Source organism: Allorhizobium paknamense, from assembly GCF_030815125.1.
GTDB classification, from domain to species: Bacteria; Pseudomonadota; Alphaproteobacteria; order Rhizobiales; family Rhizobiaceae; genus Allorhizobium; species Allorhizobium paknamense.
In genome coordinates, this window is the sequence record NZ_JAUSWH010000016.1 from 1 (window position 1) to 115,343 (window position 115,343).

The following is a 115,343-nucleotide window of genomic DNA, read 5'->3' on the forward strand; positions in this document are numbered from 1 at the left end:
AAAATGATCGGCATTTCCTGCACCTTTCCTCCTACTCAGACACAAAATACGCCTTGCAGAACACCCATCCTGATTGAGTTTTGACCCTAGAGCATTGTCCCGAGAAAAGTGGAAGCCTGTTTCTGCCCGGAAATGCGTGAAAACAAGGATTTAGAGCGTTTCAATGTTTCCGTGAAACAATGAAGCGCTCTAGGGTCAAGGCTTGATCAGGACGGGTGTTTCTCAGCTTCCAAACAGGCGGGTGGTTTCGGCTTTCAAGTCCAGCAGGGATTGAATGACGGTGCGTTTCTGATCTTCAAAACGCGAGGTCGGCAGGGGCACGGATATCGCATAAAGCGTCCCTTTCCAGTCACAGAAGGCAATGCCCGCTGCGGATATTCCATCCGTGTGTTCATCGAGATCATAGGCAATTCCCTGATCTCGAATGTGTTCGAGAACGGGCAAAAAGCCGGACCACGTCCGCTTGATGCCCCTCTGGCGGAATTCTTCGAGAACAAGCCGTTCCGCTGTCTCGGCGGGCATTGCCGCCAACACCGCACGGCCATTGGCGGTGTCCGTCAGCGGAAAGATATCGCCAACGGCAGAGACGGCGCGCAGTCTGTGGCTGCCCGGCACCTGATCGAGAAAGATCATCTGATGACCGCGCAGCACCGAAAGATCTGCGGTTTCGCCCGTCTTTTGCGACAACTCGATCAGGAGCGGGCGACACAGGTCCACAATATTGAACTTTGCAGCTTGCGCTAAGGCAGTGATTTCCGGGCCAAGGCGGATGTCGCCGCTGCCGGCGCTGAACACCAGACGCTCCTCCTGCAAGGCGGCAACGATCCTTTGCACCGTCGAGCGCGCAAGCCCTACCCGTTCGGAAATCTGCCCCAAGGAAAGCCCGTTCGGGTCTTCGCGAAGCGCGCGCAACACTGCCGCTGCGCGCGAAATAACCTGGATGCCGTTGCGTGCGAGCGCCGCATCCTCCGCTACAACTTCCGTCATATGAAAATCACCTCTCACCACACCCCTATGTCGCACAAGCTTTCCCGGATTGCCAGAGTAAAGTGTATCATGATGCGGTTATGTTGTCTCATTATGCAGTTTTCTGATTGACCGCAATACGGTTCATGTGCATCATCATGCGGTATGGATGGGAGGAAGCATCCGGAAAACTTGAAAGTATTCCATCGCGGATCGGGTTGCCGTCCGCGCGCAGAGGAGGATTGCGTGATGGTGAAGATCCGCGGGATCGAATTTGAAGCGAATACCGACAACTCCATGGGTCTGGAGTTTTACAATCTCAGTCATCGTTTCGGTTATCAGTCGCCGAACTGGCCTTATTTCGAAGACGTCAAGATTGAGCGCATCCATTACATGGCGAAATCCGGCGTGCTGTCGCAGCGCATCACCACATCCATGCACAACACCACCCATATCGATGCGCCCGCGCATGTGGTGCAGGGAACGCCCTTCATCGACGAGGTGCCGCTGCCGCATTTCTTTGGATCGGGCATCGTTGTGTCCATTCCCAAGAAGCAATGGGAACAGATCACCTATGACGATCTGGAAAAGGCAGCAGGCAAGGCGGTTCGTCCGGGCGATGTCGTGATCGTCAACACCGGCTATCACCACATCTATGACGACAGCGAGGATTACTTCCTGCGTGCGCCGGGCTTCGTGCCGTCGGCCGCGGACTGGTTTATCGAGAAGAAGGTCAAGGTCGTCGGTCACGATACCCAGGCCAACGACCACCCGCTGGCCACCGCAATCGGTCCGCACGGGATTGGTCCGATTATCAAGCACGCCGATCTCCAGAAGGAATATTTCGAGTGGTCCGGCGGGCGTGACTGGAAGGACGACTTCCCGGAATGGGAGCCGGTTCACCGCAAGCTCTTCAAGGCGGGTATTCTTGGTATCGAAAATGTCGGTGGTGATCTCGACGCCGTCACCGGCAAACGCGTCACTTTCGCTTTCTTCCCCTGGAACTGGGATCGCGGCGATGGCTGCATCATCCGTCTCGTGGCCATGATCGACAAAGGCCAGACCTATCGCATCGAGAAGGGCGAGGCATTCTGACGCTAAGCTTTTGTTTGTGCGAATTTTCAGGTTGCGTCTGGCGATCCGCATCTGACCGGACGCACGGCATGTCGGGAAGAGGAGTTCCCGCCATGCCGCCCTGAAAAGGCCTGCAATACCAAGGCTCGAAGATGCTAACGCATCCTCGCCTTGAAAGAATCTCGAATATCTCAAATGCATCAAGGGCTTGAGATATTCGAAAGGGGAATACGAACTGCCATTTTCAATGGCTCTTCGTATAAGGAGGAGACAGCATGCACATCAAGCGTTTCAGCGATGCCAAGCCCTATGAGGCCGCCAATCATCGCGGCGTTGTTGGTCTTCGTCTGCAAGGTTTTGAGGACGGCGGCCCGACGAACCAATGGGTCGGCTTGTCGCAATTTTTGCCCGGCGGTGGAGCGGGGGCGGATTCCACTCCTTTCGAGAAGGTCTATGTGGTGCTCGAAGGTGAAATGACCGTGATTGTCGATGGCCACGAAAGCGTGCTGCGAGCGCTTGACAGCTGCACCATTCCGCCCGGCGAGGTTCGAGAGATCGAAAACCGCAGCAATCATGTCTGCAAGATGCTGGTCGTCATTCCCTATCCGCCGGGAGCAAAGCCATGAGCGAGGACGCTGTTCTCAAAAATCCTGCCCTGCTGTTCGACATTCGCGGCAAGGTCGCCATCGTCACCGGTGCATCCGGCGCTTTCGGAGCGCTTGCAGCGCGCATCCTCGCCGGCGCCGGGGCGAAACTCGCGCTCGTTGCCGGCAATGCCGCAGCCCTTGCAGAGACGGCGCAGGCCTGCAAGGCGCTGGGCGGCGAGACCCATTGCATCAACGCGCGCCCATCTGACGAGGCCGCCTGCGAGGCCATTGTTGAAGAGACGGTCAGGCGCTTCGGGCGCGTCGATATTCTCGTCGTCGCTTCCGGCAAGAACGAGGTCGCCAAGATCGTTGACATGGAGCCTGCGCGATTTCTCGATGTCATGGACGCCAATGTTACCCAGTCCTGGCTGATGGCGCGGGCTGCGGGCAAGCGGATGCTGGAACAGGGGGAGGGCGGCAAGATCGTGCTGATGTCTTCAGCACGCGGCCTGCTCGGTCATCCGGCGGGTTACACCGCCTATTGCGCCTCCAAGGCCGCGGTCGACGGCATCACCAAGGCGCTGGGCTGCGAGTGGGGCCCAACGGGTATTACCGTCAATGCCATAGCGCCCACCGTTTTCCGCTCACCGCTGACCGCCTGGATGTTCGAGGATACCGATCGCGCCAAAGAGGTCCGCACCGGCTTTCTTGCGCGTGTTCCCAAAGGCCGCCTGGGTGAGCCGGAAGATCTGGCCGGACCCTTGCTGTTTCTGGCTTCGAAAGCCTCCGATTTCTACACCGGCCATATTCTCTATGCCGATGGCGGCTATACGGCGGGATGACGATGGACACGCGCAAGCACCATATCGCGGTCATCGGAGCGGGTCTCATGGGCCACGGCATTGCGCTGACCATGGCACGGGCCGGACATTCGGTGTCCATCCATGATCCGGTCGAGGCGGCCCGGGACGCCGTCAAAGGGCGGATCGCCGAGAGCCTGAGCCTTCTTGGCGAACACGAGACGGCGATCGAAACGATCCTCAAAGGAATCGGGGTCAGTGAAACGCTCTCCGATTGTGTGGCGGTGGCCACTGTCGTCTTCGAGGCGGCACCAGAGAAAATGGCGCTGAAGCAGGCGATTTTTGCCGAGATCGAAGCGCATGCGCCTGCCGATGCCATTCTGGCATCCAACACCTCCGTGATGCCGATAACCGAGATCATGTCGAAGCTCACCCGCAGAGGGCGGGCTCTCGGCACCCATTGGTGGAACCCGCCGCATCTCATTCCGCTGGTGGAGGTGATCCGGACCGAATGGACAGACGAGCCGGTCGTGAATGCCATGATGGTCTTGCTCGACCAAGCGGGTAAGACGCCTGTCCGGGTGGCCAAGGACGTGCCGGGCTTTATCGGCAACAGACTACAGCATGCGCTGTGGCGGGAGGCGATCAGTCTGGTGGAACGCGGCATCTGCGATGCGGCATCCGTCGATACGGTTGTCAAATCCTGCTTCGGGCGGCGTCTTGCGGTGCTGGGGCCGCTGGAAAATGCCGATCTCGTCGGTCTCGACCTGACGCTTGATATCCATTCCCAGGTGCTGGCCGATCTCGAAAGCCGCCCCGGTCCCTCGCCCCTTCTGGAGGAGATGGTGGCAAGCGGCAGGCTGGGCATGAAATCGGGAGAGGGCTTTTACGACTGGACGCCGGAGGAGGCTTCCATCGTCAAGGCCCGTGTGTCCTCGCACCTGCAAAGACTGGAGAGGATCCTGCCCCGAAAGGACTGAATATCAAAGCCCATGTGAACTCGCTCGGAGGAGGAGACGAGATGCGTTATGAAGACAGAAACGACCTGCTGAAGCCCGGCTATCTGGACTTCGAAAGTGGCATCAAGCGCTATGACGATGGCTCTGTAACGATTGCAGCGCTCACCCGCATGCCGCGCTGCCGGGCCAAGATGGTGCATTGGTGGTTTGGCTGGGTGGGCGGAACCGATCAGTACAAGCTCTGGCATCCCGTCGATCATCTCTTCTCCGATTGGGCGGATCGCGGCAATGGCGGCAATTATTACGGCGCCAAGCATCTGGTGCATGAAACGCTGGGTGGGTCCGGCCCGGTGCACAAGCTGCGCATCCACTTCCGCGACCCTTTGGAAGTGTTCGATGTCGCCGGTTATCGCGCCGTCGATGGGATTGGCGTCTGCGCCCGCCCGGGTTCGCTCGAGCGGCCGGTCAATCTCGGCCATATGTGCCATTTCGTGCGCAACACCGATTATGGCTGCGAAATGCGCTCGCGCTTCTGGTTCGGCGACGTGCATAGCCAGAACGACGGCGAGACCTTGCCTGAACCGATGCGTGCGGCCATTCGGGAAGAGGCGCTGAACGACGAATTCTGCCGCGGGCTTCACAAACACAATATCGAGGAAATGGGCTATCTCGCCGATCTTCTGCCGGTGCTGTACCGGCAGGTGACGGGTGATGCGACCTTTTGATTGTCTCTCTGGGAGGAAGACGGCATGACAAGGATAAAAACCAGCCGCCGCCTGTTTTTGACAGGGGCAGCAACCCTACTGGCAGCACCAGCCATTCTCACCCGGACCCGCGCCTATGCGGCAGTGCCGAAACTGAAGATTGGCCTCGTCAGCCCGCGTACCGGGCTGCTTGCGGGCTTTGCGGAAGCGGACGATTACATTTTATCCGCCGTCACCGCGCGGTTCAGCGAGGGAATTGAAAACAACGGCAAGCGCTGGCAGATCGAGATCGTCGCAAAAGACAGCCAGTCAAATCCGAACCGGGCGGCGGAAGTCGCCTCCGAACTGATCCTGAAGGACAAGGTGGACATCATCGTCGCCGCCTCGACACCGGATACGGTCAATCCCGTTTCCGATCAGGCGGAAGTCAACCAGGTTCCTTGCGTCACCACCGATTGCCCATGGCAGCCCTATTTCTTCGGCCGGGGCGGCAAGCCGGGTCAGGGCTTTGAAAACACCTATCACTTTTTCTGGGGGCTGGAAGACGTTATTGCCGTCTTTCTCGCCATGTGGAAGGACGCTGGCGTTGGCAAGTCCGTAGCGGGGCTGTTTCCCAACGATGCCGATGGCAATGCCTGGGGCGATCCGGAACGGGGCCTGCCGAAGCCCTTTGCCGCAGCCGGTTATACGCTCACCGATCCGGGCCGCTATCAGCCCCTGTCGGACGATTTTACCAACCAGATCAACGCCTTTAAAAGGGCAGGCTGCGAGATTGTCACGGGCAATATGATTCCGCCCGACTTCGCCACCTTCTGGTCGCAAGCCGCACAGCAGGGTTTCAAGCCGAAAATCGTCAGCATCGGCAAGGCTCTTCTCTTTCCAAGCGCCATTGCCGGGCTGGGTGCGCGCGGCGTGGGGCTGAGCTGCGAAGTCTGGTGGTCACCCTCGCATCCGTTCACATCCTCGCTGACGGGCATCAGTGCCGCCGATCTCGCCAATGGCTACACGAAGGCATCGGGCCGCCCATGGACGCAACCCATCGGCTTCAAGCACGCGCTGTTCGAAGTGGTCGCCAATGCCGTTTCCCGCGCTGCGGATCTGGAAGATCCGGCAGCCATCGTTGAGGCGATTGCCGCAACCGACATGAACACCATTGTCGGGCCGGTCAACTGGTCGAAAGGCCCGGTCAAGAATGTCAGCAAGACGCCGCTGGTTGGCGGTCAATGGCAGAAGGATGGCGAGGGCGTCGCGCTGAAGATCGTCACCAATGCGCCGTCTCCTGCCATTCCCGTGACCGGAAAACTCCAGCTTCTCGCCTGACCACATTCTGCACCCTCAAAGGAGGCCAGATGACACCCATTCTCGAACTTGATGGCGTTCAAAAGGCCTATGGGGCCATTACCGTCGCTGACCGGCAGAGCTGGTCGCTGGCGGATGGGGAGGCGCTGGGCGTGCTGGGTCCAAACGGGGCGGGCAAGACCTCAATGTTCAACCTCGTCACCGGAACGATCAAGGTGGATGGCGGCACCATTCGTTTCGATGGGCAGACGATTACGGATTGGCCGGCGGCCAGACGCTGCCGTGCGGGCATCGCCCGCAGCTTCCAGGTGCCGCAGCCTTTTTCTGGCATGACCTTGTTCGAAAACGCCTATGTGGCGGCAACGCAGGGCGCGGGTCTTTCCGGTCAGGAGGCGAATTCTGTCTGCCTCGATGTCCTGACCCGGACGGGCCTGATCAGAAAAGCCAACCATCTGGCGGGCAGCCTGACACTCCTGGAGCGCAAACGGCTCGAACTGGCGCGGGCGCTCTGCGCGAAGCCGAAAGTGCTGCTGCTCGATGAAATCGCCGGAGGGCTGACCGAAAAGGAATGCCATGCGCTGATCGATACGATCCGCGAAGTGCGAGCCACCGGCGTTTCCATCGTCTGGATCGAGCATGTCGTGCACGCACTCCTCGCAGTCATCGACCGGCTGATCGTCATCGATTTCGGCCGGAAAATTGCCGAAGGCGATCCGCGCACGGTGATGGAAAGCCGCGAGGTTCGGGAAATCTATCTGGGGATTGCCGCCCATGGCTGACGCATTGCTCGAGGTTGAAGGCCTTGATGCCTTCTACAAGGATTTTCAGGCGCTCTACGGCGTTAATATGCGCATCGGTCAGGGGGATGTGATCGCGGTGATCGGCGCAAACGGCGCAGGCAAGACCACCCTGATGCGCACTGTGACCGGCTTCTTGAAGGCGAAGCCGGATGCCATTCGCTGGAAGGGTAGGGGCATCGGCGGCTTGCGGGTTGATCAGATTGCCGCCCTCGGCATTGCGCTTGTTCCGGAAGGCCGGCTTCTCTTTCCCTCCCTCAGCGTCGAGGAAAACCTGCTGATCGGCGGCCAGATGAAGCGCAAGGGGCCGTGGAGTCTCAGCCGCATCTACAAGCTGTTTCCGGTCTTGCAGGAGCGGCGGAATGTACCGGCAACGGCGCTTTCCGGTGGGCAACAGCAGATGGTCGCCATTGGTCGGGCGCTGATGGCCAATCCGGAACTGATCATGATGGACGAGATCAGTCTGGGATTGGCCCCGGTCATCATCAAGTCGATCTACGACGCCTTGCCAGGCATTGTCGGCGAAGGCCTGACGGCGATCGTGGTCGAGCAGGATATCGCCAAAGCGCTTTCCGTCTCCTCAAGGCTCTATTGCCTTCAGGAAGGCCGCGTGTCGTTGACGGGTCTTTCCGGTGAGGTCTCGCATGACGAGATCAGCCGCGCTTATTTCGGAGTATGACCCATGGTTTCCTGGTTGGACCCGATCATACAGGGCATTCTTCTCGGCGGGCTCTATGCGCTGTTTGCCGCCGGCCTCAGCCTGATTTTCGGAGTGATGCGGCTCGTCAATATCGCCCATGGCGATCTTATCGTTCTGTCCAGCTATGTGGCGCTCACGACCTGCGTCATGCTGGGCCTGCCGCCGCTGGCGGCAGCGCTGCTGGTGGTTCCCGTCATGGCCGTTGCCGGTTACGGCCTGCAAAGGCTGCTGCTGAACCGCACCATGGGAGGCGAGATTCTGCCGCCGCTGCTCGTCACTTTCGGGCTTTCGGTCATTATCCAGAACACGCTCCTGACGCTTTACAGCGCCGATCCGCAGAAATTGCGGGCCCGTGCCATCGAGACGGCGAGCGTCAATGCCGGACCAGTTTCGGTGGGCGTTCTTCCGCTCATCGTCTTCATAACGGCTGTGGCGGTCATCGGGGCTCTTCAGTGGATGTTCTACCACACGGCGCTGGGGCGTGCCTTCCGGGCCACCTCCGACCGTCAGGACATTGTGCAGTTGATGGGCCTCAACCGTGCTCATATTTTCGGGCTTGCCATGGCGGTTGCGCTGGCGGTCACGGCGCTGGCGGGTGTCTTTCTCGGCATCCGGACATCCTTCGATCCCGCAGCCGGTGGGACACGGCTGATCTTCGGCTTTGAGGCGGTGATCATCGGCGGGCTCGGCAATATCTGGGGTACGCTGGCCGGAGGCGTCATTCTGGGGCTTGCCCAGACGCTTGGGGCCAGGGTCGATCCCGGTTTCCAGATCCTCACCGGTCACCTTGCCTTTCTCATCATCCTTGCCATCCGCCCGCGCGGCCTGTTTCCGAGGATCGACTGATGCTGGAAAGGCTTTCCATTTCCCGCTCCACCCGGCTTTCAAGCATTTCCATGGCGATTGCCGTTCTTCTGGTTGCAGCCATGGCGCTGGCCCCCTGGTGGGCGGGCCGGGCCGATCTGCGGCTGTTCGGCGAAATCTTTCTCTATCTGGCTCTGGCGTCGCTGTGGAACCTGCTGGCGGGCTATGCGGGCCTCGTCTCCGTCGGTCAACAGGCCTTTGTCGGACTGGGCGGCTATACTTTCTTCGCACTCACCCTGCTTATGGGTCTGCATCCGCTTGCAGCGCTTGTGCTGGCTCCCATCGCAGGCGCCATCGTGGCAGCACCGGTCGCCACGCTGATCTTCCGGCTGCGCGGTGCCTATTTCGCTATCGGCACCTGGGTTGTCTCTGAAGTCTTCCGGCTGACGGCGGCGCAGGTTTCAAGCCTCGGCGGAGGTTCGGGCATCTCTCTGCCGGTCTCTGTCGTCAATGCGCTGGCAAGTGGCCGTTTTCTCAGGGAAGCCATGGCTTACTGGCTGGCGCTGGCTGTCGCGGTGCTGGTCATTGGCACCGTGTTTCTCTTCCTGCGCTCAAGGCGCGGCGTTGCGCTGATGGCGATCCGCGACAATGAACTCGCAGCCCGGTCGCTCGGCATCGACATATGGAGAACCAAGTTCATCGTCTATCTGGTGACGGCGGGGCTGACGACGCTGCTGGGCGCGCTGATCTTTCTGCAAAAACTTCGGATCTCGCCGGATGCCGCCTTCTCGGCCAATGACTGGACGGCCTTCGTGATCTTCATCGTCGTCATTGGCGGGATCGGCACGATCGAAGGCCCGATCCTCGGCACGCTGGTGTTTTTTGCCCTGCGCGAGACGCTGGCCGATCTTGGCACAATCTACCTGATCGCGCTCGGCCTCGTCGCCATCCTGATCATGCTGAAGGCGCCTTCCGGCCTCTGGGGCCTGATCCGTGGGCGTCGCGGTCTTGAGCTTTTTCCCATCAGCCGCCGGGTGCGCGGCCTTGATCCCAAAGGAGCCTGACATGGCCAAGCAAAAAACCATCATCACCTGCGCAATCACCGGGGCAATCCACACGCCCACCATGTCCGATGCGCTGCCCTATACGCCGGATGATATCGCAAGGCAGGCCATCGAAGCGGCGGAGGCAGGTGCTTCCATTCTCCATCTTCATGCAAGGCGCCCGCATGACGGAGGCGTCTCCATCGAGCCTGCGGATTTTGCTGCCTTCCTGCCGCGTATTAAGCAATCGACGGATGCGGTCATTAATATCTCGACGGGCGGCAGCCTGAAAAACACGATTGAGGAGCGCATTGCACCGGCGCTGACCTTCTCGCCGGAAATGTGCTCGATGAACATGGGATCGATGAACTTCTCCTTCCATCCGCTGGCGGATCGCTATGAGACCTTCAAGTTCGATTGGGAAAAGGAGTACATCGCCAATTCCGACACCTATATCTTCCGGAACACCTTTGCGGATATCCGTCATGCCGCCAGCCAGCTTGGCCCCCATGACATCAAGTTCGAGCATGAATGCTACGATGTCGGTCATCTCTATAATTTGAAATTCTGCATGGATATCGGCTTGTTCAAGGCACCGATCTTCATCCAGTTCATCTTCGGCATTCTCGGCGGAATCGGACCGGAGATCGACAACCTGATCTTCATGAAGCGGACTGCAGACAGATTGTTCGGCAAGGATTACCGCTGGTCGGTGCTGGGCGCGGGCGGCGCGCAGATGTCATTCGCCGCCACTGCAAGCCAGATGGGTGGAAATGTTCGCGTCGGTCTTGAAGACAGCCTTTTCATCCGCCGTGGCCAGCTGGCAGTGAGCAATGCGGAACAGGTCGTCAAGATCAGGCGGATTGTCGAGGATCTGGGTTGCGAGATCGCGACACCGGCGGAAGCCCGGGAAATTCTGGCCTTGAAGGGAGCGGCGAAGGTGAATTTCTAAAGCATGTCGCGGAAAAACGCGATTACACTTTTTCCTGACGCGCTTCGGACATCTGTTCCGCAGGAATATCGGCGACGGAGGCGCGTTCGACAAGTTCAGTCTTTAGCACGACGCGGCTTGCCGGGCCGCCATTTCCGTTCAGCCGCTCGACCAGCAGCTTGGCTGCCTTTTCGCCGAGTTGATAGACCGGTTGGCGCACGACGGTGACGGGCGGGGTGGTGACCGATGTCCAGTCCGCATCGTGAAACGAGACCAGCGACAGATCCCGCGGGATATCGATGCCACGGTCTCGGCAGATCTTGAAGACATCAAGGCCGATCACGCTGTCGGAGGCGATGATGGCCGTCGGCGCATGCTTGTCAGTCAGCATGGCGGTGACGATCCGCTGCGTCTCGGCGGGTGTCAGGGCGCCGAGCCGCACCCAATCTTCCATTCCCGAGAGGCCAGCCTCGTGACAGGCGCGTAAAAAGCCCTCTATGCGTCGGCGCACCGAGCCGGTGCTGATGTCTGAGGGGAGGCGGAAGCGGTGGTCGGGCGTATCGCAGGCGGTGAGGTAGGCAATGCGCCGATGGCCGCCGGCAATCAGCCGGCGGGTGATGTCTTCGGCCGCGTGGCCGTCATCGGCCACAACCGTATCGACACCAAGCGTCCTGCTGCCGCGATCGAGCAACACCATCGGGCAACCGGAACGGATGGCCTCCTCAAGGTGATCAACATCGCTTTCCATTGCCGGAGAGACGATCAGCCCGTCCACGCGCTTGGCAAGGAGCGCACGGATCGCAGCTTTCTCGGTCTCGGTGTTCTCACCGGAATTGGTGAGGATCACGGTGAAGCCAGCCTGCCGCGCAATATCGGTAATGCCTCTGACCGCAAGGCTGAAGAACGGGTTTTCAATGTCGCCGACCACCACGCCGATCGTGCCGGAGCGGCCGGTCGTCATCGAGCGCGCCAGTTCGTTTGGCCGGTAGTTCAGGTTGCGTGCGGCAAGCGTCACGGCTTCGCGCACCCGGTCGCTGACGGTTCCATATCCGCCCAGGACACGCGCAGCCGTGGCTTTCGAGACGCCCGCCATGCGTGCGACATCGGCCACTGTAACGGCATTGTTCCGGGGCGGGGTCGGGTCCATGGGCTGTAGCCTTACAAGAGAAGCAAATGATTGGCAAATGCCAAATTAGCACTTGACAAACATCAAAGAGACCGGTCTCAATAGACTAAGAGACCGGTCTCATAACAAAAAGTCGATTTTTTGACACGCTCTCTGCATTGGCCGGATCTCTGCTCCTGTTGCTGGTCCGGCCCGTGCTGGCATGCCCTGAATGCAGCTCAAAAAAACCACCAGAGGAGACGACAGCAATGCGCATGAAAAAAGCCTTCACCACACCCTTCGGACGTTTGCGGGCCGCAGCCCTCATGCTGGCGCTCGGCGTGCTGGCGGGAACTTCCCCGGCGACCCATGCTGCAGACAACCCGCTTGACCTCATCGACCCTGCCGTCATCAGTGTCGGCACGATGGGGGATGCCAAGCCCTATGCCTTCACCACGGCGGACGGCACCTTCACCGGTTTCGATATCGAGCTTTTTCTGAATGTCGCCGAGCGCCTCGGCTTCAAGAAGGATCAGGTGGTCTTTACCGGCCAGGAATTTTCCGCGCTCATGCCGTCGGTCGCCAATGGCCGGTTTGATGTGGCCGCCGCCGCCATCGGCACGACGGACAAGCGCAAGCAGACTGTCGATTTTTCCGACGGCTATCTGGCGGGTTTCCTCACGGTTCTGACCGCGGAGGCCGGCATCGGTGACGTCGCCGCCCTCAAGGGCAAGCGTCTCGGGGTCGTGCAAGGGACGCTGCAGGAAATCTATGCGGAGAAAAACTTCACCGGCGCTGATCTGGTCAAGTTTCCCGACAACAATTCCGCCATTTCCGCTCTCAACAACGGTACAGTGGATGCGCACTTCCTCGATTATGAAGCGGCCAAGGACTATTCCACCCGTTATCCCGCTCTGAAGGTGGCGATCAACATCCCAAGCTTTGACGCTCCGGCTGGCTTCGTGGTGCGCAAAGGCAATAATGCGCTGCGCGAGGCGCTGAACAAGGGCCTGCATGAGGCCATGCAGGATGGCACCTGGAAAAAGCTGCACGAAAAGTGGTTTCCCGATACGCCGATGCCGGCGGCCTATCTTCCCAAGCCGTGATGCCACCTTGTCGGTCCGGCAGCTGATGCCGGACCGGTTCTTCTCTCAAGGGATCTTCTGATGAACTGGCTTGAAAATCTGCATCGCAGCTTCCTCGACTGGAATGCGATGGCCGAAGTGCTGCCGACCATGATCACTGTCGGCCTGAAAAATACGCTGATCCTCGCATCGGCCTCCACGGTGCTGGGTGTCGTGATCGGCATGGTGCTGGCCATCATGGGCATTTCGCGCTCGCCATGGCTGCGCATTCCGGCGCGTCTCTATACCGATATCTTTCGCGGCCTTCCGGCCATCGTCACCATCCTGCTGATCGGGCAGGGGTTTGCCCGTATCGGGCGCGAACTCTTCGGTGCATCGCCCTATCCGCTCGGCATCCTGGCGCTCAGCCTGATTGCCGGCGCCTATATCGGCGAAATCTTTCGGTCCGGCATTCAGAGTGTCGACCGCGGCCAGATGGAGGCCTGCCGGGCGCTCTCGATGAGCTACGGGCAGGGCATGCGGCTGATCGTGGTGCCGCAGGGCGTGCGCCGGGTGCTGCCCGCCCTCGTCAACCAGTTTATCGGCAATGTTAAGGATTCGAGCCTCGTCTACTTTCTCGGCCTGCTGGCTTCCGAGCGCGAGATCTTTCGTGTCGGACAGGATCAGGCCGTGGTGACGGGCAATCTGTCGCCGCTGCTTCTCGCCGGTATTTTCTATCTGATTGTCACTGTGCCGCTCACCCATGTGGTCAACGCCATCGACACCCGTCTGCGGTTGGGCAAGCAGCGTCCGGCGGTGGTCACAAGCGGACTGGAAGAGGTCGGAGAACTGGAGGGAGCCGCCAACGCCTCCGGCATGCACTTCAAGGGCGGCAGCCTGGAAGTGTCCAATCTCGGCATGGCCTATGGCGATCTTGACGTGCTGAAAGGTGTCGATCTTTCCGTCAAACCTGGCAGCGTGACCTGTATCATCGGTCCCTCCGGCTCCGGCAAATCGACGCTGCTGCGCGGGCTTAACCGTCTTGTGGAGCCGAAGAGCGGCGAGATTCTCATCGACGGCGAGAGCATTCTGGCCATGAAGCCCGAAACCTTGCGCCGACGGGTCGGCATGGTGTTCCAACACTTCAATCTCTTCCCGGATCATACGGCGCTTGAAAACGTCATGTTGTCGCTAACGAAGATCAAGGGGCTGCCGAAGGCGGAAGCTGAACGCATCGCCAAGGCCAGGCTTGCCGATGTCGGCCTCTCCAGCCGCCAGCATCATCGTCCGGGCGGGCTCTCGGGCGGCCAACAGCAGCGTGTTGCCATAGCCCGGGCGCTGGCGATGGAGCCGGAGGTCATTCTGTTCGACGAGGTGACCAGCGCGCTCGATCCCGAACTGGTCAAGGGTGTGCTGAACCTGATGGCCGATCTCGGCCGGCGCGGCATGACCATGGTCGTCGTCACGCATGAAATGGGCTTCGCCCGCCGCGTCGCCGATCAGGTGGTGTTCATGGATGAGGGGCGCGTGGTGGAAACCGGTTCGCCCGAAGCAATTTTCGATAACCCGCAGAGCCCAAGGCTTCAACGCTTCCTCGCCGAAGTTCTGTGATCGTGGGCAGGGAGAGACCAATGACGGAAACGACTAGAAAAATACGCTGGGGTGTTCTGGGGTGCGCCGGCATCGCCGCCAAGGCGGTTATTCCTGCCATCGAGTCCAGCCGTCTGGGCCGGGTTGCGGCGATCGCCTCGCGCGATCCGCAGAAGGCAAACGACATGGCACAACGCTTCGGTATCGCAAAGGCCTATGGCTCCTATGAGGCGCTGCTGGCCGATCCCGAGATCGACGCGATTTACAACCCCCTGCCCAACCATCTGCATGTGCCCCTGACGATCAAGGCGCTGCAACAGGGAAAGCCGGTGCTCTGCGAAAAACCGATCGCCCTTGATGCGCAAGAAGCGATGGAGCTTCTGGACGCCCAGAAGGCTGCCGGCCTACCGGTCGCGGAAGCCTTCATGGTCCGCCACCATCCGCAGTGGAAGCGAGCCAGATCACTGATTGCCGAAGGGCGGCTCGGCGAGGTGAGCGCCATCCAGACGATCTTCTCCTACTATCTCGATGATCCCCGGAACGTTCGCAATCAGGCGGATATCGGCGGAGGCGGCCTGTTCGATGTCGGCTGCTATGCCATCAACACGGCCCGGTTTCTTTTCGACGCCGAACCGCTGCGGGCGATTGCGCTGATCGAACGGGACCAGGTCTTCGGCACCGACCGGCTGGCCAGCGGCCTGCTGGCCTTTCCGCAGGGCCGCCAGCTTGCTTTTACCTGTTCAACCCAACTGGCGCTGACGCAGAAGATCACTGTGCTCGGCACCTGCGGGCGCCTGGAGATACCTGTTCCGTTCAATGCGCCTGCCGATTTGCCGACCCGGCTCATCCTCGATGATGGCCGCGATCTCGAGGGTGGCGGACGCACTGAAATCGCGATCGAGCCGGTCGACCAGTACCGTGAACAGGCTGATGCCTTCTGCGAGGCCGTGCTTTTCGGCACGCCACTCGCAACGGGGCTGGAAGACTCGGTCGCCAATATGAGGGTGATCGATGCGCTCTTCCGTTCCGCCGAAAGTGGCCGTTGGGAAGAACCCTGACCGGCTGAGCCGCTGCCACTTCTGATGACATGACAAACCGACTGAAAGACAGATCATGAAAGACCAGACCATCTCCTCCACCGTCATCATCGGCGCCGGCATTTTCGGCGTTTCGACCGGTGTCCAGCTTGCCAGGCGCGGCATCCGCGTGACCATTCTCAACGATGGCCCGGCGGCCAACGGCGCGTCAGGCCGTTCGCTCTCCTGGCTGAACTCCTCGCGCATGCGCTCCGAGCCCTACCACCGCCTGCGCATGGCCGGCATCGACCGCTATCGCACGCTGTTTGCGCAGCACCCCGATACGGATTGGCTGCGCTTCGACGGCGGTCTGACCTGGGATGCCGATGATGCCGGCAACGAGATTGCGGACGCCTATCGCCACGAGGTTTCGCTGGCCTATGATGCGCAGCATCTGGTCGCTGGCGATGTGGAAGGCATCACGCCGGGCGTTGATCCGCGCGGGATACCCTCGCAGGGTGCCATTTTCAATCCCGGCGAGGGCTGGGTGGACCTGCCGAGGCTGATCGAGGTGCTTTTGCAGGAATTTTCCGCTCTCGGAGGCGTGCTGGTGACAGATCAGGGTTCTGCGCGGGTCATCGTCGAAAACGGCAGAGCCATCGGCGCGCAAACCGCAAGCGGCGCACGTTTCGAAGCCGACGCCGTGGTGGTTGCCACCGGGCCGGCGGTGCCAAAGATGGTGGAAGAGAGTGGCGTGACCATTGGCGATGGGACGCCGATCGCCCTCCTGGTGCAAACGAAGCCGCTCGATCATCCGCTCCGCGCCGTGCTTAACACGCCGCGCGTCGCGGTTCGCCCGGCGCCGGGTGGGACCTTTTCGCTGGACGCGGATTGGGCCGCTGACGAGGGGGTGACGCTGCGCCCCGACGGCAGCTATGCAATCGACAACGCCGTCGTGGAGGCGCTGCTGGCCGAGACCAGCCGGATCATGGAGGGCAACCCGAAGCTCGAGATCGCCTCCATCGGTGTCGGCGGCAAGCCGATTCCCGGGGATGGCGAGCCGGTGATCGGTGCATTGAAGGCAATTCCGGGCTACTACATCGCCTTCAGCCACAGCGGTGCGACCCTTGGCCTGATTGTCGGTGAGTTGCTATCTTACGAAATCGTGACAGGCGAGGAGCATCCCATGCTGACTACCTTCCGTCCTGAACGCTTCGCCAGTCTTTAGAGTTCGTCAGGGAAAAGTGGCCCCCAGTTTTCCCGGGAAGACAAACGAAAACAAGAGAAGAGAGGGTCAGTCGGGTTTAATATGAACCCGACTGACTCTAAAGCCTGTCGCGCAACAGTATGCGCGGTTTTGCAATAACGACATGCGTTAAAACAAGAAATTCAAGCACGTTGCATGAGGCTGATAAGCCTCAACGTGCTTTAGATCTTGAAAACCAGATATACATTTCCAAAAAGTGCTAAAGGGATCATGGATAAAGGCAAGGCGTCTTTTGTTGGTTCCGGCGAGCGATGTCACTGTAACGCCTTGTGAGAAGCGGTTGCGATGGACATACGTGCATGACCCCCGCCACAGGCGACCGCAGAGTGGAAAGCTGCGGCCGGAGCCATGTCTCAATCCTCAAGGCCGAAGTCTCCCATGTAACCGAATTCAGGTTAAGGTGATATCGTCGGTCTGGTTGTATTTCCAATTTCGGTTGAGCTGACGTTGGCGTGAACCTCTCGGGCTGGACCAGCGGAGGCTTCAAACTACAGCGCCGTGCGCCATATATGGCGCACAAAGGTTTGCTGTATCGCTTTCCATCTAATGCATAATTCCTTAAATCGATTCCGATTTAAGGAATTATGCAGTAAGCCGCCTGACGGTCGAGTGGTGCTTAAAATTCGACTTGTGACTGATGGCGAAGGGCGCCACGGCTGGATAAGCCTATCATATCTCGCCGAGGAGCGGCAGAAGCGTCTTCCCCTGACGTTCGATTTCCTGAAGATAGGGCGTATCGGAGAGAATGAACTGGGTGATGCCAAGGTCGCGATATTTGTTGAGTGAGCGGGCGACATCCTCTGCCGAACCCACAAGCCATGTCGTGCCCGCACCACCGCCGCCAAATTTTCCTGGGGCGGTATATAGATTGTCATCCAGAACATCCCCCTTCGCGTAAAGATCGAGAAGCCGCTTTTGGCCGACAGCCACTTCGCGCTTGTGATCATGCCAGCCTGCGCCGCCGTTATTCGCCATCTCCGCCACTTTTGCCTCGGCATCACGCCAGGCTTCTTCTGTGGTGTCACGCACCAGCGTGGTGATGCGAAGGCCGAATTGCAGTGGTGGAAGATCGCGGTCGAGGGCCTTGCTGAGTGCCTTCAGTCGCTCAATGCGTTCCTTCACGCCCTCCAGCGGTTCGCCCCAGAACAGCTGTACATCCGCTTCCGTCGCCGAGACCCGTTCTGCCGCTTCCGACGCGCCACCAAAATAGAGCTTCGGATGAAGCCGCTCTGGTGTCGCCTTGATCCGTGGCTGGACGGTTGCGTTCTTTACCTTGAAATGCTCGCCCTCGAAGGTCACGGCCTCTTGCGTCCACAGCCTGCGGACAAGGCGCATGAATTCCTTCGTGCGGGCATAGCGATGGGTGCTGTCGCCTTCGCTGTCACCATAGGCTGCAAGATCGTCCTTGCCTGAGACAATGTTGACGCGGATGCGCTGGCCGCTCAAATGGTCGAGCGTGGCTGCTGCAGAGGCGAAATTGGCAGGCTTCCAGTAGCCGGGACGGATGGCGATCAGCGGCTGGAATGTTTTCGTTCGAGCGGCAAGAGACGTTGCGACGGTGAATGTGTCCGGCCGGCCCCAGCCCGTGCCGATCAGCGCGCCTGTCCAGCCATGCTCTTCCAACGCGGTCGCATGAGCGGTCAAGGCATCAAGGCTGTTGTGGTTTTGCGCGACCGTATCGCCCCGATGGCCTGCCTTCACGTCGTTCGGAATATACCAGAGAAACTCGGTTTTGCTGCTCATGCTGATGCCCGTATAGAAAGGAGGGAAGGATGTATGGGGTTACGCCGCGCGGGTTGGACGCCAGCGAAGAAGATCTTTGGTGATGCACCCAGACTAACAATTGAAACTATATTCTATAGAAATTATATTCTATTTTGACGAGAGAGGATGAACTATGTCACCGGGATGCAGCCATGCGACAGCAAAGAGCCATCAATCTGCCCCTGATCGCCCCTCTGAGCTTGAGGTCTAGGCGACGCGCTGCTTAGAGCGCTTTTCGATCTGATTGAATCAGATCGGCGCTCTAACTCTTTGTTTTTACGCATTTCCAGACGGAAAACCGGATTCCACTTTTCTCGGGACAATGCTCTAACGGAAGAACCGATTGGCAGGACGGGGCAGGCCAAGATGCTCGCGCAGGGTCGAACCTTCATAGTCCAAACGGAACAGACCGCGTCGCTGCAATTCTGGCACAAGCTTTTCCGTTACGTCATGGAGCCCCTGGGGCAGGAAGGGGAAGACGCAGGTGAAGCCGTCCGCAGCCTGTTCCTGCAACCAGCGTTCCATCTCATCCGCGATGGTCCTTGGCGTGCCGACGAAAGCGAGACCGGCATAACCGCCATAGCGCTGTGCCAGTTGCCGCACAGTCAGTTTTTCCTGCTCCGCCAGCCGCAGCACCTGCGCGCGTCCGCTTTTGCTGGCATTGGTTTCCGGGATTTCGGGCAAGAGCCCATCGGGATCGAAGCCGGAAGCATCATGTCCCAAAGCGATGGAAAGCGACGCGATTGCACTGTCGTAATGCACGAGACTGTCGAGCTTCGCACGCTTTGCCCTGGCATCCTCGACACTGTCGCCAATAACGATCATCGCCGCAGGCAGGATCTTCAGATGCGCCGGGTCACGATCCACGGCTGGCATCCGCCCCTTGATGTCGGCATAAAGCGCTTTTGCCGTTGTCAGATCGCGTGGGGCAGCAAACACGACTTCCGCCGTTTCGGCGGCCAATTGCTTGCCTGGTTCCGACTGACCGGCCTGCACGATGACCGGCCAACCCTGCACTGGGCGGGCGATGTTCAGCGGCCCGCGCACGGTGAACTCTTCGCCCTTATGATCCAGCACATGCAGCTTGTCCGGATCGAAAAAGATACCGCTTTGCTGATCGCGTATCATTGCGTCGTCGGCAAAACTGTCCCAAAGCCCGGTTACGACGTCAAAGAACTCGCGGGCGCGCTTGTAGCGCTCGCCATGCTCCACATGGTCTGACAGGCCGAAATTGCGGGCGGCATCCGGGTTGGACGTGGTGACGATGTTCCAGGCGGCACGACCGCCGCTGATATGATCCAGCGAGGCAAAGCGGCGGGCCACATGATAGGGTTCATCGAATGTGGTCGAGGCGGTTGCGGCAAGGCCGATCTTGTCCGTTACCGCCGCCAATGCCGACAGAAGCGTGAAAGGTTCGAAGGAGGTCACCGTATGGCTGCGCTTCAGGGCTTCCACCGGCATGTTGAGAACAGCCAGATGATCGGCCATGAAGAAGGCATCGAACTTCGCCCGCTCCAGGCTCTGGATAAAGGATTTCAGGTGGCCGAAGTTGAAGTTGGCATCCGCATAGGCACCCGGGTAGCGCCAGGCGCCCGTATGAAGGCTGACGGGGCGCATGAAGGCGGTGAGGTGAAGCGACTTGCTCATGGGACTGTCTCGCAGGAAGAAGAATGGGCCGCCGGCAAAATGCGACGAGGGCAGGATTGTCATATCGAAATGGACAGGCAGCGTTGCAAGGGGCTGCTTGTCTCTATCATGGCTTGCCTGCCCGGTTTTGGCCTTCAGTCTGGATAGGGCAGGCGGTAGCGGTCGCGGATGGTGCGGCCTTCGTATTCGCGCGGATAGACCCCGCGATCCTGCAGGATCGGCACGGCTTTTTCGACGAACTCTTCGATATCATCGGGCGCACGTGGCGGCTGCAGCGTATAGCCGTCCACGGTCCCGTCCTCCAGAAAGGTCTTGTTCCTTTTTGGAATGTTTTTTCGCGTTGGCCTAACAGACAGGCAGAGATTACCTCTTCATAATCGATATTTTCTACTAGATTTGTCGATATTATTTTGATGAGGCTCCCATGAAACTGACTGCCCTTCTGTCTGCCCTGTTTCTTGCCATTGCAGGGACGGCTATGGCTGAAACTGTGAAGATTGGTGTCGTGCCGGGTGTGTACGCCGATTCCGTTACAGCGCTGGTGCCCGAGGCAAAGGCTGCCGGCATTGATCTTCAGGTCATCGAGTTCAGCGACTGGACGACGCCCAACGAAGCGCTGAATGCCGGTGATCTCGATCTCAACTATTTCCAGCACGTGCCTTTCCTCACCAATGCCGTCAAACAGAAGGGCTATGACATCACGCCTATCGGTGTCGGTACGCTGGCCAATATCGGCATCTATTCCCTTAAGTATAAGGATTTTGCCAGCGTTCCGCAGGGGGCGACGGTTGCCATCGCCAATGACCCGGTCAATCAGGGGCGGGGCCTGCTGCTGCTGGCCAAAGGCGGATTGATCAAGCTCAAGGACGGCGTCGGCTTTCTCGGCACGCTGGATGACATCGTCGACAATCCGAAGAAGGTGACGTTCAAGGAAGTAGAAGGCCCGCAGTTGGCGCGCGTGACTGGCGATGTGGATCTGGCGCTCGGCTATCCGCATTTCATTATTGCGGCCAAGACCTTCGATCCCGGCTCGGCCCTGATTTTCTCCGGAATTGATGACAAGCAGTTCGCAATTGTCTTTGCAGCCAACAAGGCCAAGGCAGGCAATCCTGCCCTGAAGAAAGTAGTCGAGCTTTATCAGACGTCCAAGCCGGTACGCGAAGCAATTGACAAGGGCTTTGCCCACAATCCCAAGCTCTACACGATTGCGTGGGAAAAATGAGCGCCGTTCTTTTTGACGCAGCAACGGATGTTCTGACCGTAGCAGGGGTCGCTTCGCACAGCGCTGGGACTTTGGAAGCGTCATTCACGGGGAAGCCGGCGGCGGTTGCTGCTGGCTCCATCCGCTTTGAGGCGGTTGAAAAGACCTATGTTTCGTCGGCTGGCCCCGTAAAGGCTCTGACGGATATCACCATCGAAGTGCCCGGTGGGTCTATCTTCGGCATCATCGGACGCTCGGGTGCGGGCAAGTCGAGTTTGCTTCGCACGATCAATCGGCTGGAGCTACCAACCGGTGGTCACGTCCTGGTCGATGGCGAGGATATTTCCACGTTCCACGAGGATCAGCTTGTGGCACTGCGCCGCCGCGTCGGCATGATCTTCCAGCACTTCAACCTGCTGTCCGCCAAGACGGTGTTCGCCAATGTGGCGCTGCCGCTGGTGGTGGCTGGTGTGAAAAAGCAGGAGGTCAAGGAAAGGGTCGCGGCGGTTCTCAAGCTTGTGGGGCTGGAAGGCAAGGAAAACACCTATCCGTCTCGGCTCTCCGGCGGGCAGAAGCAGCGTGTCGGTATTGCCCGCGCACTCGTCAGTCGCCCGGAAATCCTGCTTTGCGATGAGGCCACCTCGGCGCTCGATCCTGAAACGACCCTTTCCATCCTATCCCTGCTGAAGGATATCAATCGACGCCTCGGTCTCACGATTGTTCTCATCACCCATGAGATGAGCGTTATCCGCGAGATCTGCGACCATGTTCTGGTGCTGGAAGCGGGGCGGATCGCCGAGACCGGGCGTGTGTGGGAAGTGTTCGGCAATCCCCGTCATGAGGCAACGCGGGCTCTGTTGAAGCCGCTTGATCGCGGTCTGCCGGAAGATCTGGCGGGACGCCTGAACTCTCGATGGAGCGGCAAGCCTGCGACAGCGCTGATCGAATTCACCTACACGGGTGTTGGCGGTTTACAGCCGGACCTCGGACGCATTCTGGCTGTCCTGGGCGAGGACACGCAGATCATTCAAAGCAATCTGGACCGAATACAGGGTCATGTCAGCGGACGGCTGATTGTAGCATCTGCCGCACGCGCCGACCTTCACCATCTCATCGCCAATCCTGACCTGGCGCATGCAGCAAGGATCATTGGTTATGACACCCCAAATGTATGACCGTCTCTGGCATGCCTTCCTCGATACACTGACCATGGTGGGCGTGTCTGCCATTGTCGCGCTTTTTGCGGGCGTTCCGCTTGCCCTGTTTCTGGTGCTTTCATCGCCTGGGGGACTTATTGACGCTCCACGGTCCAATCGGGTGCTGGGCGCGATGATCAACGGTTTTCGCGCTACGCCCTTTATCGTGCTTTTGGTCGCGCTTTTGCCGTTCACGCGACTGGTGACGGGAACCACCATCGGTGTTTGGGCCGCAATCGTGCCACTGTCGATCAGTGCGACACCGTTCTTTGCCCGCATTGCCGAGGTCAGCCTTCGCGAGGTGGAGTATGGTTTGATCGAGGCTGCTCAGGCCATTGGTTGCCGACGCCGGCATATTATCCGGCATGTGCTGCTTCCGGAAGCGCTACCGGGTTTGATTGGCGGCTTCACCATCACGATTGTATCGATGATCGGCGCCTCGGCCATGGCCGGAGCCGTGGGGGCCGGAGGGCTTGGCGATATGGCGATCCGTTACGGCTATCAGCGCTTCGATACCACGGTGATGCTGGCGGTGATCGTTGTGCTGATCGCCACCGTCTGTCTTGTCCAGTTTATTGGCGATACGGCAGTGCGCCGCTTGCGCGCACGATAATCCGGTTGATTCAACGGAAGCGGAAGCGATGATTTTACCCTGGACGCATCTTGCCATGGTCAGCAATTCTGAGACGGCGCAACGGCGCCGCGTCATGGCGCGATGTGACCACAGCCTTCCGATGTCTTCAAAATTCTGGAAAAAAGCATGTCCCTGCGCAAACAGATCCTGCTCAATGCCTTCAGCATGAATTGCGTCGGCCATATCAATCATGGCCTTTGGACGCATCCACGTGATCGTTCGCACGAATACAAGCAGCTATCCTACTGGACGGATCTGGCAAAAACGCTGGAGCGCGGCCTGTTCGACGGCATCTTCCTGGCCGATATCGTCGGCGTCTATGATATCTACCAGTCCTCAGTGGATCTGACGTTAAGAGAATCGATCCAGCTCCCCGTCAACGATCCGATCCTGCTGGTTTCGGCCATGGCGGCGGCCACGCAGCATCTGGGCTTCGGCATCACCGTCAACACGAGTGTCGAGGCGCCGTATACGTTTGCGCGGCGGATGTCGACGCTCGATCATCTGACCGAAGGCCGCATCGGCTGGAACATCGTCACTGGCTATCTCGACAGCGCAGTCCGGGCGCTTGGGCAGACAGGCATGAACGAGCACGACACCCGCTACGACCGCGCCGATGACTATCTCGATGTGCTCTACAAGCTCTGGGAAGGAAGCTGGGCGGACGACGCGGTTGTTCTGGACAAGACGCGTCGCGTCTTTGCGGAACCGGATCGCGTGCGGAAAATCCATCATAAAGGCCCCTACTATCAAAGCGAGGGCTATCATCTGGCCGAACCTTCGGCACAACGGACACCGGTGCTCTATCAGGCCGGCACATCGGGTCGTGGTCGGCGGTTTGCGGGTCGCCATGCCGAATGCATCTTCATCAACGCCATCGACAAGGCGGCTGCGGCAAAAACCGCACGCGCCTTGCGGGAAGAGGCCGTGGCTGCCGGACGCCGCCCGGAAGACATCAAGATCTTCGTCGGCATGACCGTCGTGCCGGGACGCACTGCCTCGGAGGCGGAAGCAAAGCTCGCGGATTATCTGGACCATGCCAATCCGGAGGCGGGACTTGCACACTTCGCCGCGGGCAGCGGAATCGATTTCTCGCGCTTTGAGCCGGATGAAGCGATTGAATATGCAACGGGCAATGCCATCCAGTCCGTTACGCAGCTGGCGCGGCAGAAGGGCTGGACGAAACGGCAGTTGCTGAAGGAACTGGCGATGGGTGGACGCTATCCGGTTGTCGTCGGGGACGGTGCCAAGGTGGCCGAGGAACTGATGTCCTGGGTGGACGAGGGCGGAATTGATGGCTTCAATCTGGCGCGAACGGTGGTGCCTGAAAGTTATGTCGATTTCGTCGATATCGTTGTACCGGAACTACAGTCGCGCTCTGCCTATAAGACGGCCTATGATGACGGCACGCTGCGCCGCCGCTTGTTCGGTGCAGGCGACAGGCTGCCGGATAACCACTATGGCAGCCAGTTTCGTCGTCTAGAGCACGTCCGGTGAACACGGGTTCACCGGACGTGCTCTAAGTTTTTGTTTTTACGCATTTCCGGACGAAAAACCGTGACTACACTTTTCCTGGAAATGCTCTAATCATGGAACGAAGGCGGCCCGCTTCATTGTGGCCCGTTTCAGACTTTGTGCGATTGCCTCACGAAATCGATAAATGCGCGCAAAGGCGCAGGTACAAGGCGCCGCCCTGGATAATAGAGGAACGGACCGGAAAACTGCAGCCACCATTCTTCCATCACCGGTATCAAATCGCCTCTATCGAAGTATGGCCTTAGCCAATCCTCAAAAATATAGAGCATGCCAGAGCCCGCAATAGCTGCGTCGATGCCAAGATCGGTGCCGCCGCCGAATTGGACAACGAGGTTGCCTTTAGGATTGATGACGACTTCCTCCCCGTCGCGTTCGAATTCCCAGGAGGGAATGGCGCGTCCCGGAAACCGCCCGAGAATGCAATCATGCGCGAGCAGCTCTCGTGGATGTTGGGGTCTGCCTCTCGTCGCCAGGTAATCCGGCGACGCTGCAAGGGCGTAGCGCTGCTGGCGCGGGCCGATCGGTAAAGCCACCATATCCTGTTCGAGGCGTTCGTCATAACGGATGCCGGCATCGCAGCCGCTTTCTATGATGTTGACGAAATTCTCGTCGGTCACGATTTCCAGTCTTATGTCGGGATAGGCCTTCAGGAATGGCGGTACGATCGGAGGCAGGACCAGCCTTGCCGCGCTCATCGGAACATTAAGTCTGAGCTGTCCCGCAGTGCGGCCGCGGCTGCTTCTTACTTCGTTGAGCGCCGATGCCACTTCAGCAAATGCGGGTTCAAGGCGCTCCAGCAAAAGACGTCCAGCCTCCGTCGGGACCACGCTCCGGGTCGTGCGATTGAGTAGTCTTATCCCAAGGTTTTCTTCCAGGCGTTTCACCGCATCGCTCAACGCCGAGGAACTGACGCCACTTTCGCGCGCGGCATGCCGAAAACCTCCGGATCGAGCCACCAGCAAAAACGCATTGACATCCGTAATGTCCGACACCGCGCGCTCCGATCGCTGATACCGATTGTCCGCTCTCACGGACAGCCTGTCCGGATTATATCTTCTTGTGGCACATATGCCACCGCTATATTTGTAAGGAACACAAGGAGATAAACTATGGGTATTGTGGATACTTCAGGAACCTTCATGCTTGGCGATCATGCGGTGCGCCGGCTGGGCTATGGCGCGATGCAGCTTGCGGGAAAGGGCGTGTTCGGGCCTCCGCGCGATCGTCCGGAGGCCATAGCCGTTCTGCGCGAGGCGGTGGACAGCGGTGTCAATCACATCGACACCAGCGATTTCTACGGCCCGCATGTCACAAACGAGATTATCCGTGAAGCCTTGCATCCCTATGACAGCGGCCTTGTGATCGTCACCAAGGTCGGCGCGGTCAGGGGAGCCGACGCGTCATGGAATCCAGCATTTTCGCGCGCGGAGCTCACACAGGCTGTTCATGACAACCTCCGCAATTTCGGCCTCGATGTGCTCGATGTGGTCAACCTGCGCGCCATGTTCGACGTGCATGGTCCCGCGGAAGGCTCGCTCCATGAGCCGCTTGAGGTTCTGGCGGAATTGAAGCAGAAGGGCCTGATCAGGCATATCGGGCTCTCCAATGTCACGGCCAAACAGATCGAGGACGCCGGAACGATCACCGACATTGTCTGCGTGCAGAACCAGTATAATCTTGCGCATCGCCAGGATGATGCCTTGATCGGTATGCTTGCGTCTCGCGGCGTCGCCTATGTGCCGTTCTTTCCTCTTGGCGGCTTCTCCCCACTGCAATCCTCGACCCTGTCGAACGTGGCCAGCCGCCTCAATGCCACTGCGATGCAGGTGGCGCTTGCCTGGCTTCTCCAGCGATCACCAAACATTCTTTTGATACCCGGAACCTCTTCACGGGCTCACCTTCGGGAAAACCTGGCATCGGCGCAGATCGAGCTTTCGCCGGAAGCCCTGTCGGAGCTGGAAAAGGTTGCGGCCTGACGCTGTTTGAGCCGGCTGCCGCGACAACACAGGCAATGCCCGAGCCAAACGGACTGGCAATCCCTTCGGCTTTTCCGGCCATAAAGCGGCGGCAAGGCTCGGGATCGCCGTTTCAACGGCGCAGGTGCGCTCCAACGGCGTGCAACTGGTAGAAGCCGGGCGCCTGCTCGCCGACGGGACGATCCGGGGCAAGACCGTTCTCCTCAACGAATGAAGCTGTGTGCCCTGACTGAAAAGAGGAAAAGGCCTTTGTCCCTGCTTATGGTACCGGGATGTGATCGCGGGGACATAAATTTGCAGTTTTGTTCGAACGGAGCGCTGTCCCCGAGCAGAGAGGCGAAATGGCGGCGAATGGTTCAGGAGACTTTGAGGGCTCTTACATAGCCGGCAGTTTCATGGGCATGAACGCGGGTGAACCTGATCAACTGATCAAAATGACGCTGCATTTTCCGAATGGAATCGGTGTTATTGAGGACAAGATACATTCCACCCACGAAAATCGCCGCCCGCTGAGAGCCGAAGATCGTATAGGGAACCGAAAACCGCTCCTTTTCAGCAAACAGAAATAGACGAAATGAAGGATAGAGTTCGGTGATCAGGTCTGCCATGTGTTGCAACTGCTCGGCGCGAACCTCCCGTTTCAAGCCACTCCACATGCCGCTTCCATGGGCAAACGCTTCCAGCGTCTCCTGCGGCATGCAGACTTCCATGTCAGTGCCAGGTTGACGGTTGTAGTCGAGACGGAAGGCGGTTTCGCTTGCTTGCGCCCTTACGCTTTGATGAGCGCTTTCGGCCTCAAATGCAATGATTTGCGGAGTGCGAAGCAGATCCGGAATGCGGGCCGGAACATAGCGTATCTTGGAGCCCGTCGCCTCCGCATGCCATTTCATCAGCAGCGTGTCGGTATAATCTTCCCCACCTTCCTCTATCTCGAAGCTCGGGCGCAACTCCCCTGTCAGCCCCGGATCGTGCGAGATGCCGAGAAGCCAGTCCAGTGAGACTGAATGACGTTCTGCGATATTGAGCAGTGTTTCCACCCGCGGGAGGCGTGCCGAATCGCCCGACAGAAGCTGTGAGAGAGCGGAACGGTCGATGCCAATTCCCGTTGCAAAGGCGGAGTGAGACGAGCCGGAGCGCGTAACGAGTTCCATCAGCCTGACACGGAACAGATCAGCAAGAGTCCGCTTGTCCATAAAACACCCCATTGTTTATAATTATTAACATCTTCTATTTTCTATTATCATAATCAACAGTCTGTCACCATACTCTCATTGTGCGCTGCACCCGTTGATGGAACTCTGATTTCCACAATGATCCGGGGGCCGCATGAGCAACTTTTCTATCGACAGATCAGGCCAGCTTTTCAGACGAAGACGAAGGCGTTCGCTTAAGGTCGAGTGGCCAACGCTTTCGCTGCTGATTGCGTGCTACAGCCTCTGGGCGGCTGCCGGATACCTGCTTTATCCGGCCTATCCAATCTTTGCGCTGGTTGTGATGGGGGTAGCCGTCGCACTGCATTCGTCGCTACAGCACGAGGTTCTGCATGGGCATCCCACCCGCAATGCCAGGCTGAATGAAGCGCTCGTCTTCGCGCCGCTCGGTATTTTCTATCCCTATCGCAGCTATAAGCGAACCCATCTTCAGCATCATGCGGATGAACGCCTGACGGACCCCTTCGACGATCCTGAAAGCTACTACCGCGCCTTGAAAGACTGGGAAACCATGCACGGCCTTTTGAAGCTCCTCCTGACCTGGAACAATACGATGATTGGCCGGCTGCTGATCGGTCCGCCGTTGATGGTCGTGGGGTTCACGGTGTCCGAATGGCAGAAGATCCTGAAGGGCGATCGAAAGGTTATCCTCGCCTGGGCGCTGCATCTTGCTGGGCTGCTTCCGACGTTGATGGTCGTATCCTTGCTGTTCGGCATTCCTGTCTGGATCTATCTCGGCATCCCCGCCTATCTCGGCATTTCCATCATCGGCATTCGCTCCTACTGCGAGCATCAATGGTCTGAGCAGCCGGACGGACGGACGATTATCGTTGAAAAGTCAGTTCTTGCCCCGCTCTTTCTCTACAACAACCTGCATTTCGTGCATCATAAGCTTCCGAGCGCGGCCTGGTACAAGCTGCCAGCGCTCTATCGCGCCAGACGCGCCGAGTGGCAAAGGATGAATGAGGGCTATGTCTTCGCGAACTATTTCGACGTGTTTCGCGCCTTTGCATTCAGGGCGAAAGAGCCTGTCGCACACCCCGTATTGAGGCGGAATGACGCCGTTCCCATGGCAGATGTTGCGCCCCAGAAACAGATCGATCTCGCCGATTATGGTCTGTCCGGCATTGCCGTCCCAACGGATGTGACAGCGTGAGATGGATCGCCGCCCTTCCGATGTATGACTGGCCGGAATTGCGTGCCGAAACCGATGCGGCATGGGCGAGCATGCGTGCTCGCTTCATCGCGCATGGCATTGATGCGCCTGAGCATCTCGTTCGGCGCAACGGCGATATGCCGCCCGTTCCTGGTGGCATTTGCAGCGATGACGGGGCGATCATCGCGCCCGATCCGGCAGTGCTTGCTCCGGACGAGCTCGATCTGGACGTCCTGTGGCGCCATCCCGCGCTCCTGATCTCCAGCACCTGCTGGGGGCCGATGGAGCTTGGACTGAAAAAGCATGTCCAGGTCATCGGTCAGAGCGACTATGATGGCATCGAAGGCGGAGCCGGTACCTTCTATTCCAGCGCCATCATTAGCAGGCGAGGGCAGGGGTGGACCACCGCCGCCGCGCCGGAGACCGGAGAGGCGATCCTGCGGCTTAATGTCTTTCGGCGACGAAAACTGGCCTTCAATGAGTATCGGTCTATGTCCGGTTATCTGGCCTTGAAGCGCGATCTGGAAGCGATTGGCGAAAGTCTCAACATATTTGCCGAACTGATCGAAACCGGTGCACATCGCAGTTCTGTGGTCGCCGTTGCCCGAGGTGACGCGGACTTCGCCGCCATCGACTGCAGATCCTGGATGCTGGCTGAACGATATGAGCCTGCCGCGAAGGATCTACATATCGTCGGATGGACGGCACGACGCAAAGGCCTGCCTTTTATTCGTGCCAAGGGCATCGATCTTGAATTTCCGATGTAGCAGAGCTGGCCCCGGTTACTGCGTGGGCGCTTGTCGAGACAAGAGCGACCGGGTCTTTTCCATGTCGGATGCGATCGGCCGGTCATCCGAGTAATGGCCGATATGCGAGCGAAGCAGGCTGTAAACTGCGTCCGTGCCGGATGCGCGCTGGTCTTCCTTGTTGAGGAAATCATGCGCCTGAGTGGCTGCCATCCATTCGATCGCGAGAATATATTCGGCGTTATCCAAAACAGCGAGAAGCTTGTTGGCTGCGGCAGTCGGGTGCGCGAGAAAATCTTCCTGCAGGGCTGACGTCAGGCCGCCATCCGTGGAGGCCGGTGCCGCAAGCCGACGGTTCTCATTGGCCAGAGCGGCAGCGGTATATTGTGCAATCATGAACCCGGAATGGCTTCCGGGATCGGAGGCAAGGAAGGGCGGCAGCCCGCTCACCAGCGGGTTGACGAGTCGGTCGATCCGTCGCTCGCTCATTGCTGCAATCTGCGTGATCGCGATGGCAAGAGCATCGGTGGCCTGACCAAGGGCGGGAGCCACCGCATGCGCTTGCGACCAGACATGCGGTTCTGCGGGTGTCCCGGACACCGCTGGATTGTCGGTGACGGAGGCCAGTTCGCGATCCACAACGGCGGCGCAATTGGCAAAAACGTCGCGGGCCGCGCCATGCACATGGGGAATGGAGCGCAGGCTGAGAGCATCCTGGGTGCGCTTGCCTTGCGCGGCTGCGATCAGGCCGCTGCCATCCAGGCGAGCCCGAAGGGCAGCGCCGACAGCGGCAATACCCTCCGAGGCCCGGAGCGACAGAACGGCATCGCTGAAGGCAGGCATCTGGCAACCGATCGCCTCGAGAGTGAGCGCGGCAATGGCGTCCGCCCATTCCAGCAGATGAGCGGCGCGGTCGAGAGCGACACTGGAAAGGCCTGTGGCGCAAGCCGTGCCGTTGACCAGGCTGAGGCCTTCTTTTGCCTCTAGAACGAGCGGCTCAAGGCCGATTGCAGCCAGAGCCTCCCTTCCATGAAATGCCTTGTCGCCTATACGGGCCGAGCCCTCACCGATCAAGACCAGCGCGGTATGAGCATTGTGCGTGAGATATCCGGCGGACCCGCGTGAGGGCATGTCGGGAATGCAGTCCCGTTCGAGAAAGGCCGTGAGATGATGGATAATCTCTTTGCGCACCCCGGAATAGCCATGGGCGAAATTGGCGATTTGAGCCGCGATGATGGCGCGCACGTGACTGCGGGGAAGAAGCGGGCCGATGCCGCAGGCATGGCTGAGAATGATACTGCGTGAGAGCTTGCCCTGCGCAGCGCGATCGACCACCGTATCCGACAAGGCGCCGACGCCGGTGGTGATGCCATAGGCGCGGATGCCGTGTTCGACGATGCTTTCCACGATCCGGCGGGCGTTTTCGATGCGGGCGAGAGCGTTTTCAGAAAGGGTAAGGCCAGCATTTTTGCTGACCTTGGCCACGTCCTGCCAAGTCAGCCTGTCATCCAGCAACACGGTCATCAGGGCTTCCTGCTCTTCAAAAAAGGTGGGCGATATCACCGGACTCGGGAGCGAACACGGCCCTGGCGATCAGGTGCTGTAAAGGCGATAGCGGCTTCCAGGGTAGAGCAGACGAACCGAGGAAATCACGCCGGCTTCGGACCAGGTTCGGCGCCGAACGAGAAGGCAGGGCTCGGTCTTGGCAATTGCCAGCAGCTTGTACTCCCATGGCTGTGCTGTCACCGCCTCGATATGCTGCTCGGCCCGGACAATCGGCGCGACGGCCGTGAGATAACCGTTCGGCGTCGTCTTGACGAAGTCCTGATCGATATAGTCTGGGACGATCGCGTGATTGACGAAACGATCCTCGATCTGCATCGGAATGGAATCTTCGGCGTGTACGATCACCGAATGCGAAACCGGGCTGCCGATCTCGATGGCAAGCGCCTCTGCGAGATCCGCGTCGCAGGTCTCCATCCGCAGCATGATCACGCTTGCCGTGTGGACGCCGCCATTGCGGGTGATCTCGTCGGCAATATTCGGAACGCTTTGAAACTGGGAGGTGCGCTTCTTGCTGGCAACAAAGGAGCCCTTGCCTTGCACGCGGACCACGAAACCTTCATCCGCCAATTCGCGTAACGCCCGGTTGGCGGTCATGCGGCTCACGCCCAGGAGTTCAACCAGTTCGTTTTCGGACGGGACTCTATGGCCGACCGCCCACTCGCCGGTTTCGACACGGCTTCGAACATAATCCTTGAGCGTGACGTAAAGCGGCTTTTCGGATGCCTGCCCGTCCGGACCCTTTTCGACCTGTTTCTCTACCGTTTGCATGGGGCTCCCAAAAGCGAACGACCGCAATTCGTCATCCGACGCAGACCGAATGCGTGTGCGGGTATGGTTAGTGCCATACCCGCACACTGCAATCAGTTCAATTTATGTTGCGTCAGCCATTCTTCGGCAACCACATCGAAGCTGTCGTGATTGGCCAGGCGGCCGTTCATGACAACAAGATCCTTGGTGGTCAATGCTGCCGACACGGCGTCCAGCGTTTTCGTCACCATGTCGTTCACTTTCGCCTTGGCCATCACCGGGACGATGTTCTGGGCCGGGAAGAGGTTCTTGATGTCCTCGAGAATGATGAGATCGTTGGCGGCGATGGCAGGGTCCGTCGAGAACAGGTTTGCGGCCTGAACCTGATCGTTCATCAGTGCCGACAGCGTCAACGGGCCGCCGACATCAAGCGACTTGAACGACTTGAACTCAAGTCCGTAGAGAGTCTTCAAGCCGATGATGCCTTCCTTGCGGGTCTTCCACTCGGGTGGGCCGCCGAGCACCAGCTTGGAAGCGACCGGCGCGAGGTCCGCGATGGTCTTCAGCTTGTATTTCTCTGCCGTGGCGCGGGTAACCGCAACGCCATCGGAATCCTGAGCCGCGGAAGGTGTCAGCATCACGACACCCTGGGGCAGCGCCTTTTTCAGGGCCGCAGCCACGTCTTCCGGCGAGTGCGCCGTTGCACTCTTGTCGAGATAGCTGAGCGTCGCTCCGGTATATTCGGGCAGGAGGTCGATGGATCCGTCGAGAAGTGCCGGCATGTAAACCTCGCGGCTGCCGATATTCAGCTTGGTTTCCGTCTTGATGCCCTTCGCGGCAAGCGCCTTGGCATAAATGGTTGCCAGAAGCTGGCTTTCGGGGAAGTCGGCTGAGCCGACGATGACGGTGGTCGTGTCCGTCCGCGCGGCCGGAGCAGCGCCGAGCGGATCGGTCTGGGCAAGCGTTGTGGTGGCAGAAAGCACCGTCAGCGCCAACGCGCCAGCCGCTCTCAATATCTTGAAGGCCATGCAAGCTACTCCTTTGGGTTTGGAATGAAATGCGGTTTTGGGTGATGCGTGGTTCGTTCAGACGCGTCGCGTCAGTCCCGGTGAGACGGTCAGCCTTGAAATGATCCCGATGATGAGGTCAACGATCAGTGCCAGCGCGCCGACCAGAACGGCGCCTGCCGCCATCTGATAATAGTCATTCTGTGCGCGCCCATCGATGATGAGACGCCCGAGCCCGCCAAGCGAGACATAAGCGGCAATGGTAGCCGTTGAGATGATCTGCAGCGTCGCGCTGCGCAGCCCTGAGAAAATCAGCGGCAGGGCGCATGGCAGTTCCACATCGAAAAGGATATCGAGAGGCCGTTTTCCCATGCCACGCGCCGCATCCACCGCCGCTGGATCAACGGCGGCGACACCCGCATAGGCCCCGCTCATGATCGGCGGCACGGCAAGAAGCACCAGAACGATGATGCTCGGCACGATGAATGCCATGTCCGACGCAAAGACAGGCCCGAACAGGATGACCAGGAGCACGATCAGTCCAAGGCTCGGAAGAGCACGGAGCGCATTGGCAAGCCCTGCGATAAGAACCACGCCACGGCCTGTGTGTCCGACATAAAGGCCGATCGGCAGGCCGATCATGCATGAGAAGAAAAGCGCAAGCCCGCTATAGATCAGATGCTGGACGACAAGGGCGAAGACGCCATCTGTTCCGGTCCAATGGGTCGGGTCTGAAAACCATGCAATCATCGCTCAGCACCTCTCGGCTGCCATGGTGTGATGCGCCGCGTGACAAACAGCACGATCCCGTCCAGCAGTGCCGCGAGCAGCACGCACAGAAAGATCCCGGCGAGAATCGGCGTCAGGAACCGCAGTTGAAGTCCTTGTGTAAACAGCAGGCCGAGCTGCGGTGTTCCGACAAGGGCTGCGACTGAGACGATGCTGACATTGGACACCACGGCGACACGCAAGCCCGCCGCAATCACGGGAACGGCAAGGGGAAGCTCGACGAGAAGCAGCCTTGGGAGTGTGCGGTAGCCCATGGCATTGGCTGCCTGAATCACATCGGATGGCACGGACTGAAGACCGTCATGAACAGTGCGTACCAGAAGCGCAAGGGCGTAAATCGTGAGTGCCACGACGACATTCAGCGGATCGAGAATGCGTGTGCCGAGAACAAGCGGCAAGAGGACGAAGAGCGCGAGTGATGGAATGGTGTAGAAGAGCCCGGTTGCGCCAAGCATGGCGGAGCGGAAAAATCCGGCGCGTTGTGCCATCCAACCGAGGGGCAAGGCCAGTACCAGACCGATAAAGACTGGAATGACGGAAAGTCCGAGGTGCCAGAAGAACAGTTCGGCAATCCGGCCCGATTCACGATAGAGCCAGTCGAACCTCATGGGCGCGCTCCAAGCCGTCCGGTACGAGCAGCCTCGATTGCTGCTGCTACGTGGGACAGTGTCACCGTGCCGATCAATTCGCCAGCCGGCCCGACGATCACACCGCGACCGGATGGGGAGCTGAGTGCTGCATCGAGGACATGGCGCAGGCTGCTGCCTTCGACCGCAAGCGTCCCGCTGAGATTGAGGTCGCCGTTCCGCAACGGGTTTTTTACACCCTCGACATCCGCCCATCCAAGGGGACGGTTCTGCTCGTCGGCGACAAGGACCCATCGGTCAGTCGCAATCTGACGAAGGGTTTCGGGAGTGGCGCCGAGAGCCACTGTCGGCTCCTTGCCCAAACGCACACCCTCATGGTTGAATTCGGCAAAGCCCAGGATGCGATAACCGCGATCACGGCCTATGAAATCTGCGACAAAATCGTCGGCGGGCCTTGCCAGCAGTTCCTGGGGAGAAGCCATCTGGGCCAGTGTGCCTCCGGTGCGCAGAACGGCCACCTGATCGCCGAGCTTCAAAGCCTCGTCGATATCATGCGTGACCATGATGATCGTCTTGCCGATCTCTCGCTGCAGCCTCAGAAATTCGTCCTGCAACTGGCCACGCACCACCGGGTCTACAGCGCTGAAAGGCTCATCCATCAGCATGAACTTGGGATCGGACGCCAAGGCGCGGGCGACGCCAACGCGCTGCTGCTGACCGCCGGAAAGCTGCCATGGGTACCGATCGGCAAATGCTGAGGAAAGTCCGACGCGCTCCAGGAGATCATGCGCGATGCGAAGCGCGGTTTGCTTGGGCATGCCGTTCAGCCGCGCAGTCGTCGCAATATTATGGACAACTGTCCGATGCGGGAAGAGACCGGCGTTTTGAATAACATAGCCGATCTTGCGGCGAAGCAACGCAACATCCATCACGTCCGTCGGTTCACCATCCAGAAGAATTCTACCCGAAGAGGGGGTGATCAGCCGGTTGATCATCCGCAGTGATGTCGTCTTGCCGCAGCCGGATGGGCCAACGAAAATGGTCAGCTTGCCGCTCGGTGCCGTCAGCGACAGGTCATCGACAGCCGTCGTCGGCCCGGAATAGTGCTTGCTGACGTGATCGAATGTTATCATAGGCACAGTCCCCTTATTGTCCGGCAGCGGTATCGGCCTCAAATCCGGTGCCGTAGTTGTCTATACAAGCACGAAGGAGAAGGGAGTGCAAGCCGGGTTGCTTAAGGAATCTCCAAAACTCGCTGGTGATTAAAACTTATGCGATTGTTGGCGTGTCGGAGTGCGCAATCAGACGAGCGGCAAGTCACCGACTTGCTAAAGGATAAATGCTCTAGGAACTGGCGACTAAGATGCGAAATCCGTTGCCTAGGCCAAGCGCCCTTATCGACGTTGTGGCACTCCTCGCCCAGAATCTCGATACCACACCCGCGTGACTGAGGTGCAGGAAAGGCCTCTTCGCTGCTAAGCGAAATGGTTGCAACAGAGCCCGCGTTCAAAACTCACAAAATGCATTTGAGGGTTGCATCCTTGGTCTAATAATGCAAGAATTGGTACTGTATTTCCTAATTTACACTCACCCTAATAAAAATAATTTCTAATTTACAGAACAATATCGATAGTTTGTAATTATAATTATAATACACATTTATTTTGCATAGGTCTAGAATGTTTGATGTGCCCACGGATAGGCCAAGAACGTCTGCCACTGGACTCATAAAGTATTTAGAAATTGGGCTTTCATCTCGAGTGTCCGACGAGATTAAGAAATTCACCCACACTCATGATGTCTCGCACAATTCATTCTTTTTGGCTGTGCTCAGGATTTATTTCCATCGCTACGGAGCCGGAAACTGTATTTGTATAGATGACTGGGCCGAAGATGGGCTTCTAAAGCCCGCTATTTCATCGCTCCATTTGAATAACTCCACTGATATTTTTGAAAAAAGCGGTCTGCAAGTCATCCAGGACATGGCAAAATGGACCGCGGAAAATGTTGAACAGCGATCGTTTACAGGTCAACTGGCCGGTTCCACTCAGCAAGATAGTGCCTGTCAGGTGATCTTTTGTTGCTCTAGGGTTGGCAAAGCTCCTATGCCGGCCGAGATACGCAGATGTTTGCCCGGCCACGAGCTTTTCATTGAAATTTGCGTGCATGAGGACAAGTTTGTCCTCCATCTGGGATACGATGCTGGCCTCTTCGATCCCGTATCGGTCGAGCGGATGGGTGGGCACTACATTCATCTCGCCAGCCGCATGCTTGCCATGCCTGAGGCCGTTTCGCGCGATTATGACATCGTTCCCGAAAACGAACTCAACACGCTCTTTCAATGGACAAACACGGACGCACCTTATCCGCAGGATTGCTGCTTTTACGACCTCTTCGTCTTGCAAGCGAAGAGGGAGCCTGACAAGGCGGCCATTTTTCTAGGCGACGAAATGTTGACCTATGGCGCGCTGGAACAGAAGAGCGCGCGTCTTGCCGCGTGGTTACAAAAGCAGGGCGTCGGCCCGGGCGTGGTGATCGGGCTGACTGCACAGCGATCGCTCAACATGGTGATCGGCTTGCTGGGAATAACACGAGCAGGCGGTGCCTATGTGCCTTTGGGGCCGGATTATCCTGTCGAGCGCCTTCGATATATGGCCGAGGACAGCGGTGTCCGCCTCATCCTGACAGAGGCGCATCTGGTCGGTGCCGTCGAAGGCTGGGCAGGGGAGGGTGCTCGCATCGTCGCGCTGGACGGAGACTGGGACCGGATCGAAGAAGAGGCCTCGAATGAGCCCTTAAAGCTCGCCGGCCCAGACGATCTGGCCTATGTCATGTATACCTCCGGCAGCACGGGCAAGCCGAAAGGCGTGATGATCCCCCATCGGGCGCTCACCAATTTTCTCGTGTCCATGGGAAAAGAGCCGGGTCTTGGTGCTGATGACAGGCTTTTTGCGGTTACCACCTATTGTTTCGACATATCCGGGCTGGAACTTTATCTGCCGCTGATCAACGGCGCACAATGCCATATCTGCCCGGAAAGCGCTTTGCGTGACGGAGTGCAGCTTCTGGCCGAAATCCGCCGGGTCAAGCCCAGTTTCATGCAGGCGACACCCGCCACCTGGACCATGCTGTTTCACGCCGGATGGGGCAATGAAGAAAGGATGAAGATCCTCTGCGGGGGAGAAGCACTCCCCGACAGCCTCAGGCGCCGCTTTATCGAGGTCGGTGCAGATGTGTGGAACATGTATGGGCCGACGGAAACGACGATCTGGTCCACATTGCATCACCTGCATCAGGACGAGCCCGTCAATATCGGCAGACCCATTGCCAATACCCAGGTCTACATCGTTGACGACCGGCTTCGTCCCGTTCCGATCGGTGCGCCAGGCGAATTGTGCATCGCAGGCGACGGACTGGCCAAAGGCTATTGGAACCGGCCTGACATCACCGCCGAGAAATTTGTCGATAACCCCTTTTCTGGTTCGGCAAAGCTTTATCGCACCGGCGATCTCGCCTGCTGGCGGGCGAATGGCACGATCGACTATCTCGGGCGGATCGATCATCAGGTGAAAATCCGTGGCTTCCGCATCGAGCTTGGCGAAATCGAAACACGGTTGAACAGCCACCCCGAAATCCGCGAAGCCGTGGTGGTCGTGAAGACGCATAACGAGACGCAGAACCTCGTCTGCTATTATCTGTCGAAGACAGGACAGCCCTTGCCGTCTGCGCGCCTGCGCGAGCACATCAAGACGGAGCTGCCGGACTACATGGTTCCCGGTCTCTTCGTGCATCTTGAAAGCCTTCCCCTGACCCCGAACGGCAAGACCGACCGTAAGACGCTGATGGAGCGGGAGATAGCCAGCACTCATCATGATGCCGGTCCGCCGCCGGAATGGGACAGGGAGCGGCAGATCTGGGCGATCTGGAAAGATATCCTGCCGCTCGGCGAGATCGGCGTGCATGACAGCTTTTTCGAGGCAGGCGGCACATCGGTTTCGGCGGCCGCGCTGGTGCAGCGGCTGAACGAGACCTTTGGCTGCGAGATCAGCCTTGCCACCCTTTTCTCCCACCCAACCATCCGTCAACTGGCCGATCATATCGCGGCAAAACCTCCGGCCATGGTGGAGCGGCAAAAGCAGACCATGGCCCGGAAGGACGATGATGGAGCGATTGCCATTATCGGCATGGCCGGGAAGTTTCCCGGGGCAGCCGATCTTAATGCCTTCTGGGACCAGATCGTGACGGGGCGCAGTTCCATCACCGAGGTGCCCGCCGACCGCTGGGACTGGAAGGCCTGTTATGGCGATCCCTTGGAGGACATGGGCAAGACCCGGATCACGCGGGGTGGCTTTATCGATGGTGTCGGTGAGTTCGATCCGCTGTTCTTCGGCATCGCGCCGCGGGAAGCGGAGTTGATGGACCCGCAGCAGCGCCTGCTGATGACCTATACCTGGCTGGCGTTGGAAAATGCGGCGATCACACCGTCCAGCCTTTCCCGGCAGAAGACAGGCGTTTTCATCGCTGCCGCGCAAGGGGATTATGGCGCCTCAATCGCCATGGAAGCCGAAGACAGTGTCTATGGCATAACCTCGGACCTGACGGCGATGATCCCCAGCCGTATTTCCTATGCGCTCAACCTGCGGGGGCCGAGTGAGCTTTGTGAAACCACCTGCTCTTCGTCACTGGTCGCCGTGCATCGCGCCATCCAGTCCATGCGGCTCGGCGAATGCGGGCAAGCCATCGTCGGCGGTATCAATCTGCTGCTGACGCCGAAAGGTTTCAGCCGCTACGAGGCGATGGGACTGCTGACCACCGGAGAAAACGTTCAGTCCTTCCAGGCGGGAGCCAGCGGCTATCTAAGGGCTGAAGGGGTTGGTGTCGTCGTGCTGAAACCGCTTGCCCGGGCGATTGCTGATGGGGATATCATCCATGCGGTGCTGCGAGGATCGGGTGTCGCACATGGCGGCAAAGGCATGTCACTGACTGCGCCGAATGGCGAGGGCATGACAGCGGCGATGCTGAGCGCCTATGAGAGCGCCGGGGTCGATCCCGCCAGCATTGCGTATATCGAAACCCATGGTATTGCCTCGCCCGTGGGCGACAGCATCGAAATCGAAGCGCTAAAGGCAGGCACTCGCGGTGCTGCCGAGCGCAGCGGCCACCCACAGCCTTCGGATGCCCCCTGCTTCCTGAGCTGCTTGAAGCCCACCATGGGGCATGGCGAGGTCGTGTCCGGTCTGGCCGCCTTGATCAAGGTGACCATGGCGCTCCGCAACCGCACCATTCCCGGGCTCGCGCGCTTTACCAGACTGCATGACGGAATTTCGCTGGCCGGTTCGCCCTTCCGGATCAGCCGTGAAAGTCAGTTCTGGCCTGCGCGGCATGATGCGGCAGGGGAGGTTCTGCCGCGCCGCGCCTCCATCAACAGCTATGGCTTCGGGGCGAGCGCCCATGTGATCCTCGAGGAATATGTGCCGTCTGGTGTGGAAGAGACGCCCGCCTCTGCCGTCGCGGGGCCACAGCTGATTATTTTATCGGCCCGTAGCCGCAATCGTCTGACGGTCATGGCGGAAAACCTGCTGACCTTTGTCGAAAATCATCCTGACCTCGCCTTGGCTGATCTTGCCTATACGCTTCAGGTCGGGCGCGAGACCATGCGGGAACGGCTGGCGCTGGTGGCGACCGATCTCAACGATGTGAAAGCTGGTCTTTCCCGTTTCCTTGGCAAGGCGGAAGGGCAGGGCGTGTCGCCGCTTACCGGTTCGAGTGCGCAAACCGGCACGGCCAATACCACCGACCTCGTGGAGGTCTGGCGGCGGGGTGATCTGGAAACACTCGCCCAAGCCTGGGTCAGCGGCGCGGAGGTGGACTGGGCGCGTTTCGAGTGGAGCGAAGCCGTCCGCAGGCTTGTTTTACCCGCCTATCCCTTTGAGCAAAAAACCTATTGGGCCGTAAAGCCGGAGCAGGATGCCATGAATGTCATGAAGTCGATCAAGACGACGGGCGGCAAAAAGCGTATCTGCGTGGTGGGGGCAGGGCCTGCCGGGCTCGTCATGGCCAAGTCGCTTCTGGAAGAGGGCATGGAGCCGGTGGTGTACGAAGCCGCCAACACGCTCGGCGGTGTCTGGAACCTCGCTCAACAAAAAAGCTCCGGCGTTTATAAAAATACACGCTTCCAGAACTCGGCGGATACGAGCTTCTTTTCCGACTTTCCGCCGCGTCCCGGTCATGCGCTGTTTCCGGGTGTCGGCGAGGTGCGGACCTATCTTCAGGATTATGCCGAGGCCTTCGGCCTCACCCGCCTTATCCATTGCCGCAGCAAGGTGATCTCTGTCACCGAAGAGGGCGGCCAATGGCGGGTAGAGGTCGATCGCGACGGTATGCGGGAGGTCGGCACCTTCGATGGCGTCGCACTCTGCCATGGCCGCTACCACCATCCCGTCATCCCGAAGCTTGCCGGGCTGGATGGCTTTCAGGGCGAGGTGCTCCATTCCGGGCACTATTACGATAACCGGATTTTCGAGGGCAAGCGCGTTCTCGTGGTCGGCAATGGCGTCAGCGGCATGGATATTGCCGAGGAGGCAAGCCATGTCGCCCGCTCGGTCCACTGGACCATGCGGTCGCTGAAATTCGTGCTGCCGCGTATGGTCGGCTATCTGCCGAACGATTTCATTTCCCCGGCCAACCTGCTGATGTCGCCCGACAATCGCGCGGTGATGGAGCGGCTGAAAAGCTCCATGCCGGACTATGAGGAGGCCTATCGCAAAAGCGGCCTGTTTCCGACGCTGGAGGATTTCCGCGCCAATCCCTTCATTCACATCAATGACAATGTGATCTTCCGCGTCGCCGAGGGTGCGATCGAAACCTTCGTGGAGGATATCGACCACTTCACGCCGCGCGGCTGCATTTTCAAGACCTCTGGCCGTGAACTGCGGGACCTCGACATGGTGGTGTTCTGCACCGGCTATGACAATTCCAAAGCCTTCGATTATGTCCGGCAGTTTTCCATGCAGGACGATTTCGCGATGGGCCTGTTCTATCGCCGCAATCCAAGCCTGGTGAATACCTATGGCGTGCAGAATGTCGGTACCACCGGCACGCTGCCCTATCTGGAAATGGTCGCCCGCTGGTATGCGCGAATCATGGCCGGTCAATATCGCCTCAGCGCCGAGGAGCTGGATTGCCGCATCGACCGGCGGGACATTGTGGTCGCGCCGCTGTCCAACGTCATCATTGGTCTGAAGCTTGGCTTGCTGCCAAGGCCGGAACAGGAGTTCTCTGCTTTCTGGCGGCTCATCAACATGCCGTCTTTCCCGGCAATCTACCGTATGCGTGGCCCTCATGCCGATAAACAGGCGGAAGCCACGGTGGAAAAATCGCTGGCCCGCTCGTTCATTCAGCAGGGGGAGCAGGATGAGGGTCTGCAAAAGGTCAAGTACCGCCTGCTCGCGGGCCTTGGCGAGGCGGCCTTGGATAGCTTGCTCAGCCGTGGCGAAATCACCGAGGAGGATTATCGGCAGGCCGGTGCCCACCAGGCCGATCCGCTGGTTCTGACCTGGGAAAGCCAGTTCGTCAGGCCGGTTCGCAAACAGGACGTGATCCCTGAAAAAAGGGAGGCGGTTGCGCAAACTGCTGACGCAAGCCTGTCTGAAACAGGTTTTGTCGAGGCCATCCGGACGCTTGTCGCGCGCACCCTGAAACTGGACGTCAGCGAAATCGCGCTGGACCAGAATCTCAGCAATTACGGCTTCAGCTCCGTCACGCTCACGGCCTTTTCCCGGACCGTGATGGAGGAATATGGCCTGCGGCTTGCCCCCACCGCCTTCATGGAACATCCGACGCTGAAAGCGCTGGGCGCTTTCCTCCACCGGCAATTGTCGAAAACGGAGACTGCGGCAAAGCCCGCACAGGTGGCGGAACAAACCGTCTCCGCTTCCTTGCGGCAGGTCGATCCCGCCGCTACGAGGCCGCAAGATCACGATGACATTGCCATCATCGGCATGGGTGCCAGGGTGCCGGGTGCGTCGAGCCTTGCCGAGTTCTGGCAGAACCTCGTCGAGGGCAAGTCCCTCGTGACGCGCATCCCCGAGGATCGCTGGTCCTGGCGCGACCATGACGGCGATCCGGCGGAGCCGGGCAGAACCGATTGCCATTACGGCGCCTTCATCGAGGATGTCGCCTGGTTCGATCCGCAGCATTTCAACATTGCGCCGCGCGAAGCAGCCTTGATCGATCCGCAGCACCGCCTGCTCATGGAAACGGCCTGGGAAACGCTGGAGACTGCGGGCTATGCCAGAACGGCGCTGTTTGGCAGGGCCATCGGGTGCTTTATCGGTGTCGAGCGGCAGGATTATGCCAACCGGCTGCGGCAGATGGGTATCCCGGCGGATAGCCATCTCAATACCGGCAACAGCCACGCCATGCTGGTCAACCGGCTGGCCCATGTTTTCGGCTGGAAGGGACCGGTGCTGGCGCTGGATACGGCCTGCTCCAGTTCTTTTTCCGCCCTGCATGCGGCCATCGCCAGCCTGCGATCCGGCGAGGCGGAAATGGCCTTGGCGGGCGGCGTCAATCTGGTGCTCGATCCTGACGTGGTCGTCTGCAACCGCAAGCTTGGTCTCTTCACCGGCGAGAACCGTGTCAGGCCCTTCGACCGGGATGCCTCCGGCCATTTCTTCAGCGACGGTCTTGGGCTGTTGCTGCTGAAGCCACTGTCGGCGGCCAAACGGGACGGCGATCCGATCCATGGCGTCATCAAGGGCATGGCCGTGCGCCATGGCGGGCAGGGGGTGATGCTGACCTTCCCCAACCCCGCCGCCCATGGCGAGGTCATAGGCGAGGCGCTCACCAAGGCAGGCTTGCAGCCTGAAGATATCGATTACATCGAGGCGCAGGGCACCGCCAATCCGGTGGCGGACGCGGTGGAACTCAAGGCCTATCATCAGGTCTTTGCCGGGCGGCGGGTGCCGATCGGCACGATCAAGGGCCATATGGGGCATTTCGCCGGCGCTTCAGGCGTTCTTGCGGTTATCAAAGCACTTCTATTGCTGAAAAATGACCGTCTGATCCGGGTTGAGCATTTCAACACATTGAACTGGGAGGAAGAGGAAGCCTTCTCCTGCGATATTCTCGACCGTGACCGGACCTGGCCTGCGAAAATGCGGGCGGGCCAGCCGGTGCCCCGGCGGATCGGCATCCATAATTTCGGCTTCGGCGGTGTTACCGGCCATCTGGTGCTGGAGGAATATCCTGTTGGTTCGCGGCGTGAAGGCGGGGATGCCGTCTCGCGGCCTGAACTTATTGTGCTGTCGGCGAAAAAGCCGGAGCAATTGGTTGCCCAGGCCGAGCGTCTGTTGCGCTATATCGATCACGCCGAATATCGGATTTACGGCTCCAACCAACCCAGCCTTGCCGAGATTGCCTACACGTTGCAGGTGGGGCGTGAAGCCTTTGCTCACCGTCTGGCCTTCATTGCGAGAGACTTGCAGGAGCTGTTGGCGATCTTGCGGCAGGTGGCGGAAGGCCACGGCATGATCGGCCAGTGCTGGCGCGGGATCAACAAGGCTGAGGCCGGTGCACTGGACCGACGCGCCGTTGAAAAGGCACGTCTTGCGGAATTGGCCGAGGCCTGGGTGGCTGGCGCGAGCATCGAATGGTCTCATCTGCCCCGGGATCAGAAACCGGTACGCACCGTTTTGCCTGCGCTGGTCTTCAACAGGCAGCGTTACTGGATCGATGCGTCACCCGTCTCCACGCCATCGCGTCAGAATGCCGCCGCCATGCCGGAGGAAGTGCGCGGCATGATCCCGACATTGAATGGCACCGGCACCATGACCAAGCAGTTGCTGGCCTGTTCCGAAGCCTTCGTGGATTATGCGGGACAATGCGATGGCGAGGTTCTGGACCTCGGCTGCGCCTATGGTGCGGCATCGCTTGCGGCGCTTCAGCGCGGTGCACGGGTGGTTGCGGTGGATATGGACCCACGGCATTTGGAGATTGTCGAACAGCAGGTGACGGGTGAGGCGCGGCAGAGGCTCGTGACGCAGACCGGCATGCTGCCGGGTCTCGATTACGCCGATCGGCGCTTTGCCGCCATTCATGCCGGGCGCGTGCTGCATTTCCTGTCGCCGGAGGATCTTCGGGAAACCTTTGCCCGGATGTATCGCTGGCTGAAGCCCGGCGGCAAGCTGTTCGTCACCTGCGATACCCCCTATTTCCCGCATTGGGCCGCCAAGCTCGAGGAATACGAAGCAGCCAAGGCCGATGGGCACCTCTGGCCCGGCTATATTCCCGATCTGGAGGGTTTTCTCGCCTGCCATGCGGGCGGCGAAGGCCATGCCCGCGAGGCAGCGCTCAGAGCCCGGGAGGGGTTGAAGGGTGTGCCGCGCATCAATCTGACGGACCCGGATATCCTGCGCCGCGAGGCCGCAGCCGCAGGCTTTGCCGTGGAGAAGGCGGATTTCGAAGGACTGGCCGTCGAGATCAAGGGCCGCAAAATCAGCGATGGTTTCGAACATGTGGCGCTGATTGCCGCACGGCCCGTGACGGCAGGGGAAAAGCGTCCGGTTCCAGCCGCTTTGAATATACAGACCGCGTCCGGCAAAACAGAGCCCCTGGCCGCCCGCCCCAGGGCAGAGACGGTCATGAACACCATCCGCCCCCTGCTGGCGGAGGAGCTGGGCATGGCGGCGGAGGAGATTGACGCGGAGACCAAGTTCTTCGATCTCGGCCTGACCTCGGCCATGGCGGTGAGCTGGATGAGCGCGGTCAACGCCGCCTATGGCCTGGCCATTCCGGCAGCGCGGCTGTTTTCCTTTCCAAGCCTGAAGGCGTTGACCGCCTACCTTGTGGATCGGATTGCGGAAAACGCCGTTTCTGCTCCGGCTCTGGAAGACCAGCCGCCTGCGGCTGCACGTCCTGTGTCCGCATCCGTTGCGACCCTGCACGCCAAGCCCGCGCCGCGATCTTCCGAGCCTGTGCAGATTGCGGTGATCGGTCTTTCCTGCCGCTTCCCCAAGGCGAAAAACAAGGAAGAATTTTGGGAGGCGATCCGCTCCGGGCGTGATTGCATCAGCGAGGTGCCGGATCATCGCTGGTCCATGGAAGCCTATTATGACGCGGACCCGCAGGCGCCGGGCAAGACGGATTGCCGCTATATGGGGCTGCTGGACGATGCCGAATGCTTCGATCCGATGTTCTTCCGCATCTCGCCGCTCGAAGCGCGGCACATGGACCCGCAGCAAAGGCTGTTTCTGGAAGAGGCCTGGAGCTGCCTTGAAGATGCCGGCTATGCCACGGAAGCGCTCTCCGGCACACGCTGCGGCGTCTTCGCAGGCTATGGCAATTACGGTCAGGACCAGATGGCCTCGGCCAACAATGCCCAGCGCTTCATCGGCGCCAGCCCTTCCATTCTTGCGGCGCGCATTGCCTATCTCCTGAACCTGCAAGGCCCCTGCCTGACCATCGATACCGCCTGTTCGGCCTCGCTGGTGGCGGTGGCGCAGGCCTGCAACAGCCTTGTGCTGGGCGATTGTGACATGGCGCTGGCGGGTGGCGTTTCGGTGCTGACCGGTCCTGCCATTCACATCATGGCCAGCAAGGCGGGCATGCTGTCCAGAGATGGCCGCTGCTTTTCGCTCGATCAGCGTGCCAATGGCTTTGTGCCGTCGGAAGGTGTCGGCATGGTCGCGCTGAAGCGGCTGGCCGATGCGGAGCGCGATGGCGACCATATATATGGCGTCCTCAAAGGCTGGGGCGTTAATCAGGATGGCAGCACCAACGGCATCACCGCGCCGAACCAGCAGGCGCAGACGCGTCTGGAGCGCGAGGTATATGAGCGTTTCGGCATCGATCCTGCCTCGCTGGATTATGTGGAACTGCATGGCACCGGCACCAAGCTGGGCGACCCCATCGAGGTCGAGGCACTGATCGAAGCCTTCCGGCCATCGACCGAGGAGCATGGCTTCTGCGCGCTCGGCTCCGTCAAGAGCAATATCGGTCACAGCCTCGCAGCGGCGGGCATTGCCGGGCTTGCCAAAATGCTGCTGGCGCTGAAAGCGCGGCAATTGCCGCCCACCCTGCATGTGCAGCAGCTCAACGACCATATCCGGCTGGAGCAGACGCCATTTTATGTCAACAGTACCGTCAAGCCGTGGCTGGATAAACCCGGCAGGCCGCGTCGCGCCGCCGTCAGCTCCTTCGGCTATAGCGGCACCAATGCCCATGTCGTGGTGGAGGCCTATGAGCCACCGCCCATTGAAACCGTCAATACATCCGGCCCCCACGCCATCGTGCTGTCCGCCCGCAACCGAGCGCAATTGACGGCCATGGCCGAGCGGTTGAAGGCGCATGTGGAAACCCATCCCGATCTCGACCTTGCCGATCTGGCCTACACCCTCCAGACGGGCCGGATGGCTATGGAGGACCGGTTGGGCTTCGTGGCGATCTCCCGGGCCGATCTTCTGGAAAAGATCGCGGCCTTTCTTTCGGCCAAGCCATTATCCGGCCTGCATCTCGGGACGGCCGGGCAGAAACAAGACCTTCTGTCGCTCTTTTCCGATGACGATGATCTGGGGGCCACGGTCGAAACCTGGATGCGCAAGCACAAGCATGACAAGCTGCTGGCGCTCTGGGTGCGCGGACTGTCCATCGACTGGCAACGCTTCTATCAGGGCGGGCCAGCGCCCCGGCGGATCAGCCTGCCGACCTATCCGTTCGCGCGCGAACGCTATTGGGATCATATGCCGCTTCCCGAAGTCTCTGTGGCAGCAAGGGATACGGAACAGGGCCTTTCCAGCCTGAACGGGAGCCAACGCTTTCTCAGCAAGCAGTGGCAGCCCGCCCGGATCGAGCCTTCGCAGCCATTGGCAGGGCATGCACTGATCCTGGCCAGCCGGGAAACGCAAACCCTGGCGGAGGCGGTGAAGGCGCTTCTGCCCGAGGGTGAGATTGTTCTGATCGAGACGGCCAGAGCCGATACCCTGCCGACCGATGTGGATGGTGTGATCGATCTGATCGGCTGCGGGCGTGAGCGGCATGACGGTTTGGAATGGCTCACTCTCCTTCAGCGTCTGCTGGCTGACCGTTCGCGTCCCGAGCGCCTGCTGCTCGGGGTGTCGCAGGGGCTCGAAGCCTTCGGGCAGGCCGTGGTCAACCTGGCCGGTGCGACACGGGCGGTGCTCTATCGGCTTCTGCAAAGCGAATATCCGGCCCTTCAAAGCCGCCATATGGACGCCGATCCCGCCCTGTCCGGCGTTGAACTGGCACGGCAGATTGTCGCGGACTATGCGCTGCGTGATGGGAATGCTGAGGTCTGCTATCGCCAGGGCAACCGTTACAGGGCCGTGCTCACGCAGACGCCGCCGCCTTCCCTGCGGAATGAACCGGTTTTTTCCGGAGAGGGGCCTGTCTGGATCACGGGCGGCACACGCGGCCTTGGTCTCTTGACCGCAACCCATCTGGTGCGGCGGCATGGCGTGCGCCGCCTCATACTCTCCGGCCAGAATGCCCTGCCGCCCCGCGGCGAATGGCAGAGTGCGATGGCCGCCCGGCATCCCCGCGCCAGCGATATGGCCGCGATTGCGGCGCTGGAGGCAGAAGGCGCCGAGGTGATGGTTCTGAACGTGCCATTGAGCGACGAAGCCGCGATCCGCACGGCCCTTGCCGCGGTACACCGGGAGATGGGGCCAGTCTCAGGGCTTGTTCACTGCGCGGGCCGCATGGATTTCGACACACCCGCTTTTCTGCGGAAAACTGTCGACGGTATCGAACAGGTGCTTCAGCCGAAAACAAGCGGTCTCGACCGGCTGCTGGCGGCGCTTGCCGATGAGCCGCTCCGTCTCGTTCTGCTGTTTTCCTCGGTGGCAGGGATTATCCCGGGCTTTGGGGCAGGGCAGAGCGATTATGCCATGGCCAATGCCTATCTCGATTATGTCGCGGCAAGCCGGACCGATCTTCCAATCCTGTCCTTGCAATGGCCGCTTTGGGGCCAGTCGGACAAGGGGGATTTCAAGAGTGCCGCCTATGAGCGCAGCGGCTTTCTGAGGCACAGCCATGACGAAGGGCTGGCACTGCTCGATCTCGCTCTTGCGCACCAATGGGGTCCCGTTGTCCTGCCTGCGATGGTCGATCCCGCCCGGTTCCAGCCGGAACGTCTGCTGATGCGAAGCAGTCCTCCTGTGGAGCCTCGCGCAGTGGAAAATACGTCAGCTCCGCTTCCCGCGCGTCAAACGCCCTCTCCTGCTGCCGTTCGGGACTGGCTTGCCGCACTTGTGGCCGCAGAGCTGGAAATACCGCGCGAAAAGATCAGTACCGAGGCCGAATTTCACGATTATGGTGTGGATTCCATTCTTCTGGCTCAGATCACCCGTGTCATCGGCAAGGCGCTTTCCGTCTCCATCGATCCTTCCGCACCCTTTGACCATTCCTCCATCGACGCGCTTTCCGCCTGGCTTCTTGCCCGGCATGGCGAGGCCCTGGTTTTGGCGCTGGCCGGAACGGGCGAGCCGGAGGCTGTGGTGATGCCCTCTCCGGCAGATCGGAAACCTCCCGCAAATCTCTCCACACAGCCGCAGCCTGTCCCGGTGCGGGCCGATGCTGGCTCAACGGATATTGCCGTCATCGGCATGGCCTGCCGGTTCCCCGGTGCGCCCGATCTTGAGGCTTACTGGAACCTGCTGGCCAGTGGCCGCAGTGCGATTTCCCCGGTGCCGCCAGAGCGCTTTGGTTATGCCAGCGCATTTTCCGCCGGACTTCTGGAAAGCATCAACCGGTTCGATCCCGATTTCTTCCGGATTTCCGAGAACGACGCCCGCCTGATGGACCCGCAGGCTCTGGTCGTTCTGGAAGAGACGCTGATGCTGTTCAGCCATGCCGGCTATTCGCTCGAAGAGATGCGCGGCAGCGCCACGGGTGTCTATCTCGGCGCCCGCAGCCGCATTCAGGATGCCGACCGCATCGTGCAACTGGCCCATAGCCCCGTTGCTGTCTGGGGACAGAATTACCTTGCGGCGAATATCTCGCATTTCTTCGATCTGAAAGGCCCGAGCCTGGTGATCGATACCGCCTGTTCCTCGGCGCTGGTCGCCATGCAGGCGGCCATTGATGGCCTGAACCGTGGTGAGACCCGTTTTGCTGTCGTCGGCGGCGTCAACCTGCTGACGGATGATCTTCCCCATCGCCTTTTCAAGCAGCGGCAGTTGCTGAGCCCCGGCCAGAGTTTCCATATCTTCGACCGGCGCGCCTCGGGCGTGGTGCTCGGCGAAGGCGCGGGCCTCGTGCTTCTCAAGACACGCGCCGATGCAGAGCGCGATGGCGACCGTATCCTCGCCGTCATCAAGGGGATCGCGGTCAACAATGACGGTCGCACCGCAGGACCTACGACACCCAGCGTTCAGGCCCAGAAAGCCGTCATGCAGATGGCCTTGCAGAAAAGCGGCCTGGGAGCCGAAGACATCGGCTTTATCGAGGTCAATGGATCGGGCTCGGAGGTGACCGATCTCCTGGAACTGAAAGCCATGGAGGCTATTTACCGCGCCTCCAGCCGCACGCCCTGTGCGCTCGGATCGGTCAAGCCGAATATCGGGCATCCGCTGTGTGCCGAAGGCATTGCCGGTTTCATCAAGCTGGCGCTGATGCTGAGCCGTGGGGCCTATGTGCCCTTCCTCTCCGGCCAGCAGGCGATGAGCCATTACGCCATGGAAAGCTCGCCCTTCTTCTTCCCCCGCGAGCATGCGGCCTGGAACAGCTCCCGCCGGGCTGCAGCCCTTAGCAGCTTTGCCGATGGCGGCACCAATGCGCACCTCATTCTGGAAGAGGGCGTGCACGCACAGGAGGCGCGCCGCCAGCCGGTTGCGCCGCCCAGCCTCAACCGCCGCGATCTTCACAAGGATGGTCTGGACCTCCCGCCGCCTTCATCCGCGATGAATTGGTGGGAAAGCGTATCGCAGGGCCAGACTGCGAGTGGGGCATCCGCACGGATACTTGAAACGACACTTTCTTAGAGCGCTTTTCGATCTGATTGAATCAGATCGGCGCTCTACAATTTTGTTTTTGCATCGGATTTTTCCGAAAACCGGTTCCCACTTTTCGGTCCGATGCTCTAAGCCCTGATGACGGAATGAGAGCATGAAAAAGCAAATCACCATCGGGTCCGACAATCCCTTCCTGCGGGATCACCATGTGCACGGCCATGCCATTCTGCCGGGTTTGGCCTATATCGATATTGCCTATCAGTTTTTCCGCGATCATGGACGGCCCCTTGAGACGATCCAGCTTGAAAAGCTGTTGATCTTCAAACCGCTTGTGGCAGAGGAGGGGCGCCCCGTGCGGCTCGAAATCGCGGCCATGACAAAAGCGGCGGGGCACTGGTCCTTGCGGTTCGAAGGGGTCACGGGCCAGGGCGAGGCCGTCACCTATGCCAGCGCCGAAGTCCGGGAGCGTGCATCCCTTCGTCTCGATGCGCGTCTTGATCGTGACACCGCAACGGCGCAGAAAGACCTGACGCTCGATGCCATCTACCGGAGTTTGGGCGCACGGGGCCTTGTGCATTCCGGCGTCATGAAGGTGGAAGGTTCTGTCCAAGCGGCAGCCGGTGCCGGGATCATCCAGCTTGCGCTGCCGTCTGCTCTGCCTGTGCCGCCAGATGCCTTTCTGTTTCATCCGGCGCTGATCGATGGCGCGGCCATTGCGGCCTTGGCCTTTCTGGAAAAGACAGGCGTGGCGGAGCAGGGCCGTGGCGATCTCTGGCTGCCGCTGGCCTATGCTGAATTTCAGGCAACTGAACCTGTACGAGGCCCTTGCCATGCGCAGGTGGCGCTCGAGCGCGTGCGCGTCCAGGGCGATATTCTTGCCTTCGATCTCGATTTCTTCAAGGAAGGCGGCAACCAGATCGCAGCCCTTCGGCAATTGACGCTGAAGCGGGTCGGCGATGCCAGCCTGCTCGACCAGGCCGGGCAGGCGGCGGTGAAACCGAGAGCGCAAACGGGCGGGAGCTTGAAAACCCCTTCCCATACCGTCTCCGCCGTGGAGGTGGTGACGGAGGCTGTCGCCGCTGTTCTTGGGGGAGAGCCGGAAGCGATCGATCGTCAGGCGGAGTTTTACGATCTTGGCCTGCAATCGGCCGGGTTGCTGCAGGTGGTATCGCTGCTGGAGGAGCGTCTGGGGCAGTCCTTGTCACCGACGCTGCTGTTTGAATACACCAACCCTGCGGCCTTGGCAGAGCACTTGCAGGACACCCATGGTGGCAGTTTCGCGTCCCAGGCTGGCGGCCCGGTGGAAGAGGTTCACGCACACCCCGCAGCGAACTACCCGGGGGATGAGCATGAAGACATTGCCATTATCGGCATGGCCGGGCGCTTTCCAGGTGCTGCCGATCTTCAGGCCTTTTGGGCCAATCTCAAGGCGGGCGTGCACAGCGTCACCACCGTGCCGGAGAACCGCTGGGACTGGCGGGCTTTTGAAAGCCTTCGTTCCGCCTCGGGCCGCCCTCTGTCGAAATGGGGAGGCTTCCTCGACCACGTCGATTGCTTCGATGCCCCCTTCTTCCGGATCGCCCCCGGCGAGGCCGAGGCCATGGATCCGCAGGAGCGGTTGTTTCTGGAAACCTGTTGGGAAGCGATCGAAGATGCCGGTTATACACCGGAAACGCTCTCCCCCCTCGCTGGTCAAGGCCAGCGTCGGGCGGTGGGGGTGTTTGTCGGCGTCATGCATAATGATTACGGATTCATTGCCGCCGAAGCCAACCGCGCAGGCCAGCCGCAGCCGATTTCCCTGAGCCTCGCGCCGATTGCCAACCGGGTCTCCTATGCTTTTGACTTTCACGGGCCATCGCTGGCGGTGGATACCGTGTGCTCCGCCTCGCTCACGGCCCTGCATCTGGCGCTGGAGAGCCTCAGAAAGGGGGAAAGCCAGGTGGCGCTGGCGGGCGGCGTCAATCTTTCGCTGCATCCCAACAAATATCTGAGCTATGGGCTGGAGGACATGCACGCCTCCGCCGATGCCTGCCGCTCCTTTGGCGAAGGAGGCGATGGCTATGTCTCCGCCGAAGGTGTCGGCACGGTGGTGCTGAAGCCGCTGTCCCGCGCCCGGGCCGATGGCGATCATATCCGTGCCGTCATCAAGGCCAGTGCCATCAACCATGGCGGCAAGGCCAATGGCATGCATGTGCCAAGCCCTGTGGCGCAGGCGGATGTCGTGCATCAATGCCTGACGCGGGCGGGTATCGATCCCCGCAGCATCACCTATCTGGAAGCCCATGGCACCGGCACGTCCCTTGGCGATCCCATCGAGATCCAGGGATTGAGCAAGGCTTTCAGCCGTTCGACCTTAGAGCGGCAGTTCTGCGCCATCGGTTCAGTCAAATCGAATATCGGCCATGCGGAATCGGCGGCTGGCATCAGCGGGCTGATGAAAGTGGTGCTGCAACTCCAGCACCGCATGCTCGTGCCATCGCTGCATAGCGAGCGGGTCAACCCCTATCTCGATCTCGGTAATTCTCCTTTTTACATCCAGCAGGAAGCCGGCCCCTGGGAGAGCCGGCAGGGGCATCCGCGCCGTGCCGGGGTCAGCGCCTTCGGCGCAACCGGCTCCAATGCCCATGTGATCCTGGAGGAATATCGCCAGCCACAACGGGAGGATCGGCCAGTCTTGCAAGGCCCTGTGATGATCGTGCTGTCTGCCCGCAATGGTGAGCGGTTGAAAGCCCTGGCCGGGCGGCTTTCAGATCATCTCAAGGCGCTGCCCGCACCTTTGGACGCAGGGGAAGGACAGCGTTTTCTGGCAGATCTTTCCTATACCTTGCAGGTGGGACGCCGGGCGCTCTCCGAACGTCTTGCCTTCGAGGCGGAGAGCATCCCGGAGATCCTCGCAATGCTGCGGGCCTTTCTGGATGGAAAACACCCGCCTCGTCCCTTGCATCGGGGCCGGGTCGAGCAGGGTCAGCCTGTCGGGCCGTTCGATCCGTCTTTGCCCGAAACCTTCGTCAACGGAGAGCATTCGGGCCAGCAGGCGCATCTCCTCGATAGCTGGGTCAAGGGGGCCGTCGTGGATTGGCCGCGTCTTGTCTGGGCAGAGGGAAAACCGCGCCGTATCAGCCTGCCGACCTACCCCTTCGCGCGCGAGCGCTACTGGATCGGTGGCACGAAGATGGTGGGCGAGCCTCGTCCGGTCCTTGCCGCCGCCCGCAAAGCCGATGGGCTTTCACCCGCCGTCATGACAGCCGATGACTCTCCGCTTGTTCAGGTCGTGTGTGGAATCGTGGCTGCCGACATGAAGATCGATCCCGTCCACGTCAGTGTCGAAGACGGGTTGTTCGATCAGGGTTTGAGTTCAGCAGGCGTGGTATCCCTCTTCGAGGGGCTGGCGCGGCGGTTAAAGGTGACGCTTTCCCCGGCGCTGCTGTTTGAACACTCAAGCATCGCCGCCCTTTGCGCTTATCTTCTGCAAACCTATCCGGGCCAATGTGCGGATGTCGGGCACGAGGTGTCCACACCGCCTGTGGTTTCGCAAAGCCCTGCACCTATCTCACAAAGTTTTGCGCTGACGGAGGCCCAGAAAGGGCTCTGGGCGTTGCAAAAGCGCCTGCCCGGCATGAGCGCCTATAATGTGCCGCTGTGCTTCCGCGTCAGCGGTGTCGATCTTCCGGCTCTGGAAAAGGCGTGCGATTTTCTTCTGCGTCAGTATCCCGTCCTGACGGCGCTGATCGAGGCATCCGGTATGGTGCTTCATGGCGTGACGCGCCCGGATATGCGCCTTTCTCTCCGTAGGCTGAGCCTGAACGGGCTGACACAGCCACAGCAACACGAAGCTGTGCGCCAAGTGGCGCAGGAACCCTTCGATCTGGACAGGGGGCCGCTTTTCAAGGTTTTCCTGTTCGATCTCGGGGCGGATGAAAGCCTTCTCCTCCTGAACGTCCACCACATCATTTTCGACGGCCACTCCATCCCGCTGCTGATGGAGACGCTTTTGAAAGCCTATGACGCCCATCGCACGGGCGGTGTGGTCCAGCCTGTGCCGCTGTCCTCACCCTATGGCGCCTTTGCTGATCAGGAGGCGGCGCTGGTGTCGAGCGAGGAAGGGGCGCGGCGTCTGGCCTATTGGCAGGAAAAGCTTGCCGGGCCACTGCCGGTTCTGGCCCTGCCGGGCGCGCCGCCCATGCCGCAGGCCAACCTTTCTGCCATCGAGGCCTGCCAGGCGGAGAGCCGGAAATATGTATTGCCGCGTGATCTGACGCAGCGGATCAAGGCTTTTTGCGAGGCTCGCCGTCTCTATCCCTCCACCTTCCTGCTCGGCCTTTTCAAGCTGGTTCTTGCCCGTCATTCCGGTGAGGAACAGGTGATGGTCGGCATGCCGGTCAGCCAGCGGCGGCCTGGCCGTTTTCAGGATGCGGTGGATTTTCTGATCAACATGCTGCCCATGCTGAGCCGGGTGAATGAGGCAGAGGCGCTGCCGGCTTTTCTGGAGAGACTCCAGCATACCCTGCTGGAGGCGATGCTCAATGATTATCCCTTCCCCGTGCTGGCGCGATCTCTGGCACAATCCGATGCCACCGGTGCAGCGCCGTTCTTCCAGGCGGTCTTTATGTTTCAGGACATGCTGGGGGTGATGCATCGGCTGGAGCCCGATTTTCGCTGGGTGGATGACATCCGTCAGGAAGGGGAATATCCGCTGGTTCTGGAGGTCTTGGAAGAGCAGGACCAATTCGTCCTCTTCTGGACGTTCCAGACAGCCAGGCATGATGCGGAGATGATCCGGCTGGTGGCGGCGCAATATGCTGAACTGGCGCAAGCGGTGCTTTCGGCTCCCGATTTGCCGCTCTCGGCGCATTCCATGCTGACCTCTGAAGAGCACCAGAAGATTTTGGGGGAATGGAACGCCACCGCTCAGCCCTATCCCCATCAGCAAACGGTGGATGACCTGTTCAGGGCGCAGGTGGAGGCCGTGCCCAACGCCATTGCCCTGGTCTGTGGCGATCAGACCCTGAGTTACTCGGCACTTTCAGCCCGCGTCGATGCGATTGCCGCCCGGCTAAAGGTGGAAGGTGGCAGGCCCGGCGCGCGGGTTGCGCTCTGCGTCGAGCGATCGCTCGATATGGTGGCCGGACTTCTTGCCATTCTCCGGGCGGGCATGACCTATGTGCCGCTTGACCCCTCCTTTCCGGAGGATCGGCTCGCCACCATTCTGGCGGATAGCGAGGCGGCTATCGTGCTGACCCAGACGGCGCTGGACGGGAAGGTGCAGCGGCTCATCGATCAGCGGCCCGGACACCGGCTGTCGCAGCTTGCCATGCTGGCGCTGGATCGGATCGAAGCGTCAGGCATATCGGTTTTGGCGGCGGCAAGCCCCGCCCCCGACGCTCTCGCCTATCTCATCTATACGTCCGGCAGCACCGGAAAGCCGAAAGGGGTGATGATCCCGCACCGGGCGCTGACCAATTTCCTCACATCCATGGCCAAGGCTCCCGGCATGGGCCGGGGCGAGCGCCTGCTGGCCGTGACGACCTACAGTTTCGATATTGCGGGTCTGGAACTCTTCCTGCCGCTGATCGTCGGCGGCACCTGCCACATTGCCGGGACAGAGACGGTCCAGAATGCCGAGAAGCTGAAAGACCTGATCCGCCGGACGCGCCCGACGCTGATGCAGGCCACCCCCTCCACATGGAGCATGCTGTTTCACGCCGGGTGGCGCAATGAGGAGCGGATTAAAATCCTTTGTGGCGGCGAGGCCCTGCCGGAGGCGCTGCGCCAGCGTTTCCATGAGACGGAGAGCGAGCTTTGGAACCTCTTCGGCCCCACGGAAACGACAATCTGGTCCACGCTCAAGCGGCTTTCCCCGCAGGAGGCCACGACCATTGGCGGCCCGATTGCCAATACCGAAATTCTGGTGCTGGACGACCAGAACCGGCTCAGCCCGGTTGGCATGGCGGGTGAGCTTTGCATCGCCGGTGACGGGCTTTCGGCAGGCTATCGGAACCTGCCGGAGCTGACGGCGGAAAAATTCATCGACCATCCGTTCAAGCCCGGCCAGAAGCTCTATCGCACCGGTGATCTTGCGCGTTGGACGGCAAGGGGCGAGATCGACTATCTCGGCCGTCTGGATTTCCAGGTCAAGCTCAACGGCTTTCGCATTGAACTGGGTGAGATCGAAAAGCACCTTACCGATCATCCAGCGCTCCGCGAGGCCGTGGTTGTCTTGCAGGCGCGCGGCGATATCAGCCGGCTTGTCGCCTTTCTTGTTCGGGAGGCGGGGGCGACGGCTGCTCCATCTGCTGAGGATTTGAAGAGCTTCCTGCGGGAGAGGCTGCCTGCCTATATGATCCCTGCCTTTTTCGTAGAGGTGGCGGCCCTGCCGCTGACACCGAACGGCAAGATCGACCGGCGAGACCTCATGGCTCGTGAGGTCAGCCTTGCGCCCGCCTCTTCTGCCGCTGCACCGGCACCGAAAAGCTCTCCTCTGACAAAACAGGCCTTGGAGGAGACCCTGCTGGAGGTCTGGACGTCCGTCTTCGGCCTTCAAGGCATTGAACGCGACCATTCCTTTGTCGATCTCGGCGGTAATTCCGTATCCGCCACCCTTCTGGCCGAGCGGATCGCCGGACGCATGAATTGTGCTTTCAGCGTCACCGACCTGTTCAGATATCCGAGCATCGCAAAAATCAGCGCCTATCTTGGCGAGGTTTTGCAGGCGGGGGCCGCCGAACCCGGCGCCGCCCCGCCCACGCTGGCACCGTCACAGGCCGATCCTGAAGCGTCGGACGATGCGCTTGCCGACAGTCTGGCGATTATCGGCATATCCTGCCATTTCCCCGGTGCGAAGGACCATCGCCAGTTCTGGCACAATCTGGTTGCCGGTCGGGAAAGCGTCCGTTTCCTCCATCCTGACGACCTCTCGGATGCCGGAAACGAAAGGGCATGGCGGGATCATCCCGACTACGTGCCCGTTGCGCTCAATCTCGAAGGCAAGATGGGCTTCGATCCCGATTTCTTCAAGCTCTCCAGGGGCAATGCCCTGTTGATGGATCCGCAGTTCCGGCAATTGCTGATGCATGCCTGGAAGGCGGTGGAGGATGCGGGCTACAGGCCGGAAGATGTGCCGAAAACCGGTGTCTTCATGTCGGCAAGCAATAATTTCTATCAATCGCTGGCCCGCCGTGCTTTGCAACATGCCGAGGTGATGGAGCAGGCGGAAGACTATGTCGCCTGGATTCTCGCCCAGGGCGGCAGCATTCCGACCATGGTTTCCTATCAGCTGGGGCTGACCGGGCCGAGCGTCTTCGTGCACACCAATTGTTCATCCTCGCTGAGCGGGCTTTATTTTGCGCAGCAGGCGCTGGCCTCCGGTGATGCCGATTGTGCGCTGGTGGGGGCGGCGACCCTCTTCAGCAGTTTCGAAGCGGGCTATATTCACCAGCCGGGTCTGAATTTCGCCAGTGACGGTCACTGCAAGACCTTCGATGCCCGCGCCGATGGCATGATTGCCGGGGAAGGGACCTGCGTGATCATGGTCAAGCGGGCGCGGGACGCGATCCGCGACCGCGATAACATCTACTGCCTCATACGCGGCATCGCCATCAACAATGACGGGGACGACAAGGCCGGTTTCTATGCGCCGAGCATTGCCGGACAGTCCGCCGTGATCCGGCGGGCGCTCGAAAAGACCGGAATCAATCCTGAAACCATCCGCTATGTCGAAGCCCATGGAACGGGAACGGCGCTGGGCGATCCCATCGAAGTCTCCGCCCTCAGCGAGGTTTATGAAAGCCTGACCGGCAAGCGGCAATTCTGCGGCATCGGTTCAGTCAAGCCGAATATCGGCCATCTGGATACGGCAGCCGGTCTGGCCGGATGTGTGAAGCTGGCGATGAGCCTTCGCCATCGCTGCTTGCCCGCCGAAATCAATTATACCACCCCCAATCCACGCGTGGATTTTGCATCATCGCCCTTCTTCGTGCAGGAGCGGGAAAGCCGATGGGACGAGCAGGCGCCGCTGGTGCGGGCCGCCCTCAGCTCCTTCGGCATCGGCGGCTCCAATGCGCACGCGATCTTCGAGGAATATCGTTCACCTCTTCCTGCAGAGCAGGATGACGCAATGCCCCGGGCGGCCCTTGTGCCCCTGTCGGCCAGAAATCCTGACAGGCTTCGCGTCTATGCCGGAAACCTCATGACCTTTCTGGAAGACCACCCCGTATCCCTTGCCGACCTTGCCTATACGATGCAGGTGGGGCGCAGAGCCATGGAAAGCCGCGTCGCCTTCGTGGTGGAGAGCCTGGAGGCTCTGCGTGAGTCCCTGTCCCGCTTCCTGAAGGGCGAAGAGGATGCCGGGCGTTTCGAGGGGATGGCCCCTTCGGACCGGGCCGATGCGGATGAGGATGAGGATGAGGATGAGGATGAGGATGAGGAAACCTCAGACCTCATGGCGCTCTGGCTCGGCAAGGGCAAGCTCGCACCGCTGGCAAAGGCCTGGAGCAACGGGCAGACAATCGACTGGACAAAGCTTGTCCGCAAAGAGCGGTGCCGGAGGCTGTCATTGCCTACCTATCCCTTTGCCGAGGAGCCCTTCCATCACCGTCAGACAAGGGCGCTATCGGCAAAGGCAGGGCACATGCCTCTTCATCCGCTTGTTCACAGCCGCAGCGGTGAAGGTTTCTCGTCACGTTTCGATGGCACGGAGTTCTTCCTCTCTGAACATGTGCTGAAAGGCCGGAAGGTCCTGCCGGGCGTTGCCTATCTGGAAATGACCCGGTTTGCGGGAGAGAGCGCTCTTGGCCGGACGGTCACGGCACTGCATGACGTGGTCTGGATGCAGCCGGTCATCGTGGATGATGCCCGCAGGTCGCTGGCAATCAAGCTCGACGGCGGCGCAGACCAGGTTCGCTTCGAAGTGCTGAGCGAAGACCCGAATGCGGCCACGGCCGTTCACAGTCAGGGTTATGTGGTGATGGCTTCAGCAAACGAGGCGGCCGAACCCTCTCGCATCGAGCTGGATGGGATCCGCGCCCGTTGCAGAGACAGCGTCTCCAGCACGCATTTTTATGGCGTGCTGCGCGATCTCGGTGCAAATTACGGTCAGAGCTTCCAGGTGATCGAGACCCTGTGGAAGACGGATGGCGAAGCACTGGCGCGGTTTTCCCTGCCGGATCACCGTCTGCCCGACGCCGGTTCCTATGCCCTGCATCCCGCCATCATGGATGCTGCCTTCCAGATCACCGATAGTCTGATCCTGCAACCGGAGGAAAAGGGCGGATTTCTTCCCTTTTTCGTCAAGCGGGTCGAGATTGCGCGCGCCACGCCGCAAAGTGGCTTTGTCCATGTCCGCTTCAGCAGGGGAGAAAAACCCTCCGGCCCGGTGGTCCGTTATGACATCGATATCACCGATGAGCGCGGAGCGCTTTGCGTTGCCATTCGCGAATTTTCCGCTCGCAAGCTGGCAAAGGCGGATTTCGGCCCGGCAGAGGCCGACATCATCCCGGCGCCTATGGATGATCTGCTCTACCTGACCCGCCACTGGGTTGAAAGGCCGGTTCGTCCCGAGGTGGAAACCGCGGGCCGCAAGCGGCTGGTCGTTCTGGCGGGACGTGAGCAGGATCACGCCGCCCTGTCGGCCGTTCCTGCGGACTGGCAGGTCATCCATCTGCCTATCCTGCCGCAGCCGGAAGAGAGCGTGCTTTCAACCTTCACCACCTGCTTCGCTCTCGTCCAGAGGCTGTTCCGCGAACGGCAGGCGGCGAATACCGATCTTGTTGTGCTCACGCCGGAGGGAGGGGAGGCCTATGTCTTTGCACCGCTGGAAGGTCTGTTCCTGACGGCGATGCGCGAGGCGCGGAAGTTCAAGGCCCGGCTGGTCGGTATCGAAGGGCTGGAAAATCTGTCCTCCCAGGCGCTGTTGTCGCTGTTGACTGAGGAAATGCGGGATGGGTCCAGCGAAGCGTATGTGCGCTACACGAAAGACCTCAAAAGGCTGGTGAAGCGGTCCGCCGAGATCACGCTTCCGCTGGCACAACCTGTCGCCACGCTGCGCGAAGGTGGCGTCTACTGGATAACCGGTGGCAGCGGCAGGCTGGCCAGACGCCTGGCCGAGGATATGGCCCGCCGCCAGCGGGTTCATGTGGTGCTGACCGGGCGCACCGCTCCCGACAGGCAGAATGCTGCTCTGACCACCTTCGAAAACGGATCCTGCATCACCTACTGGCAGGCGGATGTCACCTCCCGCAGCGATATGCAGCAGGTTGTCGAGCGTATCGGGCGTGACCTCGGAAGCCTGAGGGGCATCGTCCATGCGGCAGGCTTGCTGCGCGATACGCTGATCGTCAACAAGACGGTTCACGACATCGAAGAGGTGTTTGCCCCCAAGGCCCGGGGCTTGCTGATCCTCGATGAGGTAACGCGGCATGAGCCATTGGATTTCATGGTGCTGTTTGCCTCCGTTTCCGGCACGTTCGGCGTGATTGGTCAGGCCGATTATGCTGGCGCCAACGGGCTTCTCGATGCCTTTGCCGAGCATCGCAACCGTCTTGTGTCTGAGGGCAGGCGGCAGGGCCGGACCCTTGCCATCGACTGGCCGCTCTGGCGGGGGGGCGGCATGCAGGTCAGCGCTGAACAACAGGCAGCCCTGTTTCAGGCGAGCGGCGCATCTGCGCTGGAAACGGAAGCGGGGCTCCACGCCTTCTACCGTGCGCTTGGCGGACGCGAAAGCCAGATCATCGTGCTGGCGGGTGATCGGGCGAAGCTCAGGGAGAGCTATGTGAAACCGGAAGAACAAGCCTCACCGATGCCAACCGTGACGGTTCCCGAAACACAATCCGTTGGTGTCAGGAGGGCCTTGCGGCATCACCTGTGGGTTCTGGCGGGTGAGCAGGTTCATCGCCAGCCGGAGGAACTGGATGACCAAGTGCCCTTTGGCGATTACGGCTTCGATTCCATTTCCTTCACCACGTTCAGCAACCGGTTGAACGTTCTGTTGAAGCTGAAGGCCGCCAGTGCCGAGGCCATCGCCCCGACCGTGTTCTTCGAACACAATACCCTCACCAGCCTCGAGACCTATCTGCTTGCCGATTACCGGGAAGCGGTTGAGGCCGCGTTCGCTTCTGAAGACGAGGGTGGCGACCAGCAGGAAACATCTGCAACCGTTATAGACTTGCCGCCGCCGGTGCTGGCGCCTGCTGTTGAAGCCGAGGCGCAGGGCTGCGATGACATTGCCATTATCGGCATGAGTGGCAAATTTCCCATGGCCGACGATCTCGATGCCTTCTGGCGCAATCTCACCGAAGGACGCGATTGCATCACCGAAGTTCCGGCAGAACGGTGGGACTGGCGGGCCATTTACGGCGATCCGCTGACGCAGACCAACAGGACAGACCGCAAATGGGGCGGCTTCATCCGGGGTGCCGCCGAATTCGATCCGCTGTTCTTCGGGATTTCGCCGAAGGATGCCGAGACGCTTGATCCCTGCCACCGACTGTTGATGACGCATGCGTGGATGGCGATGGAGGATGCCGGTTATTCCTCTTCCGCCCTTTCCGGCAGCCGCACGGCGGTTTTCGTCGGCATCGGCAATAGCGGCTATGGCGATGTCGTTGCCCGTTCGGGGCTGGAGGTCGAAGGACAGACGGTCATCGGCACCGTATCGTCGATGGCGCCCGCCCGGGTCAGCCATTTCCTCAATCTTCGCGGGCCGAGCGAGCCGGTGGATACCGCCTGCTCCTCCTCATTGGTCGCCATCCATCGCGGCATTCAGGCAATCCGAAACGGGGAGGCAGACCTTGCCCTCGTCGGCGGTGTGCAGGGCATGTTCTCGCCGCAGGTGCAGATCAGTTTCAGCAAGGCTGGCATGCTGGCCGCAGATGGGCGCTGCAAAACCTTCTCCAGCAAGGCAGATGGCTATGTCCGGGGCGAAGGGGTGGGTATTCTCCTGCTCAAACCCCTCTCAAAAGCCGTGAGGGATCGGGATAACATCCACGGTGTCATCCGCAGTTCCGCCATCAATCACGGGGGCCGGGGCAATACGCTGACCTCGCCCAATCCGAAGGCACAGAAGGAATTGCTGGTCACGGCCTACAGCAATGCCGGGATCGATCCCGGAAGCATCGGCTATATCGAAACCCATGGCACGGGGACGGCGCTGGGCGATCCCATCGAGATCAGCGGCTTGAAGGACGCCTTCGACAGCCTGCGGACGGATAGCCTCTCCGCCGGGGCCTGCGGGCTGGGTTCGGTCAAGACCAATATCGGCCATCTGGAGCTTGCCGCCGGTGTGGCAGGTGTCATCAAGGTTCTCCTGCAAATTCGGCATCGGACGCTCGTGCCCACCTTGCATTGCGAGGAGATGAACCCGCTGATCAAGCTGGAAGACAGCCCCTTCCGGGTGGTGCGGTCGCTGGAGCCATGGCGTCCCGTCCTTGAGAACAGCGGGCGGCAATATCCCTTGAGGGCCGGTGTCAGTTCCTTCGGCTTCGGCGGCGTCAATGCCCATGTGGTGATCGAGGAATATCTGCCCGAGGCTCATGAAGTCAGCGCCGATGAGGATGGTCCAGGCCCCGTGATGATCGTGCTGTCGGCCCGCTTCCCCGACCGGTTGAAAGCCTATGCCGAGGCGCTTCTGGCCTTTGCGGAGCGGCAGGACGAGGCTGGTGTGGCAGGGCCTTCCTGGCTCAGGCGTCTGGCCTTTACGCTTCAGGATGGCCGGGACCAGATGAAGCATCGTCTCGGTTTTGTGGTGTCTTGCGTCGAGGAGTTGAAGGAAAGGCTGCGGGCGGTGCTGACGGACAACGAAAGCATTGCAGGCCTGCATCAGGGTGAAGCCGCCAGACAGCCGGATGGTGACGATGGAGTGGACAATGCCGAGGACCTGCTGAAGCTCCATGCGCAAGGCGATCATGACGCGATCCTTGCCGAATGGGTACGAGGCCGCCGGATAAACTGGAGGATGTTTCAGGCTGGGTCGCCTCCGCGAAAGCTCTCCGCCCCCACCTATCCCTTTGCCCGGGAGGTTTACTGGGTCAAGCGGCAACACTCGGGCAGCACGGCCGACAGCCGAACACTGGAGCAGTTGCTCGGATCTCGGGCGGGGCCGCGGGAAGCGCCGGACCCATCCCGGTCCAGCGCGTCCGGCCCGACCGATCCCGCAAAACGCCGCGAATTGGAAAAGCTCCTGGATGCACTGGGAGCAAGCGACGGCATCGGGCCGAAAAGGGGAAACCGGCTTTCGGAAGAATTCGATGTTCTTACTCACCGATGATGGTCTGCCGGGCGTATCTTCCCGGCAGGTATTTGTTTTTAAATAGTTTTCATTTTTGACACTTTAGGCGAAACGAATGACGATCAACGTGCTGGATATCGATGCCTTTGTCAGCGAGGTCACGTCGAAGAACCTGAGCCGCGAAGACATTATTCGCCTGTTCGAGACCTTTTCCGATGTCGAGAAGGAGGCGATTCTCGATCGAATCCGGGAAAACCTGCCGGTGGATGGCCCTCAATCCACCGATGGCACGCAGGCTGACGGCGAGGAACCTCTGGTCTTTCAGGAAGGCTGGCGGGAGGTGGCCAAGGTTGCGGCGACCGGTCTTGCAGAGGCAACCACCGGGCGCTGGATCGTTCTTCGCGAGGAGCAAGAGGCGCTCCGGCTGATGGGGCTTTCGCAAGAGTGCCTGCATGTCGTGCCGGGCGAGCGCGTCGGACAGCTTTCGCAAAATGTACACACCTGCCCCCTCGACGATCCTGACGCCCTGAAGGGCCTTTTATCACGCCTCATCGGGCGTTCGGGCCAGCCGGTGTCGCTCGTCTACACCTGGTCCAGAGGCAAGGGTGAGGCTGGATTTTACCGGATTTTTTCCGTCTTCAAGGCGCTGCTTCCCCTGGCGCAGCGTATAAGCCGCGTGATCCTGATGGGTGATGACGGCAAGGACAGTGTGGAAAGCTGCTGGGAAGAGGCCTGGATCGGCTTTCAGCGATCGGTGAAACTGCATTTTCCGGCAACAGCCATCAGCATCGTCTATTCCTCCGATGATCGCCTCGACCTTGCCGGGCTTACGGCGCTCGTGGACCGTCATGGCGTCATCCGGGTGAGGGGCACGCAGATCTCCTCCCTTTCGCTTCAATCGGCGCATCCGGCGCGTCATCAGAAGCCGCTCGCGCTGAAGCAGAAGGGGGCCTATCTCATCACTGGCGGTGCCGGTGGCCTCGGTCTGGTCTTCGCCCGCTATCTTGCCCGGCATTTTCAGGCCCGGCTGGTGCTGCTGGGAAGGCGTCCGCAATCGGACGCCATCCGTGCCGAGATCAAGGCCTTGCGCGCTCTTGGCGCCACCGATGTGCGCTATGAAGCCGTGGATGTGTGCGATGAACCGGCATTGGCGGCACTGGCAAGCCGCTTGCCGTTTTCACTTTCCGGTATTCTCCATGCAGCCGGCGTTCAGTCTTCAACCCCGTTCTTCGAGCGCACCGTGGAAGATGTCCGCGCGGTGATGGACTGCAAGACCCGTGGTACACAGGTGCTGGACAAGGTTTTCGGGCAGCAGCCGCTTGATTTCGTGTGCTATTTCTCTTCATCCGCCGCCCTGCTCGGCGATCTCGGCAGTTGCGATTACGCCGCCGCGAACCGGTTTCTGATGCGCTACGGCGCGTTCCGTGCCGTGACGGGTCAGGCAAACGGCAAGAGCCTTGTCATCAACTGGCCGCTCTGGAGCGAGGAGGAGGGCGGAATGGCGGGGCGCGATGCGCAGCAAACCGCCTTCTATCTGAAATCCAGCGGCCAGGTTGCGCTTTACGGGCGCGATGCGCTGCCGCTCTGGTGCGATCTTTTGCACTCCGACCTCTCGCAAGCCCTGGTGATGGCGGGGGATAAAACCCGCATCGAGGCGATGCTGCAGCGAATTTATGCCGCTGGCGATGACATCCAGGAAGACGGCTCTCCTTCTCCGGCGACCGTTCCTCAGCATAACGCTGCACCTCAACAGACGATCGAAGCACAGGTGCGGGCCGATCTCCGGTCGCTGATCGTGGAAGGCTACCATATCCCGCCGGAACGGCTTGAGGATGAGGTCCATCTCGCGGAATACGGGCTGGACTCGCTCAATCTCACCCGCCTTGCCCAGACATTGGCGGCGCATTTTTCCGTGCCTTTTACGCCCGCTCTGTTTTTCAGCCATATCACGGTCGCCCAGTTGACCGCCTATCTCGTTGACAAGCATGGATCGCATCTTGCCGCGCTCTATCGGCCTGCCACTCCGGCACCTGCCAGCCTTGATGCCGCCGCCAGCCGCGTCAGCCTTCCGCAGACAGAGCCCGTTCCGGCTGAGGAGGCCGTTCCTGCCGACGATCCGGTTGCCATTATCGGCATGTCCGGGCGCTTTCCCGAGGCCGATACAGTCGATGAATTCTGGTCGATCCTGAGGGAAGGCCGGGATGTCATCACCGATATTCCGCGTTCACGCTGGAACTGGCGCGATTATTACGTTGCGCCAGGCCATGTGGACAACCGGATCACCACCAACAAGGGTGGCTTTCTGCGCGACATCGAGCGGTTCGATGCGCTGTTTTTCGACGTTTCCCCCCGCGAAGCGCAGCTTATGGATCCGGCACAGCGGCTGCTGCTGATGGAAGCCTATCGGGCCATCGAAAATGCCGGTTTTTCGCCACAGGCCCTGCGTGGATCGAACACGGCCGTTTTCGTCGGCATGGAAGAGAGCCAGTATGAACTGATGCATGGCTGGGGCGGGATCACCACCGGCGGCGCCTCGATGATTGCATCGCGGCTCTCCTATTTTCTGGATTTCCACGGTCCCTGCATCGCCACGAACACTGCCTGCTCCTCGGGGCTGGTTGCTTTCCATCAGGCCGTGACAGCGCTCAGGCAGGGCGAATGCGACATGGCGCTGGTGGCCGGTGTTTCGCTTTCGCTCTCACCGGAAAGCTATGTGACGATGAGCGCGGCGGGCATGCTTTCTCCCTCCGGCCAGTGCCGCAGTTTCGGCGCGGAAGCCGATGGCATCGGCATCGGTGAGGCGGTGGTGGTGCTGGTGCTGACCCGGCTATCTGCGGCTCTTGCTGAGAACGCCCCCGTGCAGGGCCTTGTGCGGGCAAGTGGTGTCAATTTCGACGGCCGGACCAACGGGGTCACCGCGCCAAATGGCAGGGCACAGCAGCGGCTGATCGAGCGGCTCTATGGCGAAAACGGGATCGACATCGACGCCATCGGTCATATCGTCACCCATGGCACAGGCACGCGGCTGGGTGATCCCGTCGAGGTCATCGCCTTGACCGAGGCCTTCAATACGCTTGCGAAAACCTCGCGCTCCAGACGCGCGGCCCTGACCAGTTGTAAGAGCAATATCGGGCACACCATGGCGGCCTCCGGTCTGGTGGGCCTTGTCAGCCTGTTGCAAGGCCTGCGGCACGAACAGATCCCGCCAAGCCTTCATTGCGAAACGGAAAATCCCGATCTCGGCCTGGCGGGCAGCGGCTTTCACATCAACAAAGTCCTTAAATCCTGGCCGCGTCAGCCGGGAGAGCAAAGGCTCGGGGCCGTCAGTTCCTTCGGGCGCAGCGGCACAAACGCTCACGTGGTGATCGCCGATTACGCTGTGTCGCAGACGCTGGCCCAACCGGTTTCATCCCATCAGAATGTCGCCATTCTCGTCTCGGCGACCACACAAGACAGGCTGCGGCAGAAGCTTCGCGATTTTCTGCGGTTTGTGGAAGCCCTTCAGGAGGGGCATCCTGAAGCCGGCGCGATGGCGCTCACTGATATTGCCTATACCTTGCAGGTGGGCCGGGATGCCAAGTCCTGCCGTCTGGGCTTCGTGGTGGACAGCATGGAGGCCTTGCGGGATAGGCTGGAAGCGCTTCTTGAGGATGGTTCGGCACTGGACGCTATCGCAGACGACCCGAAAAAGCCGCTGCGCAAATCTGCAAAAGTGACCAGCGAGGAACAGCGGCAGAGGCTCGACACTCTGCTTGCCGGGCGTGATCTGGAAGGTCTGGTGAAGCTCTGGGAAGAGGGCGTGGATATCGACTGGCAAAAGCTTTACCGGGACGGTCAGCCGCGGCGTGTCAGCCTGCCCGGCTATCCTTTCACCGGTGACGTCTACCGTCTGCGCAACGCCGAGACGATGAGGATATCGTCAACAGTTGACAGCCAGAGCCTTTCGAAAGATCGGGCTGGCAAGGTGCCGGCGGCTGCCCCGCTTGTGCAGCCGGACCGGCCTGGCCAGCAGCCGCTGGTGATCATCGGCGGTGCAGGCCTTTTCGGCATCTGCATGGGGGTTTTCCTCAAGAAGGCGAATATTCCCTTCCGCATCATCGAGAAGAACGAGGATGTCGGCGGCGTCTGGTTCGTCAATCGCTGGCCGGGTTGCGGGTGTGATATTCCCATGCTGGCCTATGCCTATTCCTTTGCCCATTTCAAGGGCGACATGTGGGCCAAGCAGCCGGAGATCCTTGCCTATCTGCAGGAGGTTGCGCGCACCCACGATCTCTACCCTCATATCAGCTTCAAGACCCGCATCGAGGCCGCCGAATGGCAGGAGGGCGCGGGAGAATGGCGCCTGACGCTCGATAACGGCGAGACCGCCTCGGCGCGCTATTTCATCCATGCTGCCAATGAAGGCCTTGGCCATCGGCCGCATATGCCGAAACTTCCCGGTCTCGAGCGCTTCAAAGGCGCGCTGATGCATACGCTGGAGTGCCGGGCCGAAGACTGGGAATTCAAGGGCCGCAAGATCGCCATCATCGGCAATGGCACCACCCAGATCCAGCTGGTGGAGGCGTTGCAGCCCCTTGCGGAAAAGCTGGTGGTCTATGCCCGCTCGCCCAAATACATTTATCCGCGCGCCAGCTATGGGCGGCAGACCCAGGAGAGGCTCAGCCGCGATTACGATTTCTGGCTCAAGCATCGCTGCGAATACCTGACCGGTGCCGATGACTTCTACCATGTCTCCAACGATCCGGTGGCGCTCAATCCCTTTCATCCGGATTCGCAGATCCGCAAATATTTCTCCCGCGAACTCGATGATGAATGGCTGCGTTTCTATGACTGGCTGCGAGAGCGCGATCTTGTGCCGGATTATTCTCCCGGCTGCAGCAGGCCCTGCATGTCGCACACCTATCACCGCCAGATCCGCGCCGGGAATGTGGCGCTAAAGACATCGCCGGTGACCGGGATCACCGAAAACGGTGTTGAGACTGCCGAAGGGCATGAGGATTTCGATATGATCCTTTTTGCCACTGGCTATGACCTCAACGATTTCAAGCCGCGTTTTGCCATTCATGGTCGCGATCATCGCGATCTGGCCGAGGAATTTGCGGCGTTCCCGAAAAATTACGGCGGACATTTCGTGTCTGGCTTCCCGAACCTGCTGATCGCTTCGGGCGCCAATTCCGGCAGCAACGCCACGTCCATCACCGCGATCTACGAGGAAAGTGCTGCGCTTTTTGTCGAGATCATTCGCCATTGCGAAGAACGTCAGATCAAGGCGATGGAGATCAAGGCCGAGGCGGTGGACCGGTTCCGCACCTTCGTGAGCGAACGCAATCGCACCGGCTCCTTCTCCAGCGGCTGCTCGGCCTGGTTCCAGACCAGCCGGGGCGAGAATGCCGCCATTTTCCCCGGCACCTTTGCCGAACTCAAGGAATGGCGGCGTTTCGATTCGAACCTCTTTCTGATGGAGGAGCGCGATGGAACAGCCAAGCGGCCTTCGCTGTCTGAAAATCAGATCCATCGAACCTCATCCGTGACCGCAGTTGCGCAACTGGAGGCACAGCAGGCATCTCCGGCGATCGGTCGGATGAACGATCTCGCCGCCGAAATCATGCTGGCCCATCTGCTTGCCACGCAGCTTCTTACGCCGGATGGTCCGAGGCTTCAGGCATGGATGCAAGGGCACCGACCGGTCACCTTCCTGGACCGTTGGCTGGAGGTGAGCCTGGATGAACTGAGCGCCCGGGGCTGGCTGGATGCGGCCCGCCGGTGCGCAAAATCTCCTCGCACCCTGACCGAGCTTTGGCAGGCATGGGAGACCCATCGCCAGCAGCTTAAGGATATTCCATCGCTGGCCGCGCAGATGGCGCTGATGGAAGCCTGCCTCAAGGCCCTGCCGGACATTCTCTCCGGCAAGCGACTGGCCACGGATGTCATTTTCCCGAACGCCTCGCTAACCCTTGTCGAAGGCATTTATCGCGGCAATCCCATTGCCGATTATTACAACGGTGTTCTGGCGGAGAGCCTTGCCACGCTGCTGGACGAGCATGTCCGGGAAAAGCCCGGTCAGCCTTTGCATCTGCTGGAAATCGGGGCGGGAACGGGTGGCACCACCGCGAAGCTTCTGCCGCTTCTGCAATCCCATGCCGGAGCCATTGCCGACTATTGCTATACCGATCTTTCCAAAGCCTTCCTGAAACATGCCGTTCAGCACTATAAACCCGCCTTCGACAAGCTGACGACGGCGCTTCTCGACATTTCCCGGCCCCTTGAGGGTCAGGCCGTGCCGGCCGGACAGTTCGAAATCGCCATTGCCACCAATGTCCTGCATGCCACGCCGGATATCCGCGCCACCCTTCGCCATGCGAAGGCCGCGCTCTGCGAAGGCGGCATTCTGCTCCTCAACGAATTGAGCAACTGGTCGCTGTTCAACCATCTGACGTTCGGCCTGCTGGATGGCTGGTGGCTTTACCGGGATGAAGACATTCGCCTGCCGGGAACGCCAGCTCTTTCACCGGAGACATGGCGGCAATTGCTGACGCAGGAGGGGTTCGAAACGGTCTCCTTTCCGGCCACTGCCGCCCATAGGTTTGGCCAGCAGATCATCGTGGCGCGTCTTGGTCACAGGCAGATGGAGGCGACGCCACCCGTTTCACGCGCTCCCACTGTGACCGAGCAAATGCTGGTGGATCATGTTCGCGGCATCATCGTCGAGCAATTGTCATCTGCTCTGGAAATCGGGCCCTCGGTCATCGATGAGGAAGCTTCCTTTGCCGATTACGGGATCGATTCCATTCTGGGGGTCGAGTTCATCCAGTCCGTCAACCGGCTGCTGCCGGTGCGGCTGGAGACGACGCATCTCTTCGACCATGCCTCGGTCGAAAAGCTTTCCGCCCACATCCTGTCCATCGCGGGTGAGGTGGTGCGCGATGAACTGAGCGGTGCCCTTGCCGCGCAAGTTCCGCAGGCTCTCGATCCCGCTGGAAGCAAGGCGGAGGTGCGGCCGCCAGAAGCGTTCAAGCTCATGCCGCCAGCGGAGGCGAAACCCGAGCGCATTGCTGAACCTCAGGTCGCGACCCAGCAGGGTGCCATCGCAATCATCGGGATGAGCGGGCGCTTTGCGCAATCGGAAACGCTGGAGGCCTTCTGGGAGAATCTCAAGAAGGGCAGGGATCTGGTCAGTGAGGTCACCCGCTGGGACAGACGCGATTGCGCAGGCCCCGATGCCGATCCGCAGACCTATTGCAGCCGGGGTAGTTTTATCGACACGATCGACCGCTTCGATGCGGGCTTTTTCCGCATTTCGCCGCTGGAGGCCATGTATATGGACCCACAGCAGCGGCTGTTCCTGGAGGAGTGCTGGACGGCGCTGGAACATGCGGGCTATGCGGGCAAGGGCAGCGACCGGTTGCGTTGCGGTGTCTTTGCCGGATGCTGCCGCTCCGATTACGCCGACCTTTTCACCGACGAGCCGCCACCACAGGCCTTCTGGGGCAATGCCGGATCCGTCATTCCGGCGCGGATTTCCTATTATCTCAATCTTCAGGGTCCGGCCATTTCGGTCGATACGGCCTGCTCCAGTTCGCTGGTCTCCATTCACCTTGCCTGCCAGAGCCTTTGGTCCGGGGAAACGGAGATGGCGCTGGCCGGTGGCGTGTTCCTGCAATTCACCCCGGCCTATTACCAGGTCTCCAACCGGGCAGGCATGCTGTCGCCGGATGGCAAATGCCATGCCTTCGATGCGCGCGCCAACGGGTTCGTGCCGGGCGAGGGCGTGGGCGTGGTGGTGCTGAAGCGCCTTGAGGACGCGCTGAACGATGGCGATACCGTGCATGGCGTGATCATCGGCAGCGGCACCAATCAGGACGGTAGCACCAATGGTATCACCGCCCCCAGCGCCCAGTCGCAAGAGCGGCTGCAACGTGCGGTTTATGACCGGTTCCGCATCGATCCAGAGAGCATCCAGCTTGTCGAGGCGCATGGCACCGGCACGCGGCTTGGCGACCCGGTGGAATTCACCGCCCTCAGCCAGTCCTTCCGCCACTATACCGACAAGCGCCAGTTCTGCGCGCTTGGCTCCGTCAAGAGCAATATCGGCCATGCCACCATGGCGGCAGGGGTGGCGGGCGTGCTGAAGTTGGTTCTGGCGCTGAAGGCCGGGCAGATTCCGCCCACCCTGCATTTCGAAGAGGCCAATCCGGCCATCGACTTCTCCGAAAGTCCCTTCTATCCCGCGCGGCAACTGGCCGATTGGCCGGTGCCGGACGGAAAGCCGCGGCGGGCGGCCATCAGTTCCTTCGGACTGAGCGGCACCAATGCCCATATGGTGATCGAGCAAGGGCCGGTGCCGCCTGACATCTCGCCCACCGCTCCGGCCTATCTGGTGGTGCTCTCGGCCAGATCGGCGGATCAGCTTGCGACCCAGGCGGAAAATCTGCTGGCTTTTTGCAGGGCCTCAGCCAAGCTGTCGCTCAACGACCTCAGCCATACGCTTCTCATCGGTCGCCTGCATCTGACCCACCGTCTCGGATTGATCGCCCGCAATCAGGCGGAACTGATTGCCCTTCTTGAACAGTGGATTGCCCACCAGGATCAGCCGGATGGCCGCATCCATGCCGCCATTCTGCCGGAAGGCAAGGCCCGTGAGCAGGTTGCCCTGAAAACCTATGGCAACCAATGCATCGATGCTTGCCGCGACACGGATGACGAGACCGCCTATCTCGGCCATCTCGCCAGTATCGCGGACCTTTATGTTCAGGGCTATGAGCTCAATTTCCGGGCGCTGTTTGCGCCGGGCTCACGGCGCATTCCGCTGCCCACCTATCCCTTTGCGCGCGAGCGCCATTGGGTGGAAGGGTCTGTCACGCCAGAGAAGGCAACCGGTGCCGCAACGCTGCATCCGCTGCTGCATTGGAATACGTCCGATCTCGGCGGCGTCCGGTTCACCAGCCGGTTCACGGGCGAGGAATTTTTCCTGAAGGATCATGTGATCCGCGGTGAGAAGATCCTGCCTGCCGTCGCCTATCTGGAGATGGTGCGTGCGGCCCTGCGGCTGGCCTTGCCGGATGACAGGGCGGCTGTGGAGATGGAGGTGCAGGATACGGTCTGGCTCCAGCCGCTTGTGGTGGCGCATGCCGAAGACGTCTCGATCACGCTGTCGCCTCTGCCAGCGGGTGAGCCGCAGAGGCTTTTTGCCTTTGCGGTCGTCAGCGGTGCGAAAGATCAACCGCGCCTTCATTGTGAGGGTAAGGTCGCCCTTCAGCCGCAGGTCTCATGGCCGGTTCCCGATCTTGCCGCGCTTGAGCGGGATGTCAGTGCAGGAAGGATGGAGGCGGATGCGCTCTATGCCGGTTTTGCCGCTGCTGGAGTGGACTATGGCGCAGCCCATCGCGGGCTGGAAAGCATCTCCTTCGGTCATGGGCAATGCCTTGCCCGGCTTGCCCTGCCTGCTTCAGTGGAAGCGGATCGCGATGCCTTCGTGCTGCATCCGAGCCTGCTGGACAGCGCGCTTCAGGCATGCATCGGTCTGGTCGCGGACCTCTCGGGAACCGGGCGGCAGGTATCTCTGCCCTTTGCGCTGGACGCCCTGCGCGTTCTCGGCCCGTGTTCGAGGAAGATGTCTGCCTTCATCCGGCCCCAGCCGGGCCCGACCGGCAAGTTCGTCAAGCTGGACATCGACCTCCTCGATCAGGAGGGCCATCCTCGCGCCCAGTTGCGGGGCCTTGCCTTCCGGCCTCTGCCGCCGTCGGGCGATACGGCTCCCGGCGCCTCTGAAGACGGGGTGATGCTGGCGGTCCCTGTCTGGGTGCCGCATGCCGCGCCAACCTCTGCAGAGGCGCCTCAGTTGGCGGAGCATCATGTGATCCTTTGCGGCGCACACGCTTCCAAGGCCGCCGATCTAGAGCGGGCTTTGCCGGGCAGCCTGTGCCAGAGGCTCGACGTTTCAGGTGCAGCCCATCTGGCGGAGGCCTATGCGGATGCCGCGCTCGGACTTTTTGAGCATATCCGCACCATTTTGAAATCAAAGCCACGCGGCCAGGTTCTGGTGCAGCTTGTGCTTGCCGATGAGCCCGAGCAGGCGGTGCTGATGGGGCTTTCCGGTCTGTTGAAGACGGCGGCTCTCGAAAATCCGCTGCTGATCGGCCAGATCATCGTTACGGAGCCGGACACAGGGGCGTCGCATCTCGCGCAGCAACTGGCGGAAAGCCGCAAAACGCCATCGCAAACGCTTTTGCGGTACCGGAGCGGGGTACGCCAAGCGCTCGTCTGGCAGGAAAGGCAGGCCCCGTCATCGATGATCGCCTTCAAGGATCACGGTGTCTATCTGATCACGGGCGGTCTCGGCGGTCTCGGCCTGATCTTCGCAAAGGACATCCTGCGGCAAAGCGGGCAGGCCCGCCTGATCCTGACGGGGCGTTCTCCGCTGACCGAGGCAGGACGGCAAACCATGCAGGCGCTGTCGTCCCGTGTGGGCGCGGTGGAATACCGGCAGCTTGACCTGACCGATGGCGTAGCGGTTGCGGAGTTGATCCGCGCCGTCGAAAAAAGCCATGGCCGCCTCAATGGCATCCTTCACTGCGCTGGCATGGTGTCGGACCGGATGCTGCTGACCAAGACAGCGGAGGAATTCCGCCGCGTGCTGGCCCCGAAGATTGCGGGGAGCTGGCATCTGGATCAGGCGATCCGTCATCTCGATCTGGATTTCCTGGTGTTCTTCTCCTCGCAGGTCTCGGTGATCGGCAGTCTCGGTCAGGCCGATTACGCTGCCGCCAACGGTTTCATGGACGGGTTTGCCGCCTATCGAAACCAACTCGCCGCCAGCGGCAAGCGGCGGGGTCACGCGCTCTCGATCAACTGGCCGCTCTGGCAGGAGGGAGGCATGCGGCTGGATGAGGAAAGCCAGCAGCGTCTGCGTGAGGCAACCGGCATGCGCGCCCTGAACACGGAACAGGGTCTCAGCGCTTTCCAGCAGAGTCTGGCGCTTGCTGAAGCCCAGGTGCGGGTGATGGAGGGAGACCTGCGCAAGATGCGAGGCCTTTTGCAGTGTGAGACCTCAGAAATCTCTCAGAGAGAGGAAACGCCTATGCACCAACAGCAAGCGAACGCACAGGCCACGGGGTCGGCAGACCCCGATATGCTCAAGGACAAGATCGAGGATTTCCTGCGCCGCAAGCTCTCGCAACTGTTGAAGCTTCCGGTCAGCCGTATCGATACCCGTGCTCCATTGGAGGACTACGGCATCGACTCGATCCTGTCGGTCAATCTCACCAATGAGCTGGAAAAGAGTTTCGGCAAGCTGTCGAAGACGTTGCTGTTCGAATATCAGAACCTCGCCGATCTGGCGGATTATTTCCTCGCCAGCCATCACGAAACGCTCATCACGCTGTTTGCGCCCGCTGCGGTACCAGCGGCACCTGCTCCTGTGTCTCGGGCGGTCATCAGCCAGTCAAGGCCCGTTGCGTCCAACCCGGTTTCTCCAGCGCCTCAGCCGGTTCAGGACAGCACATCCCTGCGCGGCTTCCGCGGACTCGATGAACCCATTGCCATCATCGGCCTCAGTGGACGCTATCCGCAGTCGCGCGATCTCGGCGATTACTGGAAAAACCTGCGGGAGGGCCGCGACTGCATTACCGAGATCCCGCCATCGCGGTGGAACTGGCGGGACTATTTCACCGAAGATCGCTCGAAGACCGGCCACCATTTCAGCAAATGGGGCGGGTTTATCGAAGGCGTCGATGAGTTCGATCCATTCTTCTTCAACATGTCGCCGCGCGAGGCTGAATATACCGATCCGCAGGAACGGCTGTTTCTCCAGCACGCCTGGATGGCCATGGAGGATGCGGGCTATACCCGCGCAGGCTTGCAGGCTGCCGACGATCCGGATCAGGCGGGAGAAGTCGGCGTCTATGTTGGGGTGATGTATGGCGAATACCAGCTTTTTGGCGCTGAAGCTTCGCTTCGCGGGCAGCGCATGGGCTTTGCCGGAAGCCTGGCCAGCATTGCCAATCGCGTCTCCTATGTGCTGAACCTGCGCGGACCCAGCATGACGCTGGATACCATGTGCTCCTCCTCGCTGACGGCCATTCACCTTGCCTGCCAGGACCTGAAACTTGGACGCACCAGCCTTGCGATTGCGGGCGGTGTCAATGTCACCATCCATCCCAATAAATATCTGATGCTCAGCGCCGGACAGTTCATTTCCGGCGACGGGCGCTGCCAGAGCTTCGGGGAAGGCGGCGATGGCTATATTCCCGGCGAAGGTGTCGGGGCCGTGGTGCTGAAGCGGCTTTCGCAGGCTGAGCGCGATGGCGATGTCATTCACGGCGTCATCCGCGCCAGCACGCTCAATCACGGCGGCAAGACCAATGGTTACACCGTTCCCAATCCGCAGGCCCAGGCGGCGGCGGTGCGTCGGGCGCTTAAGGAAGCGGGGGTCGATCCACGCCATATCAGCTATGTCGAGGCGCACGGCACCGGCACGAAGCTTGGCGACCCCATCGAGATTGCCGGTCTGACCAAGGCCTTTGGAGAAAAGACCGGCGATACCGGCTTCTGCTTCATCGGCTCGGTCAAATCCAATATCGGCCATGCGGAATCGGCGGCGGGCATTGCCGGGCTCACGAAAATCCTGCTGCAGATGAAGCACGGGCAAATCGTGCCCTCGCTGCATTCGGCGGTGCTGAACCCGAATATCGAGTTCGGCCGTACGCCCTTCGTCGTCAACCAGGAGCTTCGCCCCTGGGATCATCCGGTTGTCGATGGCCGCAGCATTCCCCGTCTGGCAGGGCTCTCCTCCTTCGGGGCTGGTGGATCGAATGCCCATCTGATCATCGAGGAGTATCGGCAGGAAGACGTGCAACAGCCAGCGAGCATCGCGGAGCCTCCGGCTGCCATTGTGTTGTCGGCGAAAAACCCGGATCGGCTCAGGGAGAGGGTGGAAAGCCTCCTCGCCTTCCTCAACCAGAATCCCGAGGCTGACCTGACCCGGATCGCCTATACGCTCCAGGTCGGACGCGAACCGATGGAAGAGCGCCTTGGTCTTCTCGTTTCCTCCCGGTCCGAGCTTGTCGAAAGGCTTGGCGCCTGGCTCTCGGGCCATGATCAGATCGACGATCTCTGGCAGGGGCAGGCACGCAAGAGCGACGATACCATTGCCATGTTCGCCGGGGATGCCGATCTGCGTGAGACCATCGGCAGATGGATCGCCCAAAGGAAATATCCGAGACTGCTCGACCTTTGGGTGCGCGGCCTCAACCCGGATTGGGCAGCCCTTCATGGCGACGAGCGCCCACGCCGCATCAGCCTTCCCGCCTATTCCTTCGCCCGTGATCGCTATTGGATACCGGCAAGCAGCGGAGAGGCGCCAGTTGCCGAGCCAGCGCCGGCTCCTCTTGCAAACCCTGTCGCGGCAGCACGGGAACCGGCCCAACAGGCGAGAACGATCGAGCCGCCGGTCTGGGATGAGATGACCTATCGCCCTGTCTGGGTGGATGCGCCTCAACGGCTCTCTGCCCGCCAGGGGTCCGGATGGTCGCGCATTCTGCTCGTTCAGCCGGACGGAACCGGCCTGCTGGCATCGGATCTGCTCGCTGCCCTTGAAAGGCGGGCGCCGGGGGCGCAGACGGTGCGGCTGTGGCTTGGCGCGAAAACGGAGCGGCAGTCCGAAACGGAATGGTCGTGCAATGCCGATGATCCCAGGGGCTTCACGGATATCTTCAACCAACAGCCCGCACCCGATTGCGTGATTTTCCTGGCGACGTCCAAGGGGCGTTCGCCGTTGGCCGGTGGTCTTGCGGTCGATGAAGCGGCCCGCCACGAGTTGCGCTTCCTGAAGCTCGCCAAGGCCCTGCAACAGCAGGCCTCGGCGGGGAAGGACGTGGAGTGCTTCATCGTTACCGCCGATACACGCCAGCCGGACGGAAAACCCGTTTCTTCCGAAGGCGCCGGCCTTGCGGGACTGGGCTATGCGCTTGCCCAGGGGGAACGGCGTTTCAAGGTGCGCAGCATCGATGTCGCGCTCCAGGATCTGGCGGAGGTGGCAAGCCGCCGAACGCTCATCGATGCGATCCTCGATGAGCCGGCCTCCGACCGCGGCTCGCTCACCATGATCCGGGGCGGGCGGCGCTATCAGCAATCCTTCCTCAAATGGCAATGGCCCTCCGGACCGCTTCTCACCTCTGGCCTGAGGCAGGGCGGTGTCTATCTGATCGCGGGCGGTGCCGGCACGGTCGGACAGATCCTGACCCGCCATCTCATGACACGCCACGGGGCAAGGGTGGTCTGGCTTGGCCGCTCACCGGGCCATGATCCGGCGCTTCGTGCAAAGCTTCGCGCGTTCGAAGGGCTCGGCACGCCGCCGCTTTATGTCGAGGCCGATGTCACGCAGATGGCCTCGCTCGAGGAGGCGCTGCGTCGCGTCAAGCAGACCTATCCCGTTCTGAACGGTGCGATCTTCTCCAGCCTTGTCTTCCACCCGGAAAATTCCATTGCCGCGACCACCGAGCAGGCTTTCCGGGACATATTGGCGGTCAAGATCAACGGCGCCTTGAATTTCCAGCAGGCTTTGCAGCGGGAAGATCTGGATTTTCTCTGCCATTTCTCCTCGGTGCAGGCTTTCTCCTTCCTGTCTGCCAAGGACAGCGTCGGCTATGCAAGCGGCATCACCTTTGCAGATGCCATTGCCCAGGCTGGGCGTGCGCAGAGCCGTTTTCCCATCGGCACCATCAATTGGGGTTACTGGGCGGCCACTATTCGCAACACGCCGCTGGAAGCGGCGCTCGCCTCACGTTTCGCGCTGATCGAGGATCAGCCCGGCATGCAGTTCTTTGATCAATTCATCAGTCAGTTGCGGGAGGGTGGTGCAGACCGGCTTCTCTTCATGCCCGCCTCCGAGGCGCTCAGAACCATGATGGGCATGCGTGAAAGTGAAATCAGCACGATCGCGGCGGGTAAAAACCCGTCTCTCTTTGCCCGTTTGAAGGAAGACTATCATGACCAAGCATCCCTCTGAGCTTCTTTCCAAGGCCAATCCGCTCGGTGACCTGGATCGCTGGGCGGCAAAAGTCCTGCTGATGCAATTGCGAAAACTCGGCGCGTTCGGCGATGACGATGTCGAACCGCGCCGGGTGGACGACCTCAGGCGCAAGGCGGGCGTGCTTGATCACTATGCCCGCTGGTGGACTGAATGCTGCATGGATATCCTCGAAACGGCAGGCCTCGTGCGCCATGAGGGTGATGAGGTGCAGCGGCACGGAATGGAGCCCTTCGATGATCGGGCGGTGGCGGCGGGATGGGAGGCGCGCAAGGCGCTTTATCTCGAAGAGCCCCAGGCCCGCGCCGTCGTCATGCTCCTGGATGAATGCCTGCAGCATCTGCCGGATATCCTGCGCGGCAAGGTCGCGGCGACCGACATCATTTTTCCCAATGCCTCGCTCAAGAAGGTGGAAGGCATCTACAAAAACAATGAACGGTCCGATTATTTCAACCTGAAGCTTGCCGAGGCCGCCAGAACCTATCTCGGCCTGCTGCTGGCGGAACGGCCCGATACCCGCATCCGCATTCTCGAAATCGGTGCTGGCACCGGCGGCACCACGGCCACCGTCTTGCCGCAGTTCGACGCCTTCAAGGCTCACATCGGCGAATATTGCTATACCGATGTGTCCAACGCCTTCCTCATTCATGGCCGCATGGAATATGGCAGGGACCGGCCCTTCCTGACGACACGGTTGCTGAATGTCGAGGAGCCTCCGGCGGCTCAAGGCGCGGAGCTTGGCGTTTACGACATGGTGATTGCCACCAATGTTCTGCATGCCACGAAGAATATTCGCGAGACATTGCGCAATACCAAGGCGCTTTTGAAGAAGAACGGCATTCTGCTTCTCAACGAATTGATCGAGAAAACGGCGATCGGCACCCTGACCTTCGGCCTGCTCGACGGCTGGTGGCGTTATGAAGATGACGCCCTGCGCATTCCCGGCTCGCCCCTTTTGAGCGTGGCGGGCTGGAAGAGCGCCCTGAGCGAGGAAGGCTTTGGCGCGATTTTCATTCCGGAGGAAAAGGCAGAGCGGCTGGGGCAGCAGGTGCTGGTTGCCGAAAGCGATGGTGTCATCCGGCAAAAGATCGCAACGGCCATGCCAGCGACCGCTCCGGCTGCACCGCAGGCCCGTCCGCAGACAGTTCAACAGCCTGCAGCGGCCAAGGAGCGGGTGAAGGCCGCGAGCGGCCCTTCGAAGCGGGATGTCGAGGCCCGGGTGCTTGCCGCGCTCGCCGATGCGCTGAAAGTGGCGGAAGACCAGTTAAAGGCCGATGTTCCCTTTGCCGATTATGGCGTGGATTCCATTCTCGGGGTTACTTTCGTCAACAGCCTGCAGCAAAACCTCGGCATTGAGCTGAACGCCGCCATCATCTTCGACCATTCCACCGTCGAACGGCTGTCGAAATATCTGCTGCAACAGCACCGCGCCGAGATCGAGGCGCTGTTTACCACGCCGCAAGAGCCCGAAAGCTCGCTGGAAACCATGACCGCAGAACTGGCTTTTGTGGAGCAGGCTGTTCCGGCGACTGTCAAAGCGGAACCTGTCATCGCGGTCTCGCCGCCGCCTGTTCCGGCGAAGGCCGACGATATTGCGGTGATCGGCATGGCGGGGCAATTTCCCGAGGCCGAGGATGTCGAGCGGTTCTGGCACAATCTCATCACCGGGGTTGATGGCGTCGTTGAACTGCCGGAGGACTATCTCGACCGCGAACGCTATTTTGACAAAATACGGCAGCCGGGAAAGACGTATTGCCAATGGGGCGGCATTCTGCGGCAAAGGGCGGCCTTCGATCCGCTGTTCTTCGCGCTGTCCCCCCGCGAGGCGGAATCGATGAACCCGCATCAGCGGTTGGTTCTGCAGGAAAGCTGGAAGGCGCTGGAGGATGCCGGATATAATCCCAAGGCGCTGTCCGACCAGCAGGTCGGCATGTTCATCGGCGCGGAGCCGATCCGCTACGCCTCGAAGAATTTTACCGGCGCTTCCGAGGCGCTGGTCGCCTCGCGGCTTTCCTATTCTCTGAACCTCAAGGGTCCGGCGCTGGTGGTCAATACCGGCTGTTCGTCATCCGCCGTGGCCCTGCATCTGGCCTGCGAGAGCCTGCGCAGTGGCGAAACCGATCTGGCGCTGGCCGGTGGGGTGCATGCCGGGCTCGACCATCTGGCGCTGGTCAGCACGTCGGAGATTGAAATGCTTTCGCCGCGTGGCCGCTGCCATACGCTGGATGCCTCCGGCGACGGCACGGTGCTGTCGGAAGGCGTGGGCATGGTGGTGCTGAAACGGCTGGGCGACGCCATTGCCGACCGCGACCATGTTTACGGCGTGATCAAGGCCTCCGGCACCAATCAGGATGGCGCCAGCAACGGCATCACCGCACCTAACGGTGCGGCGCAGGAAGAACTGATCACCCGCGTCTATCGCCGTTTCGACATCGATCCCGCCGAGATCGACTATGTAGAATTGCATGGCACCGGCACACGGCTCGGCGATCCGGTGGAGGCCAATGCGCTGGTGCGCGCCTTCAAGGCCTTTACCGATGCTGAGGCCTATTGCGGTTTTGGCAGCGCCAAGTCCCATATCGGTCACACCTCCGCCGCCGCTGGCGTCATCGGTTTGATCAAGGTGCTCCTGTCGATGCGGCACCAGCAATTGCCAGGGCTGCTGCATTTCAAGGATCTCAATCCGCTGATCGACCTCAAGGGATCCGCCTTCCATGTGGTTACGGAAAACCGGCCATGGCGGAGGGGCATGGGCAAGCGCCGCATGGCCGCGCTCAATTCCTTTGGCCATAGCGGCACCAATGCGCATTTCGTCATCGCCGATTATCCCGAGCCACCGGTAGAGGATGCGAAAGGACCTTTCCTTGTGCCGCTGTCGGCGGCAAGCGCTGGGCAGTTGAAGGCCTATGCCGCAAAGCTTGAGGATGTGATTGCCAAAGGCGGCGTGCAGGAACAGGATCTGCCGCGCATCGCTTTCACCTTGCAGACCGGGCGGGAGGCGCTGCGGCATCGCGTGGCCTTCGTGGCCGAGACACTCTCCGATCTGAAGGCACAACTTGGGTCTTTCATCCGGGGCGAAGCGCTGGACGGGGTGATTGTCGCGGATATCAAGGCTTTGCCGGATCATCTCAAGGCGCTGCCATCCGGCGAGGATGCAGAGGAGATGATCGGGCTCTGGCTGAAGAAACGTGATCTGACCAAGCTTGCAAAAATGTGGGTCGCCGGTCATCCGCTGGACTGGGCGCTGCTCCATGACGGCCCGCATCCCCATCGTTTGCCCCTGCCGACCTATCCTTTTGCCCGGGACATCTATTGGCGTCCTGCCGTCACGGAGCCGGCGCCTGCCGCCGCCCTCCCGGCAAAACAGCATCCGTTGTTGCAGACGGACCGCTCAGAGCCCGGTCGCCCTGCTTTTCGCTCCCGCTTCAGCGGAGAGGAATTTTTCCTGGCCGATCACACCGTGCAAGGGCGGATCATCCTGCCGGGCGTGGCGCATCTGGAACTGGTGCGCGCGGCCGTGGAGCGGGCATCCGGTCCCCGCCAACCAGGCGAGATGGTGCGGCTTGAAAACATCGTCTGGATCCAGCCAATCGTGGTCAATGATCCGAAAGAGATCGAGATTGTGCTCTCGCCCGGCGAAGGGCATCGCTACGCCTTCGAAATCTTCAGCCATGACGGCGGGCGGCGGATCAGCCATTGCCAGGGAAGGGCCGAGAAGGTCCAGGGTGCCGCACCCGCATCCCTCGATCCGCAGGCCATGATGGCTGAGATGCAGCCGAGCGGCATCGATATACAGGATTTTTATGCCGCCTTCCGCAACGCCGGGATCATTCACGGGCCATCCTATCTCGGTGTGTCGGCGCTTTACCGGCGAAGTGATGAGGTCATGGCCCGTCTGGTTCTGCCAGAGGTCGTTGCCACAACGGAACAGGATTATGGCCTGCATCCCAGCCTGATGGAAAGCGCGCTTCAGGCCGCCAGCTTGCTGATTGCCGGTCGCAAGCCGCATGAGGGCGGTCCCTCGCTGCCCTTTGCGCTGGAAAGCCTGTCCATTCATGGTGCGTCAAGCCGCAACATGTATGCTTGGGTCCGCTATGCGCCGCATTCCCAGCCGGATGCCAAGGTCGTCAAGCTGAATATCGATCTCATCGATAGAACGGGGCTTGTGGTGGCGCGGCTTGAAAACTTCTCCTTCCGGCGCATCGCCGATGACGCGGCCGCAGCGCCGGAGCCTGCCGTAACGCCGCAGCGTCTCAGCTTCGTTCCAACCTGGCATGCGATGCCTGCTTCGCCAAACGAGGCAGCGCCTTCCTATGCGGAACGGCATATCCTCCTCTGCGGCCTGCCGGATGCCGCACTTTCGTCGCTGAAGACGGCAATACCGCAGGCGCGCCTTGCCATGCTGTCTGCCGCAACAGGCCAGGTGGCGGAAGATTACACCCGGCAGGCGCTTGCCTGCTTTGCCCGCATTCAGTCTATCCTGAGCGAGAGGCCGCAGGGCAAGGTGCTGTTCCAGATCGTGCTGTATGAAGATGGGTACGCGGAGATAGCCGCAGGTGTTGGCGCCCTGCTCAAGACCGCCGCTTTGGAATATCCTGCCTTTTCAGGTCAGATCCTTGTGGCCAGCCCTGATGCCACAGGTGCCGATCTCGCCCGGCAACTGGATGATGCCGCAAAGCTCCCGCATGAGGTTATGTTCTCTGCGCGGCAGGGCGAACTTCTGGTTCGAAGCTGGAAGGAGACGGGCAAGCCGCAAACCAGTGTGCCCATCCCCTTCAAGAATGACGGGCGCTACCTCATCACGGGCGGCGCAACCGGCATTGGGCTGATTTTTGCGCAGCATATTCTGCAAAATACCGGCAATGCCCGCGTGATCCTGACCGGGCGAAGCGCGCTGAACGGGCAACGTGAGGCCGCGATCCGCGCACTGGGCGGTGATAGGGGCCGCCTTGTGTATGAGCAGGCAGATGTTGCGGAGGCGGCAAAATTGCGTGCCGTCATTGCCCGTCATGGTCCCTTCGATGGCATTCTGCACAGCGCGGGGATCCATGACGACGACCTGATCGGCAAAAAGACGGCAGCCGGTTTCGAGCGGGTTCTGGCAGCCAAGGTGCAGGGCACAGTCAATCTCGATCTTGCGACCCGTGACCATGATCTGGATTTTCTGGTGTTCTTTTCCTCGATCAGCGCCGTCTTCGGCAATCCGGGGCAGGCGGATTATGCCACCGGCAATGCCTTCATGGATGGCTTTGCCGCTTGGCGCAATGAAAGGGCGCGTGAGGGGCAAAGGTGGGGACACACGCTGTCGCTTAACTGGCCGCTCTGGGAAGCTGGCGGCATGGCCGTCAGCGAAACCGGCAAGGCGTTGATGCGCCAGAGCATGGGTGCAGTGCCGCTTCCCTCCGCCGAGGGGCTTGCCGCCTTTGCCGAGGCGCTCGCGCTCGGGGCATCGCAGGCCATGGTGCTTTATGGAGACCCGGAGAAGATCCGCACATTCGCCCTGCGCCGCTTCGAGCCCCAAACCGCCGCCCGGGCCGAAGTGCCCGCTAGCAATCAGTCAGCCACTCCCGCGCCCGGCCTTATGGACAGTCTTGGCGCCATCCAGCGATTGCTGGCGGATGAGGTCGCTGCCGCCATTCAGCTTTCGGCCGACAAGCTGGAACTGGATGTGGAATTCAGCCAATACGGCTTCGATTCCATCGTGTTGATGGATTTCGTGCGCGATCTCAATCAGAAATACGGTCTGGAACTGATGCCGACCGTCTTCTTCGAATATTCGACCATTGCCACGCTTGCCGCCCATCTCGACCGGACGTTCCGCGACGTGCTGGCGCGCCATCTTGCGCCGGAAGCCGTGCCGGCTGCCGAACCGGTTCAGTCCCTGCCGGTGCGGATCGAGGCGCCTGTGATCGCGCATCCGGCTGCCGAGAGCGGGAAACACATTGTCTCGCCGGAGATGGCGGGGCGCTACCGCGATATCGCCATCATCGGTATGGATGGGCTTTTTCCCGAAGCGCAATCCGTTGAGGATTTCTGGCAGGCGATCCGCAGCGGCAAGGATCTGATCAAGGAAATTCCTGAGGATCATTGGGACTTCCGCCCCTGGTATGACGAAAACCGCGAGACGCAAAACACCACCTATTGCAAATGGGGCAGTTTCGTCGACAGCGTCGACCGGTTCGATGCCGCCTTCTTCAACATTTCGCCAGTCGAGGCGGAATGGATGGACCCACAGATGCGGCTCTTCCTGCAAAGCGTCTATCGCACCGCCGAGGATGCCGGGCGGATCAACGAGGTGCGCGGCAGCAAGACCGGGGTTTTCGTCGGTGTCTGCTCGCATGACTATATGGACCGGATTGCCGAGCGGGCAGGGCCGATCCATCCGCATCAGGGTGTCGGCACGGCGCAGACGGTCATTGCCAACCGGGTCTCCTTCCTGCTCAATCTGACGGGACCGAGCCTTTCCTTCAACACGGCCTGCTCTGCCTCGTTGGTGGCTTTGCATGAGGCCTGCCATTCGCTGCAACGGGGCGAATGCAGCATGGCCTTTGTCGGCGGCGTCAATCTGCTGCTGTCGTCGCATCACTATCGCTATTTCTCCAGTATCGGGGCGCTGTCGCCCACGGGCCGTTGCTATAGCTTCGACGACCGCGCCGATGGCTATGTGCCGGGCGAAACCATCGCCAGCATTCTGTTGAAACCCCTGGCGGAGGCCGAGCGCGACGGCGACCGGATCTATGCCGTCATCAAGGGGTCGGCGGCTTTGCACGGCGGTTTTACACCCTCCATCACCGCGCCCAGCGTGTCCGGCGAGAAGAATGTCATCGTTTCCGCCTGGAAAAATGCCGGGATCGATCCTTCGACCCTTGGCTATATCGAGGCGCATGGCACCGGCACAAAGCTTGGCGACCCTATTGAAGTTTCGGCGCTGACCCAGGCCTTCCAGGACTTCACGCCGCAGACCGGTTTTTGCGCCCTGGGCTCCGCCAAGGCGCATCTTGGCCATACGGAAGGCTCGGCAGGCATTGTCGGTGTCATCAAGGTGGTGCAGCAGATGCGCCACGGCGAAATTCCGGCCATGCCGTTCTATGAAGCGCCCAATCCCTATTTGCAGCTTGAAAAATCCGCACTTTATATCAACAGCCAGACCATGCCCTGGCAAAGACGGGAGGGGCAGCCGCGCCGCGCCGGGGTCAGTTCCTTCGGTTTTTCAGGCGTCTATGCCCATGTCGTGCTGGAGGAATATCGTAATGCGGACAGCAGACCCGTGGCAACCTCGCAGCGGCCGCATCTGATCGTTTTGTCCGCCAAAAACGAGGATCGCCTCAAGGCCCGGATCGCGGATCTTCTGGCGTTCCTGAGTCACGACACCAGCGCCTCGCTTTCGGATATCGCCTATACGCTTCAGGTCGGGCGTGAAGCGATGAAGTCCCGGCTTGCCTTCGTTGCGGCCTCCCGTGCGGACCTTCTGCAAACGCTGCGGGCGGTCAGGGCGGATGGCCCGCAGCTTCAGACCGTTTTCCGGGGTGAAGCGCTCGGTCGGGTCGCCGATCATGCCGCGCGTGCCGATGAGGCGACGATCGAGCGGTTGATTGCCGACTGGCAAGCGCCCGATGCTGCATCATCCCTTCTCAGGCTTTGGGTGCAGGGCCAGAGCATCGACTGGAACAGGCTCTATAAGGGCGCGGTCAAGCCACGGCGGATTGCCTTGCCGCTCTATCCCTTCGGCGGTGAGCGGCACTGGTTCGAGCCTGCCCCCATGCCCGTGACGGCACGGCCCGTCATCGCGCCTGCACAGCAGGAGCCGGGCGGCGTTGTCGCGCCTGCCGCGTCTGCCGACCCTGCCGGACCTGGAACCCGTCAGGTCCTCTCGCAACTGACGGCACTGGTAGCGGAAACCACGAAAATCCCGGCGCACCGGATCGATCCGGAGGCGGATTTCGAGGAGCTTGGGCTGGATTCCATTCTGATCACCGCGCTCAACAAGAAGCTGGAGGCGATAACCGGGGTAAGCGACAGCACCCAGTTCTTCAAATACAAGACCTTGTCATCGCTTGCCGGTTTTCTGGAGAGCCGTCATGGCCAACGCTTTCACAGCGAGGGCTCTTCCCCCGCCGCAACCAGACCCGTTCCTGTGGCAGAAACGATCCGAGAGGTCGCAGCCCGACCCGCAGTGCCCGCCCCATCATGGCCGCAGCCTGCCGGGGACGAGGATATTGCCATCATCGGCATGAGTGGACGCTATCCCGGTGCGCCGGACCTCGGAAGCTTCTGGGACAATCTCTGCCGGGGGGTGGACAGTATTACTGAAATTCCCGCCGAGCGGTTCGATTATCGTCCTTTCTATAGTCCGGAAAAGGGCGCGCCCGGCAGTCTCTATTGCAAATGGGGCGGCTTCATCGACGGCGCTGACCAGTTCGATGCCGGTTTCTTCAAGCTTTCTCCGCAGGATGCCCGTTTCATGGACCCGCAGGAGCGGCTTTTCCTGGAAACCGCCTGGCAGTGCCTGGAAAGCGCCGGGCAGGTTCGCGGAAACTGGCAGCGCGAGGCCCGCAATATCGGCGTCTTTGCCGGTGTCACCTTCAACAATTACCAGTTGATCATGGCCGAAGCCGCCGAGGCCGAAGGGGAAAGCGCCTATCTTGCCAATTCACAGACCTTCTCGGTCGCCAACCGTGTCTCCTATCTCTTCAACTTCATCGGTCCGAGCTTCACCGTCGATACGGCCTGCTCGTCTTCGCTCATGGCCATTCATCTGGCCTGCGAAAGCCTGAAGCGCGGTGAATGCGATGCAGCGATTGCCGGGGGTGTCAATCTCTCGCTACATCCCAGCAAATATATCACTCTGTGCGCGACGGGCTTTGCCGCCAGCGATGGGCGTTGCCATGCCTTTGCAGCCAATGGCGACGGCTATGTACCGAGCGAAGGGGTTGGGGCTGTGCTGCTCAAGCCCTATTCCAAGGCGCTTGCCGATGGCGATCTGATCCTTGCCATCGTCAAGGGAACGGGGGTCAGCCATGACGGCAAGACGAGGGGCTATACGGTTCCAAACCCTGTCGCCCAGTCCAAGGCCATCGAGGCGGCACTTCGTCAGGCGCGGATCAGCCCGGAGGAGATCAGCTATGTCGAGGCCCATGGCACGGGAACCGCGCTTGGAGACCCCATCGAAATCCAGGGCTTGATGGATGTCTATTCCCGCGCCACGGATCGAAAGCAATATTGCGCCATCGGCTCGGTGAAATCCAATATCGGCCACGGCGAATCCGCCGCTGGCATTGCCCAGCTTACCAAGACGGTGCTGCAATTGCAGCATAAGACGCTGGTGCCGTCGCTGCTGCATGATGTGCCGAACCCGGCTATCGATTTTGCCAGTACGGCCTTCCATCTGCAGCGCGATCTTGCCGCCTGGCAGCAGCCAAGGGTGAACGGCGTGCCCGTGCCGCGCTATGCAGGCATTAGCTCCTTCGGGGCCGGGGGCGTCAATGTCCATGTGATCCTCGGCGAGGCGCCCGCCCATGCCGGAGCGGATATTGAACGCGACGGGCCGCCGGACCCTTCCGGCAGCCCCGGTCCCATGGTGTTCCCGCTCTCCGCCCCCCGGAGGGAGCAGTTGGCGGTTATGGTCCGGCAGTTGCATGACTGGCTTCTCAATCCGTCGAAAGCAGGATCGCAACTCAAAGATGTGGCATTTACCCTCCAGACGCGCCGGGCGCTGTTTGCCCACAGGCTTGCCTTTGTGGCGTCTGATCGGGCCGAACTCCGTGCTGCGCTGGCCGCCTATGCCGCGCAAGGGGAGGGAACCGAAAGAACGGCGATCACGCCTCTCTGGTATGAAGCGCCGCCGGAGGGCCATGGCATGGGCCTCGATCTCTCCACTGAAGAGGATCGCGACTATCTGCAACGCCTCCTCAGCAAGGGCCGGGCGGATAAGCTGGCGATCTTCTGGGTTCAGGGTGCGCAGATTCCCTGGGAGGCGCTCTATGCGGGCCGGGCGGCACCCCGTTGCGCGCCGCTGCCGACCTATCCTTTCATGCGTAAACGATACTGGGTGGGAGGTGCGTCGAAAGCCATTGCTAGACCTCGGCACTCAGCCAGGGACAACGATGCAGACAGGATGATGCGCGAGGCCGTTTTCGACGTCATCTGGCGCGATGTGCCGCTCATGGATGCTGGGGGAGAGGCGCTGGCCCGGCTTGAGAGCATCCTCGTCATTGCAGAGGATGATGCCGTGCTGCAGGCCCGTCATTGGGGCACGGCAGGGCTTCGCCGCTGCCGCATCGGCGGCGATCCTGCGGGCGATCATGACGTGCAGGTGGATGCCGAAACCCTTGATTTCACGGGTCTTGATGCCAAGGGGCGCGCGCTTTCCGGCCTCGATGCCATGGTCTACGTCCCCGCGCTGCCGCGTGAGGACGGCGCAAGCGAGAGCCTGGAGGCGCAGGTGCGGCGCGAAGGCCGCAAGCTGCAAGCCTGGCTTGGCTTCGTCTTGAAAAACATCGAGCACATGCCGCGGCGCCTGGTGCTGCTGTCCGTTCTGAAGGATGGGCAGGAGGACCCGGTCCATGCGCTGCTGGGAAAATATGTCAGTTTCCTGCGCTCGGAATATCCGGAATTGCAGGTTTCCATCATCCGGGTCGATGATCTGGCGGAGGCCAGTCTGTCGCAGGTTCAGGCGGAGATCGGGACGTTGACCGGCGAAATGGAGATTGCCCTGCAAGGCGGAGTGCGGCGGGTGCCGCGTTTCGTGCCGCTTTCCCTGCCGCGGCAGCAGCAGGCCTTCGATGCGTCCGGCTGCATGGTGATCACCGGCGGTTTCGGCGGTATCGGTTACAAGCTGCTGCAATGGCTCATGCAAAAAGGGCTGCGGGAGGCCGTGGTGATCGGGCGCAAGCCCTTGACGCACTCGTTCGAACATCCCGATCTCGACAAGCCTCTGACGCTTGAGGCGCTGATCGAGCGGTTTGCGGCGCAAGGGGTAAAAATCCATTATCTGCAAGCCGATATCGGCAAGGCCGAGAGTTTGGGCCAGGCGTTCGCGGCGCTCCGCCAAAGCCTCGGTCATCCGATCACGGGTGTCTTCCATCTTGCGGGAACGACCACGGATGCCATTCCGCTCAGCACCATGACGGAGGCCGTGCTGATGGATGTCGTCCGGCCCAAGGCGCTTGGCGCCTATGCGCTGGATCAGATCACGGCGAACGATCCCTTGCGCTATTTTTGCCTCTTCTCCTCCACCTCCGCTGTGGAGGGCATGCAGGTCAGCGGACTTGCCGCCTATGGGGCGGCCAATGCCGCGCTCGATGCCCTGGCGGCTGAGCGCAAGGCCAGGGGCAAGCCGGTGCAACTGGTGCATTGGACGGATTGGGATGGGGCTGGCATGGCCGTTGCCCATGGGCATAAAGCCTTCATGGAGGCTGTCGGTGTGCGGATGCTGGAGCCCTTGTCGGGCCTTGCCCTGCTTGAGGCGGTTTTGACCGGCAATGTGGCGACCAGCACGGTCTTCGATATCGATTGGAAGAGGTTCTCTGAGGTCAACGGCTTCATACGGCGCATGCCGTGCTTTGAAACCTTCGTTGAGGTCATGGATGCAAGACAGGCCAAAGCGCTGCCGCCACAGGCAGATAGTCTCGAAGAGTTAGATCAGGCCCCGGCGCTCAAGGCCCCTTCCGCCAAGCCCATTGGTGACCGGCAAAAGCTTCTTGATCATCTCTCCAGCAAACTTGCCGGACTGCTGGAGGTGGAGAGCGTGTCACCGGATGAAAACCTGTCCGCGCTCGGTCTCGATTCCATCAATTCGCTTAGTTATTTTAAGGCGTTGTCGGCAGAGTTGTCGCTGGAGATTTCCCCCTCCGTCACCTTCCGCTATCCGACGCTTGCCCGGCTGGCGGATTATCTGTCTGACGAACTGGCCAAAAAAGAGGGAGGTGCGCCCCCTGCATCCGGCCCGGCAGGGGCGGGCGTGGCCGAACAGTTGCAGGCGGCTCTGCAGCGCTCCGGACAACTTCTCAATCTGACGGCATAAGGGCAGGCATGATGGACAAGGATCAATTGCTGCAGACAGCGCTCGACACCATCACCCACCTGAATGCCAGGCTGGAGGAGGTCGCCTTGCGAAGTGCAGTAAGGCGTGGCGAGATTGCCATTATCGGCATGGCCTGCCGGTTTCCGGGGGCCGATACCCTGCCGCAGTTCTGGGATCGGTTGCTGGCGCGTTATGATGCGATCAGCCATTATCCGCGCGCGCGGCTGGCCTTGTTGGGTGAAGAGGAGGAGGCGCTGGAGGAGATCCATGGCGGCTATCTGGACGATATCGATCTTTTCGATCCCGCGCTCTTTCATCTCTCCCCCCGCGAGGCAAAATGCATGGATCCCCAGCAGCGTCTGCTGCTGATGGCCACGCATCAGGCGCTTGAGGATGCTGGCATCCGCGAGGCGCCGAATTTCCGCAGGACCGGCGTGTTCATCTCCCACTATGCCAGCCAGTATCTGGCGATGGATCGTGAGCGCAATGCCGAAAACGCCTTGTTCATGGCCACGGGCAATGCCGCCTCCATCTCCGCTAACCGCATTTCCTATCATTACGATCTGGAGGGGCCGAGCCTGGTCGTCGACACGGCCTGCTCTTCATCCCTGGCAGGCCTTGATCTCGCCTGCCGGTATCTCAGGGACGGGCGGATCGATTATGCGCTGGTGGGGGCGGTGAGCCTCAACCTCAACCGCGAAGGCACCCGCATGTTGCAGCATGCCAACATGCTCTCGCCGGATGGCCGCTGCAAAACCTTCGACAGCCGCGCCAATGGTTATGTGCCGGGCGAAGGCGTCGGCATGATCGTCCTCACCCGCGCCGGTCTCGGCGAGGAACTGCCCCGGAAAGCCTATGCCGTCATCAAGGCCTGCCATATCAACCATGACGGCCGCAGCAACGGGCTGACCGCGCCCAACGGGTTTGCTCAGGAGGCGGTGATCAAAACCGCTTGCCGCGAGGCCGGAATTTCTCCGACGGAACTCAGCTATGTCGAAACCCACGGCACAGGCACCTATCTGGGCGACCCGGTGGAAATCGAGGCTCTGGGCAACGCCGTAGGCCGTGACCGCAATGGCCGGCCACCCTGCATTCTGGGGTGCCTGAAGACCAATATCGGCCATCTGGAGCCCGCAGCCGGCATTGCCGGTATCATCAAGGCAGCTCTCTGCATCCAGCAGGGAAAGGTGCCGGGAAACAATCACCTGCAGACCGTCAACCCATTGCTGAACATTGATCGTTACGGCTTTCTGCTGCCGCAACAGACTGTCGATTGGCTGGGCGAGGACAGGCTTGCGGGGATAAGCTCCTTCGGCTTTGGCGGGGTCAACGGCTTTGCCATTCTGGCGGGTCCGGGTGAGCGGGAAGGCCCTGATCTGAAAGACTATCCGGTTGCCAGCCTCAATCTCAAATCCTATTGGCTGAGCCCGGCCCGTACAAAGGAGGTGATGTCGCAAAGGCAAGCCTTTCCGGCCTATCGCCGTCTGGAAACACCCACGGAACTGTTTCGCGCCTCTTTTCTGATCGAGAAGGGGGACCTCAAGGGCATAGAGGATACCGGCAATTTCCATATCGGTTTCTATCTGGAGGCGCTTACCAAGATTTTTGCCGGGGAATTGGGCTTCGATAGCCTGCATGTGGAGGAGATCGCGTTTCTGCAACCGCTTCAGCTTTCCCGGCAGACGGAGACGGAAATTCAGGTTCTCGTGCAGCAAGAAGGGCAAGGCTACCGGGCCGATATCCACTTCCGCTATGGCGGGGCAAAGCCGGTCTGGGGCCTTGCGGCCAGGGCGAAGATCGCCGGACCTGTCTCCGGAAAGGCGCCGATTCATGCCGCCGCCGAGCACGGCGTTGCCCGGAAGGAGATGGGTGAGGCCGAATTCTATCGTCTCTATGAGGGCATGGGAATGCCAGGCAGGGGCTTTGTCCGGGCCGTGCGCACCGCCCGCTTTTATGAGACGGAAGCGTTGTCACAGCTTGAACTTTCCTTCGATCCGGCAGCCTATCGCCTCGGTGCACATCCCGGTTTTCTCGATGCGGTGGTGCAGCCCGCTTTCCTCATGCTCGATCCACTAGCCACGGCGCCCTACATGACGACGGTGCTTAGAGACGTCACCATCCATGCGCCCGTGTCGCCAAAGCACACCTACACGCTCAGAAACCGCATTCTTTCCGTGGCCGATGATCAGGCCCGGCGGTTTAGCGCCTCGTGGAGCCTGCATGACGAAGACGGCGTCGTTTCCATTGCCTGCGGTTCTGCCGAGCTTGTGCGGATTGCCGGGAAACCGGATCTCGACCCTGTGCCGGAGGAGGGGGAGCCCGGGCCGGAAACGTTGTTGCGTTTCATTGCCGAGCGGCTGGAGGCAAGCCCGGAGCAGATACGGCGCAATGTGCCTCTGCCGGAACTCGGCATGGATTCGCTGATGATGATGAAGTTGCGTGCCTTGCTTGACCAATTCGGCAAGCCTGTGCCGCATCTCTTCGATGTGACCGTCAACGACCTTCTCGGGCTTTTCGATCCCGCAGCCGGACCGAAAGCCGATGTGATGGCGGTGGAGAAGGACTATCAGCCCTATGTTCGCTATATCCGCCGAGAGCTTCAGCCTTTTTCCCGCAGCAAGGGGCGCTGGCTGCGCGGCGAGGCAAGGCCCGGCGCCGGGCTTCGGCTTTACTGCTTCGCTTATGGGCATATGTCTGCCACAAGCGTGTTCCGCAATTGGGTCCAACAGTTTCCCGGGGATATCGAGATTGTTCCCGTGGAGCTTCCCGGCCATGGTGACCGTGTGGCGGAGCGTCCCTTTCAGACGGCGAATGAGATCGCCGAGGTTCTCACGGATCTGGTGAAAGCGGATCTTCACAAGCCCTATGCCATTTTTGGCCACAGCTCCGGCGCGCTGATTGCCTATGCCTGGGCCTTGCATCTCCAGAAAAACCAGCTGCCGCTGCCGCAAAAGCTGATTGTCAGCGCCTTTACCTGCCCGACGATCACACCCAATCCGGTCATAGCTTCAGCATTGCAAACCTATCGCGAAGCAGGCATCGAAACGATGCCGCGCCTCTCGGATATTCTCGATCCGGCCAAGGCGGATTTGACGGCCAAGGTGATCGGTCTTTATCATAACAAGACACGGGACATAGGGCTGGTGGAGCTCTCGCCTGACCTGGTGGCCGGACAATTGCATGGGATCGTTTCCATCATGAATGTTGTTGGCAGTTTTGATCCCGCCGTCATCGAACCTTTGCCCGTGCCACTTTTTGCTTTTCATGGTCAGGGCGATAGAGAGGTTTCACTTGCCGACATGCAGGCCTGGCGGATACTAGCAGCCGGGGATTTTTCCCTCTCGACTTTTCCGGGCGATCACCTCTTTCTCCATCCGGATCAAAGTGAAGCCAAGGTCATGGCGTGTCTTCGGGATATACTGCATGGATGATTTTCTGTTCGGGGCCGGTTATGTCGACTGGTTCGGCAATCGGGATGTGTCGCTGTTCCAGACGGGGTTCAACCAGGATCACTATCGGGAAAGCCTGATCCGCAGCGTCGGCGAAGGCTATGGCGCCTTTATCGAAAAGGCCGTGGTCAAACGCAAATCCGAGTTTCTGGCAGGCCGATATTGTGCACATCGCGCCCTGGAAGCCTTCGATATCGCGCCTCACCTGATCGGCATCGGCGAGGGGCGCAGTCCTCTGTGGCCGGACGGCGTGGTGGGGTCGATCAGCCACTGCCACGGCTATGCCATCGCGGCGGCGGCAAGGAAGGACTCGCTTCTTTCGGTAGGGCTGGATGTTGAGGATATCGTCGCCCCCGAAACTCAGCGCAAGCTTTCCAAATCGATCATGAATGACGATGAACTCTTTCTGCTTCAGCAGGATGCGCCGCCGGAAATGGTGTTTACCCTGATCTTTTCGGTCAAGGAGAGTTTCTTCAAGGCCGCCTATCCGTTTGTGAAGGCCTATTTCGGTTTTGAGGCCATGTCGGTGACTGGGATCGACTGGCAAGGCGAACGACTTGCCTTTCGCGTCAACGCCGATCTCGCGGACGCTTTCCGGCGCGGCATGATGCTGACGGCGCGGTTCAAGCCCTTGGATCGGCGCATATTGACCTATTTCAGTATGGGTCGAGACGACGAGGCCTTTAGGCATCTGGTGAAAAAACCGGGTTGACGGTGCTGAAAATGCAAGCACTGGTCGTTTTGAGGGATTGGTATTGAAAGTGAGTTGATGTCTTGATGCGGGTTTTTGCCTTGTCCGATCTTCATCTGGATTATGAGGAAAACAGAACATGGCTGACGGGGCTTTCCGATCAGGATTACCGGTCCGACTGGTTGATCTTTGCCGGAGATATTTCGGATGATGTGAAGCTGGCCGAGGCCTGTTTCGCGGCCCTGTCCTCCAAATTCGCAAGGGTGTTTTTCGTCCCCGGAAATCATGATCTCTGGGTGCGCCGGGACGAGGGGGTAAACTCGCTCGACAAGTTTCACGCCATGCTGAAGCTTGCCGGAGACCACGGCCTGCTGACAGAGCCGCATCGCGAGGCCGGAGTGACCGTTGCGCCGCTCTTTGGCTGGTATGACTATTCCTTCGGCGCTCCCGGCGCGCAATTGCTGCAAAGCTGGATGGATTACCGCGCCTGCCTCTGGCCCGATGCCATGACTCCGAGGCAGGTGACGGAGTATTTCCTGCGGCTGAACGAGGAGGCGTTTCAGCGATTCGCCGCCAGAGAGGGAGGAGAGGGGCTTGCCGCGCCGCAGGACAACGACGTGGTGATTTCCTTTTCCCATTTCGTGCCCAGACTGGACGTGATGCCGTCCTATATCTCGCCGAAATTTCACTTTATCTACCCGGTTCTCGGCAGTTCGGCCCTGGATGGCCAGGCCCGGCAATGGCAGGCTCAGCGCCGCCTGCATGTTTACGGTCACAGCCATGTCAACCGCAGTGTTGTGATCGACAATATCCACTACGTCAACAACGCCTTCGGCTATCCTTCGGAGTACAGGATCTGCCGAAAGCAACTCTTCTGTATTTATGACGGCGTTACGCATTCGAGCGCTTTTCGATCTGATTAAATCAGATCGGCGCTCTAACATTTTATTTTTTGAAGCATAATTTTATCGATCCTCGTTTCACTCCGGTCGAATTATGCTCTAGACCGCCTGAAACTTAAAATTTTTAGATGAAGCAAGCTCCAGCAATAAACGGAGGTTTCGATGAAGACATTTCTCTTTCCCGGTCAGGGATCCCAAGCCAAGGGCATGGGCGGCGAGCTTTTCGACAGATTTCACTCCCTGACGGCAAAGGCCGACAATATTCTTGGCTATTCGATCAAGACGCTGTGCCTCGACAATCCCGAGCGAAAACTGAACGAAACCCAGTTTACCCAGCCGGCGCTTTACGTGGTCAATGCCCTCTCCTACTTCCGCAAGCTGGAAGACGGGGCGGCCCGGCCTGATTATGTCGCCGGGCATAGTCTTGGCGAATATAATGCGCTGCTGGCGGCGGAGTGCTTCGATTTCGAAACCGGACTGCGACTGGTCAAGAAGCGTGGGGAGCTGATGGCAAAAGCGCCCGAAGGGCGCATGGCCGCCATCATGAATGCCAGTCGCGAGCAGGTGGAGGCCATTCTGAGAGATAACGGCCTCGCGAATGTCGATGTGGCCAATTACAACACGCCGAAGCAGATGGTGATTTCCGGCAATGCGGATGAGGTACAGCGGGCACAATCCCTCTTCCAGCAGGGGGAGACGATGTATTTTCCGCTGAACACCAGTGGTGCCTTCCACTCGCGCCTCATGCTGGCCGCAAGCGAAGAGTTCCGAACCTTCCTCAATGGCTTCCGGTTTGCTGCCCCCACCATTCCGGTGATTGCCAATACCACGGCGCGTCCCTACCGCGATGGCGAAGTTGCCGCCAATCTTGCCGCCCAGCTTGCCGGAAGCGTGCTGTGGTCGGATGGGATCCAGTATCTGATGGGGCTTGGTGTGTCCGGCGACGAAATGGTCTTCGAGGAAATCGGCCATGGCGAGGTGCTCACCAAGATGCTGCGCCATATCCCCAAGCCCAGTATGCCCAGCATTCGTGAGGATAGAGAGCTTCAGCCCGGCCCCTCAGAACCTGTCAGGACCGCACCGCAACCTGTGCCACAAAACGCCGAGGACATCGTCCGGGCCTGGAATGCCCGCTATCCCATCGGCACCCGGGTTCGGTGCAGCCAGCATGATTATGGCGACCTCGAAACCCGCACCGAAGCCATCACGCTCTTCGGGCACCGCGCGGCGATCTACATGAAGGGCTATAATGGTTATTTCGATCTGACCGAAATCGTGCCGATCTAGAGCATTTCCAGGAAAAGTGTATTTACGGTTTTTCGTCCGGACATGCGTAAAAATAAAAGCGAGGCCTGAGCCATGCGAAAGCCCGTGGTTTTCATGTTTTCGGGGCAGGGCTCGCAGTCCTTTCAAATGGGCCGCGAGCTTTATGATCACCATCCCCGCTTCCGGCTGTGGATGGACCTGTGCGACCGACTGGTGGAGGAGGCAACGGGCCGCTCTCTGCTGTCGGTGCTGTTTGAAAAAGATCGTGCCGAGGTTTTCGACGATCTGCTCTTTACCAATCCGGCGCTGCTGTCGGTGGAGTTCTGTTTGGCGACGGTGCTTCAGGAGGCGGGCATTCACCCCGATTATCTGCTTGGCTACAGCCTCGGAGAGTTTACGGCTGCGGTGGTATCGGGCGTGCTGACACTGGAGGAAGGGATCGAACTCACGGTCGATCTGGCGCGTCTCATGCAGGCGAAAGCCTTGCCCGGTGGCATGCTGGCCATTCTCGCAGACGAGAGCCTGATGGCGACGCATCCGGAAGCCTTTGCCGGATTGCCGGTGGCGGGGCGTAATTTTGCGACCAATTTCGTGGTAAGTGGTGACGCCGAAAAAATATCAGCCCTCCAAAACACTCTTGCCACACTCGGTGTCCCCACCCAGCGGCTGGCGGTTCGATACGGCTTTCATGCTCCCGTCATTGAACCATTGGAGGAAGATTTTCTAAGCCTTGCCAAACGCTTTAATTATTTACCACCTCGGATACCGTTGATTTCCGCCTGTATAACGGAACCGATAGACCAGTTTGATGAGTTACATCTGTGGCACGCGATCCTGAAGCCTGTGGACTTTCAGATCACTATTGAGCAAATGATCAATCAGAAGGCTTTTCTCTTCATAGATGCCGGGCCCAGTGGCAACTTGGCGACGGCGGTCAAGTATATTTTGCCAAAGGACAGCGATTCGGGTTTCCTTCAAACGTTAAATCCGTACGGGTGCGATTGCGAAGCCCTCGAGAAGGTTATTACAGGGTATCAAGATTAGTTTTTCTTCGAAGCTTTTATGACCTGCGAAGCAAAGATCGAACTCTGGAAAATCCAGTTGCTCGCTTCTTCCATCTAGAGCATTTCCAGGAAAATTGGAATCCGGTTTTCCGTCCGGAAATGCTTAAAAACAAAGATTTAGAGTGTTTCAGTGTTTCCGTGAAACATTGAAACACTCTAATACCAAGGCTCGAAGATGCTAACGCATCCTCGCCTTGAAGAAATTTCGAATATCTCAACTGCATCAGAGGCTTGAGATATTCGAAACGGGAATACGAAGAGTTATTTTCAATGACTCTTCGTATAAGTGGACGATGCTCCGATCAAAAGTAGCGAACCTCTTCGGCCTTGGTGCTCAGCGGATCCTTGCCGCGTTTGCTGAGCCAGGAATAGACCGGCGGAACGCGATCGGCGATGGATTCCACATGGATATCGATCAGGCAGGGGCCTTGCGTATGGGCGAACGCCTCGGCCAGAGCCACGTCAAGCTCCTTTGCGTTCTTCGCCGTCCAGGCCTTCACGTCGAAGGCTTCCGCAATTGCCTGGCCTTTAGGCGGCATGAAGTCCACTCCGAAGCACTGATTATGGCCTTTCAGCCGATGTAGACCCTTGATCCAGCCGAAGGTGCCGTTGTTGAACAGCAGCAGAATGGCGGGCACCTGCAGGCGCACAAGCGTTTCCAGTTCCCCGACGCTCATGCCGAAAGAACCATCTCCGAACATGCCAATCGGCCGGCGCTCCTTGTCGGCGAACCAGGCACCGACGGTGGCGGGCAAAGCCGAGCCAAGACCACCAAAGGCGCGCGGTATGGCAAAGCGCGTGCTCCGATCCCTGAGCTTCAGGAAGCGCGTCATATGCGGGGTAGGGGTGCCGGCATCGGAATAGATGTGCGCGGGCTTGCCATAGGCTTCCAATGCCTCGTTGAAGCAGCGCACCGCCCGTTCGGGGCGTAGCGGCGTTGACTCGGAATTGAGCAGCGCTTCCGCATTTTCCCAGAAATCGGCGCGCAGGCCGTTCAGTTCATCCACCCAGTCTTGCGTGCGGGCCGCATTGCTATCCTCCGGCGCCATGGCGATCAGTTTTTCCAGAACCAGCCGCGCATCGCCCTGCACGGACACAACGTTCTCGTAATTGTTGGCCATGATCTCCGGGTCGATGTCGATTTGCGCCACCCGCTTGTTCAGCGTGATCTTCGGGAAGGTCCAGCCGATGGTGACCACGCTGCCCATTCGAGAGCCGACGAAGAGAACGAAATCGGCATGTTCCAGCGCCCAGTTGGCGTGCGGATGGAAGCCGTTGTCGCCGATGACGCCGACAGCAAGTCTGTGGTCGTCCGGCATCGTACCCTGGCCGGTCATCGTGGTGCAGACCGGAATATTCAGCTTTTCCGCCAAAGCCGTGACTTCCGGTCCGGCGCAGGATCGGTTGACGCCACCGCCGGAGACGATCAACGGTCGCTTCGAGGATGTCAGGAGATCCAGAACGGTCTCCAGCTTTCCCGGAGCCGGAAGCGTCGGATAGGCCGGGAACTGTTTGCACTCGGCCTCGACGTGCAGCGAAACGCGGGCAGGATCGACTTCGGCCAGCAGCATGTCTTCCGGGATCTGTAGATGCACGGCACCTGGCTTCCCGGAGCAGGCAACGCGGAAGGCGCGGCGGATGATTTCCGGCAGCTTTTCAGCGCTTTTCACCTGCACGGACATTTTGGTAATGGGGTCGAACAGGCGGGCGCAATCGAGTTCCGTCAGCACGCCGCGTCCTTCGCCGGGCAGCGGAATGTCAATGGTCAGCAGGATGACGGGCACGGAGGAGGAGTTGGACTCAGCCACCGGCGGCAGGGAATACATGGCACCGGCGCCCGATGGGCATTCGAACACCCCTGGTTTGCGGGTGAAGCGGCCATAGGCGTCTGCCATGTAACCCGCAGAGCGCTCGTCACGCGCCATGACGTGGCGGATCTTGCCCTCGTTCTCTTGCAGGGCTTCGTAGAATGGAACGTTGGTATCACCCGGTACGCCGAAAATCACTTCGACGCCGTAGCCAATCAACATGTCGACAAGGATATCTGCACCGCGCACGGCAATCTCCTGGTTATGTGAGTTGAGAATGTCACGCAATGTGACAATGAGTTTGGGCTGAGCCTTCGATGGACAGAACCGGCAAAATTTTTCTCCGCCCGGGTCCGCAATCTGTCATCACCGGAAGCGCTGCGGTAAAAAGGGTTCAAGATCGCGTTCCGGGGGCTTGTCGCTCACGAGATCCGCAGCGAGCCTTCCGGAGATCGGGCCTGAGGCAAAGCCGACATGACCGTGGCCAAAGGCGTAGATCACGTCTTTCGAGCAGGATGCCCTGCCAATCACCGGCCGGCCATCTGGTGTGGAGGGACGATGCCCCATCCAGCGATCGACCGGGATATCACGGGTTTCCGGTAAGCCGGCATAGGTTTTGCGTGCATGATCGAGAAGGATATCGACACGCTTCCAGTTGGGCGGGGTATCCAGGGTTGCCAGTTCCACCTGCCCGGAAAGACGAAGACCGTGGGCCGTCGGCGTGTTGGCCATCTTGCCGTCGCTTGGCATGACAGGGTGCTTGGGCCCATTGACCGGTGCAGCGATCACGCCGTGATAGCCGCGTTCGGATTCCAGTGGAATGCGGTCTCCGGCCAACCGTGCCAACGCTTTCGACCAGACTCCGGCCGTGACCACGGTGCACTCACAGACAATTTCTCCCTGGTCGGTCTCGACCGCTTCCAGTCTTTCGCTTTTGAGGCGGAAGCTTGTGGCCTTTGTCCTGATGAGGCGGGCGCCATGTTTGACCGCTTCCGAGACAAGGGCAGACACATAGAGGCCTGGATCGGTGCAATGGGCACCGGCCTCGGCCAGTATACCGAAGCGATAATGAGTGGACAGCGCAGGCTCGCGGGTCCGCAGGCTCTGTTCATCCAACTCCTGCCATTCGAGCCCCGTGATCCGACGCAAATGCCAGGCGAGTTTCTCCGCCTCGAAGGCTGAGCGATCGGGATAGGCATAAAGCAGCCCCTCGCGTCTTATAAGCTGCGGAGTTCCAATACTCTTTGCGAGCGCTATGTGTCTTTCCGGGCTGTCCTTCAAGATCGTGGCGAGCGCCTTGGCCGTTTTTTCGACGCGTGGCAAGGTTGCACCGGCGAGCAGGAACCGGCTCAGCCACGGAAGAAGCTGGAAGATATTCGCCCAGCGGATGACGAGCGGGCCATTTGGATTGAGAAGATAACCCGGAACCTGTTTCCAAAGACCCGGCATGGACATGGGAACGACGGAAGCAGGGCTGATCCAGCATCCATGGCCATAGCTCGCGGCCTGTCGCCCGCCCGGTTCACCCGGTTCGATAATCGTGACCTGATGGCCATCGCCCAGCAGTTCGAGAGCGGTACACGCTCCAACAATGCCGGCACCTATGACTGTAACATGCATGTGTGGCCCCTTATCAAGTGCCATTCGTTTACGAGCAGGCAATGCATCTCCCGCGTCCGGTCAGCGACAGGACGAGATGGAGACGCAGCCGTGTTGTGTGTCGTCGGGAGGCGAACCGTAGGAGGCACGCATCCCGATCCGGTGTTTAGTTCAAGCCACCGTGGAAATGACTGAGAAAGGCCTGGGTTGCAGGCTCTTTCGGGTGGTCGATCACCTGCCGGGCTTCCCCTTCTTCCACCACGCATCCATCACGCATGAAGATCACCCTGTCCGCCACATCTCTCGCAAAGGCCATTTCGTGCGTGACCAGCAGCATTGTCATCCCTTCTGCTGCCAGCGAGCGGATGACGGACAGGACCTCTCCCACCAGTTCGGGATCGAGTGCCGATGTCGCTTCATCGAACAGCATGACCTCCGGTTTCATGGCCAAGGCACGTGCGATGGCGACACGTTGCTTCTGTCCGCCGGAAAGGCTGTCCGGATGCGCCGTTGCCTTGTCGGCAAGCCCGACTTTCGTAAGGAGGTCATGGGCAATGGCCTTTGCGTCAGCCTTCGGCGTGCGCAACACCGTCACAGGCCCCTCCATCACATTCTGCTCCACCGTCATGTGCGGAAACAGATTGAAGCTCTGGAATACCATCCCCGTGCGTGCGCGAAACGATGCCAGTTCCTTGTCGCCTGGCAAGTTGCGGGTTGTCGAGAAGTCGATGGCCTGGCTGCCGACCCGGATGAAACCCTTTTCCGGAACCGTCAGAAGATTGACACTGCGCAGCAGGGTCGACTTGCCGGAACCGCTCGGCCCGATGAGAGCAACAACATCACCTCTCTTCACATTGAGCGTGATGTCCTTGAGCACCGGGAAGTCGCCGAAAGACTTCTGGACACCGATCAGTTCAATCATGGTATCGTTGGTCATGTGGTGAACTTCCGCGCGAGGTCAGTGGCCGCTGCGCGCTTCAAGCCGGTGGGCGAAGCGGGTCAGGGGGAACAGGAGAATGAAGTAGATGACCGCAATCATCGTATAGGTTTCCAGCGGTCGATAGCTGGAGGAGGTGATCAGCTGGCCTTGGTACAACAGGTCAGGCACCGCCAGGACAGAGAGCAGAGAGGTGTTCTTCAACTGGAGTACCGTCTGGTTCATCAGCGGCGGAACCATACGACGAAACGCCTGCGGCAGAATGATCCGCGCCATTAGCTGATGCCTGCGCATGCCGAGTGCGCGCCCTGCATCCCACTGGCCGAGATCGACCGAAATGATGCCACCCCGGATGATTTCGCCGAAGAAGGAGCCGCCGTAGAGCGTTAGCGTCACGAAGGCCGCGGCGCCCGCCGACAGCTCGATCCCTGTCAGCATCGGCAGCGCGTAATAGCACCACACCAGTTGGACCAGCACCGGCGTGCAGCGAAAAATCTCGGTGAATCCGATGACGAGCGCATGAACAACACGAAGGCCGGATAGACGTGCAAATGCTATGAAGCAGCCGAGAGCCAGACCCGACAAGGCCGTTCCGACCGTAAAGCCGATGGTGTAGAGAACACCGGTCCAGATCAGGCCCTTGTATTGAAGCAGGAACCCGAAGTCCCATTGATACTGCATCGTTGAACCCCTTTTATTCTTGTATATGGCGTCAAACGTCGGGCTGGCTTGAATGCAGCCATTTGCCGAGAGTCAGAATATCGAAGACCGGAAGTCCGAACGTCCGGGAGATGCCCGAGGAGAATGGCGGCAGGTTCGTGCACTCGAAGACCAAGGCTCCGATATTGGAATGATGCTGAAGCAGATCCTCGACGGTCATGGCCAATTCGTCCGCCAAAGCCTGTGCATTGTATTGCATACCCCCTTCGATCAAGCCGTGAAAAGCGCCTCCGCTCGGCAATCCCGCGATAGGCGGAATGTCATTGACGCCGACCTCCTGGAAATGTCTCTCTGTCAAGGATGCCCGGTCATAGGTAATGACACCCACCGTTTTGCCCTTCGGCAGCGTCAGTGACAGTGACGGGATCTGCAGAAGGCTCGAGGTGGCGACCGGGACCGCCAAACGCGCGGAAAGCTGCGATTGGCGAAGTGCTAAAAATCCACATGAAGTGGTTAGCGCAAACGCACCTTCGGACACGAGTTCCTGCCCTGCTGCAATGAACGCCTCCAGCAGATCATCATCTTGTCCGGAGACCACCTTGCGGGCGACAGCGCCCTCTACCCGTTTGTAAAGCACGCGAAACGGCCAGCTTGCTGCATTACCAACGTCACCAACGGGACGCTCGAATGCCGTATCGAGCATCAAGATACCGAGCGGTCTTGTCATTTTTTCCACCATGAGGAAGGACCGCCGCCCTATTTAATCTGCGGCTACGGTCGAAGACGGGTCGGGGTGATCACACCTCCCGCAGCAGTCAGAACTGGAGATCGGCAGGAATGTCCTGCTTCTGCACGCCGACCAGCGCCAGACTGGAGGTAATCCAATCGGTTACCACGCCAGAGGAACGATTATATTCCAGCCAGTTATCCACGAAGGTGCGGAAACGTGTGCTATCTTCGGCGCGCACGCCAGCGCAGGTGGGCTGTCGTACGATCGGCCCGGGTATAACGATCTTGCCGACATTCGGGTTTTTCTTGACCGTGACGAGAGACAGCATCGCCACTTGAATGACTGCATCAGCGCGACCGGACTGCACCGCAAGGGTTGCTTCATCCGGCGTCTTCAGTGCCACAAGCGTTGCCTTGGGCAGAATGCGGCGTGCAAAGAGATCGTGGGTAGAGCCGATATCGACGGCGATGCGGATTTCTGGTTTGTTCAACTCTTCCCACGTTTTCGGTTCGAGACCGGGTTTCGCGATGAGCGTAAAGGTGTTCTGCATGACGGGACGCGTGAATTCGACCACCAGCGCACGCGACGGCGTTGGGCTCAGGCCGAACATGATGTCGATCTTGTTCGACTGAAGGTCAAGGACGGCATTGCCCCAGGTGGTCTCGCTGATTTCCACCTCGGCTTCCAGCGACTTTGCGAGGTCACGGGCCATGCTCATACAAAAGCCGGTCCATTCGCCCGTTGCAATGTCCTTATGATAATAGGGTTCCGTTCCCACGATGCCCGCAACACGCAGCTTTTTGGAGCTGCGGACTTTGTCGAAGGTTGAGCTTGTGGCCTGCTGGGCAATCGCCGGTGAGGCGAGAGCCGTCGCGGCAGCACCAGCGCTGGCAAGACCGAGAAAGCCTGCAAATTCACGTCTATTCATGTCAAACCCCTCATTGTTTATTTATGTCTTCATGCGCTCAGATCCGCTGCGGGCTCCCAGTAGCCAGTGCGAATGCCGTGTCATATCGTCGTGCCCTTGTCAGAGCATTTATTATCAACAATCGATTGACCGGGGAAAGTTTGCTGCATCTTGCTGTCCGAGGGAAATTGCGAATACTCCGGCATGCATGAGTTTTTATCATGATGGGACGTTGCCCGATGCGCCGCTATCTGCCTTCACTTTCTGCCCTGCATGCTTTCGAGGCGGCTGCGCGCTACATGAACTTCACGCGAGCCGCCGACGATCTTGGATTGACGCAGAGCGGAATTAGCCGGCAGATCCGTAATCTCGAAGAGTTTCTTGGTGCGACGCTCTTCCATCGATCCGGCCCAAGGCTCGTGTTGACAGAGACTGGTGCCAATTACTACCGAAACCTCGCACTCACATTGGATCGGCTGGAAGAGATCTCCATCGATGCCGTGCGTGGACGGAGCGTAGACTCCTCACTGATGATCGGCACGCATCCGACGCTCGCCTCCCGCTGGCTGCCGGAGCGGCTTGGAGCTTTTATCGGTTCATACCCCGACATTCCGCTCGAGGTCATGCCGGCGATGCCATCGACAGATTTCGAGACAACACAGCTCGATGTCGCCATTCTGCGTGGTGTGGGAACCTGGCTTCACGCCCGTTCGATTGAACTGTTTCCCGAAGTGCTGGCGGTTGTCGCGTCCCCCGCGCTCATTCCCCCGGGCAGCAAGCTGGATCCATTGCAGTTCGCGGAGTTCCCCCTCTTGCAGAATGCCGGGCGTCCGAGCCTGTGGCTCAACTGGCTGCGGCTGGCGAAACTCTCCTACAGCGGTCGCATTCAGGGGACACGCTTTGCCCATCATGAAATGATCATCAATGCGGCGATCCACGGCCTTGGCCTCGCCGTCGTGCCGACCTTCTATATCCGGCAGGAGGTCGCGAATGGCCAGCTTCACATGCCCTTCGGCGAGCCGGTGCAGTCGGATGACTCCTATTATTTAGTCTATCCCGAGCGGAAATTTCATAATCCCAATGTCATTGTCTTCCGTGACTGGCTGCTTCGTAGTCTTCGAAAAGCGTAGCAGAAATAGTGCAATAGTAAAGGCAGTTTGTGGACAGACGTTCGAAGCCCTCACATCAGGATTTTTTTTCATTTTTTCATTCGAGTGGCATCGAATTTATTGTTACTTGTGAATAATTTTATCTTTAAATCGGAATCGATTTAAAGATAAAATTATGCAGCGGATATAAAGCGCTACAGAGAACCTTTGTGCGCCATATATGGCGCACGGCGCTGTAGGCGGCTCCACGGTCTGAGCCGGTGGCAGTTATTGGCCCGGTTCCACCACCCCCGGGTTCACCGAGAATGCGGATGACACGCCGTTGTTGCTCGGTCAGATCATGGGCAGCCAGCATCGGCGAAATGGGTCATCACGGCTTCGCGCGCCGCAGCCAATCCTGCAATGATTGGCTGCGGCGCGCAGTTGAATAAAGTCACGCCCATACGTTTGGCCGCTTGACAAGCAGGTTAATTAATTTAACATGTTAAATATAAACGGCGGGAGGAGCCATGCCGCATTTTACCTTCGATTATTCGGCCAATCTTGAGGGAGTGGTCGACATGAGGGCGCTTTCGCGCCTCATTCACGAGACGATGATGCAGACCGAACTGTTCGAGCTCGGTGCCGTCCGGGTGCGCGGTTTTCGTACCGACGTCTATGCCGTTGCCGACCTTTTGGCGGAAAACGCCTTCATCGACATGTCGTTGCGCATTGGCAAAGGCCGCAGCGACGCCGACAAGAAGCGGGTCGGCGAGACGATCTTTGCCGCCGTTTCCGCCTTCCTTTCCGAGCGCTTTGAGACGCCGCATTTCATGCTCTCGCTCGAAATCCGCGAGATCGACGCCGAGTTGAGCTGGAAGAAGAACGCCATTCACCCGAGGCTTCGCCAGAAAGCGATCTGACCTTTTCATCCCAACGGACATTGCGTCGCGACCGGAAAAGGCGCGGGCCATTTTCATGGAGAACATCATGTCCACCTTTCAAGACAATCTTGCCAGGGCCGAGGCCTATCTCAGGAAGTTCCAGGGCGGTGTGAAGAACCGTATCGGCGGCGAAGACTGTGACGCGCTGGACGGCAGCAGTTTCGAAACCATCTCACCGGTCGATCTGAAGGTGCTGGCGAAGGTGGCGCAGGGTAAGGCCGCCGACATCGACCTCGCGGCACGGGCTGCGAAGGATGCCTTTGCCGAGTGGGCGGCGATGCCGGGTGAAGCGCGAAAGAAGCTCTTGCACAAGATTGCCGATGCCATCGTTGCGCGGTCGGAGGAAATTGCATTCGTCGAATGCATGGATACCGGACAATCGCTGAAATTCATGGCCAAGGCCGCCCTGCGTGGTGCGGAAAACTTCCGGTTTTTCGCAGACCGGGCGCCTGAGGCGCGGGATGGCAGGTCCCTGCGCGCGCCGGGCCAGGTCAATATGACGACCCGTGTTCCGATCGGTCCGGTGGGTGTAATCACGCCCTGGAACACGCCTTTCATGCTGTCCACCTGGAAGATTGCACCAGCGCTGGCCGCCGGTTGCACCATCGTTCACAAACCTGCCGAATTTTCGCCGCTGACGGCGCGGTTGTTGGTGGAGATTGCCGAAGAGGCGGGATTGCCGAAGGGTGTCTGGAACCTCGTTAACGGTCTGGGCGAAGATGCGGGCAAGGCATTGACCGAACATCCGCTGATCAAGGCCATTGGCTTTGTCGGTGAAAGCCGCACCGGCTCGATGATCATGAAACAGGGTGCCGATACGCTGAAGCGGGTGCATTTCGAGCTTGGCGGCAAAAACCCGGTCGTGGTGTTTGCCGATGCCGATCTGGAGCGTGCCGCCGACGCTGCCGTCTTCATGATCTACTCGCTGAATGGTGAACGCTGCACCTCTTCTTCCCGCCTGCTGGTGGAAGAGGGCATCTATGACAGGTTCACCGCCCTGGTTGCCGAAAAGGCCAAGCGCATCAAGGTCGGTCATCCGCTCGATCCGGAAACGGTCGTCGGCCCGCTGATCCATCCGGTGCACGAGAAGAAGGTGCTGCACTATATCGAGATCGGCCGTTCCGAAGGCGCTAAAGTGGCCGCAGGTGGCGAGAAATTCGCCGGTCCCGGCGGTGGCTGCTATGTCTCTCCCACCCTGTTTACCGGCGCCAACAACCGGATGCGCATCGCCCAGGAAGAGATTTTCGGGCCGGTGCTGACCGCCATTCCCTTCAAGGACGAGGATGAGGCGCTGGCGCTGGTCAATGACGTCCAATATGGGCTGACCGGCTATCTCTGGACTGCGGATGTCACCCGCGCCTTCCGTTTCACCGACCAGATGGAAGCAGGAATGATCTGGGTGAATTCGGAAAATGTTCGCCATTTGCCGACCCCGTTCGGCGGCGTCAAGAATTCCGGGATCGGCCGCGACGGCGGCGACTGGTCCTTCGATTTCTACATGGAAACCAAGAATATCGCATTCGCGACCAAGCCGCACGCCATTCAGAAGCTGGGCGGTTGATCGATCTATCCGGAGGAGACCAAGACATGCCCGTGCCCACACCAAACCTTCATCCGCCCTTCAACATCCTTCGCCTGAGCCATGTCGAGTTCGGTGTGAAAGATCTTGCCCGGTCGCGCGCCTTTTATGTCGATACGCTTGGCCTGCAGGTGACCGACGAGGACAAGGATGCGATCTATCTGCGCGCCATGGAAGAGCGCGGTCATCATTGCATCGTGCTGCGCCAGAGCACGGAATCGGTGGCCCGCGACCTTGGCTTCAAGGTGTTTTCCGAGGAGGATCTCGATAAGGCGGAGCATTTCTTCAAAGCCAGGGGTCTGCCGGTGGAATGGGTCGAGCGGCCCTATCAGTCGCGCACCTTCCGCACCCGCGATCCGCATGGCACGCCGCTGGAATTCTATTCCAGGATGGACCGCCTGCCGCCGATCCACCAGCAATATGCGCTTTATCGGGGCGTCAAGCCGCTGCGGATCGATCATTTCAACTGCTTCTCACCGGATGTCGATGCCTCTGTCGCCTTCTACAACGAGCTTGGCTTTCGGGTGACGGAATATACGGAAGACGAGGAAAGCGGTAAGCTCTGGGCGGCCTGGACACACCGCAAGGGCGGCGTCCATGATATCGCCTTCACCAATGGCACGGGTCCGCGCCTGCATCACACGGCCTTCTGGGTGCCGACCCCGCTCAACATCATCGATCTTCTCGACCTGATGTCCACCACCGGCTGGGTCGCCAATATCGAGCGCGGACCGGGCCGCCACGGCATTTCCAACGCCTTCTTCCTCTACATTCTCGATCCGGATGGCCACCGTATCGAGATCTACTGCTCGGATTACCAGACGGTCGATCCCGATCTGGAGCCGATCAAGTGGGATCTGAAAGACCCGCAGCGCCAGACGCTCTGGGGGGCGCCTGCTCCCCGATCATGGTTCGAGCATGGCAGCCTGTTTGAGGGCGTTGGTCCGAAGGCGTCCGCCCTTACGGCCCAGCCGATCATCGCGCCCTGAGCGTCGTCAGCACGATGGGTCGCTGCCAGCGACCCCTCTTTCCGCCAGAAGGAGTTGCACCATGTCCCATCCACGGTTTTTAGGTTTCAGCCGGTCTGACGGCAGCAAGGGTTACGGCCTGGTCAGCGGTGACGGAGTCATCGATCTTTCGGCCCGTCATGGCGCGCGCTATCCGACCCTGCGAGAGGTGATCGAGGCGGATGCGCTCGTGCAACTGGCGCGGGACCATGCGGATCAAGCACCGGATATCGCGCTATCGGAGGTGACATTCGAGATCCCGATCCCCGCGCCGGAAAAGATCATCTGCGTCGGGGTGAATTTTCCCGACCGCAACGAGGAATACAAGGATGGGCAGGCGGCGCCTTCCAATCCCTCGCTGTTCATCCGCTTTCCCCGTTCCTTTACCGGGCACGGCCAGCCGCTGATCCGGCCCCCGGAAAGCCCGCAACTCGATTATGAAGGCGAGATCGTTATCGTGATCGGCAAGCAGGGCCGCCGCATCAGCGAGGTGGATGCGCTTTCCCATATCGCGGCGCTGTCGCTCTGCAACGAAGGCACGATCCGCGACTGGGTGCGCCATGCGAAATTCAACGTCACCCAGGGCAAGAATTTCGACCGCACCGGCTCGATCGGCCCCTGGCTCGTTCCCTTCACCGATGAAAGCCAGTTGACCGATATCAAGCTGGAAACCCGCGTCAATGGCGAGGTGCGCCAGTTCGACCGCACGAGCCGGATGATTTTCTCCTTTCGCAAGATCATCAATTACATCTCCACCTTCACCACGCTGGTGCCGGGTGATGTCATCGTCTGTGGCACCCCGACCGGGGCTGGTGCGCGCTTCGATCCGCCGATCTGGCTGAAGCCGGGTGATGTGGTCGAGGTCAAGGCCGAAGGTCTCGGCATCCTCAGCAACACCATCGAAGACGAGGCATGACATGTTGAGCCCCGAGCAGATTGAAGCCGCAGCGGTAAAGCTTGACGAGGCAGAGCGGACCCGCATCCAAACCGGCCTGTTGTCGCTCGCCCATCCCGGTTTCGGCATGGACGATGCCTATGCCATTCAGGGTGCCTGGGTGAAGAAGAAGATTGCCGCCGGGCGCAGGGTGATCGGCTGGAAGATCGGGCTGACGTCGAAGGCCATGCAATATGCACTGAACATCGACATCCCAGACTCCGGCGTGTTGTTCGACGACATGGTGTTCGAGGACGGAGCGACCGTGCCGAAGGATCGCTTCATCCAGCCGCGCATCGAGGCGGAGATTGCCTTTATCATGAAGGCTCCGCTGAAAGGACCGGGTGTAACGGTGTTCGACGTGCTGAACGCTACCGATTACGTGACGCCTGCGCTGGAAATTCTCGACACCCGCATTCTGCGGGTCGATCCGGAGACTAAAAAGACCCGGACCGTGTTCGATACCATCTCGGATAATGCCGCCAATGCGGGCATCGTCACCGGCGGACGCGCCGTGCGGCCGGACCAGATCGACATGCGCTGGATGGGGGCGATTGTTTCCCGCAATGCCGAGGTCGAGGAAACCGGTCTGGGCGCCGGGGTGCTCAACCAACCGGCGCGCGGCATTGCCTGGCTCGCCAATCGGTTGGCGCAGTATGGCGATGGCATCGAGGCAGGGCAGATCGTATTGGCGGGCTCTTTCATCCGGCCCATAGAAGCACGGCACGGCGATACGATCCTGGGTGATTTCGGGCCTTACGGCTCGGTCAGCCTCTATTTTGAATAGGGAAAAAGCAATGCCCGCACCGCGCAATCTCTTCAAGCAGGGTCTGAGGGAAGGCCGCCTGCAAATCGGTCTCTGGCAGGCACTGGGCAGCCCGAACACGGTGGAAATCTGCGCCGGCGTTGGTTACGACTGGCTGCTGCTCGATGCCGAACACGGGCCGAGCGATGTGCCGCGTCTGGCCGAGCAATTGCGCGCCATGCGCGGCTCTGCCTCGCAGGCCATCATCCGTCCGCCGGTCGGCGAGACCTGGATGGTCAAGCAGATGCTCGACATCGGTGCGCAGACCCTGCTGATCCCGATGGTGCATGATGCTGAAACCGCTGCTGCCATGGTAAGCGCCGTGCGTTATCCGCCGCATGGGATGCGTGGCGTGGGAGCGGCGCTTGCGCGGGCCTCCGATTTCAACCGTATTACAGATTATCTGCCTACCGCCAATGACGAGATCTGCCTGCTGGTGCAGGCGGAAAGCAGGGTGGCGGTCGATAACCTCGAAGCGATTTGCGCGGTGGATGGTGTGGATGGCATTTTCATTGGCCCTGCCGATCTTGCAGCCGATATGGGCCATCTCGGCAGGCCAGGCGCCCCGGAGGTGGTCAGCGTCGTGGAGGCGGCCATCGCCCGCATCACCGCCTGCGGCAAGGCGGCAGGCATTCTGATCGGCGATCTGGGCCTTGCCCGGCGCTACGCCGATCTGGGTGCAAGCTTTGTCGGCATCGGCAATGATGTCGGCCTTCTGGCAAATGGAGCGGCCAAGCTGCTGAAGGATTTTCGCGAAGCGCAGCCTGCTGTACCTGCGGGCAATGTAGGGGTCTATTGAGGAAGGACACGTTTTGTCCGACTGTTGTGGACAGACGTGCGGTCATCGACATGCGCAATGTCTGCCGGGATAAAGCGGAAAGTATGACCAGTGAAGCTTGAGAGGTTTTCGGATCTGGTGCTCAGATTGACGGCGTCTGCCGTCGATATGTCGCCGGCTGATTTCCGCCAGCGCATGGTCGCCTTGCTGGGAGAGGCTGTCGATTTCGACGCAGCCTGGTGGGGCTGGTCTTCCTTTGCCGGAAACAAGGTCAACATCGTCAATTCCGGTCGCTATCGAATGCCCCCGGAATTCGAGGCCGCAGCCAAAGCCGTCGCGCCCATTGATCCCTTCATTCGCCATGGCCGCAATCTTCCGGTCTTTGCGCTCACGCTGACACCGAGGGAGGCGGCGGTTTCCGAAGACTATCTGGCTTTTTCAGAGCGTTTCGGCATTGCCACAATGATGAATGGTCACTGCCGTCTCGATCAGTCCTCGGCCTATCATTTCTTCATGTCGATTTATCGCGGGCCGGAGCGCCCGGTTTTTGAAACGCAGGATGCCGCCAACTTCGAGATCATCCTGCGTCATCTCGAGCAGGGTCTGTCGCTGTCGGTCCGCACCGAGCTTCGCGCTCGCGCCGGACGAAACGGCGAAGCGGCCCTTTTCGATGAGGATGTGCAGATTGTGCGCGCAACCCCCGGTTTCGATGCCATGCTGGAGACGGAAGGTCTTTCCAGTCGGCGGGCGGCAGCGCTTTTGAAGCAGATTGTGCGACAGGGTGGCCACCATCGCGGTCGAAATCTCGTGCTGGAGGCCGAAACCTACAAGCCCGGATTGACCTTCGTGCGCTTGGCTCGGCTGGCCCTTTGGCATCGCCTGTCCGTTCAGGAACGCCGTGTGGCGGAAAAGCTGATCGCTGGTGCGTCAGCACGACAGATCTCCGAAGCCTTCGGCGTATCCTCCAACACTGTGCGTAATCAGATCGCCTCAATATATCGTAGGCTGGAGGTCAAAACCAGAATTGAGCTTTTGCAGCGGCTTTCAGGCGAAACATAGTAGGTTTGCACCATATCTGTTGCGCTGATTCCGATCAAAACTTCCCCTAACAAAAGATAAAGTCAGGGGAATGACAAAGATGGGATATCAACAAGACTGCACATCGTCGTAGCGTATGAGCGGCTTTGCGGCCTATCCGCTCGCAGGTAAACCGCCTGGAAAGCGTTGATTGCGGTGTGCAAGCCTGTTCGGCCGCAGTCGGACGGGTAACGGCAGCTTATGACCTTCCATCGCTGCACCGCTGTTGCGTGTGCCTTTCCGCGCGCTTGCGCAGACAGTCTTTGCCGTCCCGATTTTACCCCGTGAGCATGGACGGCGTCGAGCGATTACGCTTGTCCTGAAATAAGTTCAACAACATAAAGGGGAATGTTTCATGTCGCTTAAGTTGTATAATCTTTCGCCCGGCTTGCTGCTGGCCATTGTCGTGCATGCGGCCGTCGCGCCCGTGGTCTTGCTGACGGCACCTGCCATGGCGGCGCAATATGGCGGGCAGTTCGGATTCGGGGCGGGTCAGATCGGCTTCCTGTTTTCCACTGAGCTCGCCGCCATGAGCCTTGCCACGCTTCCGGCCTATTATTGGCAAAAGCGCTGGAACTGGAAAAACGTGGCGCTTGCCGCAACGCTTTTGTTCATTGCGGCCAATATCGCCTCTGCCTTTGCAACGAGCTATGTTTCGCTGCTGATCCTACGCTTTCTGTCCGCCTTCGGCGGAGGAACACTGATGGTACTTGGTCTCGCAAGCGTTGTTCTCAGCAATCAGCGGGATCGGGTTTACGGATTATGGGTCTGTGGGCAGCTGGTGATCGGTGCCATCGGCCTCTGGGTTCTTCCGGGACTTTTTCAGCGCTACGGCCTGTCTGTTCTCTATGTCGGCCTCGCCGCGCTCATGACGCTGGCATTGCCACTGGCGCGCTGCTACCCCGCCAATCTGGAGCGTAAGGATGACCTACGGCGCAAGCAAACGTCTGCGGCAGTGCGCAAGCGTGCGGCCATCAGCATTCTGGGATTGTTGAGTTTCTATATCGGCCTCAGCGGTGTTTGGACCTTTATTGGCTCGATTGCCAGTGCCGCCGGGATCGACGCAGCGAAGACCGGCGAACTGCTGTCGATAGCCACCATTTTTGGCATTGTCGGCTCGCTGGCGGCCACCGGCATCGGCAGCCGCATTGCGCGCAGCGTCTCACTCCTGGCCGGTTACGCCATCATGACCGGCTCTATCCTGCTGCTTTTCGATAGGCCGGAATTTTTGCGCTTTGCCATCGCGGCTTGCGCTTTCAAGTTCGTCTGGACCTTCGTTCTACCCTTCATTCTGGGTACGATTTCCGATCAGGATCAAGACGGCCGGTTGATGAATACCGCCAATCTTGCCGTCGGCGGCGGTCTGGCCATCGGGCCAGCGGTTGCCGGGCAAATTCTTGAGGCGGGCGGCGGGTTTTCGACGATGCTCGGCTTCAGCGCTATCGCCACCGTTCTTTCCTGTGCAGGCATATTTGCCGCCCACCTTTCCCAGACAAAAAACACTGTTGCCGAGAAAGTACCCGCATGACACGTCGTACCGCATTCTATACCGATGAACTGACATTCTGGCATCACAGCGGGCCGCATGTCGTGACACTGCCAGCCGGGGGCTGGGTTCAGGTTCCCAATGGAGCAGGCCTGGCGGAGTCTCCCGAAAGCAAGCGCCGGTTGAAAAACCTGCTGACTGTGTCGGGGCTTGAGACGAAGCTGATTGTTCGAACCGCGCCGCCGCTCGAAAGGGAGGATCTGCTGCGGGTTCATCCTGCCGCCTATCTCGATGGCTTGAAGGAATTGAGCGATCTCGGCCACGGCTACGCCGGACCGTCTGCGCCCATCGGCCCCGGAAGCTATGAAATTGCCTGCCTTTCGGCGGGCCTTGCCACCGCCGCGCTGGACGCCGTTGTCATGGGCGAGATTGACAATGCCTATTCCCTGTCACGCCCACCGGGGCATCATTGCCTGCCCGATCAGGCTATGGGCTTCTGCTTTCTGGCCAATATCGCCCTTGCTATCGAAACCGTGAAGGCCCGGCGCGGGCTCGGCCGGGTTGCGGTTGTCGATTGGGATGTGCATCACGGCAACGGCACCCAGAAGATCTATGAGGAGAGAGGGGACGTGCTGACCATCTCGCTTCACCAGGAAAACTGCTTTCCACCCGGCTATTCAGGGGTGGAGGACAGAGGGATTGGCGCAGGCCTTGGCACGAATATCAACATTCCGCTTCCGGCGGGCTCCGGCCACACCACCTATCTTCGGGCGCTGGAGACAATCGTGGTGCCGGCGCTCGAAAGCTTCCGGCCTGAGGTTATCATCGTCGCCTGTGGTTTCGATGCCAGCGCTCTGGACCCCTTGGCGCGTATGCAGCTTCACAGCGACTCCTACAGGGAGATGATCCGTCTCATGCGCCAAGCG

General features: G+C 60.1%; 59 protein-coding genes and 1 pseudogene (1 of these 60 running past the window's edge). 41 read left to right on the forward strand and 19 right to left on the reverse strand.

The genetic code is table 11. The annotated features are described in order from the left end of the window. Positions 1–222: 222 nt before the first annotated feature. Positions 223–987 (reverse strand): IclR family transcriptional regulator, encoded by a 765-nt coding sequence (locus QO005_RS19515; RefSeq protein ID WP_307159700.1) that lies wholly within the window; start codon positions 985–987, stop codon positions 223–225. A 228-nt stretch (positions 988–1,215) separates the two neighbouring features. Between QO005_RS19515 and QO005_RS19520 the strand changes: the two genes are divergently transcribed. The 11 genes from QO005_RS19520 to kce all read left to right on the forward strand — a co-directional run bounded on the left by QO005_RS19520 (position 1,216) and on the right by kce (position 10,685). Next, positions 1,216–2,061, forward strand: a complete 846-nt coding sequence (locus QO005_RS19520) for a cyclase family protein (RefSeq protein ID WP_307159770.1) — start codon at positions 1,216–1,218, stop codon at positions 2,059–2,061. 254 nt (positions 2,062–2,315) lie between these two features. After that, positions 2,316–2,666 carry a cupin domain-containing protein gene (locus QO005_RS19525; protein ID WP_307159701.1) on the forward strand — a complete coding sequence of 117 codons (351 nt, stop codon included), beginning with the start codon at positions 2,316–2,318 and terminating at the stop codon, positions 2,664–2,666. Further along, positions 2,663–3,469: an SDR family NAD(P)-dependent oxidoreductase gene (locus QO005_RS19530; protein WP_307159702.1), complete on the forward strand. Its 807-nt coding sequence runs from the start codon at positions 2,663–2,665 to the stop codon at positions 3,467–3,469. The genes QO005_RS19525 and QO005_RS19530 overlap by 4 nt, the downstream gene beginning before the upstream one ends. A 2-nt stretch (positions 3,470–3,471) precedes the next feature. After that, positions 3,472–4,407, forward strand: a complete 936-nt coding sequence (locus QO005_RS19535) for a 3-hydroxyacyl-CoA dehydrogenase family protein (protein ID WP_307159703.1) — start codon at positions 3,472–3,474, stop codon at positions 4,405–4,407. A 41-nt stretch (positions 4,408–4,448) separates the two neighbouring features. Next, positions 4,449–5,111 carry a DAPG hydrolase family protein gene (locus QO005_RS19540; protein WP_307159704.1) on the forward strand — a complete coding sequence of 221 codons (663 nt, stop codon included), beginning with the start codon at positions 4,449–4,451 and terminating at the stop codon, positions 5,109–5,111. Between the two features lie 24 nt (positions 5,112–5,135). Next, positions 5,136–6,410, forward strand: a complete 1,275-nt coding sequence (locus tag QO005_RS19545; RefSeq protein ID WP_307159705.1) for an ABC transporter substrate-binding protein — start codon at positions 5,136–5,138, stop codon at positions 6,408–6,410. Between the two features lie 29 nt (positions 6,411–6,439). After that, positions 6,440–7,168, forward strand: a complete 729-nt coding sequence (locus QO005_RS19550; protein WP_307159706.1) for an ABC transporter ATP-binding protein — start codon at positions 6,440–6,442, stop codon at positions 7,166–7,168. After that, positions 7,161–7,865: an ABC transporter ATP-binding protein gene (locus QO005_RS19555; RefSeq protein ID WP_307159707.1), complete on the forward strand. Its 705-nt coding sequence runs from the start codon at positions 7,161–7,163 to the stop codon at positions 7,863–7,865. Before QO005_RS19550 ends, QO005_RS19555 begins: the two co-directional genes overlap by 8 nt. 3 nt (positions 7,866–7,868) lie before the next feature. Then, on the forward strand, positions 7,869–8,732 hold the full coding sequence (locus QO005_RS19560) for a branched-chain amino acid ABC transporter permease (RefSeq protein ID WP_307159708.1): 864 nt from the start codon (positions 7,869–7,871) through the stop codon (positions 8,730–8,732). Then, entirely contained in the window at positions 8,732–9,754 is a 1,023-nt protein-coding gene (locus QO005_RS19565) for a branched-chain amino acid ABC transporter permease (protein ID WP_307159709.1), read from the forward strand. Before QO005_RS19560 ends, QO005_RS19565 begins: the two co-directional genes overlap by 1 nt. Before the next feature lies 1 nt (position 9,755). After that, on the forward strand, positions 9,756–10,685 hold the full coding sequence (gene kce / locus QO005_RS19570) for a 3,5-dioxohexanoate:acetyl-CoA acetone transferase (protein ID WP_307159711.1): 930 nt from the start codon (positions 9,756–9,758) through the stop codon (positions 10,683–10,685). Positions 10,686–10,707: 22 nt separating this feature from the next. Here kce and QO005_RS19575 read toward each other — a convergent pair whose 3' ends face one another. Continuing rightward, positions 10,708–11,811 (reverse strand): LacI family DNA-binding transcriptional regulator, encoded by a 1,104-nt coding sequence (locus tag QO005_RS19575; RefSeq protein ID WP_307159712.1) that lies wholly within the window; start codon positions 11,809–11,811, stop codon positions 10,708–10,710. A 227-nt stretch (positions 11,812–12,038) separates the two neighbouring features. On the opposite strand from QO005_RS19575, the gene QO005_RS19580 reads away from it, so the two are divergent. Genes QO005_RS19580 through QO005_RS19595 form a run of 4 tightly spaced genes read left to right on the forward strand, consistent with a single transcriptional unit; the run spans position 12,039 to position 16,667 of the window. Continuing rightward, the gene (locus tag QO005_RS19580) at positions 12,039–12,875 is read left to right on the forward strand and encodes an ABC transporter substrate-binding protein (RefSeq protein ID WP_307159713.1); all 837 of its coding nucleotides are present in this window, start codon (positions 12,039–12,041) and stop codon (positions 12,873–12,875) included. A 60-nt stretch (positions 12,876–12,935) separates the two neighbouring features. Continuing rightward, positions 12,936–14,444 (forward strand): amino acid ABC transporter permease/ATP-binding protein, encoded by a 1,509-nt coding sequence (locus tag QO005_RS19585; RefSeq protein WP_307159714.1) that lies wholly within the window; start codon positions 12,936–12,938, stop codon positions 14,442–14,444. A gap of 20 nt (positions 14,445–14,464) precedes the next feature. Beyond that, a complete protein-coding gene (locus tag QO005_RS19590) occupies positions 14,465–15,481 on the forward strand; it encodes a Gfo/Idh/MocA family protein (protein ID WP_307159715.1) in 1,017 nt (338 codons plus the stop codon). A 55-nt stretch (positions 15,482–15,536) separates the two neighbouring features. After that, the gene (locus tag QO005_RS19595; protein WP_307159716.1) at positions 15,537–16,667 is read left to right on the forward strand and encodes an NAD(P)/FAD-dependent oxidoreductase; all 1,131 of its coding nucleotides are present in this window, start codon (positions 15,537–15,539) and stop codon (positions 16,665–16,667) included. Positions 16,668–17,375: 708 nt separating this feature from the next. Here the strand turns inward: QO005_RS19595 and QO005_RS19600 are convergent. From QO005_RS19600 to QO005_RS19610, 3 genes and pseudogenes are all read right to left on the reverse strand, one after another. Next, on the reverse strand, positions 17,376–18,449 hold the full coding sequence (locus tag QO005_RS19600; protein ID WP_307159717.1) for an LLM class flavin-dependent oxidoreductase: 1,074 nt from the start codon (positions 18,447–18,449) through the stop codon (positions 17,376–17,378). Between the two features lie 348 nt (positions 18,450–18,797). Beyond that, the gene (locus QO005_RS19605; RefSeq protein ID WP_307159718.1) at positions 18,798–20,117 is read right to left on the reverse strand and encodes an LLM class flavin-dependent oxidoreductase; all 1,320 of its coding nucleotides are present in this window, start codon (positions 20,115–20,117) and stop codon (positions 18,798–18,800) included. 134 nt (positions 20,118–20,251) lie between these two features. Further along, positions 20,252–20,419: pseudogene (locus tag QO005_RS19610) on the reverse strand (NtaA/DmoA family FMN-dependent monooxygenase); the annotation flags it as partial. A 122-nt stretch (positions 20,420–20,541) separates the two neighbouring features. Between QO005_RS19610 and QO005_RS19615 the strand changes: the two are divergent. The 4 genes from QO005_RS19615 to QO005_RS19630 all read left to right on the forward strand — a co-directional run bounded on the left by QO005_RS19615 (position 20,542) and on the right by QO005_RS19630 (position 24,645). Next, positions 20,542–21,339 (forward strand): MetQ/NlpA family ABC transporter substrate-binding protein, encoded by a 798-nt coding sequence (locus QO005_RS19615; RefSeq protein WP_307159719.1) that lies wholly within the window; start codon positions 20,542–20,544, stop codon positions 21,337–21,339. Continuing rightward, positions 21,336–22,493, forward strand: coding sequence for a methionine ABC transporter ATP-binding protein (locus QO005_RS19620; RefSeq protein WP_307159720.1), 1,158 nt, complete (start codon positions 21,336–21,338; stop codon positions 22,491–22,493). The genes QO005_RS19615 and QO005_RS19620 overlap by 4 nt, the downstream gene beginning before the upstream one ends. Then, positions 22,474–23,127, forward strand: a complete 654-nt coding sequence (locus tag QO005_RS19625; protein WP_307159721.1) for a methionine ABC transporter permease — start codon at positions 22,474–22,476, stop codon at positions 23,125–23,127. Before QO005_RS19620 ends, QO005_RS19625 begins: the two co-directional genes overlap by 20 nt. Positions 23,128–23,274: 147 nt before the next feature. Continuing rightward, positions 23,275–24,645 (forward strand): LLM class flavin-dependent oxidoreductase, encoded by a 1,371-nt coding sequence (locus QO005_RS19630; RefSeq protein WP_307159722.1) that lies wholly within the window; start codon positions 23,275–23,277, stop codon positions 24,643–24,645. Positions 24,646–24,773: 128 nt separating this feature from the next. Here the strand turns inward: QO005_RS19630 and QO005_RS19635 are convergent, their stop codons facing one another. Next, complete coding sequence (locus QO005_RS19635; protein ID WP_307159723.1) at positions 24,774–25,676, reverse strand: LysR family transcriptional regulator; 903 nt, start codon at positions 25,674–25,676, stop codon at positions 24,774–24,776. A gap of 117 nt (positions 25,677–25,793) precedes the next feature. On the opposite strand from QO005_RS19635, the gene QO005_RS19640 reads away from it, so the two are divergent. Continuing rightward, entirely contained in the window at positions 25,794–26,660 is an 867-nt protein-coding gene (locus QO005_RS19640) for an aldo/keto reductase family oxidoreductase (RefSeq protein ID WP_307159724.1), read from the forward strand. A gap of 356 nt (positions 26,661–27,016) precedes the next feature. Here QO005_RS19640 and QO005_RS19650 read toward each other — a convergent pair whose 3' ends face one another. Continuing rightward, the gene (locus tag QO005_RS19650) at positions 27,017–27,853 is read right to left on the reverse strand and encodes a helix-turn-helix domain-containing protein (RefSeq protein WP_307159725.1); all 837 of its coding nucleotides are present in this window, start codon (positions 27,851–27,853) and stop codon (positions 27,017–27,019) included. Positions 27,854–27,986: 133 nt separating this feature from the next. Between QO005_RS19650 and QO005_RS19655 the strand changes: the two genes are divergently transcribed. Together QO005_RS19655 and QO005_RS19660 are read left to right on the forward strand one after the other, a co-directional pair. Beyond that, on the forward strand, positions 27,987–29,027 hold the full coding sequence (locus tag QO005_RS19655) for a fatty acid desaturase (RefSeq protein WP_307159726.1): 1,041 nt from the start codon (positions 27,987–27,989) through the stop codon (positions 29,025–29,027). 20 nt (positions 29,028–29,047) lie between these two features. Further along, positions 29,048–29,794, forward strand: coding sequence for a phosphate/phosphite/phosphonate ABC transporter substrate-binding protein (locus QO005_RS19660; protein ID WP_307159727.1), 747 nt, complete (start codon positions 29,048–29,050; stop codon positions 29,792–29,794). A 15-nt stretch (positions 29,795–29,809) separates the two neighbouring features. Here QO005_RS19660 and QO005_RS19665 read toward each other — a convergent pair whose 3' ends face one another. From QO005_RS19665 to QO005_RS19690, 6 genes are all read right to left on the reverse strand, one after another. Beyond that, positions 29,810–31,297 (reverse strand): HAL/PAL/TAL family ammonia-lyase, encoded by a 1,488-nt coding sequence (locus QO005_RS19665; protein ID WP_307159728.1) that lies wholly within the window; start codon positions 31,295–31,297, stop codon positions 29,810–29,812. A 69-nt stretch (positions 31,298–31,366) separates the two neighbouring features. Further along, positions 31,367–32,107, reverse strand: a complete 741-nt coding sequence (gene hutC, locus QO005_RS19670) for a histidine utilization transcriptional repressor HutC (RefSeq protein ID WP_307159729.1) — start codon at positions 32,105–32,107, stop codon at positions 31,367–31,369. Positions 32,108–32,199: 92 nt separating this feature from the next. Next, the gene (locus QO005_RS19675) at positions 32,200–33,114 is read right to left on the reverse strand and encodes an ABC transporter substrate-binding protein (RefSeq protein WP_307159730.1); all 915 of its coding nucleotides are present in this window, start codon (positions 33,112–33,114) and stop codon (positions 32,200–32,202) included. A 57-nt stretch (positions 33,115–33,171) separates the two neighbouring features. Then, a complete protein-coding gene (locus tag QO005_RS19680; protein WP_307159731.1) occupies positions 33,172–33,843 on the reverse strand; it encodes an ABC transporter permease in 672 nt (223 codons plus the stop codon). Next, the gene (locus tag QO005_RS19685) at positions 33,840–34,490 is read right to left on the reverse strand and encodes an ABC transporter permease (RefSeq protein WP_307159732.1); all 651 of its coding nucleotides are present in this window, start codon (positions 34,488–34,490) and stop codon (positions 33,840–33,842) included. The genes QO005_RS19680 and QO005_RS19685 overlap by 4 nt, the downstream gene beginning before the upstream one ends. After that, positions 34,487–35,602, reverse strand: a complete 1,116-nt coding sequence (locus QO005_RS19690) for an ABC transporter ATP-binding protein (protein WP_307159733.1) — start codon at positions 35,600–35,602, stop codon at positions 34,487–34,489. The genes QO005_RS19685 and QO005_RS19690 overlap by 4 nt, the downstream gene beginning before the upstream one ends. A 1,029-nt stretch (positions 35,603–36,631) precedes the next feature. Between QO005_RS19690 and QO005_RS19695 the strand changes: the two genes are divergently transcribed. From QO005_RS19695 to QO005_RS19735, 9 genes are all read left to right on the forward strand, one after another. Then, positions 36,632–50,470: an amino acid adenylation domain-containing protein gene (locus QO005_RS19695; protein WP_307159734.1), complete on the forward strand. Its 13,839-nt coding sequence runs from the start codon at positions 36,632–36,634 to the stop codon at positions 50,468–50,470. A gap of 124 nt (positions 50,471–50,594) precedes the next feature. Further along, positions 50,595–63,698: a non-ribosomal peptide synthetase gene (locus tag QO005_RS19700; RefSeq protein WP_307159735.1), complete on the forward strand. Its 13,104-nt coding sequence runs from the start codon at positions 50,595–50,597 to the stop codon at positions 63,696–63,698. A 76-nt stretch (positions 63,699–63,774) separates the two neighbouring features. Beyond that, a complete protein-coding gene (locus QO005_RS19705) occupies positions 63,775–78,663 on the forward strand; it encodes an SDR family NAD(P)-dependent oxidoreductase (RefSeq protein WP_307159736.1) in 14,889 nt (4,962 codons plus the stop codon). Further along, positions 78,644–90,706: an SDR family NAD(P)-dependent oxidoreductase gene (locus tag QO005_RS19710; RefSeq protein WP_307159737.1), complete on the forward strand. Its 12,063-nt coding sequence runs from the start codon at positions 78,644–78,646 to the stop codon at positions 90,704–90,706. Before QO005_RS19705 ends, QO005_RS19710 begins: the two co-directional genes overlap by 20 nt. Before the next feature lie 8 nt (positions 90,707–90,714). Continuing rightward, a complete protein-coding gene (locus tag QO005_RS19715) occupies positions 90,715–94,137 on the forward strand; it encodes an alpha/beta fold hydrolase (protein ID WP_307159738.1) in 3,423 nt (1,140 codons plus the stop codon). Beyond that, positions 94,130–94,867, forward strand: coding sequence for a 4'-phosphopantetheinyl transferase family protein (locus tag QO005_RS19720; protein ID WP_307159739.1), 738 nt, complete (start codon positions 94,130–94,132; stop codon positions 94,865–94,867). Before QO005_RS19715 ends, QO005_RS19720 begins: the two co-directional genes overlap by 8 nt. A gap of 65 nt (positions 94,868–94,932) precedes the next feature. After that, a complete protein-coding gene (locus tag QO005_RS19725; RefSeq protein WP_307159740.1) occupies positions 94,933–95,769 on the forward strand; it encodes a metallophosphoesterase in 837 nt (278 codons plus the stop codon). A gap of 141 nt (positions 95,770–95,910) precedes the next feature. Then, complete coding sequence (gene fabD, locus QO005_RS19730) at positions 95,911–97,035, forward strand: ACP S-malonyltransferase (protein WP_307159741.1); 1,125 nt, start codon at positions 95,911–95,913, stop codon at positions 97,033–97,035. 72 nt (positions 97,036–97,107) lie between these two features. Beyond that, entirely contained in the window at positions 97,108–98,058 is a 951-nt protein-coding gene (locus tag QO005_RS19735) for an acyltransferase domain-containing protein (protein WP_307159742.1), read from the forward strand. A 322-nt stretch (positions 98,059–98,380) separates the two neighbouring features. On the opposite strand, the gene QO005_RS19740 is transcribed toward QO005_RS19735, so the two are convergent. From QO005_RS19740 to QO005_RS19765, 6 genes are all read right to left on the reverse strand, one after another. Continuing rightward, a complete protein-coding gene (locus QO005_RS19740; RefSeq protein WP_307159743.1) occupies positions 98,381–100,135 on the reverse strand; it encodes a thiamine pyrophosphate-binding protein in 1,755 nt (584 codons plus the stop codon). Between the two features lie 117 nt (positions 100,136–100,252). Next, positions 100,253–101,506 (reverse strand): NAD(P)/FAD-dependent oxidoreductase, encoded by a 1,254-nt coding sequence (locus QO005_RS19745; RefSeq protein WP_307159744.1) that lies wholly within the window; start codon positions 101,504–101,506, stop codon positions 100,253–100,255. A 145-nt stretch (positions 101,507–101,651) separates the two neighbouring features. Then, complete coding sequence (locus tag QO005_RS19750; protein WP_307159745.1) at positions 101,652–102,422, reverse strand: amino acid ABC transporter ATP-binding protein; 771 nt, start codon at positions 102,420–102,422, stop codon at positions 101,652–101,654. 21 nt (positions 102,423–102,443) lie between these two features. Then, the gene (locus QO005_RS19755; RefSeq protein ID WP_307159746.1) at positions 102,444–103,103 is read right to left on the reverse strand and encodes an amino acid ABC transporter permease; all 660 of its coding nucleotides are present in this window, start codon (positions 103,101–103,103) and stop codon (positions 102,444–102,446) included. 31 nt (positions 103,104–103,134) lie between these two features. Continuing rightward, positions 103,135–103,809 carry an aspartate/glutamate racemase family protein gene (locus tag QO005_RS19760; RefSeq protein WP_307159747.1) on the reverse strand — a complete coding sequence of 225 codons (675 nt, stop codon included), beginning with the start codon at positions 103,807–103,809 and terminating at the stop codon, positions 103,135–103,137. Positions 103,810–103,897: 88 nt separating this feature from the next. Further along, the gene (locus QO005_RS19765) at positions 103,898–104,740 is read right to left on the reverse strand and encodes a transporter substrate-binding domain-containing protein (RefSeq protein ID WP_307159748.1); all 843 of its coding nucleotides are present in this window, start codon (positions 104,738–104,740) and stop codon (positions 103,898–103,900) included. Between the two features lie 218 nt (positions 104,741–104,958). Here QO005_RS19765 and QO005_RS19770 point away from each other — a divergent pair, with 218 nt between their 5' ends. The 10 genes from QO005_RS19770 to QO005_RS19815 form a co-directional block, all read left to right on the forward strand. Continuing rightward, entirely contained in the window at positions 104,959–105,849 is an 891-nt protein-coding gene (locus QO005_RS19770) for a LysR substrate-binding domain-containing protein (protein WP_307159749.1), read from the forward strand. A 488-nt stretch (positions 105,850–106,337) separates the two neighbouring features. Beyond that, entirely contained in the window at positions 106,338–106,730 is a 393-nt protein-coding gene (locus QO005_RS19775) for a 5-carboxymethyl-2-hydroxymuconate Delta-isomerase (protein ID WP_307159750.1), read from the forward strand. Positions 106,731–106,797: 67 nt separating this feature from the next. Continuing rightward, the gene (hpaE, locus tag QO005_RS19780; protein WP_307159751.1) at positions 106,798–108,312 is read left to right on the forward strand and encodes a 5-carboxymethyl-2-hydroxymuconate semialdehyde dehydrogenase; all 1,515 of its coding nucleotides are present in this window, start codon (positions 106,798–106,800) and stop codon (positions 108,310–108,312) included. Between the two features lie 26 nt (positions 108,313–108,338). Continuing rightward, positions 108,339–109,319, forward strand: coding sequence for a 3,4-dihydroxyphenylacetate 2,3-dioxygenase (gene hpaD / locus QO005_RS19785; RefSeq protein ID WP_307159752.1), 981 nt, complete (start codon positions 108,339–108,341; stop codon positions 109,317–109,319). A 61-nt stretch (positions 109,320–109,380) separates the two neighbouring features. Next, positions 109,381–110,253: a fumarylacetoacetate hydrolase family protein gene (locus QO005_RS19790; protein ID WP_307159753.1), complete on the forward strand. Its 873-nt coding sequence runs from the start codon at positions 109,381–109,383 to the stop codon at positions 110,251–110,253. Between the two features lies 1 nt (position 110,254). Further along, a complete protein-coding gene (gene hpaH, locus QO005_RS19795) occupies positions 110,255–111,058 on the forward strand; it encodes a 2-oxo-hept-4-ene-1,7-dioate hydratase (protein WP_307159754.1) in 804 nt (267 codons plus the stop codon). A 10-nt stretch (positions 111,059–111,068) separates the two neighbouring features. Further along, positions 111,069–111,875: a 4-hydroxy-2-oxoheptanedioate aldolase gene (gene hpaI, locus QO005_RS19800; RefSeq protein WP_307159755.1), complete on the forward strand. Its 807-nt coding sequence runs from the start codon at positions 111,069–111,071 to the stop codon at positions 111,873–111,875. 90 nt (positions 111,876–111,965) lie between these two features. Next, positions 111,966–112,913 carry a response regulator transcription factor gene (locus QO005_RS19805; protein ID WP_307159756.1) on the forward strand — a complete coding sequence of 316 codons (948 nt, stop codon included), beginning with the start codon at positions 111,966–111,968 and terminating at the stop codon, positions 112,911–112,913. Between the two features lie 373 nt (positions 112,914–113,286). Next, positions 113,287–114,459, forward strand: a complete 1,173-nt coding sequence (locus tag QO005_RS19810; protein WP_307159757.1) for an MFS transporter — start codon at positions 113,287–113,289, stop codon at positions 114,457–114,459. Continuing rightward, positions 114,456–115,343 carry the 5' portion of a histone deacetylase-like amidohydrolase gene (locus QO005_RS19815; RefSeq protein WP_307159758.1) on the forward strand. 222 nt of this gene lie beyond the right edge of the window, so only the first 888 of its 1,110 coding nucleotides appear in the window; it begins with the start codon at positions 114,456–114,458; its stop codon lies off the right edge, out of view. The genes QO005_RS19810 and QO005_RS19815 overlap by 4 nt, the downstream gene beginning before the upstream one ends.

Bases quoted from the DNA above. Each gene is read 5' to 3' on its own strand.
- QO005_RS19560 (WP_307159708.1), top strand. From the start codon at position 7,869: ATGGTTTCCTGGTTGGACCCGATCATACAGGGCATTCTTCTCGGCGGG.
- QO005_RS19530 (WP_307159702.1), top strand. From the start codon at position 2,663: ATGAGCGAGGACGCTGTTCTCAAAAATCCTGCCCTGCTGTTCGACATT.
- QO005_RS19745 (WP_307159744.1), bottom strand. From the start codon at position 101,506: ATGCATGTTACAGTCATAGGTGCCGGCATTGTTGGAGCGTGTACCGCT.
- QO005_RS19620 (WP_307159720.1), top strand. From the start codon at position 21,336: ATGAGCGCCGTTCTTTTTGACGCAGCAACGGATGTTCTGACCGTAGCA.
- QO005_RS19660 (WP_307159727.1), top strand. From the start codon at position 29,048: ATGTATGACTGGCCGGAATTGCGTGCCGAAACCGATGCGGCATGGGCG.
- QO005_RS19585 (WP_307159714.1), top strand. From the start codon at position 12,936: ATGAACTGGCTTGAAAATCTGCATCGCAGCTTCCTCGACTGGAATGCG.
- QO005_RS19775 (WP_307159750.1), top strand. From the start codon at position 106,338: ATGCCGCATTTTACCTTCGATTATTCGGCCAATCTTGAGGGAGTGGTC.
- hpaD (WP_307159752.1), top strand. From the start codon at position 108,339: ATGCCCGTGCCCACACCAAACCTTCATCCGCCCTTCAACATCCTTCGC.
- QO005_RS19720 (WP_307159739.1), top strand. From the start codon at position 94,130: ATGGATGATTTTCTGTTCGGGGCCGGTTATGTCGACTGGTTCGGCAAT.
- QO005_RS19665 (WP_307159728.1), bottom strand. From the start codon at position 31,297: ATGACCGTGTTGCTGGATGACAGGCTGACTTGGCAGGACGTGGCCAAG.
- QO005_RS19710 (WP_307159737.1), top strand. From the start codon at position 78,644: ATGACCAAGCATCCCTCTGAGCTTCTTTCCAAGGCCAATCCGCTCGGT.
- QO005_RS19580 (WP_307159713.1), top strand. From the start codon at position 12,039: ATGCGCATGAAAAAAGCCTTCACCACACCCTTCGGACGTTTGCGGGCC.
- QO005_RS19575 (WP_307159712.1), bottom strand. From the start codon at position 11,811: ATGGACCCGACCCCGCCCCGGAACAATGCCGTTACAGTGGCCGATGTC.
- QO005_RS19700 (WP_307159735.1), top strand. From the start codon at position 50,595: ATGAAAAAGCAAATCACCATCGGGTCCGACAATCCCTTCCTGCGGGAT.
- QO005_RS19535 (WP_307159703.1), top strand. From the start codon at position 3,472: ATGGACACGCGCAAGCACCATATCGCGGTCATCGGAGCGGGTCTCATG.
- QO005_RS19735 (WP_307159742.1), top strand. From the start codon at position 97,108: ATGCGAAAGCCCGTGGTTTTCATGTTTTCGGGGCAGGGCTCGCAGTCC.
- QO005_RS19810 (WP_307159757.1), top strand. From the start codon at position 113,287: ATGTCGCTTAAGTTGTATAATCTTTCGCCCGGCTTGCTGCTGGCCATT.
- QO005_RS19690 (WP_307159733.1), bottom strand. From the start codon at position 35,602: ATGATAACATTCGATCACGTCAGCAAGCACTATTCCGGGCCGACGACG.
- QO005_RS19515 (WP_307159700.1), bottom strand. From the start codon at position 987: ATGACGGAAGTTGTAGCGGAGGATGCGGCGCTCGCACGCAACGGCATC.
- hutC (WP_307159729.1), bottom strand. From the start codon at position 32,107: ATGCAAACGGTAGAGAAACAGGTCGAAAAGGGTCCGGACGGGCAGGCA.
- QO005_RS19675 (WP_307159730.1), bottom strand. From the start codon at position 33,114: ATGGCCTTCAAGATATTGAGAGCGGCTGGCGCGTTGGCGCTGACGGTG.
- kce (WP_307159711.1), top strand. From the start codon at position 9,756: ATGGCCAAGCAAAAAACCATCATCACCTGCGCAATCACCGGGGCAATC.
- QO005_RS19540 (WP_307159704.1), top strand. From the start codon at position 4,449: ATGCGTTATGAAGACAGAAACGACCTGCTGAAGCCCGGCTATCTGGAC.
- QO005_RS19555 (WP_307159707.1), top strand. From the start codon at position 7,161: ATGGCTGACGCATTGCTCGAGGTTGAAGGCCTTGATGCCTTCTACAAG.
- QO005_RS19755 (WP_307159746.1), bottom strand. From the start codon at position 103,103: ATGCAGTATCAATGGGACTTCGGGTTCCTGCTTCAATACAAGGGCCTG.
- hpaI (WP_307159755.1), top strand. From the start codon at position 111,069: ATGCCCGCACCGCGCAATCTCTTCAAGCAGGGTCTGAGGGAAGGCCGC.
- QO005_RS19655 (WP_307159726.1), top strand. From the start codon at position 27,987: ATGAGCAACTTTTCTATCGACAGATCAGGCCAGCTTTTCAGACGAAGA.
- QO005_RS19705 (WP_307159736.1), top strand. From the start codon at position 63,775: ATGACGATCAACGTGCTGGATATCGATGCCTTTGTCAGCGAGGTCACG.
- QO005_RS19640 (WP_307159724.1), top strand. From the start codon at position 25,794: ATGGGTATTGTGGATACTTCAGGAACCTTCATGCTTGGCGATCATGCG.
- QO005_RS19760 (WP_307159747.1), bottom strand. From the start codon at position 103,809: ATGACAAGACCGCTCGGTATCTTGATGCTCGATACGGCATTCGAGCGT.
- QO005_RS19630 (WP_307159722.1), top strand. From the start codon at position 23,275: ATGTCCCTGCGCAAACAGATCCTGCTCAATGCCTTCAGCATGAATTGC.
- QO005_RS19715 (WP_307159738.1), top strand. From the start codon at position 90,715: ATGATGGACAAGGATCAATTGCTGCAGACAGCGCTCGACACCATCACC.
- QO005_RS19790 (WP_307159753.1), top strand. From the start codon at position 109,381: ATGTCCCATCCACGGTTTTTAGGTTTCAGCCGGTCTGACGGCAGCAAG.
- QO005_RS19590 (WP_307159715.1), top strand. From the start codon at position 14,465: ATGACGGAAACGACTAGAAAAATACGCTGGGGTGTTCTGGGGTGCGCC.
- QO005_RS19770 (WP_307159749.1), top strand. From the start codon at position 104,959: ATGCGCCGCTATCTGCCTTCACTTTCTGCCCTGCATGCTTTCGAGGCG.
- QO005_RS19550 (WP_307159706.1), top strand. From the start codon at position 6,440: ATGACACCCATTCTCGAACTTGATGGCGTTCAAAAGGCCTATGGGGCC.
- QO005_RS19545 (WP_307159705.1), top strand. From the start codon at position 5,136: ATGACAAGGATAAAAACCAGCCGCCGCCTGTTTTTGACAGGGGCAGCA.
- hpaE (WP_307159751.1), top strand. From the start codon at position 106,798: ATGTCCACCTTTCAAGACAATCTTGCCAGGGCCGAGGCCTATCTCAGG.
- QO005_RS19525 (WP_307159701.1), top strand. From the start codon at position 2,316: ATGCACATCAAGCGTTTCAGCGATGCCAAGCCCTATGAGGCCGCCAAT.
- QO005_RS19605 (WP_307159718.1), bottom strand. From the start codon at position 20,117: ATGAGCAAGTCGCTTCACCTCACCGCCTTCATGCGCCCCGTCAGCCTT.
- QO005_RS19565 (WP_307159709.1), top strand. From the start codon at position 8,732: ATGCTGGAAAGGCTTTCCATTTCCCGCTCCACCCGGCTTTCAAGCATT.
- QO005_RS19725 (WP_307159740.1), top strand. From the start codon at position 94,933: ATGCGGGTTTTTGCCTTGTCCGATCTTCATCTGGATTATGAGGAAAAC.
- fabD (WP_307159741.1), top strand. From the start codon at position 95,911: ATGAAGACATTTCTCTTTCCCGGTCAGGGATCCCAAGCCAAGGGCATG.
- QO005_RS19615 (WP_307159719.1), top strand. From the start codon at position 20,542: ATGAAACTGACTGCCCTTCTGTCTGCCCTGTTTCTTGCCATTGCAGGG.
- QO005_RS19765 (WP_307159748.1), bottom strand. From the start codon at position 104,740: ATGAATAGACGTGAATTTGCAGGCTTTCTCGGTCTTGCCAGCGCTGGT.
- QO005_RS19650 (WP_307159725.1), bottom strand. From the start codon at position 27,853: ATGGACAAGCGGACTCTTGCTGATCTGTTCCGTGTCAGGCTGATGGAA.
- QO005_RS19595 (WP_307159716.1), top strand. From the start codon at position 15,537: ATGAAAGACCAGACCATCTCCTCCACCGTCATCATCGGCGCCGGCATT.
- QO005_RS19520 (WP_307159770.1), top strand. From the start codon at position 1,216: ATGGTGAAGATCCGCGGGATCGAATTTGAAGCGAATACCGACAACTCC.
- hpaH (WP_307159754.1), top strand. From the start codon at position 110,255: ATGTTGAGCCCCGAGCAGATTGAAGCCGCAGCGGTAAAGCTTGACGAG.
- QO005_RS19685 (WP_307159732.1), bottom strand. From the start codon at position 34,490: ATGAGGTTCGACTGGCTCTATCGTGAATCGGGCCGGATTGCCGAACTG.
- QO005_RS19750 (WP_307159745.1), bottom strand. From the start codon at position 102,422: ATGACCAACGATACCATGATTGAACTGATCGGTGTCCAGAAGTCTTTC.
- QO005_RS19625 (WP_307159721.1), top strand. From the start codon at position 22,474: ATGACACCCCAAATGTATGACCGTCTCTGGCATGCCTTCCTCGATACA.
- QO005_RS19600 (WP_307159717.1), bottom strand. From the start codon at position 18,449: ATGAGCAGCAAAACCGAGTTTCTCTGGTATATTCCGAACGACGTGAAG.
- QO005_RS19680 (WP_307159731.1), bottom strand. From the start codon at position 33,843: ATGATTGCATGGTTTTCAGACCCGACCCATTGGACCGGAACAGATGGC.